The following is a 115,343-nucleotide window of genomic DNA, read 5'->3' as shown; positions in this document are numbered from 1 at the left end:
ATTTAAAATAGCTGCACGTTCTGCTGCAGAAGTTTTACCCCATGCATCTTTTGCTGCATGTGCTGCATCTAGTGCTAGCTCAATATCTTCAGCAGATGAACGAGCTGCTTTTGTGAATACTTGTCCAGTTACAGGTGTTTTGTTGTCAAAATATTGGCCTTTTACTGGAGCTACCCATTCGCCACCGATAAAGTTATCATAATGCTCTTTGAAGTTTACTACCGCACCCGGCGTATTAGGATTTGCATAAATCATTATTAAAATCTCCCCGCATTTTTAATTTGTGAAAACGCATACAAAATTAAGCGACACATTTTGTCAAATTTATCTTCACTAGGTTTATATTGATACACTACTATAATTTTTACAAGCAAATTGACTTTTCAAAAAATAGACTCATAAGTTCTCCATTATTATTACAAATCAAATTTAATAACCGTTTTCACATTGACACTACTTATTAGTTTGACAGAATAAGGGCATTCAATTTCCCTTCATCACCTTTTTTGACTATACTTATAAGGGAAATGATCGTGAGAGGAGTGTTAAGATGCAGGAAGTACAAGTTTCAGCGTTACAGAATTTACTTAATTCTTTCGCCAACAAAGACGTTTATATCCATCTTGAGACGACAAACGGTTCTTATGCAGCACACTATGATGAAAAATTTTTTAATGCAGGTGCCTTTATTCGCAATGCGAAAATCAATTATGAGCTAGCGAAAGTTGTTAGTGATTCACCACATCGTGTTGGTTTAAAAATGGAGCACGGTTGGGTGTATGCACAAGGCATTACACACTATGAGTTAGATGACAAAGGCCGTTTACTGATGGCTGGATTAGACTATTCTGGAAAGTTGGCAATTGCGCTAGAAATTAGCGAAACGCCATTTACCTATTAAGGGGGGACTACGACATGGATTTACAACCACAACGTCAAATTTTAATCGTTTACCCGCATCCAGATGATGAAGCTTTTTCAATTGCCGGAACGATTGCTTACTATACAAAGAAAATGAATACACCTGTTACATATGCCTGCTTAACATTAGGTGAAATGGGTCGTAATTTAGGAAATCCACCATTTGCAACGCGCGAATCATTGCCAGAAATTCGTCGCAAGGAATTAGTAGCCGCTGCAGAGGCAATGGGCATTCAAGATCTACGTATGCTCGGTCTACGCGACAAAACAATTGAATTTGAAGATGATGAAAAAATGGTGAAGCTTGTAGAGGACTTAATCGAAGAGTTAATGCCATCACTTATTTTCACCTTCCTACCAGGCTTTGCCGTGCACCCCGACCATGAAGCTACAGCACGTGCGGTCGTCGAAGCTGTACGTCGTATGCCAAAAGCAGCGCGTCCACAAATTTTAGGTTGCGCCTTTGCCAATGACACAGTCGAAAAAAATGGTGAACCTCATATCCTTATCGATGTAAGCGAAATGAAAATGGATAAAGTAAACGCATTAAAGGCACACGCCTCACAAACGGCTTGGATGATGCAAGAAACAGAAAAACGAATCGACGATGGCGAGCTAATGAGCGATAGTTGGCTCAATGTTGAAAAGTTTTATATCGTTGACCCTGACCAATATAAGAAATAATCCCTAGCACTTCTGCTTCTTTTTTAGCGGAGTGCTTTTTTTTATATATTTTTCATCTATTTGCGAATAATAAGTTTACTGAAAAGTATCACTACTTCTCAATTTATGGACAACGCATAGATAACCATGTATTATGTATAATTATTCAACAATAACAACTAGAGAATGAGGTTTATACACAATATGAAGAAATATCCTGTTTCTACATACTTTTTCTTCATCATCCCTTCGCTCATTGGTGTACTTTTATTCATGACACCTCTCTTAACGGATGATGGGTGGAAAGTACCTATTGCGATTATGGCAAATTTACTTGCAAATTTTGTTGCCCCTGTCATTAGCTACTTTACTTTATTTATTTTTGCAATTGCAAGTTTCGGTTCGTTCATTGTCAAATTTATTCCACAACAAGATGAGAAGCATCCGAGCTTTATAGATACCCTATTCCGAGTTAATTGGTTTTGGACGATTACACGCCTTGTTGGCTTTATATTTGCGTCCATGGTTGTTTTAGACTTTGGCCCATCTGCTATTATAAATGAAAGCACCGGTGGACTATTAATGGATCCAAACGGTGGATTAGTTACATTTTTATTCACTATTTTCTTATTTGCTGGCTTATTATTACCGTTTTTAACAAACTTCGGCTTGTTAGAGTTTTTTGGCTCAATGATGGTGTATATTATGCGTCCACTCTTTAAAACGCCTGGTCGCTCATCGATAGATGCACTTACTTCTTGGATTGGTGATGGCACAATTGGTGTCCTTATGACAAGCAAACAATACGAAATGGGCAACTATACGAAAAAAGAAGCAGCCATTATTGCGACAAGTTTTTCAATTGTGTCTATTACATTTTGTATTGTGGTTTTAGAAACTGTGGACCTATCACGCTATTTTATCCCGTATTATTTAACAGTGGTTCTGTGTGGGTTGGTGCTAGCCGTTATTATGCCTCGTATTTACCCGCTTGCTGGTAAAGAAGATACGTATATTGATGGTTCCCCGCAAGATTTAAATCGTGAAAAGTTGCCAAAAGGTTATAATTCTGTGACACATGGATTGGCAAATGCTTTAGCTGTTGCAGATGCAAATCGTAACCCTCGTCAATTCTTTAAAGATGGCTTTAAAAACATCTTTGATTTATGGATTGGCGTAGCACCAATCGTTATGGCATTCGGTACCGTTGCCTTAATGCTAGCTGAATTCACAAGTATTTTCACTATTTTAGGAAAACCATTTGAACCAATTTTAACAGTACTTGGTTTGCCAGAGGCCGCAGAAGCAGCACAAACGATGGTTGTGGGCTTTGCTGATATGTTCCTCCCTTCTATTTTAGGTGCGGGCATTGAATCTGAAATGACACGCTTTGTGATTGCGGTCGTTTCTGTAACGCAACTTATTTATATGTCTGAGGTCGGCGGATTGATTTTAGGTACGAAAATACCCCTGAAATTTTTAGACTTAGTTGTGATTTTCTTACTTCGTACCCTTATTTCACTTCCAATTGCCGCACTTATAGCACACCTAATTTTCTAGCTTATGTAGCAATTGTTCTCGCTTTTAACAGGCGTGAACAATTGCTTTTTTTGAAAGCGTTTTAATTTTTAGAATTAACAAAATATTTAGTATCCTTACAGCTTTTTTATGTTAAAATGATGTATGTTTTAGTTAAATTCGGAGGGAAAAATTCAATGGAGACTGTTACAAAAACCGTGCAGGTCGAAAACATTCTTATTGCACATCATTTTTTAAAAGATGTAGTGGTCCACACACCATTACAAAAAAACGACTATTTATCAGAGAAATACGAAGCTACTATTTATTTTAAACGCGAAGATTTGCAGCATGTACGATCTTTCAAACTTCGTGGTGCCTACTATAAAATTAAAAAAATCGAAGCAGAAGCACGTGAATTCGGCGTTGTGTGTGCAAGTGCTGGTAATCACGCACAAGGTGTTGCCTATGCCTGTGCTCAACTAAAGATCCATGCAAGTATTTTCATGCCACAAACAACACCAAAACAAAAAATCGACCAAGTGCGTATGTTTGGTCGTGAATTCGTGGAAATAATTTTGGCTGGTGATACATTCGATGATGCAGCTGAGGGCGCTATGGCTTATTGCGAGGAACATGGAAAAATATTCATCCACCCATTTGATGATTTCGATGTCATTGCTGGGCAAGGAACTGTCGCTGTTGAAATAATGAATGATATGGAAGAGCCTATCGACTACGTATTCGGCAGTATCGGCGGAGGTGGCTTAATGTCAGGTGTTTCTGCTTACGTGAAAAACCTATCGCCAAATAGTAAAATTATCGGAGTTGAGCCTGCTGGTGCAGCTAGTATGAAAGCAGCCTTTGCAGAAGGTGGCACGATTGCACTTGACTGGATCGATAAATTTGTTGATGGCGCCGCTGTAAAATGTGTTGGCAATCACACATACGAAGTGTGTCGCCGCTATTTAGACGACATCGTGCTCGTACCTGAGGGTAAAGTATGTACTACAATACTAGATTTATATAATAAGCATGCAATCATTGCTGAGCCTGCTGGTGCACTTTCTGTCGCAGCACTCGACCTCTATCAAGATGAAATTAAAGGTAAATCTGTCGTAGTCATCATCAGTGGTGGGAACAATGATATTGGACGTATGCAAGAAATTAAAGAGAAATCATTAATTCATGAAGGATTACTTTACTACTTCATCGTTAGCTTCCCACAACGCGCTGGGGCATTACGCCAGTTCTTAACAAGCGTTTTAGGACCAAACGATGATATTACAACCTTCGAATACACAAAGAAAAACAACAAGGAAAGTGGCCCTGCTCTCGTTGGTATCGAAATCGGTAATCGCGACGACTATGAAGGACTGCTTGCCCGTATGAAACAATTCGGCTTCAACTATAAAGAAGTAAATAATGATCTTCAATTATTTGGATTATTAGTATAGTTTTTTGCATCAGCTACGAATTGTGGCTGGTGTTTTTTTTATAAAGATTTATGATTTATAGGACAGCGTTTTGCTTTTATCGAACAGGTTGTTAAATTTGTCGCCCTACTTTTCTAAAATATCGACATCCCCCTTACAAACGCACAAAAAACGCCCACACTAATGTGTGAGCGCAAAGTAGTTATCCTAATAATGCACGGTCGGAGTTCATTTTCTCGCCGCGGATGCTTTCGAATTCTGCCATTAAGTCTGGGATTGTTAGTTCGTGCTTGCGATCCTCACCCACTTCTAAAATAATTTGACCTTTATCCATCATAATCAAACGATTGCCTAGATCTAAAGCTTGTTGCATATTGTGTGTAACCATTAACGTCGTTAAATTGTCTTTTTCGACTAGATGCTTTGTGATACTAGTGATGAGCTCTGCACGTGAAGGATCAAGTGCAGCGGTGTGCTCATCTAGCAATAAAATAGAGGGCTTTGTAAAGGTTGCCATCAGTAGTGACAACGCTTGGCGCTCCCCACCTGATAGTAAACCAACCTTCGCAGACAAGCGGTTTTCTAGATTTAAGCCAAGCATCTCTAGTGATTCTTTAAAAAACTCACGGCGTTTTTTATCAACACCGATGCGTAAACCACGCCTCTTATTGCGAGAGTAGGCTAAAGCTACATTTTCCTCAATCGTCATTGTTGGTGCTGTACCAGCCATAGGATCTTGGAATACACGACCGATAAATTGTGAGCGTTTGTATTCAGGCAAGGCCGTTACATTGTTTCCATCAATCGATACAGTACCGAAGTCAGGTGTGAGTGCGCCTGATACCATGTTCATCATCGTCGATTTTCCAGCACCGTTACTACCGATAATCGTTACGAAATCACCAGGTTTCAAGTGCAGATTTATGTCCGCTAATGCGATTTTTTCGTCAGGTGTACCTTCGTTGAAAATCTTGTTAATACCATCTAATTTAAGCAAGGTCACTCCCTCCTTGCTTTGCTATTATTACACTTTGTGCGCGTTTCGCCTTACGTTTACGTTCTTTGTTTTTATTCGCAAATTGCGGAATAATTAATGCCATGATCACGATAACTGCTGTGATTAATTTCATATCTCCAGTATCTAGGAAATCTACGCGTAACGCCAATGCTAGTACGATACGGTAAATGATTGCTCCTGCGATAACTGCAAGAGTTGTGCGCATAATTGTTTTAGTTCCGAAGATAGCTTCACCGATAATAACGGAAGCAAGACCGATTACGATCATCCCAATTCCCATTCCGTTATCTGCAAACTTCGAATACTGTGCGATTAAAGCTCCAGAAAATGCGACAAGTGCATTTGAAAGACCAAGTCCTAGAATAATAAGTGTATCTGTATTCGCAGAGAAACTACGAATCATACGTTTATTATCTCCAGTTGCTCGAATAGCAAGTCCGACCTCTGTTTTTAAGAACCAGTCAGCAATAAATTTAATTAAAATCGTGATGAGTAATACTACCATCAGCGTACCCCATGTACCTGGTACTCTCTGAATGCCGATGCTATTTAATACGTTATTTAATGCAGCATCGATACCTAAATTACTCCAAAATCCTTGAAACTGTGAAAAAATAGTTTCAGAGTTCAGTAGTGGAATATTCGGACGGCCTATCGTATTTTCTGCAGTTAACCCCATAATACGTAGATTAATAGAATACAACGCAATCATCATTAAAATTCCTGATAAAAGCGGGTTTATCTTCCCTTTTGTGTGAAGAATTCCTGTCATACATCCAGCAATAAATCCAGCAACAATTGCCACTAAAGTCGCTAAGATTGGGTGATAGCCTAGCAGAATCATTGTTGCTGCTGTTGCTGCCCCTGTTACAAAGCTTCCATCAACCGTTAAATCCGGAAAATCTAACACGCGGAATGTTAAATACACACCAAGTGCCATAATTGCATAGATGATTCCTTGCTCAACTGAGCCAAATATTGCAGTAAACATAGTTGAATCATCTCCTAAAAATTTTTCTTAAAATGAAGATAAAGCGGGGTTTAGAACATCCCCGCTTCACTCTTAAATTATTGCTCTAAAAGTTCTGCACCCCAAGAATCTTTAATCTCGATTCCTAAGCTATCTGCTACTTTTTTATTCACTACTAATTTTAAGTTTTGTGGATATTGAACTGGTGTGTCTGCAGGGGCTGCCTCACCTTTTAGAATTTTAACAGCCATTTGTCCCGCTTCATAACCGATATCATAGTATTGGAAGCCGTATGCAGCTAAGCCACCACGTGCAACCGAATCAAGTTCACCAACAATTAATGGTAATTTATTTGTTTCAGCTACATCAATAACTGATTCTAATGCAGATACAACAATGTTATCAGTAATAATGTAAAACGCTTCTGCTTTACCTACTAATGATTCCGTAGCTTGCTTTACTTCTGCTGAAGTTGCTGCATTTGCTTCTACTATAGTTAGACCATGTTCAGCCGCTATTTTTTTCACTTCTGTTACTTGAGCAACTGAGTTTTGCTCACCAGCGCTGTATACCATACCGACTTTTTTAACGCCTAATTCTTTTAGGAATGCTACTGTTTTTGCAATCGTATCTGGGTGTAAATCTATCGTACCTGTTGCATTTTTACCAGGTGCCTCCATTGAAGCGACTAATTCTGCACCAACTGCATCTGTTACCGATGTGAAAACAATAGGAATATCACCTGTTGCTGCTAAAGCTGCTTGAGCTGAGGGTGTTGCATTAGCAAAAATCAAATCTACACCTTCGCTTACAAAATTATTAGCAATTGTTGTATTCACACTGCTATCCCCCGCAGCAGTTTGTGGATCGAATTCTACCTTTAATCCAGAATCTTCAATCGCTTTTTTGAAACCATCCGTTGCAGCGTTTAAAGAAGGATGATCAACGTATTGAGTAATCCCAATTTTATATGTTTTTTCCCCTTTAGAACCACTCTCACTTGCATTATTCTTTTCATCACCTTTAGATTCAGTACCGCCGCCACATGCAGCAAGTAGTAACACTAAACCGAATAAAAGGAATGAAAGTTTTTTCATATTATTCTTCACAAATTATCCCCCTCGACATTTTGTCTCATTATCATGCTATACCGTACCAATAATATGGTACTTCATCCTAGCAAAGTATGAATGTATCGCTATATTATCGTTATTAATGAGGTTCGTCAATAACATTATGAATGTTCTGACTTTTAAATATGACTAAATATTTTATCTTTTCTATTAATTCGTCGCTTTAAACCGCTAAACTACGCGATTTTAGTAGCTTTAATCATTTTTGTAGAATATAAAAAATTTTTATGTCAATTTAGCAAATTTTGCTCTTTACAAGTAGCGCATTTTTTTGGCAACACTAGTTTTCTGACATTTGACTTCTCTTCAGCGTTATACTAAAATACCTACTTGTGCAAAACACCGTGGTTCGTAACCATCCCACGAAAAAAAACTAAGGAGAAATGAATATGAAAGTAAAATTTTTAGCAACAAGTGGTATTATTGCTGCTTTGTATATTGCTGTGACGATGCTTGTAGCACCGTTTGGCTTTACAGAGGTGCAATTCCGGGTATCGGAAATGTTCAACCATTTAGTTGCCTTTAATCCACGCTTTGCTGTGGGTATTATTATTGGTGTCTTTATCTCCAACTTATTTTCACCACTCGGCGTGTATGATCTTGTTTTTGGGGTAGGGCATTCTGTGATTACACTTAGCCTATTTATCCTCATCTGTAAGTTCGTGAAAAACATCTGGGCACGTCTTATCATTAATACCTTATTATTTACATGTACGATGTTCATCATCGCATTCGAATTAAACTTAGCACTTGAATTGCCATTCTTATGGACATGGCTGACAGTCGCAGTTGGTGAATTCGTTGTATTAGCTGTTGGTGCACCGATTATGTATGCCCTAAACAAACGTTTAAATTTCAAAAACTTAATCTGACGTTTTCAGACGAGTCTCTACTGAGATTCGTCTTTTTTATTGCTTTCGCGGAGAAAAGAGTTGTTGCTGTCGCTTCGCTTTCGCACAGAAAAAAGATTTGTTGACACTATTCTGAAAATAACTTAAAATTCATTTCAATAACATGCGTAGATGAAGAGTAGTAACAAGCTTTTGTACTTATAGAGAGCTGATGGTTGGTGTAAATCAGCAGTACACACTTGCGAATGGACTTCGGAGCATCCTCATCAAAATGTGAGGACGGTGATACTCCCCGTTACAGGAGGTTTGAGTGCGCAACTATTGCGAACAAAGGTGGCACCACGGTTACTCGTCCTTTTTATAAAGGGATTGAAGTGGCTTTTTTTATGGTCAAAATCAGAATAGAGGAGTCGAGATTAGATGAGTATAATAGCAGAGAAAAAAGGATATTTTGGTGAATTTGGAGGTAGCTTTGTTCCTGAAGAACTTCAAAACGTATTAACTATCTTAGATGAAAACTTCCAAAAATATAAAGAAGATGAAAATTTCCAAAATGAATTAGAATACTATTTCCGTGAATATGTCGGCCGCAAATCACCACTATATTTAGCTGAAAACTTAACAAAACAATTAGGTGGCGCGAAGATTTACTTAAAACGTGAAGATTTAAATCATACAGGTTCACATAAAATTAATAACGTATTAGGACAAATTTTACTTGCAAAGCGTATGGGTGCAAATCGTGTGATCGCTGAAACAGGCGCTGGTCAGCACGGCGTTGCAACAGCGACAGCTTGTGCGATGTTCGGAATGGACTGTACGATTTATATGGGCCTTGAGGACACAAAACGCCAAGCATTAAATGTGTTCCGCATGGAGTTATTAGGGGCTAAAGTGGTTGCTGTTGATAAAGGGCAAGGGCGTCTTAAAGATGCTGTAGACGAAGCTTTTGCTGATTTAGTAGAGAATTATGAAACAACATTTTATTTACTAGGTTCAGCAGTGGGACCGCACCCATTCCCATCTATGGTAAAGCACTTCCAATCAGTCATTAGTCGAGAAAGCCGTGAACAAATTCTTGAAAAAGAAGGTAAGCTACCTACAGCAGTACTTGCTTGTGTTGGTGGAGGAAGTAATGCAATTGGTGCTTTCGCAGAATTCATTGCAGACGATGAAGTCCGTTTAATCGGTATAGAACCGGATAAAGCAGCTACGTTAAATGAAGGTACACCAGGTAATTTACACGGCTTCAAGTGTTTACTACTACAAGATGCAGAAGGTAATCCTATGCCAACGTATTCAATCGCAGCAGGTCTTGACTACCCTGGAGTAGGCCCCGAGCATAGCCATTTAAAAACGATCGGTCGCGCCGAATATGTAACTATATCAAATGAAGAAGTGCTAGAAGCGTTCCAAACTCTATCTAAAGTTGAAGGGATTATCCCAGCACTCGAAAGTTCTCATGCGGTTGCACATGCATTAAAACTTGCACCTACTCTATCAAAAGAAGAAAGCATCATCATCAACATCTCTGGGCGTGGTGATAAGGACGTTGAACAAGTTTTCCATATGCTAAACAAATAATACTGAAAAGAGCGATTTCCACCAAGGGAAATCGCTCTTTCTCTTACACTAACGAATTTAATTTTGGATAAATTTCCGCAACATTGTCACGTAACTTCGCCTTTAAAAACTTACCAACTGATGTTTTCGGGATTTCATCTAAAAATACGATATCGTCTGGTACCCACCACTTTGCAAATTGACTTTCTAAAAATGCTAGTAGCTCCTCATCAGTTACTGATTTCCCTTCTTTCAACACAACACAAGCAAGTGGACGTTCTTGCCACTTCGCATGTGGAATCGCTATAACAGCCGCTTCAAACACAGCCTCATGTGTCATTAACGCATTTTCTAAATCTACTGAAGAAATCCATTCACCGCCAGATTTAATCAGATCCTTTGTACGGTCCATAATTTTAAAGAAGCCATCCGCCGAACGCACAGCAATATCACCTGTATACAGCCAACCATCACGATATGCGTCTTGCGTGCGCTCATCTCGATAGTATTCGTGAGAAATCCAAGGGCCACGTAAACGTAGTTCACCCATCGTCTCACCGTCCCACGGTACTTCACCCTCTTCATTAATGATACTTGACTCAATACCAGGCATCGTCATACCTTGCATACCACGCGCTTCCACGCGCTTCTCAATCGGCCATTCTTCCATCCATGACATATAATTTGATAGTGCCACAATTGGAGTCGTTTCTGTCATACCATATACCACGATATATGGTATACCATACTTCTCCTCAAACGTTCGAATTAATCCTGCTGGTGAAGCAGAACCTCCCGCGCAAATTGCACGTAATGAACTAATATTACGTTCACGTTTTTCTTGCTCTTGTAAAGCACTCAACCAAATTGTCGGTACACCCGCTGTTAACGTAATCTTTTCCTGTTCGATTAAATCTAAAATTAAATCCGATGTAAAATGAGGTCCTGGTAGTACTTGCGTTGCCCCAACATTTACACTCGCAAATGGTAAGCCCCATGCATTTGCGTGGAACATCGGCACGATCGGCATCACGACATCACGCTCACTAATGCCCATTGAATCTGCCATGTTAAGCATCGTACTATGAAGTACTAATCCACGATGCGTATAGACAACACCCTTTGGATTACCCGTTGTAGCACTTGTATAGCACATACCAGCCGGTGCTTCTTCTTCTAAATTCTCAGGGAACTCGAAGTTCTCATCTGCCGCAGCAAGTAAATCTTCATATGATAATGCATTTGGCAATGTTGTTTCTGGTAACGTCTCTTCATCCGTCATAATAATATAATGTTTTACAGTTTTAAGCTCTGATGCAATATTTTCAATAATCGGCACAAGATCTGCATCAATCATCAAAATTTGATCTTCTGCATGATTAATAATATAAATTAAATGTTCTTCAGATAAGCGAATATTCACCATGTGTAATACTGCGCCAGAACATGGTACTGCAAAATATGCCTCTAAATGACGGTGCTGATTCCATGCGAAGGATCCAACTTTCATTCCCTTCTCCATACCAAGTTTTGTCAATGCATCTGCTAATCGGCGAGTTCTTTTTGCCCACTCCCCATACGTTAAACGGTGAATTTTAGTAGGGCTTGTACGTGAAACAATCGTCTTTCTCGCAAAATAACTTTCAGCCCTCTTGAAAAAATTCGTTAACACTAACGGTGCTTGCATCATAAAACATTCATCCCTTCTCTTATGAAATTCCCCTCAATACCCTGTTAAATACTTACTAGAATAATCTTATTCGAATACTATTAATATTCTGAATATAATTATATTGGAAAGTTAATAAATACGCCATATATTCCAAAAATTTCTTTTTAATTCCTTTATTTTGTATTTCTACATGATCATATTTGAAATTTAAATACATATGAAATGCAAAAACTCCGAAGCCTGTAAACGCTTCGGAGTTTTTCAACCTATGAAATGGCTTTCTGTTGGAGCTTCACTTTTAATTTCGTTAGCATATCCTCTGTCATTTTTGCTAAATCATACTCCGCTTTAAAGCCCCATTCAGCTTGTGCCGCTTCAATATTTAAAGAATTCGGCCAGCTATCTGCAATTGCTTGACGCACAGGATCGACTTTATAATCTAAGCGGAAATGCGGAATGTGTTTTTTAATTTCAGCTGCGATTTGAGATGGCTCAAAGCTCATCGCCGTAATGTTAAACGCATTTCGGTGAATCAAGTTGCTACTATCTGCTTCCATTAAACTAACAATCGCTTGCAGTGCATCCGGCATATACATCATATCCATGTATGTGCCTTCTTTAATATAAGAAGTGTATTTACCTTGCTCAATAGCTTTATAGTAAATTTCAACCGCATAATCTGTCGTTCCGCCACCTGGAGGAGTTGCATATGATATCAAACCTGGGAAGCGTACACCTCTTGTATCTACGCCAAAACGATTGAAATAATAGTCACATAACAATTCACCCGCTACCTTATTCACACCATACATCGTTGTTGGGCGCTGCAGTGTATCTTGCGGTGTATTGTCCTTGGGCGTTGATGGACCAAATGCCCCGATTGAACTTGGTGTAAAAAATTGCATGTCTAGTTCACGAGATACTTCTAAAGCATTCATTAACCCGCCCATATTTAGATTCCAAGCAAATAAAGGATTTTTTTCAGCCGTTGCAGATAATAATGCTGCAAGGTGCATCATCGTATCTGCACCAAAATCCTTTGCTAAATCATGCATTTTTTGTCCATCTGAGACGTCCAAAATCTCAAATGGCCCATTTGTATGTTCATGCTTCCGAATGTCTGTAGCTAATACATTGTCCTCTCCATAAACACTACGAAGCTTTTCAACTAATTCTGAACCAATTTGACCAAGTGCTCCGGTCACCATAATCTTTTTCATATCCAATAACCTCCGACAGCAAACATTTGTATTTTCAGAAAGTACATTATATTTGTCTTAAACATTGATTAATTAACACTTTCGATGTTCCCCATTATAATGTGTTCGTTTTAAAAACACAATACAAAATTCTAAAGTTTTTGAAAATTCAACAAAAAAACCTCTACTATCAGTATATGATTCCTCGTAAATATTGTTCCGAAATTAGCAAAAAAACACATATGTATTTCTAGAAAACACAAATATAGATTCCCCCATAAAAAAAAAAGAACCCTCTCTATGACATTCCATAAAGTAAAGTTCTCATTTTTCTCGAAATTCCAGTATTTCCGTACACTACACATTATTTATTATATCGAAAAACGTTTCACAGCAATTTGCAGCAATTTCGATACCTTCCGCACTTCCTTTATATAATTATGGAAATGTTGCTGCGCTTTAAGCTGTTCAGTTGTCAGTGTCGCTACATGTTTAGTAGAAGTTGCATTCACATCTGAAAACGATGTGAGCATAAGTGCATCCTGGCTAACCTTTTCTGTATGGCTGGCAATTTGTTGTACCGTTGTCGATACTTCCATCATATACGGCTTAATCGTATGCACTTTTTCTAAAATGTGCTCGAAGCTTGTGGCTGTTTGTCCTGTGACTGCTACTCCTTTATCAGTCGCCGACAATACACCTTCCATCATTTGCACCGCATACTGAGAATCACCATGAATATTTTGCACAATAGACGTGATCATTTGTGTTGAACGTACGGTTTGCTCAGCTAATTTCCGCACTTCGTTGGCAACAACCGCAAAGCCCTTTCCGTGTTCACCCGCCCTTGCCGCTTCAATTGATGCATTCAGTGCCAATAAATTTGTCTGTGCCGTTATTTTTTCAATGACCTCCACCATTTGATCAATGGTCTCTGCCCGCTCGAGAAGATTTGAAATAGCTATATTTGATTTTTCAACGGCCTGCTTGATCAACTGCATTTGCGATAAATTTGCCTGGACAATGTCAGTCCCACTTTCAGCATCACTTGCCGCCTCATAGGCAAACCGCTCAACAGACTTCACTTTTTCTACAATGATCTGCACGCCTTTTAGCACTTCATCTAAAGAAGCCGTGTTCGAGGCTAATTTCGTTGTCGAAACGGTTGTTGAATCTGAAATCTTTTTAATATCCTTCGCCATCTTCATCGTTGTCGTGGTTGCTTGTTCAGACGACTCTTGCAATTTTTCCGTCATCCCTTCAACTTCATGTGCACTACTTGTTACAGTCAGCAAAAGCCTCTTCACCTCTGTCACCATTTGGTTATAGGAAAGGACAACTTCTCCCAACTCATCCTGTGCCACATAGCTAGCACTCCCTGTAAAATCACCTTGCTCCGCACGCTTTAACAAAGATTTTAGCTGACGCGTTGGCACATTGACCGCCCTAGCCGCTACATAACCAATGGCGATAACAAGTAGCACTACAAATAAACAAACACCACCTAGTAACCAATAGGCAAATTGCACATCCTTTTGATAAGCCGCTTGCTGTTCCTCCGCGCGTTGTACCAAATAGCTTTGTGTTTCTTCTAATAGAGTGTGATTTTGCTGACTCACAGGTAAATACGATCGTTCATAAAATTTCTTTAGAGAATCCCCACTCAATTGTCCATAGTTGTCTACTAATTCTGTTTGTTGCGCTAGTAGCGTTTTATATTTTTTCACCTGATGATTTATCTTTTTATCGATATCCAAGCTTTCTAACTGATGTAAAGGTTGCTCGACATTTTGTAAAAGCGTAGCTAACTCCTGAAGATTACCACTCGTTGTCACTAAAAAATCCATTTGTCGTTGGGCTTCCTCTAACTCATTTAACCATCCAATCGGGACAAGCCCCTGCGTATAACTTTTACTCGCATGCCATGACGTTTTTCGCAAATAATCTACACTAAACACTCCTAGCAGTACGTTGGACAGTACACAGACAATCATTAGTACAAGTAACTTATCCTTTACTTTTATGTAACTAAAAAAACGCATCCTCTTAGGCTCCTTCACTCACTCTTACTAGTAAGCATAATGTTGAGATATAAAGCCTGTGTGATTTTTTTGTAAAATTTTCACAAAGATTTGCCTTGAAAACTAAATATATTATTGATTACATAATGAATCGGTTAATAACATCAGTACCATTACTATTCATTCAAATTGAATTGGCTATTGCAGCATTAAACGCTTATTGTTCAAGTGAGTATTTTCCAATCTCTAATTTGAAACTTTTTAAGTGCACCGCCACTTAATTTAAATAAATATAGTAGGTTGTTGGAATAGTGATAAAAAGAAGGGTTGATAGAAGTAAGGGCACTGAAAAAGTGATTTCCCAATAAATTCTTTAACAAAAATATGACCTTAAGGATTTAGCGCTCTAGCGTTCGCAGACACAGCGTAAGTCGCACTAAATCCTTGCATAATAAAATTATACTAGTGTGAAAAAATACCAATTTAGAGTTTTCAGTGGCCTCATAAAAGTGTAGTAATTAGTTTAATTATACTCGGCGTAATCAGTTGTCTTTTTGTACATTCTAATAGTGTAGTTTTTGAACAGACTACGAGTTTATTATTTCAAAGCAGCTTTTTTTTACATACTAGGGTTTTTAGTTTTGTTTGGGGTGGCCATACTAGATATTGAACAACTAAAAAATTCGAATGGCCGTTTTATGGATTAATTGTTGCGCTATTGGTGGAGATAATTTTTGAGCTTGAAAGTATAGCACGCACTGTAAACGAGGCAAAATCTTGGTACCATATTACCTTTTAGGATCCTTACAACCTTCAAGGTTTTCTAATTGTTGTAAGTAAGGTCATCGTGGCGCATCAAGAGCGATATGTTCGTCCCACAGATTGTCCTTATTACAGTACATGCCAGCAATTCTTTCATGGCATTGATGGTTGCTAGTATTTCCAGTTTATTAGCGTTCCAAATTACACATAATATCTGTATAACACTTGGTCTTTTATCCGTAACAGGGGTCATATTACCTTTTTAATCTATGGCGGTAGTTCTCTCCTTTCTAACTTAATGTTTATGCAGCAGGAGGATATGAATGGATGATACATTAAAAAAAAGAATGCAACTATTACTGCTGTTAGCTGGTTGCGCTTTCTTCGTGCTTATAATACGACTTGCCTACCTCATGCTTTAAAAACCCAGCAGAAAAAGTGGTGCATCTGCTGGGTTTATTTTATCGTTATTTTTTTACTACTCCCCCGTAAAGCTCTGGTCGTCTATCCTCATAGACGGGGATTCTTCCGCGTACTTCATCGACAATTGAGAAATCGACGTCAATGACAGCAACCTCTTCATCTTCAGCTCCAACCCAAAGTACCTCACCCCATGGCTGAATAACCATGGATTGTCCATTAAAGTTTTCTACTTTGTTGGCAATACGGTTAACAGCAATCACAAAGCACTGGTTTTCGATGGCACGTGCTTGTAATAATGTTTTCCAATGATCAATACGTGGTGTTGGCCATTGTGCTGGCACGAATATTACTTTTGCACCGTCTAGTGCATGGGCACGCAGCCATTCTGGGAAGCGAATATCGTAACAAATCACACCTGCAGCTTCGATATCTCCCAGTTGGAAACGATTCATGCTATCCCCTGCTTCTAGATATAAATGCTCGTCCATTAAACGGAATAAATGAGCCTTACTATATTCGCCTACCTGCTCACCATCTTTATTGAACGTGTACGTCGTATTGTAAAATTTATCGTCCTTCTTCGTTGAAACAGATCCACCGATAATATGCACACTCAGTTCCTTAGCCAAGCCTTGTAAAAATGCTTTCGTACGTTCACCATCAACGTCTGCAAGCTCTGGTAATTTTTCGAGTGCATAGCCCGTATTCCACATTTCCGGTAAGACAATAATTTCTGCTCCAAGACTTGCAGCTTCTCGAATTTTATCTTCTGCTCGTGCAAAATTTTCTTCCACCTTGCCAAAACCTACATTTAATTGGATACAACCTATTTTCACGATTTCATCCTCCTCTAGACATTTAGTAAAAAAAGTAATAGTATTTGCAACATAATCTATTAGTAATTATTATATTCTGAAAAAGGTGAATGTACATGGAATTTTCGAAAAAACTACAACAACTCCCGACTCAATTTTTTGCCGCACTTGTGCAAAAAGTAAATGCTGCACTAGCAGAAGGTCGCGATGTCATTAATCTTGGTCAAGGAAATCCTGACCAACCAACACCTCCACATATTATCAAGGCATTACAAGAAGCGGCTGAAAACCCACAAAATCATAAGTACCCTCCGTTTAGAGGTGTACAAGAATTACGTCAGGCCGCAGCAGACTTTTACAAACGCGAATACAATGTTGATATCGATCCAGATACCGAAGTAGCGATTCTCGGCGGAACAAAAATCGGGCTCGTCGAACTACCAATGGCCATTTTAAATCCTGGTGATTACATGCTACTCCCTGATCCAGGCTACCCGGATTATTTATCCGGTGTTGTGTTAGGTGACGTCAATTATCATGTGATGCCGCTTTTAGCTGAAAATGACTTTCTACCGGATTACAACAACGTATCAGATGAAGTAAAAGAACGTGCTAAGTTACTCTATTTAAACTATCCAAATAACCCAACTGGTGGCACAGCAAATCTGGCATTCTTTGAGGAAACTGTTCGCTTCGCAAAAGAACACGACCTTGTCATTTCTCACGATTTTGCCTATGGTGCAATTGGTTTTGATGGCGTTAAACCTGTCAGCTTCATGCAAGCAGAAGGTGCCAAAGATGTAGGCATTGAAATGTACACATTATCGAAAACGTACAATATGGCAGGCTGGCGTATCGGCTTTGCTGTAGGGAATGCTAAAATTATTGAAGCTATTAATCTCATTCAAGATCATCTATTTTGTAGCCAGTTCCCGGCTGTCCAACAAGCAGCAGCAGTCGCACTCACTGCTTCTCAAGAGTGCGCTAATGAACTACGAGCAACTTATGAGCGTCGTCGCGACGTACTTGTGGAAGAAGCAGAGCGTATCGGTTGGCAAGTGACAGCACCAAAAGGTTCATTCTTTGCATGGCTTCCTGTCCCTAGTGGTTTCAGTAGCGAAGACTTCGCCAATCTTCTTCTCGAAAAAGCAGATATCGCTGTAGCTGCTGGGAATGGTTTTGGTGAATATGGTGAAGGTTATGTCCGTGTTGGTTTACTTGTAAGCGAAGATCGGCTACGTGAAACGATGGTAAGAATCGATAAATTAGGCTTATTCTCTGCGAAAATGTAGAATATTTATCATTTTCTGAAAAGTTCTTGATTTATAAAGTTTTTTAATATATTGTTATTTCAATAGTTTTTAATTTAATAAGTATCTCTTATCAAGAGTAGCTGAGGGACTGGCCCTGTGAAGCTCGGCAACCATCTGAACATCAGAAAGGTGCTAAATCCTGCAAAACAGTTTTTGTTTTGAAAGATAAGAGAGGTTATTTCCGTGCCTCTCCTGCCGAAACATCTTGAGAGGCTTTTTAAATTTCAAAATACCAACTATACATATATACATTGGAGGAATAACACACATGAAGAAAAACAAATTCGGTTTATTTTTATCAGCAATTATTTTAACTGGGGCACTTGCTGCTTGTGGTAGTGATGATGTGGAAAAAGGACAAGCATTAAGTGAAGATAAATTATTAATCGGCGTGACAGCAGGCCCACATGAACAAATCATGGAGGTTGTAGAAGAAGTAGCAGCGGAAAAAGGCTTAGATATCGAGCTAAAAGTATTTTCCGACTATATATTACCAAATACATCACTTGATGAAGGCTCGATTGATGCAAACAGCTACCAACATAGCCCTTTCTTAGTGCAATTTAATGAAGATAAAGGAACAAATCTAGTATCTGTTGGCGCTACTTATATTAGTCCAATGGGCTTCTACTCTGATAAATTTGATAGCTTTGATGATGTTCCAGACGGTGCAACAATCGGTATTCCAAATGATCCAACGAATAGCACTCGCGCACTTTATATTTTAGAAGATGCTGGTTACATCAAAATTAATGAAGAAAACCATGCAAAAGCTACAATTCATGATTTAGATGAAAATCCTAAAAACCTTAAATTTATCGAATTAGAGGCTGCACAAATTCCTAAGCAATTACCTGAAGTAGATGCAGCAGCAATTAACACTAACTACGCACTTGATGCAGGTATTAATCCATCTGAAGAAGCATTGTTAATTGAAGCAATCGATTCTCCTTATGCTAACCATCTAGTTGTACGCGCTGAAAATAAAGATGATGCTGTTGTGAAAACACTTATTGAATCTTACCACTCGGAAAAGGTACGTAAGTTTATTGAAGAAGAATTTGGTGGTTCTATCATCCCAACTTGGTAATGCATTATTTCTAAAAAGTTACCGTTACTCACGGTAGCTTTTTATCTTTCAAAAAAAGGAGTGACAACATGATTCAATTACAAAACATTACGAAACAATTTCAAACGAAAAGTGGCATAGTTCGAGCTGTTGATGATATTAATTTGCACGTTGAAAAAGGTGAAATCCACGGTGTAATTGGCTACAGTGGTGCCGGGAAAAGTACGCTAATTCGCTGCGTGAATTTATTGGAGCGACCTACTTCAGGTAACGTCCAAATTGACGGTGTTGATTTAACCAAGCTATCTGAAAGCGAGCTACGTAAAACACGCCAAAAAATTGGTATGATTTTTCAGGGCTTCAACCTACTAAAAACTGCGACTGTATATGAAAATGTAGCGATTCCTCTACGCTTGCTTGGTTATAGCAAAAAAGAAGTCGCAACACGCGTTGACAAATACTTAACTATTGTTGGCTTAACAGATCGTCAGCAAAGCTATCCAAGCCAGCTATCCGGTGGGCAAAAACAACGTGTCGCGATTGCCCGCGCACTATCGCAGGAACCTGAAATTTTACTAAGTGATGAAGCAACAAGTGCACTCGATCCCGAAACAACCGATTCAATTTTAGACCTACTACTAAAAATCAACGCAGAATTAGGCATTACGATTTTACTCATTACGCATGAAATGAACGTCATCCAAAAAATTTGCGACCAAGTCACAGTTCTTGAAAACGGAAAAGTCGTTGAGCAAGGTTCAGCTATTAATTTATTTACAAAACCTGCACATAAAACAACACAAAAGTTTCTCAATACAATTTCACAACGTACATTAGCACCTTCATTAATCGAGCATTTAAATTTATCTGGTGCTGTCACACGACTTACCTTTGTTGGTGAAAGCACAGGAAATCCACTTATTACTGAAGCGGCTCTCCAATTTAATGTGAAACCAAATATTTTGACTGCCAATATTATTGAGCTTAAAAACGGTGTTGTCGGCAATATTGTGACACATATTAACGGCGAACAAGCTGACGTACAAAAAGCATTGCAGTTTTTCCAAGCGAGCGGTGTGATCACGGAAGTGTTAGGAGGAACTAGTGTATGAATTTGATAACTGATTTTATCGACCAGTGGTGGGAAATTATATTTGAAGCAGCCCTACAAACATTCCAAATGGTAAGTATTTCACTGTTATTTTCTATACTTATCGGTGTTCCCCTTGGCGCGCTTCTTGTACTGACACGCCCTGGGCAAATGTATGCCAATAAATTTTTCTATCAACTATTAAACTTAATCATCAACATTATTCGCTCGGTACCGTTCATTATTTTATTATTCTTTATTTTGCCATTAACGAAAGAGATTGTCGGCACAACAATTGGAGTAAAAGGAGCTATCGTGCCACTTGTCATTTATACAGCACCTTATTTAGCGCGTTTAATCGAAACTGCCTTACTCGAAGTTGAATCAGGCGTATTAGAAGCTTACAAAGCAATGGGCATTAAGCGTACACAAATTGTATGGCATGTATTATTACGTGAAGCTCGCCCTTCGATGATGCTTGGCTTAACAATTGCAACGATCGGCTTAATCGGTGCAACTGCAATGGCAGGTCTTGTCGGTGCTGGTGGTCTTGGTGACCTTGCCTACCGCTACGGTCATTTACGTTATGAAGTCGACATTATGTATGTCACGGTATTCTTATTAATCATTCTTGTACAAAGCATTCAATCATTTGGTAACCGTGTAGCCAATAAACTTAAAAAGGATTAGGTGATTATCATGACAAATAGTGATTTACTTTTACAAAACATCAAAGCTGAAAAGCCCTTTCCTATCGCCTTTTCAGACTTAGAAAAAGCTGCAAAAGAAAAACTAGAAGTAGGTCCATTTGGTTATATTCAATCTGGTGCTGGTAACGAACAAACACTTCGTAACAACCGTACAGCCTTCGAAAAATATAGTATTACACCTCGTTTTTTACGAGATGTATCGCAGTTAGACACGTCGATTTCATTGTTCGGCAAAACCTTCCCAACACCGCTTCTTTTTGCGCCAGTTGGTATGAACGGCATGGAGCATCCAGATGGTGAACCTGCTGTTGCAAAAGCTGCAGAAAAATTATCGATACCATACATCCAAAGTACAGTGTCGACTTATTCAATGGAAGACGTTGCGAAAGCCGCACCAAATAGCACGCGTCTCTTCCAATTGTATTGGTCAAAAAACGAGGATATTTCCTATAGCATGGTGGAACGCGCTGAAAAAGCAGGCTTCTCAGCCATCGTTCTTACGATTGATACAGTGATGCTTGGCTGGCGAACAGAAGATGTGCGCAATCAATTCTCTCCATTAAAATTAGGTTTTGCCAAAGGAAATTACATGCAAGACCCTGTTTTCACAGAAGCTTTACCTGATGACAGCTTTGACAGCTATGTTGCTTCAGTCATCGATAATATATACCACCCTCATATGACGTGGGAACATGTCGCAGAGCTGAAAATGCGCACAACGCTGCCAATCTACTTAAAAGGCATTTTACATCCTGACGACGCTCAGCTTGCTCTCGAAAACGGAATCGATGGGATCATCGTTTCCAATCATGGTGGCCGTCAATTAGATGGTGTCATCGGCAGCTTAGATGCACTTCCCTCAATTGTGGAGGTTGTAGCAGGACGCGTACCTGTCATTTTAGACAGCGGCGTGTATAGCGGGATTGATGTGTTAAAGGCATTAGCACTTGGCGCAGATGCGGTTGCGATTGGTCGTCCATTTGTTTACGGTCTTGCATTAGCCGGGCAAGCAGGTGTTGAACAAGTGATGCAAAATATTTACGAAGAATTTAAAGTATCGTTAGCGCTTGCTGGTGCTTCAAGTATTGCAGAGGCACGTAAGTTACAGTTGGTGAAAGCCTAAAATAGAGACAAATATTTAGGGCAAGCCGAAGTTAACCGTCACTTTGGAGTTTTTATCCATCGATTTCACAACTTTATCCGTCTTAACCTTAAATCTCTTCAAAAAAGAGGGATGCCTCATTTATTGTGGCATCCCTGTTTCCAATATTATTGTATAATTCCTAATTCGCGCCCTACTTTTTCATAAATCGCTAGTGCATTATCAAGCATTTCCTTCGTATGCGCTGCAGTTGGCATATTACGAACACGCCCTGTACCTGCTGGGACCGTTGGGAAGACAATTGATTTTGCATAGACACCTTCTTCAAATAGTCTGCGCGAGAATTCCTGTGTTAATTTCTCACCACCAATAATACATGGCGTAATCGGCGTTTCTGAATTACCGATATTGAAGCCTAATTTCGCAAGTCCAGCTTTCAAGTAATCCCCGTTATCCCAAAGCTTATCATGAAGCTCCGTAGAATCGATGAGCATTTGTACTGCAGCGGTAATAGCCGCTACATCACCTGGTGGTAAAGCTGTTGAGAATAGGAACGGACGAGAGCGTACTTTCAACCAGTCGATTAGGTTCTTCTTACCTGCTACATAACCGCCCACTACGCCAATTGCTTTTGATAACGTACCGATTTGGAAGTCGATTTCTTTTTCTAAACCGAAATGCTTCACTGTACCCTTGCCTTTACCGGTTACACCAGAGCCATGTGCATCATCCACATACGTGATTAAGTCGAACTCTTTTGCGATTTCCACGATTTCTGGAAGCTTGGCAATATCGCCGTCCATTGAGAACACACCATCTGTAATAACCATCACTTTGTTGTACAAACCTGATTCCGTTGCATCTTTTGCTTTCGCACGTAAATCATCCATATCAGAGTGATTGTATGCGATGATTTTCGCACGTGATAATCGACAGCCATCAATGATTGAAGCATGATTTAACTGGTCGGATAGAATGGCATCATTTTTATCCATAACAGCAGAAATTGCTGCCATATTACAATTAAAGCCCGATTGATAAGAAATCGCCGCTTCTGTTCCTTTAAATTCTGCTAGCTTTTCTTCTAGTTTTACGTGAAGGTCAAGTGTACCGTTAATTGTACGTACTGCCCCTGCCCCTACACCATATTTATCTGTCGCTTCTTTGGCAATGCGCTTTAATTCGTCATTTGTTGCTAAACCTAAATAGTTATTGGAAGATAGGTTAATGAGTTGTTTGCCACGCACCTGAATAACTGGTCCGTTTGCACTTTCTACTGGGTCAATTTCATTGTATAAACCTTGCTCACGTAAGGCTTGTAAGTTTTCATCTAAAAATGCATTTAATATTTTAGACACTAGTATCGTCCTTTCTAAAAAACCGTACTTGTTCCTAGTTTAGCACATTCATACTCTATTAAAATAATTCATTTTCGTAATCTTTGAAATAATGGCGCAGTTTTTTCTCGCCACGCTGATGTCGACAAGCAACGGTCCATTAGTTGACGAATCGTATGCTCTACTTCTGCATATCGTACCGCATAACCCATTGCATTTTGCATGGACTCTTTATAGGCTGCACGAATATCTTCAATTTCCGCCTCTGCCTCTTCTGTTAGCTTGCAATGCTGACCCATATCGAAAATGGCATCCCCACTGCGTCCTTCTTCCGGATCGAAAATATGCGGATCTGTACTATCGAAAATACAAAAGTTCAACTCAGGAATAATGATCATATCTACTGACCCTGCATCAAGGCCACACCAAACAATTTGAGCATCTAGTCCCCTTGTATTTGCTTCATCTGCCAAGCTCTTCATTAATGAAGACTTACCTGTACCTGGCTTTCCTTTAATCATCAACCGTCGTTTTAAATTTTTCGTCATGCTTTCCACTGTGTTTTGCGCACCAGTTGGCGTTAAAGTTCCAAGTAAACGATGTGTACGTATGCCTGTTTTGTTGAGTGTCATCGATTGGAAAAGATCTGTCTTCAAACTAGTAATCTGGTCATCTAATGCTTGCCAGTCCATACAACTTTGCGTAACCACTTCCCAGTCATCATGCAATTTCTTTGCAATCTCTAACATACAAATACATTTTTCACGCCATAGTTCCCGGTCCCTCATGGCTGTAGCCAACTGCCCGCCTACACCTTCTAACTGTTTTTCTTCCAAACAGTCATAGAAAGAAATAACGCGATGTTTTGTGCCCAGTAATGATGGCTCAAGATTCCACTCTGAAGACCATACAAAAAGATAATTACATTCTCGTATGAAGACCGCTTCCACAATCTCTTCGAGCAATGCATGTTTGAACCATTCTACCGCAAAACCTTGTTTCACATAGAAATAGCCAAGCTCTTTTAATAGCTCTGACCCTCTATAGGTCGGTGCCCCTTGCAGTATATAAACAAGCGCTGCTTCGTCCATCATTTCTTTATATAAATGCTTTCTCCCCTGTCCCGTCAGTGCATGTCCATAATAATAAGTAACATTTCCGTTCATTGTCCTTCCCCCTTTACCTTCTGCCCTGCATTATATGACGCATCTCCTAAAAACATGAAAAGCTACTTTTATCATATTTGATAAAAGTAGCCCGATAATTTTAATAAAATGGCTTTACGCCTTCCATATTCCCAATGCATTTCAGTAACACTTTTCGACAATACGGTAATGAATATTGCACAATGTAACCTGATGTTAGCGCAATTAAAACTGTTCCGATACCAACTGGCCCACCAAGTAGCCCGCCCAAAATCGTTACTAATACTTCAATGCCCATTCGTGCACTTTTAATGGTCCCACCAAATTTTTCTACAAGTATCATCATTAGTGTATCTCGTGGACCCGCTCCCATATTTGGTGCGATATACATTCCACAGCCAAAGCTTAATATAAACACACCAACTACAAAATATGCGATTTGTAACACATAAACATCAGTCGCGGGCAATAGCCAATTAAACACATCAATAAACAGTCCGATCAAGAACATATTTAACCAAGTGCCCAGTTTCGGCCATTCTTTTAGCACCAATGATGTCGATGTGATAATAAGTAGTCCCGTTAAAATTGACCATGTGCCAATAGTTAAACCGAAGTTTTGGAATAACCCTACATGTAACACATCCCATGGACTTGTTCCAATAACTTTCCCTTTAATCGACATCGTAATACCGAGCGACATAATCAACATCCCGGCAATAAAAAACGTCCAACGCCATCCAATAACCCTTCGCATTTTACAAACTTCCCCTTATGTATAAGATTGCTTTACTGTATCATATTTTTTCCATCCTCCGGAGATTTTTTCTTCATTTATCTCACTAGCTGCTGAGATAAATGAAAATAAAAAAACCATCCATAAAATTAATCATGGATGGTCGTAATTGGGGCAAGTTGCCCTTTCGTCACCGCCAGTAAATCATCAATCTGGACGTGTATTTGCATGCCTATTTTACCTGCACTCACAATGATACTCCCTTGCTCACGCGCAGATTCATCAATAACCGTGGGATACAATTTCTTCATACCAATTGGTGAACAACCACCGCGTACATAGCCAGTATACCCAAGTAATTCCTTCACAGGTAGCATCTCAATTTTCTTTTCCCCAACGACTTTTGCCGCTGCTTTTAAATCGAGTTCTTCCGCAACGGGAATAACAAAGACAAATAGTTTTTGTGCACTTGCCTTAGCCACTAATGTTTTGAACACACGAGAAACGGGATGTCCAATTTTTTCAGCTACAGAAATCCCGTCCACTTGACCATCACCAGTCTCATATTCCATCACATCAAACTGAATTTTTTGTTGCTCTAATAGTCGCACTGCATTTGTTTTAACATGTTTCGCTTTAGCCATGTGAAAATCCCCCATTTATGCAATTAGGCTGTCCACGAAAACGTAGGTTCATACCTCGGTAGATAGCCGTTCTTCGCCATTTCAGAATGTGCTGTATATTTAGCGGCTACATGTTTAAAAATGTTCGCCATATACGATTCCTCATAGCTCCTACCGAAAATTGTATCTGCAAATGGGTCTAATTTCAATTCTTTTGAGAATCGCTCCGGTACCTTTATTTCAATCGGTTCTCGAACAAACGCTGGCTCTTCATCCAAATCATTAGTTTCTTCTATTTCAGTACCATTTAGTTTTGCCTGCACTTGCTGAATTTGCTCACCAGCACTCGCTGCTACACGTAAATCTTGCGGTGAAGGATCTACAGGTGCTAACGCTGCGCTTCTAACTTTTTCTAAGATTTGAAGCGTTTCTTCTTCAGTTGATCCAGCTCCAGCTGTAATAGAAACTTCGCCACCTGTAATGTATCGCTCGCCTTCAGGGCCTGTTGTATGTGTATACGAAATTGGGCCCGTTACATCCCCACCAACTGCTTTATGTGCCTGCTCATGTGCACGCACACTTTTTTCAGTTTGTTGCATTTCTCGAATGGTTGCCTGTTCTTGATGTGTGACTTCTTTCGATTCTTCTTTATGTTTTTCATACAAATCATGATCTTTATGACCAAACAATAGATTCTCTAACTCTATTAAAGCGGGGTTTTTCTTTGGTTGAAAATACTGGAGATTTTTGCGATATACATCTCCAACCCCTTTACGTTGTAGGATTTTTCTACGATCCTCTAAGGCTGCAATTCTCTCTTGTTGGATTAAACCAGAAATTTTCATAGTATTCACCTCTACTCCCTATAATATGTAAGTTATTTAATATATATGAACTTTTTATTAACTACACTTTTACCCACTAAACAGAATCTGTACACTTATTATCGGAATTTTCACAAATAAACTAAAGTGGTCTTCCCTACTTTTTTACAGATAGTTAAAAATGAACCTTCTTGCATAGGTCTTAAGGCTTTTTATTTCCACAAAAAAAGCTACGTGGATTTTACGTAGCCTTAAGAAGTTATTTATTTACTTTTTGAAAACTGCAACATACATTTATAAGCTACGTAACCAATAAAAGCACCAGCCGTATTTAAAATTAAATCATCAATATCCGTCGAACCCACTCTGAAAATAAATTGTACCGTTTCCACAGCTAGGCTTGAGAGAAATCCAATAAGAATTACCGGCCATACTCTTCGAAAACGCTTCGATAATAACGGTAGCAAAAAGCCCATCGGTGTAAAAATCAATAAGTTCCCAAGTAAATTAACAACAATTAAATCTATATTAAAATACTGTGAGTAATTTATGTATCGCATGATCGTATCAAACGGTACAAAATTAGTTGTTCCACGCCACGTACTATAATCGAATAGACCAAGTTCACCTAATGTATATTCTCCACGGAACAAAACGAGTACAACGTTTACTAGACGATCAATCACTAGTTTATAAAACGCTATACAAGAGTAAACACTAAACAGTAGCCAACCTGTGAATTTTATTTCCATGTAATATTTATCAATCCACACGCGGTACGGCAATGGAAGCTTGGTATCATCCTGCACATTCGCTATATTATTTTTCGCCACTCCATCACCACCTACTCCCTTTTATCCATCTCATATTTTAATACGATATGCCTACCTATGCAATGGGGTAAATATAGCAAAAAACCGTTTTAAAAACCTTTTACTCGGCTTTTAAAACGGTTTTCATATTTATACTGGGTTGACGCCGTGCTTTCGTTGTGAGAATAGAACATACTTCGACATATATAGTTCCAAACGAGTCTCAAGTGCTTTACGCAAATCATTTGGCTCTATGACATCGTCAATAATCAGCTCTGATGCTAGACGATAAACGTCAATTTCCTCTTGGTACTCTTTTCGCTTCTCTGCGATAAAGTCTGCCTGTTCCTCTTTTGGAAGCGCAGCAATCTTATTTGCATATACTGCATTTACCGCCGCTTCAGGTCCCATTACGGCAATTTGTGCGTTGGATAGGGCAATACAGCAATCTGGCTCAAATGCGGGGCCTGCCATTGCATAAAGTCCTGCCCCGTAAGCTTTACGCACAATAACCGTCAGCTTCGGTACAGTCGCTTCGCTCATTGCAAAAATCATCTTCGCGCCATGACGGATAATACCAGCTTTCTCGACTTGCGTCCCAATCATAAAGCCGGGTACGTCTGCTAAGAAAATAAGCGGAATATTAAACGCATCACACAATGAAATGAATTTCGCTGCTTTATCCGCGGAATCGTGGAATAATACCCCACCTTTTGCACGAGGTTGATTGGCAATAATCCCAACCGATTGCCCATTAATGCGCCCTAGCCCTGTGATTAATTCTGGTGCGAATAACTTCTTCACTTCGCAAAACGAATCTTCGTCGATTAATCGATCAATTAATTGGTACATATCAAAAGGCACATTTTGATTTTTTGGAATTAATTCTTCTATTGACTTTTCAAAGGATGCTGGTGGCTTCGGCGCCTCTACTTTACTGCGCTCAGCGTAATTATTCGGGAAGTAGCCCAAATATTTGCGTGCATATGCAATAGCTTCTTGCTCTGTTTTTGTAAGCACATCACCACAACCAGATACCGAGCAATGCATTTTAGCACCGCCCATTGTTTCTAAATCTACTTTTTCACCAATAACCATTTCCGCCATACGTGGTGAGCCCAAGTACATCGATGCATTGCCTTCCACCATTACAACGATATCGCAAAATGCTGGAATGTAAGCGCCACCTGCTGCAGAAGGACCAAACAATAAGCAAACTTGCGGTACTTTTCCTGAAAGTTTTACTTGATTGTAGAAAATACGTCCTGCACCGCGGCGTCCTGGGAACATTTCTAACTGATCCGTAATACGTGCGCCCGCTGAATCGACTAAATACAATAACGGACAATTTAACTTTTCAGCCGTTTCTTGAATACGAATAATTTTTTCTACTGTGCGTTTTCCCCAAGAACCAGCTTTAATCGTTGAATCATTCGCCATAATACATACTGTACGACCATGGATTTTGCCAATCCCTGTGACAACACCGTCTGCTGGCAAATCACCCGCTAAACAGTTTGCAAATAAGCCATCCTCTGATTGTAATCCATCATCTAATAATAATTCGAGGCGCTCACGTACAAATAATTTTCCTTGTTGGGTATTTTTCTCGTGATATTTTGGCTGACCCCCAGTTAAAATTTGTTCCTTCATCGAATTCGCCGTATTATCTGTCGTTACATTGCTCATGTTCCATTCCTCCTTATTCCAATCAATACGCCTCGGCGCAATTGTACCTGCCGCTATGCTTTCGGTACAAAAAACATCTGCCGCTGACGCTTCGTTACACTTCGCTTTCGCGCAGATAAACAATGCGTCCGGATTTTGAATTGTGCTCGCACAATTAACTCCTTTCAAAATCCATGACATCCGCCGGAGGCTTTAATTTAATTCAGTAGGTGTTTGAATGCCTACTGAATCAACACTGAACCTGATATTTCATTTCACTATCTAAATAGATAATGAACTACCACTGAATTAAATTAATTTACTGTCCTGAATATTGCGGCGTTCGCTTTTCTTGGAAAGCGAGCAATCCTTCCAAACGATCTTCTGTTGGAATAAGTGCACTATATGCCAGTGATTCAATTTTCAAACCCGTTGCTAAATCGACTTCCACCCCTTGATTAATGGCGATTTTCGCTTGCACTAAAGATAAAGGTGCATTTTTTGCTATTTCCAGTGCAAGTTGTTGGGCTTTTTCTTGAAGTTCATGACCTTCATATACGTACTCTACAATTCCATAACTTTTCGCTTCTACCGCATTTAAACGTCGTGCTGTATAGATTAATTCCTTTGCTTTTCCGATACCAATAAGTCGTGGTAAACGCTGAGTTCCACCTGCTCCTGGAATAATACCAAGCGATGTTTCCGTAAGACCTACTTTTACATGTGATGCGGCAATACGTAAATCACAAGCAAGTGCTAGCTCTAGCCCACCGCCAAATGCGACGCCGTTTAGTACCGCAATCACTGGTTGTGCGAGCGCTTCTACTTTAGCCACTGTCCCACCGATTAATTGCACAATCTGCTTCACTTGTCGGTCAGACATGCCTTGACGCTCTTTTAAATCTGCGCCTGCACAAAAGGCCTTTTCTCCAGCTCCTGTTAGTAACACGACACGTACCGCTGGATTTTTATTTACTTGATCGAGCATATCACCTAGATCTGTTAAGAGCTGTACAGACATGGCGTTTGCCGCTTCAGGTCTCATCAATGTTATGATCCCTACACCATCACCTAGTAATTCAAACTGAACAAGTTGTGTCATAGTGCCTGCCCACTCCTTTCGTTGCGGACAATTGCCATTTGTTTTGATGCAACTGGTTTACCAAGTTTTTTCTCAACAAATGTCGCCGCTTCTAGCACTGCATTCATTTCAATACCCGTATGAATACCCATTTCATCAAATAGATACAATAAATCCTCTGTGGCCACATTGCCAGATGCTCCTTTTGCATAAGGACACCCACCGAGTCCACCAAGCGCACTATCGAATTTTGTAATCCCCATTTCTAGGGACTTTACTATATTCGTAAGCGCTGTACCACGCGTATCGTGAAAATGCATCGCAAATTTTTCTGCCGGATATCGTTTTAACAATTCTTCTAATAGACGCTCTACTTGTGTCGGAACGCCAACGCCAATCGTGTCGCCTAACGAAATTTCAGCAACATCCATTTCAAGTAATTTGTCTGCTACACGTAAAACTTGCTCCGGCTGTATGTAGCCTTCATATGGGCAACCAATCACTGTTGAAATATAGCCACGTACTCGCTTTCCAGCTGCCTTTGCCCCTAAAACGACTTCCTCTAACACAGGAAATGTCTCAGTTACCGTTTTATTAATATTATTTTGATTATGGCTTTCACTTGCTGACATGAAGACACTGGCTTCATCTATATTTGCCTGTAACGCACGTTCTAAGCCACGCAAATTTGGTATGAGTGCTGCATACGTAATATCTTTTTCACGCTTAATGGCTTGCAACACCTCCACTGCATCTGCCAGTTGTGGAATCCATTTTGGATGTACAAAAGACGTTACTTCAATATAATTTAGTCCCGTCTGACTGAGTAAATCCACAAGCTGTACTTTATCGGCAGTAGCCATGTGTACCTTTTCATTTTGTAGACCATCCCGAGGGCCAACTTCCTTTAACGTCACATGTTTTGGTAGGTGCATAACTGTGCCCCCTTATCCGATTTCTAAAATTGGATCATCTAAGTTAATGAAATCACCTTCATTGGCAATAATTTTTGTGACAACGCCACCTTCTTCCGCTGCAATCGGAATTTCCATCTTCATTGATTCTAAAATGGCAACATCTTGCCCTGCCGTTACTTGATCGCCCTCTGCTACGACAATTTTCCAAACAGTTCCTGCCATGCTCGCTTTTACAACTTCCATCATAAATCCCTCCAAATAGTTGATAGTAAGGAAGTATTGCAACAAGACATCGCAATACTTCCATTCCGTTGATAAAGTATTTTATCCATAGAAATAGCGCGAAAAAAATTGTTCTTAAAAATGGTCTCTATACCAAAACATGGGATTGATTTCCGTTGCGCCAGCGTGCTTTCCTGGGGGCGTCCGATAAGCCGCTTCACTCGCTATGCTCGCTCCAGGGTCTTATCTGTGACGCTAGTCCCCAAGGAGTCACGCTGGCTTCACTCCAATCAACAAACACTTTATTCAAAATGTCATCTCCGGCTTTTGGTGATGATCCAAGAAAATTCTAGTTGATTGGAGTGAAAGGCGGCGACTCCTAGGGGATCAGCGAGCAACTTGAGACCCTGCAGGAGCGTAAGCGACGAAGCGGCTCAAGGCTCGCCCCCTGGAACGCGTCCGCCTGGAACGGAAATCAACGGGTCCCTTGAACAAACTCTCATAAACGTTCATAAAGCATTTATTGTCGTTATTGTTTTTCAAAAATGTGGAGGTATTGCAACAAATCTTTGCAATACTCCTCCATGTTTACTTCATTTCTTCTAGTTGGGGTAAATAGTACTCCTCAACGAACTTAGTCGTTGTAGAGCCTTTTAAAAACTGCTCATGGGTTACAGTTTTCAAAAGCATAGGGATGTTTGTTTGAATACCTTCTATTTTGTAATCTGTTAAAGCTTGTGTAAGACGCTCGCATGCAATCGCACGTGTTTCGCCCCACACCACCAATTTACTAATCATTGGATCATAAAATGGTGTTACAATTGAGCCTGCTTCTACACCACATTCATGGCGAATACCAACACCCGTCGGTAGCTCTAGCTCTGTGATCTTGCCAGGGGACGGGAAAAACGTCGTCGGGTTTTCTGCGTAAATTCGCACTTCAATCGCATGTCCTTGTATTTCAATCGTGTCACGTGTAAACGCTAGTGGCTGTCTTGCCGCTACCTTCAATTGTTCTTCTACAAGATCTAGCTTCGTAATCTCTTCCGTCACCGGATGTTCGACTTGTAAGCGCGTATTCATCTCTAAGAAATAAAAATTTTGGTCTGCATCTACTAAATACTCAATTGTGCCTGCATTCACATAACCGATATGTTCGGCTGCTTGCACAGAAGCATCTAGCATCTGCTTTCTTGTTTCCTCTGAGATAAACGGGGATGGCGCCTCCTCGACTACTTTTTGATTACGCCTTTGTATCGAGCACTCGCGTTCAAATAATGGAACAACATTTCCGTGATGATCAGCAATGATTTGCACTTCTACATGGTGCGGATTGGCGATAAATCGCTCCATGTACATCGTGCCATCACCGAAGAAAGACTCCGCACGTCTTTGATTGCCTTCAAAGGCTTTCGTCAACTCCTCGGCATTTTCTACAAGTTGCATACCAATACCACCGCCACCAGCTGATGCTTTCAACATAATTGGATAGCCAATGCGTGCTGCAATTTCTACAGCTTCGGCTGCATCCTTCACCGGCGTTTCCACACCTTCCACAATTGGTACTCCCGCTGCTTTCATCGTCTTACGCGCTTCTAATTTACTGCCCATCGACGCAATCACATCAGCATTTGGTCCAATAAAGACAAGACCTACCTCCGCACAACGTTTAGCAAAATTCGCATTTTCCGATAACAAGCCATAGCCTGGATGGATTGCATCTGCATTGCTTTCCTTCGCAACTTCAAGAATACGCTCGATATTTAAATAGCTGTGCGCTACAGGTGGCTTACCAATACAGTAGGCTTCGTCTGCGTCTCTTACATGTAGCGCCTCAGCATCTGCCTCCGAGTACACTGCGATCGTTTGGATATTTAATCGTTTACATGTTCTGATAATACGCCTCGCTATTTCACCACGGTTTGCAATTAAAACCTTCTTGAACATTTCCCTGCCCCCTCCCTACCTCACTGCTATAACAAATTCATCACGTAATTTAAACTTTTGCACTTTACCCGAAGCTGTCATTGGATAGCTATCGATAAAGAAAATATGTTTTGGTATTTTTTGTTTTGAAATTTTATTTCGGCAAAAGTCTCGAATATCTTCAGCTGTTGCCTGCTCGCCTTCACGTAAAATAATCCAAGCCGCCACTTCTTCTCCGTAAACTGGATCAGGTACACCCGCAACTTGCACATCGAAAATTTTCGGATGTGTATAAAGAAACTCTTCAATTTCACGAGGATAGAGATTTTCTCCACCGCGAATAATCATGTCTTTTAAACGACCCGTCACGCGTATATAACCTGCTTCATCCTTTGTCGCTAAATCCCCCGTATGAAGCCAGTTATCACGATCAATAGCCAGACCGGTTTCCTCTGGATTATTGTAATACCCTTTCATCACGTGGTAGCCTCTTGTACATAGCTCCCCTTGCTCATTTGGTGCCACTTCCTCATTTGTATCAGGATCCACAATTTTCACTTCTAAGTTTGGTAATGCACGGCCGACTGTCTCGACCTTTAAATTGAATGGATCATCTGCTTTCGTTTGCGTAATAACTGGCGAAGACTCTGTTTGTCCATAAGATATTGTTATATCTCTCATGCCCATTTTTTCGATAACAGCTTTCATCACTTCGACCGGGCAGTTTGAGCCTGCCATTATTCCAGTACGTAGCGTTGATAAATTAAATGACGAAAAATTCGGTAAATTCAATTCGCTAATAAACATAGTCGGCACACCATGTAATGCTGTACACTTTTCCTTTTCTACCGTTCGCAATACTTCTTCCGGCGAAAACTCTTGTACAGGTACCATCGTGCCTCCACTTGTTGTAATGGCCAACGTACCAAGGACACAGCCAAAACAGTGGAAAAATGGAACGGGAATACACAAACGATCCTCATGCGTTAATTTCATGCATTCTGCAATGTTGACCGCATTATTAACTAGGTTAAAATGCGTTAACATAACACCCTTTGGAAAACCAGTCGTTCCAGATGTATATTGTATATTAATGACATCATCATAATGCAAAGTTCCTTGTCTGATATCTAACTGCTCTTCCTTCACTTGCTCAGCGGCAGCTAATACGTCCGACCAATTTAACACCCCTGGATATTTCGCATCGCCTATTAAAATAACATTCTTCAATAAAGGTAAACGCTTAGACTGTAAATTTCCAGGTTCGCAATGCTCAAGTTCAGGACACAATTCTTGTAGTGTATTTATGAAAGAATGATCTCGATAGTTTTCGATTAAAATAATGGTTTTTGAATCAGACTGTTTAAGTAAATATTCCAATTCACTCGCTCGGTAATTTGTGTTTACCGTTACAAGGGGAGCGCCCATTTTCCCTGTACTGAACTGTAATTGCACCCACTCAGGAACATTCGTCGTCCACACAGCAATATGATCGCCTTTTTCAATCCCAAGGGCCATCAAACCTCTAGCAACTAAGCGGCTCTGTCTATTAAACTCCTCATAAGTCATTCGTAAGTCTCTATCTGCATACACAAGCGCTTCACGTTTCGGATACTTTTCACTTTGTTCATCTAGCAACTGACCAATTGTTTGATATACAAGCTCTGCCATGAAAATCCTCCTTGTATTTGCTATTGAATTTTTTAACAGCCAATTAAACGAGAAATAACGAGACGTTGAATTTCAGAAGTACCTTCACCAATTTCCATTAACTTAATGTCACGCAAATGACGCTCTACATCATATTCCTTCATATAACCTGAACCACCATGAATCTGAATTGCTTGATTGCAAGTACGGAAGCCCATTTCGGAGGCAAATAATTTTGCCATCGCCGCTTCTTTACCAAACGGTTTCTTCTGGTCTTTAAGCCATGCCGCTTTATGTACTAACGTACGAGCAAGCTCTATTTCCATTGCCATATCGGCTAATTTAAATTGTATTGCTTGGAATTTTGAAATGGATACGCCGAATTGTTTACGCTCTTTTGCAAATTGTAGCGCCTTCTCGTAAGCTGCTTGTGCAATCCCTACTGATAATGCCGCAATGGAAATTCGTCCACCATCTAAAGTATTTAAAAATTGACTGAAGCCCCGCTTTTCATCACCTAGCAAATTAGCTCTTGGTACACGTACATTTTGCAATACAATCTCACACGTATTAGATCCACGCACACCCATCTTGTCATAATTACAGTTAATTGTGACACCAGGTGTATTGGTTGGCACGATAATCGATGAAATAATTTTTTTACCATCTTCACGTTTACCCGTTACAGCTGTGACGATGATTTGACGCGCATGACCCGCATTCGTTATCCAGCATTTTTCGCCGTTAATCACGTAATCATCGCCATCCACAACTGCTGTTGTAAGCGTTCCACCTGCATCTGACCCTGCATTGGGTTCGGTTAAACCGAATGAACCGAGCGTCTCACCCTTTGCTAAAGGAACCAGCCATTCACGTTTTTGCTCTTCTGTCCCAAAATTATAAATGGGTGCAGCACCTAAACTAATCGCAGCTGCATAGCTTAAACCTGTACCCCCGCAGGCGCGGCCAATTTCTTCAACAGCAATCGCATAAGAAACTGTGTCTCCACCCGAACCACCGTACTCTTCTGGAAATGGGATACCCATCAAACCGAGTTCAGCCATTTTTTCAAAGCTTTCTATTCGCATTGTTGAAGTTTCATCCACTTCACGTGCATATGGCTTAATTTCCTTCTCTGCAAAATCACGAACCATATCCCGAATCATCTCTTGCTCTTTCGTTAGTTCAAAGTTCATCCCTAGCTCCCCCTTTGCATCTGCTAAAAAAGTTAAACCGACTAGTCGGTTTGTATTACTAATTAATAAAACCAGTCTCTGTAGCTGGCTTCATTGCGATCATAAATTGAGTTGCTTCTTCCCTAGCTTGTTCGGTCACAATTGAATGTAAAATCATGTCCATAAATACTACTGTAATTTCTTCCATTGTCAGTGGCCCTGTTTGCTTATACCATTTATATGTCCAGTTAATCATGCCCACGATTGCCATCGTCACAATCGTACCCGGTAATTCTGAACGAAAATCATTTGTCTGCTGCCCTTCAACAATGACCTTCTGTAAAATTCCACGATACTGATTGCGTTTTTTGTGTATAAGTTCACTGTACACTTCTGGCAACGAACCGCTTTCTTCGTAAAAAACCGTGATATGTGCCTGATACACGTCAAACACTTCGGTAAGTGTTTGGATCATCGCGCATAATCTGGTGATTGGTGTATTGTATTGATCATAGGCATCTTGTGATTTTTTGATAACATAAGAAATGAAGACATCATGAATTTCATATAACAACTCATCTTTTGATTTGAAATTATGATAAAATCCACCTTTTGATGCACCAATATATTCGACAATACGATCGACTGTCACGCCATGATAACCATCTTGCTGAAACAGTATTAGGGAAGCCTCTACAATCCGTTGTTTTAACGTTTTCTTCACCATAAGCATCTATCCCTCATTTGTTACTCTGAACTTCACTACTCATTTTACCTATCTAGCAAAATATTAAGACAAATTCAATATAGCATTCTAAAAAATGGATGTCCAGTGATAATTAAGTCGATTCATGTCGTTTCGAGCATATAAACTTCATTAAGCAGAATTTTTATCAATACACTTTCAAACCATCACTTACAGTAAACGATGCTTCCGTTCGAGCACGAATTTCTTCCACAGATAAATCAGCTATTTTTTCTACTAACACCATTCCACTCGGTGTAAAATCAAATACCGCTAAGTCCGTAATCAAACGATGAATTACACCCTGTCCTGTTAACGGCAGTGTGCATTCTTTTTTTACCTTGGACTCCCCATGTTTAGACATATGATCCATAATGACAATGACACGCTTTGCTCCTTGTACAAGATCCATTGCACCACCCATGCCTTTAATCATCTTTCCTGGGATCATCCAGTTAGCTAAATCACCAGTCTCTGAAACTTCCATGCCACCTAAAATCGCTAAATCGATATGGCCCCCACGAATCATTGCAAACGATTCCGCACTATCAAAATAAGAAGCACCTGCCACGGCTGTTACTGTTTCTTTACCCGCATTGATTAAATCAGCATCTACTTCCGCTTCTGTCGGATACGGGCCAATGCCTAAAAGACCATTTTCAGATTGTAATAACACTTGATAATCCGCAGGAATTTCGTTTGCTACTAATGTCGGCATCCCGATACCCAAATTAACGTTCATGCCATTTTCGATTTCTTGCACAGCACGACGTACTATACGATCTCTTGTTTCAGACATAGTCATCCAACCTCCTTAGCAGTCAATAGTCGTTCAATCCGCTTTTCGTAGTTTTCGCCCACTAAAACATGTTGCACATATACACCAGGTGTATGAATTTCATCAGGATTTAATGCGCCGACTTCCACAATTTCCTCTACTTCAGCAATCGTAATTTTCCCAGCTGTTGCTGCAAGTGGATTAAAATTGCGTGCTGTTTTACGGTACACTAAATTGCCAAGTGTATCCGCCTTCCATGCCTTTACAAATGCATAGTCGCCAACAATTGCTCGTTCTTCTAAATACACTTTGCCGTCAAACTCCTTCGTAGGCTTCCCCTCTGCAATTGGTGTTCCTACGCCAGTTGCTGTATAAAAGGCTGGAATCCCTGCACCACCCGCACGAATACGCTCTGCCAATGTACCTTGAGGCGTTAACTCCACTTCAAGCTCCCCACTCAAAAATTGCTGCTCAAATATTTTATTTTCACCTACATAAGATGCCACCATTTTCTTAATTTGCTTGTTCGCTAATAAAAGTCCAAGGCCAAAATCATCAACCCCACAGTTATTACTGACCACAGTTAAATCCTTCGTACCTTTTTGACGGATTGCCTCAATCGCTTTTTCAGGAATCCCACATAGTCCAAAACCACCCACAATCACGGTTTGTCCATCTTTTAAATCTACAAGCGCTTCTTCAAATGATCGTTTTACTTTTGTCATCCCTATCACCCCTTATACTTATATGTACTATAATGTTAGTCCATTTATTTCCATAATAAAAATACATATATAGCATGTTATTCATTCTTTAATGGAATAAATGACTGCCAAGACCACGATTCTGTTCGAATCATTTTCACTAATTCCTGTAGGGCAAAGGATTTGTAACGATCTTTTAAACTGACTAAGCCTAACTTCCAAATAAGTGAATTGGTCAGCGGAATAATTTTCACATTGGGATTTGACTGCTTCTCGTAAATTGCTCTAGGCAAAATCGTGAGCCCTAAATTGAGCCCAATCAATTCCACAATTAAATCCCACTGCGAACTTTTATAAACAATGTCAGGTGAAAAACCCCCATTTTCACATGCACGAATAACAAAATCATGTAAGGCATACTCATTGGAAAATAAAATAAATTTTTCGTTTTTTAATTCTTCTACAGACACTTCTGCACACTGCGCTAAAGGATGCTCTTTATGTACATATAAAACAAAATCATCTTCAATAAACTGCTCGATCGTAAACGCAGGCTCCTCAATCGGCAATACCACAAAGGCAACATCCACTTGCCCAGAATGTACTAATTCACTAATTAACTTAGCCCCGCGCTCCACGAGTTCTAATGTTACTTTTGGATATTGTTGATGAAAGGTACGCGCAATTTCAGGGAAAAACAATGTGCCAATCAATGGTGGAATGCCTAACTTAATCGTCCCTAATTGCACATCTCGTATATCTTGGATTGACTGACCTAATTCCTGCAGATTATATAAAATTTTTTGTCCATGTTCGTATACAACTGAGCCAATATCTGTAACTTGTAACTGCCTTGTCGTTCGCTGCAGTAATTGCGCCTGCAACTCATTTTCAAGACGCTTCACACTTTTACTTAATGTAGGTTGCGAAATAAATAACACTTCCGACGCCTTCGTATAACTTCCATGCTTCACAATTGCCATAAATATGTTTAAATCTCTTAATTCCATTCTCACCAACTCCATTCCACTCTATCTGTTACTTATTAGTGTTGGGTCCCCTTTTTCCCTTCAATACCCAATAAAAACTTATATAAAAAAGATTGGCATTACACTAAAATATGTACTTCACTCTTTTTTTCCAATCAAGAGGCACCCTATGTCATTCTACTAAAATAGTTTCATTCATAGGTATGCGCCAAATAATATTGCACTTATACTTACAAAAACACCAAAAAAAGTACAATAACAACTAAAAACAGAGCCATTTTCTCTCCGCTGACCACTCTACAAATTAACACAGATAGGGCAATAGACTTATGTTCTTTCTGATAAAACAGACTATAAAAATGCTGATTTCAATCAGAAAAATGCATTTTATAGAATTAGAGCAGCAAAAATAATAATATTTCCGAATTTAGATCATTAATTATTTGGATCATTAACAAAACCTGGACTTTACTTTAAAAGAAAGTTTGCTTTTTTATAAGCACATGGAACGGAGGGTAACAAGTGTAGCTGATAGCATTCGCCTTTCGCTACATCCAGCAAGAAAAGCGTGTGAGCCTTCAGACCCCGCACAAAACGCAGCGAAACTTTTTTTTGCGACGAAAGAGGAAGCGGTAGTTGCTAGGAGGACGCTCAAGCCACATTTTCTCTCAAAATTTTATCGAGTTCATTTCGTTTTGACACAGTTGAATTCTAACACTGACTTAAACAATCTCGAATTAATTCAAACGCTCGATTTTGATATACAACTTATTTTTTAATAAGTGTCATTTTAGGTCTTTAGCATCTATTTATCACATATTTTTTAATATGTCGTATATCAATTTCGACAAATAGGCTTTTTAGCGTTTGAAAAATATTCTAAAAGAATTTGTTGTTCAGTTTTCGCTCGTAAGAAAAATGAATGTGACCTCACGATTTGGACATGCTCAGAATTCATGCAAATATTTTGCATGAACAGCTTTTGGTGTAAAGACAAAAAATCCCCTTAATATCATTCATTACATTAAAGGGGAAATCTCTAAGTTTACTTTCTCGTCTTTATAACGCACGCAAAATGGCTCGTGTAATAATACTTACACCCGTCATAAGTCGTTCTCTATTAAATGTCATTTTTGGATGATGTAATCCTGGTGTTACACCACATCCAAATCCAAGCATCGTCGCTTTCAGGTTAGGCCGTTCATACGTATAAAAATGAAAATCTTCAGCGCCTGGCGTAACAACTGGCGGTGCACATGCTTCCTCACCAACAACCTCAATAATAGCCGTTCGCATAATTTCCACTGCATCCTCATTTACTAAAGCAGCAACAACGTGTACATCTGCTCGTAAATCTATCATTGCACCATAAAGTATTTCCACTGAAGTTTTCACACGCTCAATACCTTTAGTTAATGAAAGCATCGCTTCATTCGTTTGAGCACGTGCATCAATACTAAATGTCGCTTTTCCAGGGATAATATTCGCTGAGGAACCTCCTGCTTGGAATTGCGTCATTTTGGCTGATGCCGATACATTCGAATCCGTCCAAATTTTTTGTAAACCTTCAACTATTGCTGCGCCTACCTCAATAGCATTAATGCCATGTTCAGGACGTGATCCATGTGCATCTTCACCAATAATCGTTCCTGTAAAAATCTTGGCTGCTCCATGATAAATTGCTGGTGCATGTGTGCCATCCGGCAATTCTTTTAGTGGACGAACGTGTACGCCGAATAAATAATCTAGATCATCTATAAGACCTTTTTGGACTAAGGCATGGGCACCCTCCGCTTTTTCCTCAGCGGGCTGAAAAATAATCCGTACTGCACCAGAAAGAACGGACTCCATCTCTTTTAAAAGTAATGCCGTCCCAATAGCCATCGTCATATGACCATCATGTCCACAAGAATGATTCGCCTTAAAAACCCCATCTACATCTTGCCAGAGCGCATCCATATCTGTTCGAAACCCAACTTTTGGTGTTCCTTTTCCGATATCGACATAAAGTCCAGGGATATCTTCGAACACATGTGGTTCCATATCTGCATCTTTCAATATATTTGCAATGTATTTCGTCGTTTGCTGTTCTTGCCAACTAATTTCGGGATGTTCATGTAAATGTTTAAAAATCTCAACTAACTTCGGTTGTAATCTTTGTAAATCCTCGTTCATTCTAGTCAACCCCATCATTATTCAATCAATTACGACTCAGCGTAATTGTACCTGTTGCTGACGCTTCGCTTTCGCACAGGAAAACAATGCGACTGTTGCTGACGCTTCGCTTTCGCATAGAAAAACAATGCGTCTAGATTTTGAATTGTGCTTAGGCCTACACGATGTAGGTCTGTTAGCCGTTGTCGCATGGATGCTACGACCTTAGGCTAACTTCCTAAATTGACTCCCTAAAAATCTGCTGCTGACGCTTCGCTTTCGCGCAAAAAACATCTGTGACATCGGCTGGAGGCTTTATCTTCTTTCAGTCAGCGTTTAGATACCCACTGAAAAAACTAAACTCCCATTCCACTCACAATCTATAGTGGAGGGAATCTTCTGAATGAAGATAAAGCTTTTTTTGAATTCATTCTAGTTTACGCACTAACTTTCATAATAGGCACGCTTTTGTACCGGCATCGTCTCAATAAAATGTTTAATGCCACATTGAAAATGCATGGTGCATCTTTAGTATCATATTTTTTCAATGTGCTTTCATAAATAAACTTCACTTCCCCCTGTCTATGTTACTCTTTTTCACTTATTTTTAGATAAGTCGTATCGTAAATAGCCTAATCGAAGTATCTTTCAATACTTATTTTTTTAACGTTTTTTCATATGCTGTTGCGAATTGGATAAAATAAAAAACCTGTCCATTTTACTAATCAATGAACAGGAAATAAATATTTTACACGTTGTTTGGAGCTACGAAATTATTGAAGTTAAATTTAAAGTACCTTTAGCTTTATCTACTTATAAAATCAAAATCCATTGATACGTAATCACGACCCAGTAGAAGCCAAATAAAAGTAATAGAGCTACTACGTAAGCGAGTAGTGTTTTTGTAAGTTTCTTCGCAATCCACCCGAAAAGCAAGCCACAAATAAAATCTAGAATAATAGCTATTGGTAGAAGCATAAACGGAGTAGCCATATATCCTATTTTTTCTACAATAGGATCCATCAAAAAAATTATTGGGATAACATGTATCACATCATAAACATGAGCCATGTTGAAAAAAATAATATACAAACAATTTAGCACAAGAGAGGCTAGTCCAAATGCTAAACCGCCAAATAGAATCGGTCTATTTTCCATAAAAACCTTCACCATTCTTCACTCCTTTAATACTTATCTACAACGGCTCCTAAAACAGCCGCTTTTACGTATTCTTTATGTTGTACACTTAAAATATCTTTTGGACTGCCTGTAATAACAGCGCCAACAATCATGATATTATCGGTGTTGATTGCTTCATTTTCTTGTTTTAGAAAATCGTCTATTGTTTTTAAATCGTTATAGTAATCGCTTTTATTCCTTAAAGCTAGTTCTAAGTTTTCAACAAATTTTTCTTTCGGGTTTTTGATTGCCTCTCCTACTTGATCATATAAATGAAATCCCGCGGCATACTCTTCGGATACAACTACTGAAGGCGTTCCATCTGATGATTTCAATCCTTGTAAGTACGTTTCATCATAAATATCTACCCATGCCCATTGAAATTTCACGTTTTTTGGTAGCATATTTTGAACTTCTTGTAATGTGTATGGCTTGTCAAAAGAGATTCCCATCTCTATTTTTTTAAAATCAGGAATTTCTGCTATTAAACTTAAATCGTTTTTATATTCCTCGTAAGTTACAGATGGATGATAGAATTGTAGCTTTCTAACTCCATCGTACGTAAATACATCTTTCGTGTCTGTTGTTGGCCAGTTAGAATTTAGCGAGAATTCATTAAAGTTTACTTTCCATGGTACTTTTACCTCTCCTAAGCTTACTGGTTTTCCATCAATAATTTTATATTTTGGAGCTGTTGCACTACTACCAATGAAACGATACTCTTCATCCCATATTCCTAGGTGAGTATTCGCTCCATACACACTGTAATAAGAATCTATTTCTGAAATTTTATTATCAAGTAGAAAAGGTGTGATTTGTATCTTTTCTAAATAAATTAATCCAAAAATATAAATTGCCATACTTAAACTAATTAAGATTATTCGAGCGTAGCTTTTCCCTTTTGCTTCTTTTAGCATTTTTTCTGTATCGACATTTTCGAAATCAAATAAATCATCTATCTTTGATTTTTTCATTATTCGTCTCCTCCCATTTCTTTTTGAAAGCTAAACGAGCCCTATACAAATAGGTTTTAATCGTTTTTTCATCCATATCCGTAAGTTCTGCGATTTCTTTATATGAGAGTTCCATTTCATATTTTAGTAGCAAAAGATTTCGTTGATTAGGGTTTAGCATATTAACGACTTGTGTTATTTCTTCAGCTTTTTCTTTGGATAAAAGCAACTTTTCTCCATCAAGTTCATCTGCTAATCCAGTGAAAAATTGATTTTGATCTTCTAAAGAGCAGCTTGGAAATCGATTGTTTTTTCTACATAAATCATAGTAAGCATGCAGCGCTACCTTAAACAGCCAGGCTGAAAGATTTTTTTCATGAAGCTCTACCATATATTGAATTGCCTTTACAAATGTTCCTTGTACGATATCTTCAGCATCTAACAAACTACATCCATTCTTTATTAAATATTTTTTGATAATAACTGCTTTTTCTTTATATAGTGATGTAATTAAATCATCTGTCACCGCTACCCTTCTCACTTTCATGTTTTCATTGCCTTCACCTTTTTAACGAATGAGTAGGCAGAATGTATACAGCTTCACAAAAAAAATTCACAAAATTATTGAGTGTTGTGAATCACTTATACCCGGTCGGTAAATTTAGTATGTAGAAAAAGTCTATATTCGATCTAACAATTTGAAGCGGCATGCTAACTTATTACTCTCTATACAAGTAATACTTAAATTGCCAACTAAAAAACCACTTGACCTCATTTTTATCTTGTTTAAATGTAGTTTTCCACAGTACCTCTTTTTTGATACGTTCAGATATAAGAGAGTTGATTATTCTTCCCCTTTTCACAAGAAAGTTACTCTTTAATGATTAATCAAACTTTTACAATCACTGTACCTACTCCTTAAAACTCCAAACCTTCCATTTTCATTGGCTATTTGACAAAAGTAACAACTTACCTTTAATATTAGGTTGTTACTTACTAATTTATGGTTATAAATCACTTAATAAAATTAAAGACTACAGTTAGAAAGGGAGATTTCATGAGATTTGGTAGATTATCTAAGTTAGGATTGGCTTTAGGATTAAGTTTATTATTAGTTGCTTGTGGCTCAGGTGATGAAGACACAAAAAATAAAGAAGTCAACCTAACCTATGTGGAATGGGATACTGAAATTGCTTCTACACATGTAATTGGACAAGTACTTGAGGATTTAGGATATGATGTCACACTAACACCACTTGACAATGGTATTATGTGGGAAGCAATTTCTAAGGGCGAAGTTGATGGTATGGTTTCTGCTTGGCTACCACAAACACACGCCCCACAAGTGGAGAAATACAAGGATGATTTAGACGATTTGGGTGAAAATCTAACAGGTGCAAAGCTCGGGATGGTAGTGCCTAGTTATATGGATGTGAACTCTATCGAAGATTTAACAAATGAAGCCGATAAGACGATCACAGGCATTGATCCAGGAGCAAATATGACACTAGCTACAGAAAATGCTCATAAGGTTTATCCAAACCTTGACGGCTGGACGGTACTTACCTCTTCTGGCAGTGCAATGACAGCAGCACTTGGTCAAGCAATTGAGAAAAAAGAAGAAATTATCGTTACAGGTTGGTCTCCTCACTGGAAATTTAATGCTTATGATTTGAAATATTTAGATGATCCTAAAGGTGTATATGGAGATGAAGAGTATATTGGTACATTTGCACGTAAAGGGTTTAAAGAAGATAGTCCGGAAGCATACAAAGTTCTCGATAACTTCCACTGGACTGCAGAAGATATAGAAAGTGTTATGTTTGATATTATGGAAGGCACTGATCCTAAGGATGCAGCAAAAAAATGGATTAAAGAAAATGAAGATAAAGTTGCAGAATGGACAAAAGATGTAAAATGATGCAACTCATTAAATAAAAAAAGTATGTTATCAATAGCAATCGCGTGAATAAATCGTTCACAAAGATGGAGGAAAAGCAAAAATCTACGTTCTTTCCCCCGGGAGCACCATTAATATAGCTAATAAACATGATGCTTTTAATATTTTTAGATAAGACATGTCGCTTACTACTAGTAAAATTAGACCAGTTTATCTCGTAAAATAAAACTACTTTATTCTACTATTACACTAGTTGCTTGGAGTGGAAGGCTGGGCAAGTGTAGTTGACTACATTCGCCTCTCGCTACATATAAACATCTGTTGGCCCAAGACGATTTTTCTATGGGATTATGGCATTGCCCACGATTTACTGAAAGTAGCAGGTATTCACTTCGCTACTTTCCACGAAATAAGCAAAAACCAAAAAGTAGGTGGAGAAAAACTGGTCGTTTTTCTCCACCTACTTTATTTTAAGGGCATTTCAGAAAGTTCTATTTTTAATAACAACTTCCTAAATTAATCAAATTTCATCCCTTTTAATAAATCCGCAAAAGCATTATTAATTGGTTCTTCCTCTTTTTGTTGTTGCTTCATATACTGTTGCACAGATTTTTTATCTACTTTACCGCCGCCTTCTTTTTTACGACGAGCTTCAAAGGCAGATAACTTCTCACGGTGACCACATTTACATACAAAGATTTGGCCTTCACCTTCACCACGTAATTCTAGTTTTTTCTTACATTGTGGGCAGCGTGCATTAGTGACACGGGCAACGTTTTTACGGTGGCCACATTCACGATCTTGGCACACAAGCATTTTGCCTTTTTTACCGTTGACTTCAAGCATTGGTTTCCCGCAATCAGGACAAGATTTCGTTGAGATGTTATCATGCTTGTATTTTTTTTCGCTGCCTTTAATCTCAGAGACAATTTCCTTCGTGTAGTTCTTCATTTCTGAAATAAAGACGTCCTTCTTCAATTTACCACTAGCAATTTGCTCTAGTTTCTTTTCCCATTCAGCTGTTAAAGTTGGAGACTTTAATTCCTCTGGTACTAATTCCAAAAGTTGAAGACCTTTTGATGTGATATAGATGTCTTTTCCGCCGCGCTTTTCAATTAAGAAGGAATTAAATAGCTTTTCAATAATATCTGCACGTGTAGCAACCGTACCGAGTCCACCTGTCGATTTCAATGTATCTGCCAGCTGTTTATCGTTTGTTTCCATATACTTCGTTGGGTTTTCCATCGCCGTTAGCAAAGTTGCCTCGTTAAAACGTGCAGGTGGTTTTGTTTGCCCTGATGTTTGAACGATTAGTTTTGTCTTTAGTATGTGCCCTTTTTCAATACGAGGCAGGATTTGCTCTTTTAAATCATCCGTAGATTCTTCGTCATCGAATCGATTTTGATAGACTTCTTTCCAACCTGCGCTAAGTATTGTTTTACCACGTGCGACAAACTTCTCATCACCAATTGTTGCATTTAACGTTAACTGCTCATATTCATATGCAGGATATAATACTGCTAAGAATCGCTTCACCACTAAATCATAAATTTTACGTTCTTTATCAGTGAAAGCTGAGAAATTCACATAGCCCTCAGTCGGGATAATCGCATGGTGATCTGATACTTTGCTGTCATCGACAAAAGATTTTGAAGCTTTTATGGGCTTCGTTAATACTTTATTTGCTAATGTACGATATTCCCCGATGGCACAAGCTTTTAAACGATCTGACAGTGTACCCACAATGTCTGATGATAAGTAACGTGAATCTGTACGAGGGTATGTTAATACTTTGTGTTGCTCGTATAGTTTTTGCATAATGTTCAGTGTTTCTTTTGCTGAGTAGCCAAAGATTTTATTGGCATCACGTTGCAGTTCAGTTAAATCATATAGACCTGGCGCAAAGGATTTCTTCGGCTTGCGATCAATATCCGTTACAACGGCATCTTTAGTGCCTAACTTTTTCACGATAGTATCCGTTTTTTCTTTGTCAAAGCTACGGCTATTGCCGTTTTTATCTTGCCAAGTTAATTTTAAGTTCTCACTTGTTTGCGCTTCGATACCGTAATACGTCTGTGGCTTGAAGTGTTTAATTTCGTCCTCACGTTTCGCAATAATTGCTACAACCGGCGTTTGTACACGGCCACAATTTAGCTGTGCATTAAATTTTGTGGAAAGCGCACGACTCGCATTTAGTCCAATGTACCAATCTGCCTCCGAACGTGCTACAGCAGCAAAATACAAGTTTTCATAAGCTTTGCCCGGTTTTAAATTGGCAAAGCCTTCTTTAATTGCTTTATCTGTTACTGATGAAATCCAAAGTCGTTTGATTGGTTTATTCACTTTTGCTTTAGCAATAATCCAGCGGGCTACTAACTCCCCTTCACGTCCTGCATCTGTGGCGATAATGATTTCATTGACATCACCACGCGTTAATAGTGATTTCACAGCATTATATTGTTTACCCGATTGCTTGATGACCGTTAACTTTAGTTGTTCCGGCAACATCGGTAAATCTTCTAAATTCCACGTTTTATATTTCACGTCATAGCTTTCAGGATCTGCTAATGTCACTAAATGCCCGAGTGCCCAAGTGACAATATATTTATCTCCTTCAAGATAGCCGTTTCCTTTTTTATTACAATTTAGTACACGCGCAATATCGCGTGCCACAGATGGTTTTTCAGCTAAAACTAAGCTCTTTGCCATGTATGTCATCCTCTCTAGTTCCTTCCTTTTACTATAGCATAGCTTGCAAATATTCGTAGTGCGTTAGGTATTCTTCAATCATCAAAAAACTTCAGTCGAATTCGCATACTCTAAAACCCCTAACATATATTGAAGTGCCGGATTCTTCAGCTAAAAAGAAAGGGGAGAAAAAATGCAAGCTCGACATTTTAAGCCTAAGTATACGATTACTGCTGCTATTATCGTCGGTCTATCACTTTTAATTGGCTACGCAATCTATGTAAACTTCATTGAAGTTCCGTCGAATGAAACGGATACTACCAAGAAATCCGGCATAATTACTAGTGGAATGAACAAAGTTATGGATCCAAGCAATCCTAATGAAACAGTAGAATATACTTTAAAGAATTGGACAATTTAGTGCGGCGATTTCTATAATCGCCGCTATACCACACTCAATCAAATAAACGTTGCTACTAATGATGGGATGATCTTTTTTAAAAGATTTCATCCTTTTTTAAATGAAGAGAACTCTTTGATAGTATTTGCAAATTAGAGAGTCTCTATCATTCTTCAGGCAACCTTAGAGATTTTAAATAATCCTTGAACTTTACGGGAAAATACTAAAATGTGAACATAATACCAATATAATTTCTGCGAATTTCAACCAACCTATATTTTTCCAATAATTTTATATTATACTTATTTATGTAAATTTAAATATAATATAGAAGGAACGTGGTCACCATGAACTCAGTGCGAAACAAACTTGCTGGCTTGGCCTTTATTGTTATTTTAATACCCACATTATTAGTCGGCGTTGTCAGTTATTTTATTGCAAAAAGCGAGCTTGATGGCGTTGGCCGTTTAGGACTCGAAAATGGGACAAATGCAGTTATTAGTATGATTGCAGAGCTTGATAAACAAGTTGAAAAAGGACAATTAACACTAGAAGAAGCCCAAGAACAAGCAAGAGTGCAAATGATTGGCCAAAAAACAGGAGAAAAAGCGAGGTCAATCGATAATCCAGTAAAATACGGGGACAACTTCTATTTTTACACGTTCACAGATAAAGGGATTATAGACGCACATCCAAGCATCGAAGGGGACAATGCTTATGATTTCCAAACGGATGATGGGCGCTACTTTATCCGTGAGTTAATTGAGGAAGCAAAAAAAGGAGGCGGGTTTGTCCGTTATGACTGGCCAACGCCTACTAACCCTGAGGTTAAAGCACCTAAGATTACTTATGCGGCAATGGATAATCATTGGGGTTGGATTATAGCCGCTGGAACATATGAGATGGATTTCAATATAGGTGCCAAAAAAGTACTCTTTTATACGTTGGGTATGACACTTATTGCAACATGTATTGGCGTAATCCTCTACTGGTTCTTCTCAGGAAGAATGACTTCTTATATACGGAGAATCATGGTGATGACTTCAGATATCGCTAAAGGAAAATTGACTGGTGAAGACATTCCTATCATTACGAATGACGAACTAGGTGCGCTTGCTGGAAACGTAAATAACATGAAATCAAGTTTACATGAAATAGTTGGCAACACAAGGAATTCTTCTGAACAAATGAGGGTATCTTCAGAACTGCTTAGTGCCATTACAGAAGAAACAACCGCTTCTGCCGATGAGGTCCACCATGCAATCACCGAAGTTGCTACTGGCGCTGTTGTTCAAGCAGAAGAAGCAGAAATTGCAATTGGCAAAGTCGAAAACCTGTCCCTCCTTATCTCAGATACAACCGATAAATATAACGAAATTATTAATGAGATGGGCGATGTTGAGAAATTACAGGAAAATGGTAGTTTAAAAGTAGATGAGTTAGAGCAAAATTCGGATGAATTCATGCAAGTCATTGAAGAATTACGTGCAAATTTCTCTAATTTAACAAAACAAATGCATGAAATTCATAGTGTCGTACAGACAATCACATCCATTTCCGAACAGACAAATCTTTTAGCATTGAATGCAAGCATTGAAGCTGCACGTGCTGGAGAACATGGAAAAGGGTTTGCAGTAGTTGCAGCTGAAGTGCGTAAGCTGTCAGAGGATACAAATGAAGCGACGGGCCGTGTACGTAATTTGCTAAATCGAATTGAATCAGATACAGCCAATTCGGATGCGAAGATGATGCATACACTCCAACTTTCAGAAGCTCAAGTAAACGCAATTGCTGAAGTGAAAAATGCGTTTGTTTCGCTGTCCAATTCAATTGAAGGTATTACGGATCATCTCTCTTCTCTCGATAGCGGAATGAAAGAAATGAGCGATAATCGACTTGTCGTTGTCAATGCCATCAACGAGATTTCCAGTGTCGCTACACAATCGGCTGCCGCTTCAGAGCAAGTCACTGCTTCTATTGATGAGCAAAAAGCTGCAATCACTTCGATTATGCATTCCTCTGTGGAGCTACATACAGAAGCCGAACGGATGCATGAATTAGTCGCACACTTCACATGATCAAATAAGTGATTCCAGGCGTGTTTATTAACCAACTTTAACCATTACTATTAAAGCGGGTGGTTGATTTCCGCTACGGGAGCTCGCTTTCCGCGGGCAAGCACCGAGCCGCTTCCTTCGCGATGCTCAGTCCAGGGTCTCGGTTCGCTTGCATTTCCCGCAGGAGTCGAGCACCCTCCGCTACAATCAACAAAAAATGCAGGACAAATGCTAGTATTGAATAAAAAACAAGTAATTCTTACACAAATAACAACCTAATATTCCCCTAATCAATACACCTGAAGTGATTCATATAAAAAGGCTGTTATAAAAATCGGTCCATCGATTTTCATAACAGCCTCTTATTTTTTAGTTATTATTCTCTCGCCATTTCAGTCGCTCTTTTTCAGTCAATTGTTGCTCTAACACTTCATCCCAGTGCGCTAACAATGTATTCCACACGCGTGCAAAATAAATATCCTGTGCTTTATCATAGACAATAAATTCAAAGCAAGGAATGTCATTAATTTGCGTGGCAGCTGAAGAAGCAATTTTTGAAATGATTGTTTGAGAGACAGAAGATGTATCTTCCTCTACATCATCCTCTTTCGTGAGTGCCTCGATAAGCATATGTTCTTCAAATGAATCTTTTTGCTCCGCCTCTTCATCGATATAACGATAAAGCGGTGGCAATTCATCAAATTCCTCTATGCTCTCTAGATCTCCGCTTAAAAAAGCTTCATGACATGGACTATACAATAAACTCGCCGTCTTTAAATCTAACTCTTCTTCAAAAATCCCTCGCTCTAATTGCACCGTACCCTTTGTAGTTAGACGATAATAATCATCGACCTTTTCAATTAAGCGTACACGCAACATAATCGATACTAAATCGTGGATAAAAAGTGGATCTACTAGTAGTAATTCACTTAGCTCCTTGGCATCACGAAAATCCGCTTCCTGCATACTTATAAGGAGCATTTTCATTAGTACGTCCATTGTAGAGCGACGAATGGGTTCGTATGTTACCTCAACTGTACGAACCGGTATACACCATTGGTTACGTTCAACAATCTTCACTTGGTGATTTTGCTGAATTTCCTTTTCTAAACGTTGCTGTAATTTCGCCATTCTACTTCACCAATCCTTCATGGTCGCGCAAGCCATTGTAAGATTTTACTGTTGTCAGCAGTCTACTATACATTTCACGCGTATCTGGATGTTTGGCTCGCTTCGCAAACATATCTGCACTACCAACGAGCATTAGTAGCTCACGCGCACGAGAAAGTGCTACATTGACACGTCGATAATCTCGCGCAAAGCCAATATCACCACCTTTTAGCGAGTTACGTACCATACTCACCAAAATAACGTCCATTTCCATACCCTGAAACTTATCAACAGTCCCTGTTCTAAACTGCAAATGCGGTAAATTTAATTCCTGCTGTATGAGGCGATTGATTTTCTTCACTTGCTCCCCGTAAAAACTAATAACCCCAACACTTTTTTGTACATCCTTTGGAATTCTTCCCGCTTCTTTAGCGTTTAGAACCGCTTTATTTAAATCCGTTAAAATACGGCGAATTGTTTGCAGTTCACCTTCATTATAACGGCTTGTGCCGCCCTTCATTTGCTCCTCAAAGTATGGCTTCTCATCCGGAATATCAATCCACATTAAATGATCATCACGACTTACAAATTGACCTTCTAAGCAATGATCACGTGCTACATCGGAATCCGGGAGACCACATCGTAAACCGCTTTCCTCTTGTTCATAAAATGGCGTAATACTATTCATAATTTTTTCATGCATACGATACTGGATAGCCAGCATTTGTTTATGTGTTGCCGGTAAATTATTGAATAATCGCTCAAACAACGATTCACGTAAAAGACTTTTCAGTTCCTGCGCCCCATCAAAATTCGGATTTTCATCCAGCATTGACTTCAACGTTTCTTCAAGCGTATCGTCACCTAATAGTGGTGGTAATTGGTGATGATCGCCCACTAAAATAATTTTCTTCCCTTTTAACATCGGTAAAAGTAATTCTGGTGGAGTTGCCTTCGATACCTCATCAATAATCACGACATCGAATGTTGGATAGTTTTCCATAAACTCTTTACTTGCAGAAGCTACACAAGTTGTCCCAATAACATTTGCGTGACGCACGTACAATTTACGAATTTCATCTAAATCGTATTCCGTTGCATTTTGTAGCTTTTCACGCCACTGTTCTTGTAATTTTTGACGCAGAGGTAATTGCTTTTCTTTACGGCTTAGCTCTTCTAAACCTTTCTTTGCCACTACAATTGCTTCTGATACTTCTTCATGCGTACGTTCTGGTGTCGATTGTAATAGCTCTGTTATTGCCTTCAGTTGCTTCTCTTTTTTCAAACCTGACACGTTGATGTCCTTTATGGTTTCCTCTATCTGTGCCAGTTGTTGTTCGACATCTTGCAAGCTAGTCTGTGCCGTTTGTAGTAATGCACGCTTTGGCACGAGTTGCGCATTGGCTTGTTCAACAACTTGTATTTTTTGCTTTGTCGCTTGAATCTCACGTTGTGACTCTGACACAAAGCCTTTTAATTGGGCGACTGTCTCTTCAGGTATTACGCCACATTGAGTTTGCAGTGTTTCTGCTAATTGTTGAAGGCGCGTCGTGTGCTCAGCATATGGTTGTAATTGACGATGCATACTTTGCACATTGAAGTTTGAAATCGCACATTCCTGGTGCAATAAGCTGGCTACATTTTGACGTATTGCTGCGAATTCTTGGTCTTTGTGGTCTTGCTGTTTTTTTAAAGCAACACCCTTTTGCCATACAAAATCGCGTCGCATATAAAGCCCTAATAAAAAACGTTCCATTTGCGCTGTTGTTGGCTGCTGGTTCTCCTGGAAGGCTGCATTTAAATCGGTAAAAACACCATTTAAATTTTGTAGCGAAAATGACTGCACAGGTTGCTGACGGCTTTTTGTCAGTGCTCGTTCCTTTGCTTCTGGTGTTAACAATGCTTCAAGCTTAGCAATCGCTTTTTGCAAACGTGTGTTGATAGTTGCCCACGCCTCTAAATCCTTGGCATCTTCTAAATGCTGTAATCGTCCAATTTGTTGCGCTAATACATGCGATGGTCGAATCATATAATGCTGTAAAAAACGTTGAATTCTATCATAGGTAGTTAATGTATCGACGTATTTTTCTGCTTCTTTCATGAGTAGAAGGCGATTATTCTCTTCTTCATAATTTTGCTGAAGATCCTGGAACTGTTCGGCCATCTGCTGTTTCTGTTCTTGTAATTCTTTATATTGAATTGCAGATTGCCACTGTTCGATTTTTTGCGTTAGTTCTTGTAATGTAAGCTGTAATTGTTCCAGTGATGGGTTTTCAGAAAGTGTTTTCTCGAATGCTTGCACAACAGGTTCGATTTGAGCGAGCTGTTTCTCGTAATGCTCTTTTTGCACTTCACATTCTTGTTGCTCTGTTTTAGACGCTTTAAGCTGTTTTTTAAGCTCTTGAATTTCTTGTTGTAAAAGAGGTTCATCAATGGCAGCCTGTTCCTTAGCTTGGATTTCCTGCGCTATTTCTTCTAGCCATACCTCTAGTTTTGCTAATTCATCTTTTGCTTTTGCAATACTCGCTTGCAGTTCCTGTTCACGGTCTGTGAAAGATGCAATTTCCTCTTCAACGGCAATAAGTGTTTGCTCACGCCAATGCAGAGCAACGTTTTCTTCGATGAATTTTTTGCCTTCTTCTTCGATACTTTCCGTACGACCATAACGTAATATTCGGATTTCCTGATTGGATAGAAGGCGACCTAATGCATTATCTACTGCTAAATTTGACTGTGAGGCAACAAGTGTTTTTAAACCCGCTTTTACATTCTGCTGACAAATTTCCGAAATAACCGTTGTTTTCCCAGTACCTGGTGGACCTTGAATAACATATAAATCTTCAACAGATAATGCACCAATGACTGCTTTTTGTTGATATTCATTTAAGTTATTATGAAACTCTATATCATCACGTAAAGCTGCCGTTCGAACAGTTGGACGCTTTTCAAATAATATCGTCTCTAAGTTCGAATTTACTGCCTCACCCTTTTCAAGTTTTGTGAAGCCATTGCGTAAGCGCCGAATTTGACTCAGTGTCGCAAAGTTACTAAAACTCGCCTGCTTTGAGCGAAGATTCAGCTGATCTTTACGTGCTTGGTCCTGTGCAAAAGGCTTTAAATCAATTTCCACTGATTGCTTTTGTGCACTCGCCTTTAACACCTGGCCTATTTCCCCGCGTACACCTTGAATGCTGACACTTAAACCTTCAAGTTGCTTCCATTCTTTCGCTTTTATATATGGGCAAATAAGTGTGAGACGCGTGAAATCTTCATTGTAATAGAATTGTTTAAATTCACTTTGAATGTCATCAATCGTTGCGTCGCGTTCTTGGATTTTTAAATATCCTTCCCAACTTGCAATCCTCTTCTTTACGTATTCTGTACGTTCTTCGGCAATAGGAAGCTCACGTATTTTCGTATGCAGATCAAGTGGAATACCAGCCCCGTTATTTGGCTTGGTTACAAATTGCAAAGCTGCCGCTAAACGACGATTGGTACTGACAGGCCCTCGCATATGCACGAAGCGAATATTCGTTGCGAGTAAACCCTCTACTTTAAGAACACAGTCCATAATGGCTGTTTTTCCAGCGAGTACGTCTGTTAATTTTTCATTCTGCTCATCATCAAAAAAAATCGACAAAAACGTTTCGCCAGGTGTTTTTGCCTTTCTTTTTTCAATATAGACAGTGATTGTTTTTTGTAACGTAAAAAAGGCATGCTCATTTGCAGAGCATTCCTCTATCGCTTCTTTCGCCTTATTCGTCAAAATGAGGCTACACCGTTGTTTTTCTAGTAAAGCAATGTCCTGCACAAGCAGCCCTCCTTTTCGATTCACTAAAGCTCTATTTTATCATAATTTATGACGTTAACTAGCATGAAAAATCCCCTGCACAGTGATTTACTTCCACTGCACAAGGGACGGTTATTTTCATTAGTGTTGGTCAATCGTCTCTTTAGATAGTGTTTTGCTCATTTCGCAATATTGTACGAAAACACGAGCCATTTCGCGTAAACGATTGTGAACATCTTGGTCTACAATCTTATTATCTGCATCAAAATGAGATGTGTGTGTATACACATAGTTTGGTGTTACTAGAGCACGGAAGTAGTCTAAAATAGGTTTTAACTGATTTTCTACTACTAAATGGTGCTGATATGTACCCCCATTGGCAACAATTGATACTGGTTTATAACGCATTGTTTTGGGATGTAAGAAATCAAATGCATTCTTCAATACACCTGGAATAGACGCTTGGAAAATCGGCGTTGCAATAATATACGCATCTGCTTCTTCAAATTTTTGAATCATTGTTTGCATATCATCATTTAATGGCGAACCATCTACAATTTGATGCTTATATTCACTGAAATACATAATTTCTAATTCCAAACTAGCATCAAATTCCTTAATGTATTGCTCAACTTGCTCTAAAATAGCACCTGTTTTACGACCAAACATTGTGCCATCTACGAGTAAAATTTTCATATGTAATTTGCCTCCACCTTTGTTTTCTACCATAACATTGTAACAAATGATGGAAGGCGCGAAAAGAAGCTTAGAAGCCAAAAACATAAATTCAGCCTTTAGACGGAATGATCTTCGTTTTCAAAAATTCTGGTTCATCACTATAATTTAGGGTTAATTTTCGTTACGGCGGAGGGCACTGAAAAGTAGTTCTCTCAATAAAACTCTAATAAAAATCAATCATTAGGATTTAGCGCTCTGGCGTTCGCTTTCCGCGGGCGAGCGACGAGCCTCCTCCTGCGCTTCGCTTCGTGCGGGGTCTCGTCTGCCTCGCTTTCCCGCAGGAGTCTCACGCCGCCGCGCTAAATCCTTAATAAAAATGTAATGCTCCTACAAATAATTACGATGAAAAATTTCAACTTTAGAGTTTTTCAGTGCCCTCGTTGGGCGCTTTCCTGAGGCGTCTCATGAGCCGCAAATCTCTCAGGAAGCTTTACTCTGTAGCGAAAGATGAATGCCGTCAGCTATACTCGCCCAACCTTGACTCCAAGCAACAAGCTCTTGAACCAAATTTCATCCCCTGTTTATAGTAAAGAAGCAAAATTATTTGATATTTTATTTTGATACCTACTATTCATCATCTTTCTTTCGTTGTTTAAAATGTACATCCTTATCTACAACCGTTTCTTCTATTTTATACTTGTCGCGGTTAATAACAACGTCACGGTTTAACTTTTCCTTATCTTCGATAGCTTCACCTGATTTTCGTTTATCCCAATTAAACAAATGATCCTGCGAATTCTCTTCTTTAATTTCCGGAAAATCCATTAACGCTAGCTCCTGCGAAGGATAAATCGTCACCGGCTGCTTCTTTCCATGTAATGCGATGACAATCATAGCCTTGGCCACCTGCGATGCTTCAATGGCACGTGAACGTTTTAATGGCCCCACTAAAAATGGCTTCGCTATCTTTAAAACAGCTTCTCCCACTTTTTCACCAAAACGAAAATCATCTCGATTTCCTACCAATAAAGAAGGACGAATAATCGATAAACGCTGTAAGTTAAGCTCTATTAAATCACGCTCGAGCTTCCCCTTCACACGATTATAATAAAACGGCGAATTTTCGTTAGCCCCCATAGCTGAGATAACAAGCATGTGTGGAATACCACGCTTCTTCGCTAACGATGCGATATTGAGTGGATATTCGAAATCCACTTTTTCAAATGCTTCCTTTGAGCCTGCTTTTTTAATTGTTGTACCTAAACAGCAATACAGCTCATGCACAAATTCAATATCACTTTCCTCCAGTCTATTAAAGGCACGAATCTTCACTTCTAATTTCGGATGCTCAAAATCTGGCTTTCGACGTGCGATAACGGTAACTGAAATATATTCCTCATTTTCACATAACTGTTTCACTAGCGACGCACCCGTTAAACCCGTGGCTCCAACTACAATTGCTGAACGCATTCCCATTGCCATTCCCCCTAATACTTTTGTTAGATGATCATGCAATATTTTAGATAATATTAATTTTTACACATACTTATCCTTTTTTCACCATAATTTAAGTAGACAGATGAAAGGATGGGATACTTTTGCATAACGAACTTCAAACAATCAAACCCCAAAAGACGATTGTTTTCATTATTGAAAGCTGTATAGAAAAAGGACTTTATCCTTTTGAACGGGTTGCGACGCTTGCGAAACTACTGGCAAACGAAAAAGTTTTCATATTTGCTAAAACGCCTTCGAAAGATACGATTCGAATTTTAACGAATGAAAATTTAACACCCATATTATTCGACCATTTTGACCAGCTACAGAAACATATGAAAGCATTACAACCTAATTTAATTGTACGTGATGGTCGTAATTCGGAATCCTGGCAAGTACTTAAGTTACGCCCATTTTGTAATACTATTATTCATTTCGATGATTTTGGTGAAGGTGGTCAAGCCTGTGATTGTGTTTTGCTATCACTCTATCACGAAGTAAAAGATTATTTGCCATCGCATTACATCGGTGGAAGTCTCGCTTTTGCATTACCAACAGCATACAAACATTCAACTCCTTTACCAGACATCAAAAGCCCAGAGAATCCGCCTCATATAGTCGTTGCATTTGAGGATGGGGACGAGCATAATTTGACCTACCGTACACTTCGACATCTAACACAATTACACATTCCACTTCAAATTACTGTAATAATCGATGAGAGCTACCAACACGCAACAGATGATCTACAAATGATGGTACTCAGTCGTCGCAATACCTCTATCCTCCGCGATAAAGACGCACTCCTACAACTACTACCAAAGGCCGATGTGATTATTTGCAACGCTAACTATACCCCATATAAAATTGCTTCTTATGGTGTACCTTGTATTACACTCGCACAAAATGAAGTAGAGCTATTACATGCCTTCCCACGTGAGCATAATGGCTTCATTCACCTTGGGCTTGGCCGTAAAATGAAACAATCACAAATCCAAAATGCGGTGATGGAGTTTCTTTTACATGAAGCTAGAAGTGAACGAGCTGTTAGAAAGCAACGTCAGCTAAATCTAGCAAGCAATAATGAAACGCTTGAGGCTCTGCTACTCGATTTTGCGTATGACCGTCATAATATCGCTTCAACATAGTGATTCTTTTCGTGTGGATATGATACAATATATTAGAATTTTTCCACGATCACTCAAACAGCGTTAAATCGCTTTAGTCATACTAATTTACACATAAGGGAGTATGTATCATGCCATCAAAAAGTGAAATTCAATATCAAATTAAGGAATTAAAATTGGATTATATAAATTTACAAGGCGATATCGAGAAGCTAGAATCTACAGGTCATAATGACCAAGTGGCACAAGCTGAACAACGTCTTGCAAATATGGAAACAAAATTAGCAGAACTTAACAAACAATTAGCAGCTTTATAGATAATTGCGCAGCAAGTATTAAAATGTACGGAAAACATAATGACAGTAGATACACTATAAGTGGTAATCATTTGGAGGAAAATATATATATGGCAATATTAACAGTTGAAAATTTAGGTCATTCTTTTGGTGACCGCACGCTTTTTAAGGATGTTTCATTCCGCTTAGTAGAAGGCGATCACATTGGTCTTGTTGGTGCTAACGGTGTTGGTAAATCGACAATGATGAGCATTATTACGGGCCAAACAATCCATGATACAGGACGTGTCGAGTGGTTACCTGGCACACATTATGGCTATTTAGATCAACATACAGTGTTGTCGGCTGGTCGCACAATGCGTGATGTATTACGTGATGCCTTCCTTACTCTTTATAAAAAAGAAGAAGAGCTTAATGAAATTACGGGTAAAATGGCTGATGCGACACCTGAAGAACTAGAAGAATTATTAGAGCAAATGGCAGAAGTACAAGATGCGTTAGATGCAGGTGACTTCTATACATTAGATATGAAAATCGAAGAGGTTGCACGCGGGTTAGGTCTTGATGCGATTGGTTTAGATCGTGACGTAGCTGCGCTTTCAGGTGGTCAACGTACTAAGGTTTTACTAGCGAAGCTATTACTTGAAAAACCGAAAGTATTATTACTAGATGAGCCTACAAACTATCTTGATGAAGAACATATTACATGGCTTTCAAATTATTTAAAAAACTACCCACACGCGTTCCTACTAATTTCGCATGATACAGAATTTATGAATGGCGTAGTAGATGTTATTTTCCAATTAGAGTTCTCGAAACTAACTCGCTATACAGCAACGTATGAAAAGTTTTTAGAACTTGCAGAAATTAATAAACGTCAACATATCGATGCTTACGAAAAGCAACAAGATTTCATAAAAAAACAAGAGGATTTCATCGCTAAAAATAAGGCGCGTTATTCTACAACAGGGCGTGCAAAATCACGTTCTAAGCAACTTGATCGTTTGGAACGTATTGACCGCCCTGAAACGGCAGTAAAACCTGAGTTTAGCTTTAAAGAAGCGCGTACGCCAAGCCGTTATGTTATTGAAGCAGAAAATCTTGTCATCGGTTATGACAAAGAAAAACCACTACTCCCACCACTTACTTTCATGATTGAACGCGGTGAAAAAATCGCTTTAGTCGGCATGAATGGTGTTGGTAAATCCACATTACTGAAAACAATGCTCGGCAAAATCAATCCACTTGGTGGAAAAGTCATTCGCGGGGATTATTTAGAACCTTCTTACTTCGAACAAGAAGTAAAGGCTGATAAAATCACACCGATTGATGATGTATGGAATGCCTTCCCTTCAATGGAGCAAGCGCAGGTTCGTGCTGCTCTAGCACGTGCAGGCTTAAAAACGGATCATATTACACGTCCACTCAATTCCCTATCAGGGGGCGAGCAAGCAAAAGTTCGTCTATGCAAACTGATGATGGACGAAACGAACTGGTTACTATTTGACGAACCTACAAATCACTTAGACGTTGACGCCAAAGAGGAATTAAAACGTGCTATGAAGGAATTCAAAGGTACAATTATCCTTGTTAGCCATGAACCTGAATTTTATGATGGACTAGCTACAAAAGTATGGGACGTTCAAGATTGGTTTACTACAGGTCAACAAAACTAAATTAAATGATTCACCATAAGCTTCTATGATAAATGAAGCTTATGGTGTTTTTTTATATTCCGATAACTATGCTATCTCCCTCACTATATTGAAAACTATCATGTCCATTTATAAAAATTTCTAATAAAACTCTTAACTTACATCATTGTAAGCTGAATTAATGAAACTTTTCGGTCTTTCAAGCGTATATTTTATATATATTCAAAAAATAGTAGCTTCGAAAATTTTTCAGGAGAATTTTTAAGAAAATTTTTAAAAACTATTGATTTACATATATCTTACCTATAAGATATATGTATAAACTAACTAACAATAAGCTATTCATATAATCTAAAAAAGAAAGCGAGGAATGAAGAATGACAGTAACGATTTACTCACAAGCAAGCTGTTCTTCATCCAGAAAAGCATTAAAATGGTTAAAAGAAAATAACATTGACTACAAAGAAAAACGTATTACATCACATCCATTAACATTAGCTGAATTTAAAGAAATTTTAAGTATGACGGAAGATGGTACAGATGAAATCATTGCTACAAATTCTAATGACTTTAAAAATCTAAACATTGATATTGACCAGCTTTCTATTCAAGAATTATATGCCATTATTCAAGCTCATCCAAGGATGTTACGTAGCCCCATTTTAGTAGATGAAAAACGTATTCAAGTTGGATACAATGAAATGGACATTCGCCGTTTTATTCCACGTAAAGTGCGTGCGTACGAATTAAACGCAATGACTAGATTGGCGCAAGAAAGCTAAAACAGTTTTGGAGATGACATATATGGATCAAGAAAAACAAAAAGCCATTACCTCGTTGTTTGAAGTTGTATCTTCAATTGAGCGAAAATGGGCAAACGAGTGGAATAATCATAATGTACTCGGCTTTTCAAAATCCCATATTTTAATTTTAGACTATTTATCGCAGGAGGGACCAAAGCGCCCTTCTGCTATTGCAGATCGCTTAAAAGTAACAACTGGTGGTGTCACTGTCTTAACAACGAAGCTCATTAATGCTGGCTTTATCGAAAAAACGCAGCATGTAACTGATCGCCGGGCATTCCAACTCAAGATCACACCAGACGGAGAAGAAATTTTAGAAGAAGCTCGTCAGCAAGTTAGTGAGATCATTAACAATATGTTTGGCATGCTCTCAGCTGAAGAAGTACAAACGTTACGTGATATTTTCGCAAAATGTTTACTCGACCCTAATCCTAACCGCTAACATAAGTAAAGCGCATTCGCACAAAAATCAACTAGCGCGAATGCGTAGATATTCTAAAAACTCACAATGAGCAAATGCACAAACATTTATTCCTATCCAATAAAGTAGTTGCTTTCCGCTCCATGCAACTACTAGCCATTAAGGAAGTCATGCTCCTGTTTTAAAATATAAGTAATACTTTTTAAGAGATATTAATTTTAAAGTGCTATTTGATTGAAGTGGAGGCTGGGCGACTCCTGGGGGATCAGCGTCCTAGATGAGACCCTGAAGCGAGCCTGCGAGTGAAGCGGCTCATCGGACGCCCCCCGGAAAGCGCCCAGCCGGAACGGAAATCAACTCCTAGTTATGGTGATGAACACCTATAAAATAGATTGGGTATTTTCAGGATGTACTTTTGCTCATATAGAGTAAAAACTTATACTTTTTTATCTTTTAAAAAAGGCACGTCACAAATCTTAATTTGCGGCGTACCTTTTTTGATTAGTCGTATGAATACTTCTGGCTAAGTAATTATATATGTACGACCAATACGATCATACTTACGCTGGTAGCACTGCTTCCACTACTGACACGTCAGCCATTAGCATTTCTTTCAAACGCGCTTTCGCACGGAATAATCGAGATTTTACTGTGCCGATAGATACCTTCATGAGGGAAGAAATTTCAGCAAGTGAATATTGGTCGATGTAAAAATACCATAAAGTCTTTTGATAAATCGCATCTAATTGCCCCATTTTCTCCTGCACTAATTTCGTGACAACCTCTTTTTCAATTTTTTCTTCTGTAGAAATATCATTATTGGGAACCAAATCTAAGATCGGCACGTCTAAAGTTTCAGGTTGGTTAATCATGTACTTACTACGACGAACTTTTTTGCGATAACGATCTCTAAACGTATTCATTGTAATTGTTGTTAACCAAGCTTTAATATGTTCTACTTCAGCAACGCTATCTTCATAACGTACAACTTTCACCCAAACTTCTTGCATTAGATCTTCCGCTTCTGTATTATTGCGAGTTAGTTTTAGACATAAATGATAGATGTAACGGTTATATTCTTCATAAACGCTTTCTAATTTTTTATTCATAGTGTATTCCTCCGCTTCTTGTTATTGCTTCTATACCCATTCTCGCAAAATAAAGTCTTACACTCTATCGCATTGGCTTTCAATTTCATTACATTGATGTAAGCTTAGTTGTCTTTACTTGTAATATTCGATAGGTCTTCAGTGCTGTCCCTGCCCTACTTTATGCTATAATTTCTATTATCTAATTATTGAAACATTTGAGGAGAGATATTATTATGACGCATTTACAAGCATTAGACGCTTACTTCACAAGTCATCGAGAGGCACATTTAAACGAATTAAATGAATTTTTACGTATTCCGAGCATAAGCTCCTTGTCTGAACACAAGGAGGACATGCAAGAGGCAGCAAAATGGCTAGCGAGTGCATTCGAAAAATTAAACTTAGAAAACATTTCTATTACGCAAACGAATGGACATCCTGTAGTCTACGCAGATTGGTTGCATGCTGAAGGCCAACCAACAATTCTTTTCTACGGTCACTATGATGTACAACCAGTAGACCCTCTCCACTTATGGGAAACTGAACCGTTTAACCCAACCATCCGTGACAACAAATTATTTGCGCGTGGTGCAAGTGACGATAAAGGGCAAGTATTCATGCATTTAAAAATGATTGAGGCTTTATTTGCTACTACAGGGACACTACCAGTGAATGTTAAATTCATTTATGAAGGCGAAGAGGAAATTGGCAGTCCAAACCTACCTGCTTTTGTGGAAGAACATAAAGAAAAGTTAGCAGCTGATTTAATTTTAATTTCTGATACAGGTTTGTATGCTCCTGGTAAACCAGCTGTGTGCTACGGCTTACGCGGCTTAACTGGCCTTCAAATTGATGTACGCGGAGCTAAAGGTGATCTACACTCTGGACTCTATGGTGGTGGCGTACAAAATGCTATCCATGCACTAGCTGAAATTTTAGCTTCATTCCGTGATGAGCATGGCACAATTCAAGTAGAAGGCTTCTACGACAAAGTACTGCCTTTAACAGCTGAGGAACGTGAAGCTTACAAAGCATTAGGCTTTAATGAGAATGATGTGAAAGAAGAAGTCGGCGTGAAGGAATTATTCGGCGAGGCTGGCTACTCATATTTAGAACAAACTTGGGCTCGCCCTACATTAGAAGTAAACGGAGTCTTTGGTGGATTCTCAGGCGAAGGGATTAAAACGGTACTTCCTGCTGAAGCTGGTGCAAAAATCACTTGCCGTTTAGTCCCAAACCAAGAACCCGAAGAAATCGTAGCATTACTGAAAGCACACATTGAAAAACACAAACCTATCGGCGTAGAAGTGACCATTTCTGAATTCGATAAAGGGCGTCCGTACTTAACACCATTTGACCACCCTTTCATTCAAGCAGCTGGCCGTTCTTACGAAAAAGTGTACAATGTGCCAACAGCTTATACTCGTGGTGGCGGTTCGATTCCAATCGTTGCTGCATTCGATGAAATTTTAGATTTACCAGTTGTGTTAATGGGCTTCGGCTTATCAAGCGAAAACTTCCATGCGCCAAACGAGCACTTCCATCTAGAGAACTTCGACAAAGGTTTACGCGTATTAGGTGACTACCTTTATGAAGTAGCTGAAATACAAAAATAAACAAATCCCCTCGTCAGCACAAGCTAGCGAGGGGATTTGTTTATTTTTATTCGCCGAAAATCGTCACGATATCAGCTGTTGTTTTACGTTCTTTTGCTTTTGGTAGCTCATCAAAATAACCTACTTGTAGCATTGAAATGACACGCTCACCTGGTTGCACCTTTAATGCTTCACGGAACTTAGGATTATCTAGGAACCCAGGTGTTTTCCAGCATGAACCAATACCTTTATCCCAAGCTAGCAGTTGCATATTTTGAAGCATTGAGCTTGCTGCAGCGTAATCTTCTAAACGTTCTTTTTGACGAGCATCTTCTGGCACAATGACAAAAACATAACCGCCTGGTGATGTGAATTTTGACATTTGCTTAGCTAAATCTTCACTTGAAAGATCCTGCCATTTCGGAATAGTTAAATCGCGTAGTAAATCATGTAGGGCAAATAATTCTCCCCCACATGCTACAACTAAACGCCAAGGCTCACGGTTACCATGATTCGGTGCCCATATTGCATCGTCTATTATTTCTAGTAAATCTTCTCGATCTACAGGCTGCCCGTTAAATTTTTTTATCGAACGGCGCTGGGTAATTGCATCTTTTACAGTTAAAAATTGTTCATCCATTACTGTTATTCCTCCTATTATCACTTTATAAATTTGAGTATGTCTACTATATCTTTCTTCAACATTATCACATAACAGCGTACTTTAATACCTGTAATCTCGCTAAGCAAAACTATCGTCGATATGATAATAATAATACGTCATGCTTGGTGTATACGCGGTAGAGTCTTCATAAAAATATGGGCGATTGATACTGTCCGAAGTATGCGCATTCACATACGGAATTCCATCTTGTATGCTTGTGACAATTACGGAGTGATCAATTTTACCATCCCCTTGAAAATCGTAAAAAATGACATCGCCAAGCTCTAATTCCTCAGCAGATTGGACCCGTCTCCCTTTCAATCCTCTTGTTGAGCCCTCTAAATACCATCTAAGCGAATGTGCAACCGACCAGCTAAAACTCCAATTCCCTCTTTGTATCCACCATCCCTTTTCTCTGCTCGGAGCTCCTCGCATCGGCGCTCCTCCCGCAAATAAACATTGTGATATATAATTCGTACAATCCACATCAAAGTTTGGAAATGCCGGATTACGTCTATTCCACCACAAGTTTGCATACTGCACCGCTGCCTGCCTATTATACGTATTTGCAACAATCCCTCCTTAATGCCATCATATGTTTGTTAATTACATTCTATTATTTAGTGCTCTGCACCTAAAAAATCATTTATACACTAGGATTTGGCTCTATATTTTCCATTTTTAAGTTTGTTTTTGTTACAATAGAAGAAATGAACTGAAGATATAGCCTCCGGAGGATGTCACAAATGATTTTTAGCGCAAGTGTAGTGAAAGGTCTAGGCATAAATAAAGAAGAAGGGAATGTAAAATGTGAAGCAGCATGCTGAGAAAGAAATACTACTGCCCACTCTTTTATGCGATAAAAAAGGTAATTTAAATCCTGCAGCCATTGGATTTGCACGTAAACCTTTCATAAATAGTAATCTAACTGGACATATGATGCGCAAAAAGAAATGGAATTACTGGTGTGTGTATGGCGATGAAATATTATTCTCTGCAACGATTAGTCACCTTGATTATGCAGCAGTATGCTTCGTATATTTCCTTGAGTACGAAACTCAACGCTATTTTGAAAAAACAATAACGATTCCGCTTGGCGGTAAGCTTAAAATGCCTACTCAAGTACTTGAAACTGTCACTTTCAATAATAGCGAAATGGCCATTGATATAACGTATATTCAAAACGAAACACATTTAGTTGTCTCTATACCAAACTTTGATGGTGATGTATTGCGTGCTGACCTTGTCATTCAACATCCACTAGCTGACGAGTCGCTAAATGTGGTCATCCCTTGGAACCGAAAAACATTCCAATTTACCGGAAAGCATCATATCCTTCCAACTTCCGGCCTAGTGACAATTGGCGATCGTCGCTTCACCTTCACACCTGAAGAAAGCTTCGCTGTACTCGATTATGGTCGTGGGGTATGGCCAAGACAAGCAACATGGAATTGGGGCATGGCATCACAACGAGTACGCGGACGTCGTATCGGACTAAATCTAGGCGGTAAATGGACAGATGGTACAGGAATGACGGAAAATGCTGTATTCGTAGATGGCAAAATGACGAAAATTCATGAGGATGTACTGATTGAGTATGACAGAGAGGATTTCATGCAACCTTGGTATGTGAAATCGAAATTTTCTAATCAAGTGGAGTTGAAGTTCTCACCATTTTTCGAGCGTGTAGCTACTTCTAATGCTAAGCTTATCAAATCCGAAGTCCATCAAATGTTCGGCTATTATGATGGCAAAGTGTTACTTGATAATGGAGAAACACTTGTCATTCAGCAAATGCTCGGCAGTATTGAAGAACATATCGCAAAATGGTAAAAAGTACATCCGCTTATGGATGTACTTTTTTATTAGTCTTGTAATGCGGCTACAATTTTTTCAGGCTCATCCGTGAAAATCGCATGCACGCCGATCTGCTGTAAATTTTTTGCATATTCAATGTCATTGACCGTGTAGACACGTACGACAGCTCCCTCTTCAAGTGCCCTACGTACAGATTTACGAAAAGCTGCTGGCAAACTAACATGAATAGCCTTTGCCGGTATAAGGGATGTGTATGTCGTAAAATCCGTTAGTATTTCTGCAAATAACGCTGCTTTTTCAATATACGGGGCAAGCTGTGTCACAATTTGAAGCGACTCATGATTAAAAGAAGAAATAATAACACGTTCGGTCATTTGATGTGTTGCTATTTCTTTAATTACGAGTGATTCAATACCCTCGTAAGGAAATACATCTGTTTTCAATTCTATATTAATGACGTGATGCGTCCCTACAAAGAGCTCTAATACCTCCCCTAGCGTTGGAATATTCTCGCCTGCAAACTCCTCCGAAAACCATGAGCCATAATCAAATGCACGAAGCTGTTGCAATGTATAATCTTTGACATATCCAGTACCATTGGACGTACGATCTATCGTTTCATCGTGAATGACGACTAACTCACCATCCGCAGTTAAATGCACGTCTAGCTCAATACCTGCAATGGGCAACTTTGACGCTGCGTAAAAAGCGGCACCTGTATTTTCAGGGTAGTGTCCAGATATACCTCGATGTGCAAATATGTCCATATGAATAGCCTCCGTTTCTAATATCTCCCTATAGTATAACGATATTTAACATAAATCTTCCTTCTCTTTCACTTGAAGCCAAATATTTTGTATAGTAGTATGAGAACCTATTTAACCTGTTTCTGACTAAATTCTCGGTGGAGGCTGTACATACAACTTCCTCACAACATAATTGATAAATGTACATATATAGGAGGTGCAACAAATGACTGCACGGCATCCGGATTTTAACGTAGAGCAAGAGCGTCTTACTTACACGAAAGATTATATGCAACAAATTTTAAATGAATCACAAAGAGATCTAAAATCTGCCCAAGATAACATACGTAAATCGATGGCTGACCTTGATTATTTGGATTCTAGTTTAAGCTATTTAAATATTTTAGCGAATGCCAGATTTTTTGAAATGGCACGTAACCAAAAGGAAGGTTTAGAAGCGGTTCAGAAAAAACCTTACTTTGCCCGTATCCACTTTCAAAAAACAGGAGACCCTGAGGAGCTTTTATATATAGGGAAAACATCTTTATTCCACCGTGAAACCCATGAGCCAATTATTGTCGATTGGCGTTCACCTGTCGCAAACGTCTATTATGATGGGAGACTCGGCGACATCGAATATGATGTTCGTGGTGAAACACATAAAGGGCATTTATTCGCTAAGCGTCAGTATAAAATCGAAGACGGTGAATTGCTCGATATTCGAGACATCGATTTGACGACAAATGATGAGTTACTGCAAGAAGCACTTGAAGGTAAGGCAGACGTTCGTTTAACTGAAATTGTCTCCACCATTCAAAAAGAGCAAAATGAAATTATTCGTGCACATTTACGTCAGCCGATTATCGTTCAAGGCGCTGCCGGTAGTGGTAAAACGACGATTGCCCTCCACCGTATTTCGTATTTTTTATATACAATGGGTGAAAACTTCAATCCCGAGCAGCTCATGATTTTAGCACCGAATAAATTGTTTATTGATTATATTGGTGACGTTTTACCAGAGCTCGGTGTCGATAAGATTTGCCAAACAACCTTTGCCGACTATGTAATGGCCGCGACGAAGCTAAAGCTCAAATTACGGAACCCAAATGAGCAACTTGAGGCCATAGTGGCGGGTGGCACAGATCTCCCTACAGCTTGGATTTCTGAAGCAAAAGGCTCGCTTTATTACCGGGATGTGATGGAACGTTATCTTCAAAAAATAGAGCAAGAAATTGCTGAACAATTCGAGGATGTATTTATTGAAAAGTATTTGATTATGCGTGCCTCACATTTAAAGAAACTGTTTTTATATGAGTTCTCTTACATGCCAATTGAAAAACGACTCGCACATATTAAAAAGGTACTAGCTAGTCATGTCCGTCAGAAGAAACAGGCCGTGTTAAATGTGCTCAACGCCAAATATGATGAGGCACTAGGCAAGGCATTAAATGGTATTCGTGATGATGACAAGAGACGCCGTATCGTGACAAAATTTATCGATGAGCGAGATGAACGTATTCCAGCTATTGAGAAGGAAGCAAAATCTACCGCTACGGTCTACATGCGCCGCTTCACAAAATATAATATTAAGACCCTATACCGTGCATTTTTAACGCGCAGAGAACTATTAGAAGAACTTACACCTGAATGGCATTATATCGAACAGCAACAATTTTTAGAGGTACATGCAAAGGAACATTGGGCATTAGAAGATTTGGCTGCACTCTACTATTTACATGCGCGTATTAAAGGCATTTCAGACGAGTGGAAAATGCGGGTTGTATTTATAGATGAGGTGCAGGACTATAGTTTATTCCAGCTTGCCGCATTAAAAACTGGTCTGGAAACAGATATGTTTACAATGGTAGGCGATTTGGCGCAAGGCATACACAGCTATCGATCACTCACTGCTTGGGAGCCTGTGCAGGATTTATTCCCACGTGCGAGTTTCCGTACGCTACAAAAAAGCTATCGAACAACAATTGAAATTATGGAGGTTGCCAATACTATTTTGGCGCAAATGGACGAACAACTTCCGCTAGTTGAGCCAGTAGTACGTCATGGGAATGCCCCTACCTTTGTGCAGGCTGATACCTTAGACGCCAAACAAATCGGATCTATCTTTGATGCGATTCGCACAAATGGTCATCAGTCGGTGGCACTCATTTGTAAAACCACAGCAGATGCAAAAAACATGCAACGGATGCTACTCGAAAATAACATTCCCGTACAGCTCTTAACCGAGGATGAGTCGATTAATCAGCAAGTACTGCTTGTCTTACCTAGTCATTTGGCAAAAGGGCTTGAATTCGATGCTGTCATCGTGGCAGCTTTTGATACACCATTTTTCGATACAAAAATTGACCGAAAGCTACTATATGTTGCTTTAACACGTGCGATGCATGAGCTCTATTTAGTCGGTCCCTCAAAAAAGACTTTTTTACTTGAAGAATAATTATATATTTCGAATGAACGTCCAGATTTATCTAAGGCTAAACTCATAAAACACCTTCGACTAGGGTATGTAGCGTATCCATACAAATAATCAAAGGTGTTCTATGTGCGTGTCTCAAAATACTAATTCAATTCAAAAGCAGGTTATTTTCATTTCATGTTTACTAAAGCATTAATAATAGCAATTCGTTTATTGAGCAATTAAAATATTTTCAGGTTTGTCCGAAAGAATTAATTGGAAAGAACCCTTTGAAGTATTTACTGATACTAGGAAAACATCTCCTGAAACCGTTGCATTTTTCACCACTTCTTGAGGGTTCATAGTAAGTTCTGTTCCCCAATTGGACATATTCACTAAATATATGCCGTTATGCAAGTTTAAAAATTCACTGACAGCGTCTTCAGCAAGGTCATCTACTTCAGTAAGTTCCTCCTCCGCATAAATTGAGGCTATATGAAGGAATGCTTCTTCATTAGCACCGATGGCTGTAAAAAGTGGCGCTTCTCCTACAATTACCTGACGGACTACCCAGTTTTCTGATTGAGGATTTTCAAGCGTATCAATTTCAAAATATACTTGATCATCGATAAAGCGAATCATATTTTTTGCAAAAAGAGAAAGATACTGTCCGTACTTTGAGTTCTTCTCCTCGTCTTCTATACCAAGAATATTTTCAACTAATAGTTCAATACTTCCGTTTCGTATTGCATCAAATTGTTCATCTGAGAGGCTATTTTCTATTTTATAATCTCTTAAAGCTGCCCCAAATTGTTCAATCGTCATATATTCACGATCGACAAGTGCTTGAGCTAAAAATAAATGACCTTGTTTTTGATTGGAAATAAGAGCTTCTACTTGCTCATTTGTTAAATAACCTAGGTCTACAGCGATTTCACCAAAGCGTTTATCCATTTGTTTTTGTTTTTCATGTACTTCTTCTACTTGTAATGGCGTCATATACTCTTCATCGACAGCGATAACGCCAAACTTCACATGAACAGATTTCTGAAACTCTAATGCATCCATTAATTGTTCTCTCGTTAGTAATTCGCGATTTAATAGATAATGGCCGAAATATTTACTAAACATCCACTTTGTCCTCCTTTATTACTTTTTCGATTATATTAGCAATCGCTTCAAAAGAAAGAGGTTTTTGGATAAAATCATATGCCCCATAGCCAAGAGCCTCTTTAAGACGATCATTTGTCCCCACTGATGAAGCCATTACAACTTTAGCGTCCGGATTAAATTCCATAATCTCTTTCAATGCTTCGATTCCATCTTTTTCAGGCATCACAATATCCATAAATATTAAATCTGGGTTTTGGACTTTCACTAGCTCTACAGCAACATCCCCATTTACCGCTTCTAAAATTTCTTTACATTTACATTTTTCCAATGTACTTCTTAACTTTTTTCGAATTAAAATCGAATCATCACAAATTAAAACACTTAAATTATTTCCCAATTTTCCCAACTCCTTATTCTTTTAATTATGTAAAAATACCCTAACACTTTAATAGTTCTACAGACCTAATAATATCTCCTTTATATTTTCAGAAAAAACCAAAAAATATAGTGAATTATAGCTCTTTTCAAACCTGTAATTAACCGCGCATTCCACTATGGACAGTTGCTTTCCATTCCATGAGCTTTATCTCAATATCTAATTTACTTAAAGTAAAGCACTCTTTTTTTCTAGCAAAGGTAACCGAAAGCGTAGCATTTGGGAGTAGTGCCACCTAGCTCGCCGCAAATTAAAAAACATTCAAAAAGAGTCCCTCTCACAGTTTTGCACTGTAAAAGGAACCCTCTTGGGAAATTAAAAATGAATAATGACAGTAAGCTTACTTATTTTCGTGGAGGTAAACGATAAAATTTCTCTTTCGCAAAAAACACTTTTACAACCTTCCACCACGAACTTTGCTCATTCTTCTTAGGAGACTCCTTTTTATTCAATGCAGGGATACGCATCCAATCGACTCCTTTCATCAAGCATACTAACAATGTATGGTTGGCTACACTATTTATGACTAAGGTGGAGGCACTTAAATTACACGTTTTCAAAAGAAAGAGCTGTGCCAAAGTATATTCTTTTACTTTTGACACAGCTCTTAACATTATTTTTTTACATAGTAATCGATTTGTTGGGCTTTCATAAAGCCGGCTTTTTCATATACAGAAAGTGCCTTACTATTCTCAATCTCAACATCGAGCATGACGTATTTTGCTCCGGATCGGCTAGCAAAGTCTTTTGAATACGACAGTAAAGCGGTGCCAATTCCTTGCCCTTCATGCGTCGGATGAACCGCTAACGCAGTTACCCAATGCACATCGCCTTCCTCGGCTGTTGTCACTGTTCCTACAATCTCTCCGTCTTTACGTGCCACCCACAACTTACGTCCTTCATGTGACGTATTGAAAACAATCAGCTCCTCCGATTCCTCCGGCAAATCACCAAATGCTCCGCTGTATATCGCAATAAGCTGCTCCTTCTCACCTGCGTATCTCTCTATTTGAATATCGTCACGCAACTCTACCGGCTCTGCCTTTGTTTCTAACGTCGCCTCTGAAAAACTATACGTATAGCCACTACGTTCAATAAACGTTTGACCAAAAGGTGCACCTTCAACAACTAAAGCCAGTTGCCCTTCCGCACCACGCTCCACTAGCCCTGCCTGTAACACCTCGACTAAAGCCGATCCAATACCGATTCGACGATACATCGGCGCGACAACTAGTGACCATTCATACGTCTGCAAACCCATTAAATCTATCGCACTCGCTGCGCCTACGACCTGATCTTGATCATCGTCATAAGCAAGCACCATGAAGCCCTTCGAATCAAAAGAGCCCGCTACCGGCACATTCATAATCGTTTCATATACACGATAATCATGTTTCGTTGCTTCTTCGCACAGCTCACGTACTTCTTTTAGTGTTTCCTCGTCTAACGGGAAAGACACCGTAATCACTGAAATATTCATCATCTACCTCGTTCTTCTTCAATATTATTACACTATTATAGCACATTTAGCATAATTATTTTGAATTTTTTGTAATTTACTTATTCCATAAAACGTGAGGATGAACTAAGCATTTTAGCATAAATACCGCCAGCTTCGATTAAATCCTGCTGCAAACCTACTTCGACTAGCTCACCCTTTTGCATAACAAGCACTATATCCGCATTCCGGACCGTATTCAAGCGATGTGCAATGACAAAGCTGGTACGTCCTTGCATTAACGTATCCAGTGCCTCTTGAATTTCTAGTTCTGTGACCGTATCAATGCTACTCGTTGCCTCATCTAACAATAAGATTTTAGGATCTGCAATAAATGCACGTGCAATAGACAACAATTGCTTCTGTCCCTGCGAAATTTCCCTTCCATCTGCTGCTAGCACTGTGTCATAACCATCTTTTAGCTTCATAATAAAGTCATGCGCATTTGCCCGCTTAGCGGCTTCTTCAATTTCTATATCACTCGCATTTAAACGACCATAACGAATATTTTCACGAACCGTTGCTTCAAATAAAAATGGATCTTGTAACACGAATGCCATTTGCGATCGTAATGCCTCACGGTCAATTTGTTGTACATTCACACCATCAAACAGCACTTCACCTTTTTCTACATCATAAAATCTAGCAATAAGCTGTAAAATCGTCGTTTTCCCTGCACCAGTCGGGCCTACTAATGCCACTGTTTGTCCAGGTTCAACCGAAAAATGAACATCTTTTAATGTATAGGCTTCTTCACCTTGCTCGTATTTAAAATACACATGATTGAAGTCTACTTTCCCCCGAAGTTTGTGATGATTCGCAGCAACCATCTCTACTTCCGGCTGTTCATCTAGTAAAACAAAAACTCGTTCGGCACCAGCAATTGCTGATAGCACCGTGTTAAACTGATTCGCTAAATCATTCAATGGACGTGTAAACTGCCTTGCATATTCTGTAAAAATCACAATTACCCCAATTGATACATGGCCGTAAAGTGCTAACAGACCACCTATACCAGCCACGATTGTAAAGCTCATATTATTTAAAAAGTTCATCACTTTAGGGATAAAGCCAGAATACGTTTGCGCCCAAAAACCAGTCCTTTTTAAACGCAAACTTTTTTCACGGAATTCAGCTATTACGCGTTCTTCCTGCGAGAAAGCCTTAACGATACGCTGCCCTGAAATCGTTTCCTCAATCATGCCATTAAGTGCCCCCATTGCTGCCTGTTGCTCTTTAAAAAGTGGGCCCGTACGTCGTGTAATCCAACGCATTGCTAAAAACATCGTAGGAATAATCGTCATTGTAAGCAATGTTAGCAGCGGACTCAATGACAGCATGATAATGAGTGTGCCGCCTAATGTTAAGACACTCGAGAACACCTGAATAAATGAACTATTTAATGTTGAACTTACTGCTTCAATATCATTTGTCACCCTGCTCATCAATTCGCCATGCTGACGGCGATCAAAAAATGACACGGGAAGCTTTTGTAAATGTGAAAAAACGCTCGTCCTTAATCGATAAATCGTTTGCTGTGCAATACCAATCATCCAGTAATTTTGTAAAAATAGCGTTACTGCTAGAACCGCATAAATACCAACGAGCATTGTAATCATTTTCCCTAAGCCTTCAAGATTTCCGTTCATGACAAATGTATCAATCATTTTGCCAATTAAATATGGACCAATCAACGCTAAGGCAGAGCTCGCCATCACCATCAATAACACAATTACTAATAGTCCTCTTTGTTCATCAACAATTCTCCAGATACGGCCAAGTGTACTTTTCCAGTTGGATGCACGCGGTCCCTTCTTTTTCTGCACCGCTTGCTTCAAATCGTCTTTGGATAAAATCGGCTCATAGCCAAAAGGTTTTTGGAAAAACGCCATTATTGCTCCACCTCCTGCTGTGAGATAGCGATTCTTTTATACAGAGCGGAAGACTTCACCAACTCGTCGTGTGTGCCGTATGCAACGACTTTTCCTGCATCAATTAATAAAATTTGATCGGCCTCTTTTGCCGTTCGAATTTTTTGTGTCACGACAAGCATCGTTGCCTTTTCACTCTCTAAATCCTTCCATAATGCTTGCTCTGTATCTACATCTAATGCACTTGTACTGTCATCCATCATTAAAATATGAGCTTTTCGAAGAAGCGCACGTGCAATCGACAAGCGCTGTTTTTGCCCACCTGATAAATTGACGCCCTTTTGCCCGACTCTCGTGTCATAACCACGTGGGAAATCCTCAACAGATGCATGAATTTGCGCCTGTATTGTTGCTTGCAGCACTGCATCCATTTCTGCCTCTACATCACCCCAGCGAACATTATCAGCAATACTTCCAGTAAACAATAGCGATTGCTGTGGCACATAGCCAATCACTTCACGTAATCGCTGTGTATCCCACTCTTTAACATCTTGTCCCTCAATCAAAATCCGTCCGGCTGTTATATCATAAAAACGGGGAATCAGCTGTAATAATGTCGATTTCCCAGCACCTGTTGCGCCCATAATGGCTAGCTTTTCTCCTGCCTTCACATGGAAACTTATATTCTGTAAGACAGGGGTATCTGTCCCTGGATACTTGAAACTCACATTTTCAAACAATACTTCTCCATATTTTACTTTATCAGTAGCACCTACTGATGAAGAAATCATCTCGACTTCATTGTCTACAGCAAGCACCTCTGCCATGCGCTCTGCTGATGCATTCGCCCGGGCATAAAAAATAATAATGAAGGCAAACATTGAAAACGAACCCGTTATTCGCATCGCATAGTTCACAATAGCAACGACATCTCCCAGTGGTGTCGTACCCTCAGCAATTTGCTTCGTACCAAACCAAAGCACAGCCAATAAGCTCATATTCATGATGAATAAAAGAACCGGCATAATATATTCCATCGTGCGTAGCGCTTTCACAGTATCAATTTTCAACTGCCCAGCAACCTTCTCAAATCTCGATGCCTCATACGTACCTCGTAAATAGGCTTTCACCAGTCGGATTGCCTGTAAATTTTCCTGTAACACTCGATTTAATCGATCTACACGATGCTGTACCTTGCTAAAGTATGCGACACCTTTGACTACCATAGATACGAGAAAAATGACGACAATAGGTGCACCAATAACTAAAAACAGTGCGAGCTTTGCATTTACGAAAAAAGCCATAATAATACTGCCCATCACAGCAAGCGGTGCACGTAGCATAATACGTAAACTCATAAAAAGTACTGTCTGCACTTGTGAAACATCATTCGTTAAGCGTGTAATTAGTGACGCGGCAGGAAACTTTTGAAAGGTAGCGAGTGTAAAAGATTGAATCTTTTCAAACAACGCATTCCGCAAATCAAAAGCAAAACTTTGAGCCGTATGCGAAGAAAAATATGAATTTGCGACGCCCGACAAAAAAGCAACAAAAGATAATAGAAGCAACACTGTCCCCCACTGCACAATCAACTGATGATCTTGTGCTTGTATGCCCTCATCAATAATTTTGGCCATTATAAGCGGCTGAATTAATTCAACGAACAATTCAACTAGCATTAAAAACAATGCAAAAAACACAGGCCATTTATATGACTTTACATACGAAAAAACAACTTTCACTTATTCTCCCACCTTACTTTATGAAAACTATTTCTTATTTTCGCTCGCACACAAAACAGGCGAAAAAATCCACTATGTAAAATTTTTATGCTTTTTCTCCTGCTACAGAAAGCCAGGTTACACAAATAAGCATAACGAACACACCTATCAATTGCCATACGCCTAGTGAAGTACTAAAAACGATGACTGAAATAACCATTGCTGTTAGCGGCTCAACACTCGATAAAATGCTCGCTTCAACTGCACTAATATATTTCATACTACTTAAAAATAATATAAAGGCAATCGTCCCAAAAAAGATAAGCGCCATCATTAAACCTGTTATTTTGAGATTAGTAAAGACAACCCACTCATTTGACTGCCAAATACGACTGACAATACCTAATGTAAGACCACCTATTAGCATACCCCAACCAACTACGAGCAAAACACTCCACTCTTTCATGAGGCGTGCTGGGTATAAGGTGTAAAAGGCAAATGTTAAACCTACAGCTACACCCCATAATAATCCTTTACGACTAACTAACAAATCATCAAAAGAAGCGTTCGTTAGTAATAAAAATAACCCCACTAACGTACCAATAATACCTAATACTTGATATCTAGGTGGCCATTTCCTTAAACTAAGTGAGACATAAGCAACAACAAAAATTGGCGCCAAAAATTGCAAGAGAGTAGCTAGTACTGCATTACTCTCATTTATTGCCGCAACAAAGGCATATTGTACGCCTAACATCCCAGCAATACCGAAAATAAGAAGCTGTCTACTCCATGTTTTTTGTCGCCAAATGCTGAAAATATCTTGCCCTGTTAATAGTAAATACATGAGCAACAATACGCCTGCAACAGTCAGACGAACCGTTAACATAAAAGAAACTGTCAACACGGTGTGGTCAAGTAACCATTCCATTAATGGCCCTGTTGCTCCCCATAGCATCGAACCGAAAATAATAAAAATTAATCCTTTTAAACGTTCCATCTAAATCCCACTTCCTAATTTATGTATCAAAATTTATCATTTTTATTCCACACATTTCTAAAAACAAAATAGAAAAGACCTACTTCGTTTTCCTATTAGATAATTATAATCATATTCATAATGACTAATTCCCGATAATTCACTATAATAATAGTATATATTTATTACTCAAGGAGACCAAAAAATAATGAGTCATATACAAAACTCGATCAACATTGATGAACATTATTTAAATTCACTACCATTCCCCGCATTGGTAATGAACAATAATGGACATGTAACACTATGGGGGAAATTCGCTGAACAACAATTTGGCTTTACAGCATCTGAAATTATTGGGCAAGCTTCCCCACTCATTACTGAAAATCTACTACATATGCTTCCGCAAGAGACGCTTGAGCAGATTGTTCAAAATGAAAGCTATACTTATATAGAAAACATCCAAGTGTATACTCAAACAAATGACGAAATCACTACTTCACTTCTTGCAAAACCATTTACAGAGCAAGGTGAATGCTTTATTTTAGTCATGTTTGTTTTACCACAATTATTGATGAAGCCTACTTCTACGGATAATGCACTAGAAGGCTTACAACAAGGTTTAGAATCCACTTTCATGACAGTACTATTAGATCAAGATGGATTTATTGTAGAATGCAACCAAAACTTCTTGAAAATCAGCCAATGGACGCCAAAACGTGTCATTGGGAAAACATTTTGGCAACTATTCCCGGATAATAGCGCTAGTGAAAAAATTACGAATACCATTTGGCGTAATCTTAGCCACGGCCTTACATGGCAAGGTGAAGTCGAAAAAATCTCCAAATCTGGACAGCCTTATTGGGTACTGTTAACGGCCATTCCAACATTCAATTCAAAGACTAATGAACAACAGTATATGTTACTCGAAAAGGATATTACGAAAGCAAAAACGATACAACATCAACTCGAAAAAATTGCTTATATTGATACAGAAACAGGCTTAATGAATGCTCACCGTTTGGAGAATATTATTTCAACAATGATTGATGAGCAAAAACATTTCTCATTCGTCTACTTAAGCATCGATAAATTTTATACATTAAAAGAATTGCAAGACCATCCAAGTGATCATAATCTCATTACTGAATTTACAAATCGTATGAAAATGTATTTCCAAGATAGTACGATGGCACGTATTAATGAAAATGACTTTGTTGTTATTACACCATTAAGTGAATGGTTTATCCAAGGCTTCCTAGCTTATTTACAGCAACATCCGATTTATAACAGTAATGTTGCTGTGCCTATTTCTATCAGTGGTGGTATCACGCGCTTCCCTGAAGACCAGTCGACTTTCTCACAGTTGATGAAGGCGTCGATTGCGACTATTAGTTCCGTTCGTGAGTCAGGTGGCGATAAAATTGTTTCATTATCAAAAGCTACGCATAAAGCATTAAATCGTAAAGCTTTAATTGAAAAACGTTTACTACAAGCACTTGACCAAAAAAACTTAAAAGTACTCTATCAGCCCCAAGTTAATATTGAATCTGGAAAAATCACTGCAGTTGAGGCACTTGTCCGTTGGGAAGACGAAGTAATTGGCGTTGTTACACCAGATGAGTTGATTCCAATTGCAGAAGAAACAGGGCTCATTAACAACATCGGCTCCTTCATGCTTGAAAAAGCTTGTGAGCAAGCTTTAATTTGGAAAAAAGCAGGTTTTGATTTAAAGGTCGGCATTAACTCATCAGTACGTGAGTTCCGGGATAAAAACATGGCTAAAGCTGTGCTCGATACATTAGCGAAAACAGGCTGCCCTGCAAGCCTGCTACAAATCGAGATTACAGAGAAATTTGCGCTCGAAGCAGAGGCAGCAACATTTATTACACAGCAAATGCGTAAACTCGAAAATGAAGGCATTGTATTCGTATTAGATGATTTCGGAACAGGCTACGGCTCATTCCGTTATATGCAAATATTGCCGATTGATACATTGAAAATTGATCAAACCTTTACTAGATCATTAATGAAATCTGAGAAAACACAAAAATTAATGCTCGGCATGGTGCAATTAGGCAAATCAATGGACCTAAATGTGGTTGCAGAAGGTGTTGAAACTGCTGAACAGGCTAACTTACTAAAAAGCTTCGGCTGTGACACCATTCAAGGTTATCACATTAGTAAACCTGTCACACCAGAAGAAATCGAAATACTACTAGTAAAATAAGAAAAGCGTTTTCGCGCCCGAGGGATCGAAGCAACTTCGAGCGTGCGGCGCGAATGCCTATACATCACTAAAAACTTATACTTTCTTATCTTGTAAACAAAAAAGCCAGCCACCTTAATGTCTTCGAAGGAAGCATTGAAGTGACTAGCTTTTACTTTTTTTAACCATTTGTATTTTCTCTTTACTTGCGTGCTTCGCTCTGAATACCAATTGCACAAATACTTCCGCAAACACAAGCCCCATAACAATGGCCCCTGTAATTAAGAATGCTTTTAAGCCATACTGTAAGCCTTGCAAATAATCATCCTCAACAACATTTCGCATCGCATTATACGCCATCCCACCCGGAACAAGTGGAATAATACCTGCTACACTAAAAATTAACATCGGCATTTTAAAGCGACGTGCATACGTATGAGCCACAATTGCAATCACAAACGCCCCCAAAAAAGACGCCTCCACAACATCCAGCCCATGTTCGGTTAACACATAATAAACAGTCCAACCTATCGCCCCAACTAATCCGCAATGGAAAAATGTTTTCGGCGGTACGTTGAAAATAATACCAAAACAGGCTGTAGCAATAAAACTAATAACAAATTGTATAATGTAGTCCATATAATCCCCCCTTTAAAATGATAGAATGACAGCAATGCCTGCACCAATTGCAAAAGCGGTCAAGAAACCCTCTGCCCCTTTTGACAACCCCGACATTAAATGACCTGCCATTAAATCACGCACCGCATTTGTGATTAAAATACCCGGTACAAGTGGCATTACAGAACTAATTATAATCTTATCAATTTGGGTACCATAGCCAAAGCCAATCGCTAAATATGCTACTAGGCCAATCGTTAAAGAAGCGGTGAATTCAGAGAAAAATTTTACTCGTGTTAAATGGTTCATCAACAACAACATAGCAAAGCCAAGTCCACCAGCAACGAGCGTTATTGGTAAATCCGACCAAATCCCTTTAAATAAAATAAGAAAACAACCACTTGCAAGTGCAGCAGCTAGAATTTGTACGTGATTCGGTAAAAAATAATTTGTTTTTTGTATCGACTTTAACTCGTCATAAGCCTCTTCTAATGTTATTATGTGAGATGTGAGTCTACGAGATACTGAATTTACCAATGAAATTTTTTGTAAATCTGTAATTCTTTTTGAGATTGAAGTGATTCTCGTCGGTTGTGTTTTTCCTAATGAAAAAATAATACCGGTTGGCGTAGCATAACATTGTGCATCGGGCATATTTTGTGACCTGGCCATCCGAAGCATCGTATCCTCAACGCGATACGTTTCTGCACCGCTTTCAATCATAATACGTCCTGCCAGCAACAAGCAGTCAAGCGTAAATTCATTATCTTGTTCTTTTAATATCATTGCTTGTTCCTACCTCCTTTGGGCTCCTTGCCAATAGTATCGAACAGAAAGTAAAAACTCAACAATAAAATTCACACACAAAAAAAACAAATGCTCTAAAGTACTCGTTCACATCCGACAAGTGCTGGAGAAATATCGTCCGAAGTAAATGCTTCATCACTTTCGCACAAGATTACTTACTGAGACCTCAAGGATGTAACACTTTAGCCTAGATGACAATTTTGCATTAGGTTAACCACAGTAACAAAATTTATCATTCCTTAACAATAAGAAAAGCGTATTAGGGCCTGCATGCCTAATGAACATAAGTACCTTTATGGTAGTTTAAAGGCTCATCACCAAAAGTCGGGAATGACATTTGACTAAAGAGTATATTGATTTTTAGTATGCTAGTTTTGGCGTTGATCCAGTTTCAAGATATAAATAAAAAATTTTACAGTTATTATGTATAACTTTTTTAATGTCTCTTACGTCTAATTTTATAGAATACTTTTTTTCATAGGAGGGAACGCATTCACCATGACGCAACAACGAAATAAACGACGCGGCCCAATAATTGACTTACTATTAATAGGCCTCATCATCTCTTTAACATCCATTATCTTATTCATCATCCTATCAAAAGATGATTTTAAATTCCAAAAAACCAGTGCCGATGATAGCAATCTTTCTACTGAAAGTTCTGCATTCCCCGGTATTCGTATCGTAACAGATGTGTCAAATGATAAACGTACACCTTTTGCGATTAATTATCCACAAACTGAAAATGAAACTTTCAATGATGAAATGTCCCAGTACATAACGTCTTCAAAAGAAAATTATTTAAACTCAATGAAAAAAATCAAAGATAAAGAAGTTACTGGTGAACTTAATATAAGCTTTGAAACCTATCCTTACAATGAAGATTACTATTCGTTTATATTAACGAAAATGTTGTATTTAGGTGGTGCCAATCATGAAATTACGTCGAAAACCTATTTCTTCAATAACAAAACTGGCGCGATTATCGATATACAAACATTATTACAAAACGATGAAAATAATCTAGCAACATTGGCTGCACATGTTCGCTCTGAATTGCAACAAAATCCACAATTGAAGGGCCAACTTTTAGAGAAAGAACTTATTGCGGCAACAGAGCCAAAATGGGAAAACTTTGAACGATTTGCTATTTTAGAAGATTCTCTCGCTTTATACTTTGATGAATATGAAATTGCGAGTGGTACAGTAGGTGCACCCATTGTAAAGCTCCCACTTTCTTTAATCAATCCATTACTTGCATCAGAGTTCCAGATTGCCATGGAACCAATGCAACCCCCTGGTACGACGGGGCAACAAAACGCTGATGATCCAAATGCAAAACGTATAGCATTAACATTCGATGATGGCCCTCATCCAAAGGTTACAGGACAAATTTTAGATATTCTCGATAAATATCAGGCAAAGGCAACATTCTTTATGCTAGGCAGTCGTGTTCAATACTATCCTGATATCGCAAAAGATGTGCTCGCTAGGGGCCATGAGGTCGGGAACCATACATGGAATCATCCTGTATTAACAAAACTCTCTCTTGAACAAGTTTCAAAGGAATATACTTCGACTGCTGGTGCCATTACGCAAGCGATTGGTCAAGGTCCTACTGTTTTCAGACCTCCTTATGGCGCAACAAATGATGGTGTTAACGGCCAAATCCCTGTGCCTGTCGTCTTATGGTCAATTGATACAATGGACTGGAAGCATCGTAACGCTCAACAACTACTAGTATATGTACAAAATAATCTTCATAATAATGCGATTGTGTTAATGCACGACATTCACCAATCAACAGCAGATGGTCTTGATGCCGTTCTTGCTTATTTACAATCAGAAGGCTATGAATTCGTCACAGTCTCTGAAATTATGAAATATCGCCAGTGACTAACAGATCATTACCCGTTTAATGATCAACCATAAAAAAAGCGCATGTCTCCAAATCGGAGGCATGCGCTTTTTCTTACTTAATTGTCAGTGTATCAAGCGGCTTGAAGTCGCTTAGTTGATAGCTCTTCACTTCATTTCTCGCAACTGTATATAATGCATCATTTACATAAACCACGCGCTGTACAAGATGCTCCCAGTCCTCGTATTGCTCATTCTCTCCCTTATCAACTAAATTGCCTTTTAAGACGATACCATTTTCTACAGTGATTTCGTAAATTTGTGCTCCCTGTCCCTGGTACACAATATCATCACCCTTGCCTGCACTGTATAACACAATTGGGAAGCCAAAATAACTGTAAGTACTATTACGGAATAGAGCCTTCGGATTGTATTGAACTTCAGAATGAGAGCCTTTGCCCCCAATTTTCACTGCTGATTGCTCTTTTGGATTTTGGAAATCCGAAACATCAAATAAGGACATTTTCATATTCGTCGTCACTGTAAAATTACGCTTCGAGTATTCATCATAACGCTGCTCTGTATCATACCCAATTCCAATTAAATGTGTCTCATCAAGCGGATGCAAATAGTTACTAAAGCCAGGAATTTTCAACTCCCCTAAGACAGTTGGTTTTGTCGGATCCGCTACATCAATGACAAAAAGCGGGTCAACTTCCTTAAATGTTACCACGTATGCCTTGTCACCCATAAACCGTGCCGAGTATACTTTTTCGCCTGGAGCTAAATCTTTCACCGCACCAACCTGTTGCAAGTTCTTATCTAAAATAAAGAGGTGGTTGCGAGATAAAGTTTTTTCATCCCACACATTCCCCTCAGTAGTGACGATGCGGAAATTACCATTGTGTTCATCCATCGAATATTGGTTTAATACAGTACCTTTTAATTCTGTTGTGCCCATAAAATTCATCGTTGTACCATCTACTTGCCACTTAAATACTTGTGTATCGACAGTTCTTGGTAGCCATACAGCATCCATCAAACGATTATTTGAGCCTGTTGATGCATTTGCTTCATAAACAGGTGACGTTAAATACAGTGCCTCTTCAGACATATAAAGCCCACTACTGCCTCCTAAATACCCTTTTGTATTAGCAGACGTTTTTGCCCCGTTCGTCAAATCAACAGCCGTAATTAAACTATACGTACCTTCTAACGTATTTGGTAAAATTGATATCTTATCCAGCGGTAAGCTTACATATGCATTGCTCACCTTACTATCATATGTTCTAGGTTGTAAATCGACGACCTCATTCTCTCGAAGCATCCAATAATTTGGCTGCATATTACCTATTAAATAGAGTGTATCATTCGTCACACGAACATCCTGTAAGTTACCTTCCTGTGCCACTTTCCTTATATACTTTGGATCACTCGGATTTGTAATATCGTAAAAATATGCAATCGTCATACTTGTTTCTTCTTTTGGTAAATACTCATCTCCAATGGCAATCAACAGATGATCATACAGGGCTAATTTTGAAATATACCGATTTTCAGTTAGCTTCAATGTTGTCGCTAATTTTAAGTTTTTTGGATCATTAGCATCAATTACATCAATGCCCGTATCCTTCGCGGCGTAAATGATGCCGTTTTTGACAACGACAATATCACCTTCCTCAACACCCTCTACCTGATTATTCGTTGTAGATTCTCCTCCAGCGGTACTTTGCGACATGTCTGCTTTATCTTCTGAAGCAAAATTTTCGAAAAAACTGCGAGATTCAGTTTTCTCTTGTGCCAAGATCGCGTCAAAATATTGCTGGAGTTCATTTTTTGATGTAACTGCCTCAAGCTTTTCAATTACCTTAAAATCTAGGATATGCGCTTTTGTATTCAGTCCACTTTGTACAAAAGCCTGCTTTTTTACATGTAATTTATAGCTACCTGGCTTTAAATCACTAACAATCAGTGATTTTTTATCTGAATCCAATGATATCGTTGATGCGACTTTTCTTCCTTCGCTGTTTGTCACATAGACATCATCACTCTTTACACTATTTGTTCTTAATTCTTTTGAGAAAAGAGCTTGCCAATTTTGTGTTACAAGCACTGAATGCGTTGCTTTTGCTTCTGATTTAGGCGCTATGAAAAATAATAAAACGGGTAACAATGCAAGTGCAGCAATTATTCCAATACTTAACCACTTTTTTTTCATTAATTCTCCCCCCTATACATTCTCATTTATCCATTAGACTGAATAAAAGGGTAAAAGTTACATTTTTCTGAAAATTAATTTACATAAAAAAACGAGGGCTTTGTTTCCCCTCGCAATCATTCTTCAAATGGCCATTTCGGTAACATTTTCGCTAATGGCTTATCTTGACGTTTACCAAGCACATAATCAGCCTGCATAATCGTATGAATTTCTCGTGTACCTTCATAGATGACAGGTGCTTTTGAATTTCGCAAATAGCGTGCTAAAGGATAATCATCTGAATAGCCATATGCACCGTGAATTTGTAATGCATCATCCGCCGCCTTATTGGCAAAATCACATGCTTGCCATTTCGCTAAAGACGTTTCCCTCGTATTACGCACACCTTTATTTTTCATCTCACCCACACGGTAGACAAGCAAACGGCTCATTTGATAGCCCGCTTCCATTTTCGCAATCATTTGCCCAACCAATTGATGCTCCCCAATCGGTTTACCAAACGTTTCGCGCTCGTGACAATATTTCACACTCGCTTCCATGCAAGCCTGAATCAGACCCACTGCACCAGCTGCTACTGTAAAACGACCGTTATCGAGCGCTGACATGGCAATTTTAAAGCCTTCTCCCTCTTCACCTAATCGATTTTCTACTGGGACACGCACATCTTCGAAAAACAATTCGCCGGTATTCCCCGCACGAATCCCGTACTTCCCTTTAATCGCCTTGGATGTAAAACCTGGCATAGAACGCTCTACGATAAAAGCGCTAATCCCTTGATGCTTTTTGGATTTATCGGTATAGGCAAATACAATGAAATTATCAGCTATATCACATAAGGAGATCCACGTCTTTTGCCCATTTAATACATAACAATCACCATCACGTACAGCTGTGGTCGACATAGCAGCAACATCAGAACCGGCACCAGGCTCGGTTAAACCAAATGCTCCAATTTGCGCTCCTTTTGCCTGAGGTACTAAATATTGCTCTTTTTGTGCCTCTGTTCCCCACTGCATTAATGTCATACTATTTAGACCCGTATGCACAGATACAGCCGTTCGAAAAGCTGTATCCCCTCGCTCTAACTCTTCACATACAATAGCTAACGCATTGTAATCCATCCCGCTACCACCATATTTTTCTGGTACACAAACACCCATTAATCCTAGTTCAGCAAGTTGTGACCATAGTGCTGCATCAAAGCCTCCTTCTGCATCCCACTTTGCAATATAAGGCAATATTTCATCATCCACAAACTGACGTACTATTTTTCGTAGCATCACTTGCTCAGTTGTAAATTCAAAATTCATCACGACACCTCACCATTTCACTATCATTGCTGATTTATGTGAAGTTTCCTTAATCACGACACCACGTTTTGCCATTTCCCGAATATATGCATCTCCAGGCACAATCGTTTCAGGGGCAAATACACCACGTTTGGTAATGTCACTATTACCAATCATTTGTGCAACGACAGAAATCGTATTAGCTGTTGCACGAGCCATTGCTGTTTCATTAATCGTCATATCTTTTCGTACAACCATTTCATACTCATATGTGACTTGCTGTTGTGATTTTTCACCCGCCACAATAACGCGTAGTAGTACTGCATCCGGTTTTGTACCAAGCTCTAGTTTCTTTTTCAATGCTTCTCGAACAACTGCGCGTACGGCTACTTCCCGATTATCGACTTCTACTGTATTGCTAGGATCTAAGAATCCAAGGTCTGCTAACAATTTAAATTTCTCAGCATGCCCTTTATAACGAATCGTTTTATATTCAAGCGCTCGCACATTCGGGAACGTTTTATATAAAGTTGAAATCCCACCTGATGTATAAAATGCCTCTAATACACCAAAATCATCAAAATAGATTGGCTCAATGCCTGATAATGACTCGACTTCCTCCAACTTTCCTTTTTGAATGGTTTTTGAAGGCTCCGTATAATGGTCAAACACGCCCTCCAATGAAAATACACGTGTATAGTGTAGCGGGGGTTTGGGTTCTGTAGGAATGCCACCTACATATAGTTTAATAGATTCAACTACATCTAATTTTGTGGCACCGTAGCCTGCCAAAATATTGACCATTCCCGGCGCTACCCCTAAGTCTGGAATAATCGTGACACCATTTGCTTTCGCCTCTTCATGTAGCCCTAGAATTGTTTCTGTTATTCCCCCAATATGACCACCTAAATCCACGGAATGCACACCGACCTCAATCGCAGTTCTTGCTACGCGTTCATTGAACGAATAAAATAATGCATTGACCACGACATCACCTTTACTAATGACAGCTTTCAGTGAATCATCAACTTCAGCGTGTAATTCTATCACTTCTACCTTATCGGTATTTAACGTATCAACAAAGGATTGCGCCGTTTTCACGTCTAAATCTGCTAAAAGTACTTTCTCCACATTGTTACTTTTCACTAAATCACGTGCAACTTCTTTCCCCATTAAACCCGCACCTAATACAACAACTTTCATCATGAACATCCCCTTTCATTGATCCGTTACTCTGTATCTATTTGTGCTCTTTGTAATTTCCCGCTGAAATCTACATAAATACTTTTCCACTCCGTATAGACATCAAGTGCGGCAATCCCGGAATCGCGGTGACCATTCCCCGTCCCCTTTGTTCCACCAAATGGCAAGTGAATCTCTGCACCTGTTGTGCCGGCATTCACATAAACAATCCCTGTATCTAAATCACGTTGAGCGCGGAAAATCGTATTCACATTTTGTGAAAAAATCGAACTGGATAAGCCAAACTTCACTCCATTATTTACTTCAATAGCTTCATCAAGGCTCGCGACTTCGATAAGCGACACGACTGGGCCGAAAATTTCTTCCTGTGCAATTATCATATTCGGCAACACATTCGTAAATAATGTCGGCTCATAGAAAAATCCTTTATCATAAGGGGCCTCACTTAAAATTCTTCCCCCTGAAAGTATTTTTGCTCCTTCTTGTTTACCAATTTGTACGTAATGATTAATCTTTTCCAAAGCAGCTTTACTAATGACTGGTCCGATTTTGACGCTTTCATCTAAGCCATCGCCAATCGTTAAATCTTTCATTGCTTCAAGTAGACGATTTTCTAACTCTTCTCTCACATCTTTATGCACAATGACGCGACTACATGCCGTACAACGTTGACCGGCTGTACCGAACGCACTCCATAAAATACCTTCCGTTGCAAGCTGTAAATCGGCATCATCCATCACAATCACAGCATTTTTCCCGCCCATTTCTAGTGAAATTTTCTTTAAATGCTTGCCACCTAGTTCCGCAACCTTACTACCTGTCGTCGTCGAGCCAGTAAACGAAATAACTTTCACATCAGGGTGCTCGATTAACGCCGTCCCAACTGTTGGACCTGTGCCATAGACGATGTTAGCAACACCTGCTGGCAAATTCACCTCTTCAAAAATTTTCCCCATTTCAAAAGCCATCATTGGTGTTTCGTTAGAGGGCTTCCAAATAAATGTGTTCCCTGCCACCATTGCAGGGAATGACTTCCACGTTGCAATAGCTACCGGAAAATTCCACGGTGTCAGTAGCGCTACCACGCCCACAGGTGTCCGTACACTCATGGCAAATTTATTGGCTAGTTCAGACGGTGTTGTTTCCCCAAACAACCTACGCCCTTCTCCTGCCATATAATAGGCCATATCTATCCCTTCTTGTACTTCCCCTCTTGCTTCTTCAAGTACTTTACCCATCTCTTTTGTTAAAACCGTCGCCAAATACTCTTTCTTTTCTTTCATTTTTTGACCGATTGCATATAAATAATCTGCACGTTTTGGAGCCGGAACAAGTGCCCAACTTTTTTGTGCTTTTTTTGCTGCAGCAACAGCTTTTCCCACATCATCAGCTGTTGATAACGGAATCGTTGCTAATTGCTCTCCATTTGCAGGGTTTGTCACTACTATATTTTGTAAATTTGAATGCTCTACCCATTCACCGTTAATATAATTTTTAATATCCAACACAACCACCCCCGAAAATAAAATAATACACATTCTAGTTTTTAATATTCGACATTCTCTATCTTATTCCCTTTTTTTCTAAAATATCGGAATATATAGTGAAACTAATATGCTGTATAATCGTATACAGGTACTATAAAAATATTATTGGAGGAATAACAATATGAATAACCACGAAATTGACTACAAACTATTTGGCGATGACATGCAATACGTACAAGTTGAGCTTGATCCACAGGAAACTGTTGTGGCAGAGGCCGGAGCATTAATGATGATGGATGATAACATTCAGATGGAAACAATCTTCGGTGATGGCTCTAAAGGTAGTTCACAAAGTGGCCTTATGGGGAAATTAATTGGTGCTGGGAAACGTGTAATTACAGGCGAGAGCTTATTTATGACGACCTTTACAAACGTAGGTACAGGCAAACGCCATGTATATTTTGCATCACCATATCCGGGTAAAATTATTCCAATGGATCTAAGTCAATATAAGGGTAAAATCATTTGTCAAAAGGATGCTTTTTTAGCAGCAGCAAAAGGGGTTTCTGTCGGCATAGAGTTTCAACGTAAAATCGGCGTAGGTTTCTTCGGTGGTGAAGGCTTCATCATGCAGAAACTTGAAGGTGATGGGCTTGCTTTTGTCCATGCTGGCGGAACGATTCATAGAAAAACGTTACAACACGGCGAAGTGCTACGCGTCGATACTGGTTGCTTAGTGGCGATGACATCAGACGTAGACTATAATATCGAAGCTGTAGGTGGCGTAAAAACAGCCTTATTCGGTGGTGAAGGTATTTTCTTAGCAACACTACGCGGACCAGGTACTGTTTGGATTCAATCATTACCATTCAGTCGTTTAGCGAGCCGTGTCTTTGCAGCTGCCCCGGTTTCACAAGGCGGTGGCGGTAAATCTTCAGGAGAAGGCGGTATCGGCGGCTTATTTGATATATTCAATAAATAAAAACATGGCATTGTGTCAAAAGAGTTAAAACATACTTTTGTAGCAGATGCTTTACTTTCGTCACCAAAAGGAGCTACCTCAAATGCTTTTTGAGATAGCTCCTTCTTTTAGTCTATGCGATTAGATATAGCTTTCCCCTGCCCATATGCAGCAAGTGCATTGTAATTCAGCATTAACATATCTGTTCTTGCTTTGATTGAAGCACTTCCTATATGCGGAAGAGCTACAACATTCGGCAAGGTCAATAAGGGATGATCCATTGCAATTGGCTCGTATTCAAAAACATCTAGTCCCACTGCCCACAACTTTCCTTTATTCAGCGTTTCGTATAGTGCTACCTCATCAATAATTCCACCGCGAGAAGCATTAATCAACACGGCATCGTCTCGCATCAGCGCAAGCTCTTGCTCTCCAATAAGTCCAACTGTATCTTTGTTATACGGGGTCATAATGACAACAAAATCCGATTGCTGTAGTAATTCCTCTAATGAAGCATACTTAAATCCGTACATTTCCTCAGCTTCATGTCGACGTCTGCGATTATGATAAAGAACTTTCATATCAAAACCTATTGCCCGTCTTGCAACTGCTTGCCCAATACGTCCCATGCCAATAATACCAATGGTTGTGTGGGATACATCTTTACCAACTAATTGCATTGGATACCAGCTTTTCCACTTACCTGCGCGTAAATAGCGTTCACTTTCCGGAATCCTTCTAGCAGTTGCCAGTAGCAAACCAAACACTAAATCAGCCGTTGAATTGGTTAGGACACCCGGTGTATTAGTCGCCATAACGCCGTATTTGCGCAGTGCTGGTATATCTATATTGTTAAAACCTACAGCTAAATTCGTCACAAGCTTTAAGTTTGGTGCATGCGAAAGCAATTCATCATCTACAAGGTCCTCTAATGTCACCCATAATACTTCACAATGTGCCACCGCTTCTAATAATTTTTCACGTGGTATTACCAGTTCTTCTTCTGGCCACTGTTCGATATCATAAAATTCTTCTAATGGTTCTACTATATGCGCTGGAAATTTGCGCGTAATGAATAACTTCTTCTTCATGTACTTACACCCCTTTTACTCATTTCCCCTTTATAACTTAAGCGTATCATTAACAAAAAGGCTATGCACCCATTTTTTCAAGTACATAGCCTTTCATTATCGTATTAAAAACTTTTTATCGTTGTATCTAATCGCGTTGCGGCTTTTTCTAATTCCCCTGAAGACTCACCGATTAATTCTACAACATTCGCAAGTTCAGTTATTTTATCACCAACATTTTGGAAATTTACAATTGAGGTATCTACTGATCCTGAAATTTCATCAAATGCTCGTAAAGATTCGGCATTTTGTGCTATACCATTGTTCACAAGGTCTTGGATTTCTTGAATGGCGTGTACAACCTGTGCGGTAATGCCATTAGACTTCCCAATCAATTCAGCGATTTGCTCTACAGAATCTTTCGTTTGATTGGCCAGTCTGCGGACCTCATCAGCAACAACAGCAAACCCTTTACCATGCTCTCCTGCGCGAGCGGCCTCAATTGCCGAATTAAGCGCTAGCATATTCGTTTGTTCTGCAATACTTTTTACCATAACGACAACAGCATTAATTTGGGATGAGGAAGAATCCAATACCTGCACCATTTCAGCCATTTCAACTGTTTTGCTATTTATTTTTCCAGTTTGTTCATTCATCATAATCATTTTAGTATAGCCATCACTTGAAACCTTTTGCATTATTTTGGCCTCATTAATGCTGTCAGATAGGTAACTTTTCACTTGTTTCGCACTAGTAATAAGCTCCGTCACTGCTTCATTCGTATCATGTGATTGTTCTTCTAGCTGTGTTGAAATACCACCAATAACTTCCTTCACATGAATCTTTACGGTATCTCTTTGCTGTTCCATTAATCGCTCGGAATAATTGTCATACTCTTCTAATACAATTTGCTGTTCAAAATTGCATATTTTACTTATAGCATCACACATCTTCTCCTCTTCATCAGAAGAAAGATGTAAATCATATACAACTCTACGCAAAGATTTTTCGAGATTTTGGAATGCTGCTAAATACCATTTGGGATACAAATTAATTTTCACGTGCATTATGCCTACTCGTCGGCGCTTTTCCATGAATTCCTCATCAATTCGCCCTTCAAACATTTCAATAATATGGTGACGTAAAGTTTGACGTAAACGCTCACTTGAACTATGTTTTTGAATCACTTCTCGTAAAGTTGGTACATTCTCTACGGCTTTATAAAACTCCTGAACAACATCTACAACACTTTGTTCTACATAAGGCTTTAGACTTTTGATCAATTGCAAATCGTGTTCTGTTAGATTAACAAGTTCTAACTGCTGTAATCGCTCACGATCTTGAATAACGATGCCAGTGTTAGTCACTTTACCCGTTATAATCGTATTTTTTTTAGGTTTACCCCCAAATTGAAACATCTCTCCACCTCATATAGTGTATTATTATCAATAAAATACATATTTTTCTATTTTAATCGTTTTTAATGTTTAATAAAGGAAATATTTTCAAGTGATCCTTTGTGAATATAATTATAAAGTCCGAACATTTCCGTGACAATAGCTTGATTAAAATTATCTAATTAAAAATAAAATATATTTAATTAATTACCGAAATATACGAATTAAGACCTATTAAAATCATTTAAATATACACATTTAATATAATAATTGTTAATCACTGAAATTTGAGGATTAGATTTAACAAAATTAGCTTGGGCATTAATTGAAGTGGCTCATCGGACGCCCTAACGAAAATCCACTCCAAGTTATGATGATGAGCCATTACACACCATTTCAATAGATATTTAAAATCTGTTATTTATCAACTTCTGCAACTAAAAAAGTCACACATTCTATACTAGAATGTGTGACTTTTTCAATTACATAAAAATAATAATACTTAATATTGCTGCAAGCACTAAACGATAGATTGCAAACGGCATTAATTTTACTTTTGAAATAAGAGCTAAGAAGAACTTAATTGATAGCAATGCGAAAACGAATGAACTAATGAAGCCTACCACGTAGAAACTTAAGTAATCCATCGATAATGTGTCCCAATTCTTCAGTACAGATACAAGACTAGCACCTGCCATAATTGGTACTGCCATAATGAATGTGAAATCAGCAGCTACACGGTGACTAATACCAAACAGTACCCCACCTGAAATTGTTGCTCCTGAACGTGAGAATCCTGGCCATAATGATAAGCATTGCACTAAGCCCACTTTGAATGCTAAGCCGTATGAAATATCATCTAAAGAGTCCACTTTCGGTTTTCTCGGTGCCAATTTATCCGCAGCAATCATTAATATTGCCCCTGCCACTAATGCATAGATAACATGCTCTACTTTAAATAAGTGGTCGTCGATGAAATCTTTGAAGGCAAAACCTATTACAGTTGCTGGAAGCATCCCAACGATGACATGTGCTAAATTGAAGCGACCTTTCACCGATTTCGGCTGTCCATCAATATTGTATAAGCCGACTAAGCTCAGCATACGCTTCCACATGACAACGACTACGGCTAAGATCGAACCTAATTGCACGACAATTTTAAACGTATTTGCAGGATATTTCCCTAAAAACTCTTCTGTTTTTAACCACATATCATCCACAATAATCATATGCCCTGTTGATGATACTGGTGCAAACTCTGTCATCCCTTCTACAAAGCCCAATATGAGTGCTTTTAATAATTCTATAATTTCCACTTTGTCACCTTACCTTTTTTTGTATAAAAATTCGAATTAGCGTATTTACGTTCTGCGCCAATTAACAAACACATTTCTCATTATAGAATACTCCTTTTTCAGATGCTATGAATTTCATTGAAATGTAATATCCACTACCCATAATTCTGAACGACTACCTAAACGGATTGGTGGTCCCCAAAAGCCAAAGCCTGATGAAACAAGTGTATGCATTTGCTCCTTCAACTTATACCCATGATCCAGCTCAAAAACGCGTGCCGTAATAAAATGATTAGGCCACATTTGCCCTTTGTGTGTATGTCCTGACATGTGGAAATCCACACCTTCTTGTGCAGGCGTTACTAAATCATTTGGCGTATGATTCATCACAAACCATGGCAAATTATTTTCTGATTTTAATGCCTTTAATTGCTGTCTTTCATTATTCGTAATATCCTCTTGCCCCGTTATTACAAACGATTTTTCGATTTGAATGGTTTCATCTCGTAAAATTTTCACACCTGCTCTATCCATTTCCTCGACAAACTCAGGAATTTTCTTACCGTAATATTCATGATTACCAAGTACCCCATACACGCCATATGTTGAAGTAAGTTGCTTCATCACTTCAGCCATGCCGTCCTCCACAAACCATTTTGGATCATCATCAACTAAATCCCCTGCTAGAAAGACAACATCCGGCTTCGCTTCATTTGATAAATTGACAAAACGTTGTAGATGCTTTTTATTCGATAATACGCCTAAATGAAAATCTGACGCAACAACGACACGCATCGATGTTAGCTCACTATCTTTTTTATCCATCGTCACTGCTAAATTACGTACAACAGGTGAATAAGCGAAATAAGATCCAACGATAAACAATACAACTAAAACAGCAACCGCTATACTCCCCACCAACTGGACATCTTTAAACGGTGTCAGCCAAATTGTAAGTTGTGCTATTAAACAAAGTAGCAGACCATATTGAAAAATAAACATCCAATAATTTCCGATGACTGAAAAAATTCTGAGTGACTCATGTATTCGCCCAATTACAATACTAAATGACATAATATACAGGACTATCCAAAAAATAATTGGATTGTGAAACCACCCCATCGCGACAAGCCAATTCTTCGCATTCCAGCCTAAATAAAAAGTTAGTGCGCTATATATACCTACTACGAGTATTCCTATCAGTACTTTTGCCATATAACAAACTCCTATTTTTCATATTAATTGTTAATTATAGCATCTACATAGCAAATCGTATTTTCAAAGCCTCTTTTATTTTTCTGTATTTTCAGTAATATTATATATATCTATTAGAAACCGCATGCATAAAGTAGTGAAAAAGGGGTGTTTTTCGAATGGGCAAATATAAATTTGAAACAACAGAGCACGAGTTATTTCGTAAATCTTTTCGTAAGTTTTTAGAAGTGGAAGCTGAAGTACAGTATGATCAATGGGAAATAGATCATCTCATTCCACTTGAATTTTGGCGTAAACTTGGAGACATGGGCTATTTGTGCTCACAAGTAGAGGAGCAGTATGGCGGGCTTGATTTAGATTTTAGCTTTGGCTTGATTATTCAAGAAGAATTGGAGCGTATTGGTTCAAGTCTAATTGGTATTGGTCTGCATAATGATATTGTCGTACCTTACATTGAGTCTTACGGTACTGTCGCACAAAAATCACGTTGGTTGCCTAAATGTGTAACGGGTGAAACCATTACAGCAATCGCTATGACTGAACCGGGAACAGGCTCCGATTTAGCAAATATCCAAACAACTGCCATTCGTGACGGCGACCATTATATTGTAAATGGGCAAAAAACCTTTATTACCAATGGCATTCATACCAATTTAGTCGTTGTAGCTGTGAAAACAAATCCTCATGCGGAGAAAAAGCATCGCGGTGTAAGCTTACTTGTTATCGAGGGAGGAACACCTGGCTTTACGAAGGGCCGCAAGCTCGAAAAAGTTGGTATGCATGCGCAAGATACAGCTGAATTATACTTTGATGATTGTCGCGTACCGATCGAAAATTTACTCGGCGAAGAAGGAAAAGGCTTCACTTACATGATGGAAAAATTACAGCAGGAACGTTTAATAGTGGCTATAGCCGCACAAACCGCTGCGGAGGATATGCTTTCATTAACAATCGATTATGTTAAATCACGTAAAGCCTTTGGAAAACAAATAAGTGAATTCCAAAATACGCAATTTAAAATTGCTGAAATGGCGACAAAAATTGAACTAGGCAAATCTTTTTTAGAATCGTTAATTGAACAACATATCGCTAGTAACGATGTCGTAACAAAAGTGTCGATGGCAAAATATTGGATTACTGAAAACGCGCGAGACCTATCTGCGCAGTGTATGCAACTTCACGGAGGCTACGGCTATATGGAAGAGTATAAAATTGCTAGACGTTACCGGGATATTCCCGTCATGTCCATATATGCTGGTACTAACGAAGTAATGAAAATGATTATTGCAAAAAACTTAGGCTTATAGCTATAATTGCATCAAAAAACAGCGGCAGATACTTTCTACCGCTGTTTATCATTTATACTGCTGGAATTGTTACGACGACTTTAAATAAATCACCGTCGACATCAATGCTCATTCGTGCTCCATGTAAATCAACAATGGACTGCGCAATGGCTAAGCCTAATCCAGAACCATCCGTGTGGCGCGAAGAGTCTGCTCGCTTAAAACGTTCAAATAATTCATCAGCATTTTCACTAATTTCATATTTTGCTACGTTTTTTACCGTAAATTCTGCATCGCCGTTTGCAGTACGTTTTAATGTTACATAAACACGCGTGCCTTCAAGTGCATATTTCAATACATTAACAGTTAAATTATCAATAAGTCGCCACCACTTTTGGCCATCTACATACGCATAGATCGGTTCTTTTGGCATCGTCATACGCAAATCTAAACGTGATTTTGTTAGATCTTCTTCATGCTCCCCTACTGCTTGCTGTACGAGCTGCGTTAAATCTACACGACTTCTATGAAGCTCGATATTACCACTCGCCATTTTCGATACTTCAAACAAATCTTCAATTAGTACTTTTAATCGCTCTGATTTTTTATCGAGAATTTGAATATACTGCTTACGTTCTTCCTCAGTAATGTCTGGATTTTTCAACAAGTCCGTATACGTAATAATCGATGTTAGCGGTGTACGTAAATCATGGCTCACATTTGTAATGAGCTCCGTTTTCAAGCGTTCACTTTTTGCTTGCTCATGCATTGACGTGCGAACACCCTCACGTAAATGATTTAAGTTTTCCGCATGCTTGGCTAGCGGTGATTTCCCCTTCACCTTCACATCACGGTTCAAACGTCCATCTGCCATGTCTGCTGTATCCTTCATGATTCGGTTTAAGTAGCCCATACGTGATAGGAAAACAACAATTGCTGGTACACCTACAACCCCACAGAGTCCAAATACAAATACAGGGAATCCACCACCAGTTACCATTACGGCTACCAAACTACCGCCACCGAAAAAGGCAGCTGCTACAATGACAATCGACTGTAATGCGATTGAGCGATTTAAAAATAGATCAGCTATTGAATCACCTAAATGCCATAAATAGCTTTCCTTCAAATTGTGTTGGAATTTTTCTGGCGTATTCACACGATTGACTAACCAAATAAGCTGCACAAAGAATGCAATGCCTATAATAAACATAACAACTGCTTTAAATACAAATTGAATTATAAATTGCATATAATTATTGTGATATATATACTCAATCGAACTAATAGATGCATCCATAATTACCCAGTATATACATCCTGTAATGAACATTAAAATGACTTGGACATCAATACGTAACTTCGCAAAAGGCTCATTCTTTTTTAACGCTTGCACTTCATTCAATGCTTCTTTACGACCTCTCCATGCAACAATTGCTGCTGCAATACTTGTTAGCCATATCATATAAAACATATATTGATTACGTTTAAATTGCTGATAGCCGTCCATTACTACTGCAGACTGTGCTGCCTTCTTAGAAATTATAATTGTACCTGTGTAATCAGCATATTGATCGAATACCTCTGAATCAACAGAAATTTCCGAATTATAAAATATATGATTCAAATTTTCGCTAATAGTTCTAGTTTTGAGTGTATTCTGATGTGTATATTTTAATTTATAAGCACTGCTATCAGATACATCACCTGAACGGAATGTTTTTCCCGTCTCAGTATTGGTCAACTCGTAAGACCAGTAATTATAATTTTTTTTGAAATTTTTTGCTTCTTCATTTGCTGCTTTAATATATTGATCTACGAGTTTCTCCTTCTCAGCAAGAATTTTATTACGCACATGTTCGTCATCTGCAAAATTTGTTGTGATGTCTGTAATCTTTTCATCTCGTTCTTTTTCAAGCTTTACTTTTAATTCATCAGCACCATTAACAGCTGCTTCCTGAATACGATCCTCATACTGCATTTTAATGTTAGAAATTTGTTCCCCTAGCGAACCATAGTAATTACGATGTTCTTCAATCTCATTTTGTGAAACTTCAATCTTACTCTTTAATTCATCCGCTGTTGGCAAATTTAACACAAGCGGGCCTAGCTCACTCTGAAAATTATCAACTTCATGTTGAAAATTCTCAGATTCAAAATACGACTTGCCAATATATTGATAACCGACATTCGTAAATGTATATATCCCAAAAACAAACCATACGAAACAAATGAGCGCGAGGAATGGCTTCCATTTCTTCATCATCATTTACTCCCTTTCCCTAAAAAATTCTCTCAAGTAATTGCAGCATTTCCGATGAACGAGCATTTACTTGTTGGTACGCATACACACCAAAATAAATAAGCCCGACTACCCCTGCTACAAAACCAGCTACAGTTATATACTGCTCGATTTTATTTCTCCATTTTATAGCCAACGCCCCACACCACCTTTAAATAGCGTGGATTTTTCGGATCCGCTTCGATTTTCTCGCGTATTTTACGAATATGGACAGCCACAATATTTTCTGCATTGTATGCTTCCTCATTCCACACGCGCTCATAAATTTCGCGAATCGAAAAGACACGCCCTGCATTTTTCATTAATAATTCTGTAATCTTGTATTCGATTGGTGTTAATCGAACAGGTTCGCCCTCTAAAATCACTTCTTTGGCATCTTCATCTAGTACAAGCCCGTCGATTTCCACCTTCGCTCCGCCGTCATTATATGTCCCAAGTTGTACATAACGACGCAACTGTGATTTCACACGTGCTAAAAGCTCTAGTGGATGAAATGGTTTCGTTACATAATCATCCGCGCCAACAGACAGGCCATGAATTTTATCGCCGTCTTCTGCTTTCGCACTAAGCATAATAATTGGAATATTACGCTCCTCACGAATTTTAAATGTTGCCGTAATCCCATCCATATTTGGCATCATAATATCTAAAATAATTAAATGTACTTCATTGTTAGCAAGCTTTTCGAGTGCCTCAACACCATCAGCTGCCTTAATCACATTGTAACCTTCATTTTTTAAGTAAATTTCAATACCATCACGAATATCCTGATCGTCATCTGTTACAAGAACTGTTAACTTCGTCATGATATGCACCTCGCTCTCAAGTACTATTGTAACTCCTAATTCTTAATTTCCAGTTATCATAAAAATGAAGAAATTCTTAAGAAAAAAAGGGTGCTTCAAAAAATCTTGAGCTACCCCTTTTCTAGTATATCATTTTGTATTTTTGCTTCCGAGCGTCAGTACCAAAATACCTCCAAGCAACATCGCTACGCCAATCCAGGAAGTCACACTTAAATATTCCCCTACAAGAAAGACACCAAGCATTGCCGCTGTTAACGGTTCTGCTAACGATAATGTAACCGCAGAAGATGAACTAATTTTTTGTAAACCACTCAAAAACAATAAATAGGCAACACTTGTACACATAACTCCCATGAAGAACATGGACCATAAATTATGTGACTGTGCTATCCAGCTATAACCATCACTAATCGAAAATGGTAATAACAATAATGCACACAACGAAAATGTCATAGCGACTGCCGGTAATGCCTCTTCACGCATCATTAACTTTTTACTAACGTTTGTATAAAAGGCAAATGACATGCCAGCACATAATGCCAGTATAATCCCTCCCATATGTACCGAGGCTTCGCCATTATTAACAAATAGTAATACACAACCAACGATTGCTAACGTAGTTGAGATTCCCCACACCTTCGTTGGACGTACTTTCCATAGCAACCACTCTAAAACTCCTGAGAACACTGGTGCACTACCAATCGTCACTACAGTACCTATTGCAACACCCGTTAAACGTATCGATGAGAAGAATAAACCTTGGAATAACGCAATACTAGCAGCAGCCAATAACGTCAATTGCCACGGCCACGTGCGGATATGTATTTTTCGTAGTGCTATGGCGACAACTAATAACAAGCCACCACCTATAGCAGATCGAATTGTTGCGACTGCAACTGGTGAAATACCATCATCTAATAAAGTTTGTGTTGTACCAGTCATCCCCCACAAAACTGCAGCGACCAACACAAAAAAATAAGGATACATACTCAAAAATCCTGCCACCTCAATCTCTACCATTATTACCACTAACTATACCTACTACACTATCTACAAACAATTCTTGATTTTACATTTTCTTCATTCTATAAGTTAGTAGGCGTTTAGGCACAAAAAAAGTTATAATAATAGCGCACAAAACATCTGTACGCTCACTGAAAAAAAGCTAAACCCGAATTTATCTCACCACCCTATAGAGGTGGGAGTTTTCTACTGAATGAAGATAAAAAGGAGCGAACACTATGTATAAAACATTAGAGGAAACCGCCATTGACCTTGGTATGCCCGAGGAGCAAGTGCTACGCTACATCTACGAAGGACGCATCCGTTCTGTTTTCGACGGTGAACAAATGCTCATAAATAGCAGCCAGTTTAGCACTTACTTTGATCAGCTTGAGCGCATTAAAGAAGAAATTGAAATTTGGCGCAATACACCAGTTCCTGAGGATATTGATGTCAAAGATGAAGACTAAAAAGTATCAGGTACCAAAAAAATTCCCATGCAGCTTAAATACCTGCACGGGAATTTTTCAAATCGTTACGACAAAGCCTGCGCGTTTGCCGATAATTTCTGCGTAATCTTCGACCATAACACTTGCAGTCGGATACATACCTGCACCTGGGCCAACTAGCGTTAATGTGCCAATATAATTTGTGTCTAATGCGACAGCATTATTCACGTCATCGACTGGGTAAAGTGGATGTTCTTTATCAACTAATAGCGGGCCGACTTTTGCTACTACTTTACCATCCTCTAGCTTTTCAACTTCTGCTACATGGCGGTAACGTAAGCCTTTTTCATTTGCTTCCTTCACTTGCTCTGCTGAAATATTGTCGATACCAATTACTTCAACGTCAGCCCAGTCTGGTTGTTCCCCAAATGCTAATGCACTTAAAATCATTAATTTTTTGAAAGCATCTTGACCAGATACGTCATTATACGGATCAGCCTCTGCATAGCCTAGTTTTTGTGCTTCTGTTAATGCATCCTCGAATGACCAACCTTCAGCACGCATTTTCGTTAAAATATAGTTAGATGTACCATTTAAAATGCCTTGAATACGACTTACATCGTTTACAAGAAGAATATTTTTCATTGTTTTTATAACAGGTACACCGCCTGCTGTTGTTGCTTCATAACCTACAAAGACACCATTTTTCTTTGCTAGCGCTTGTAGCTCTATACCTCGTTTTGCAAACATTACCTTATTCGCAGTAACTACATGGCATTTGTGCTCTACAGCACGCTTTAAATAACTAAATGCCGGTTCCTCATTGACGATTGCTTCAAAAACAACCTGCATGCCAGGCTCTGCAAGCACTTCCTCCATGCTTGTTGTCATTAAATGTGCCGTGCCAGGTACACGTTCACGACTAGCATCGGTTACTAAAATTTTCGTTACTTCTAGTTCAATGCCTAATTTATTCTTAAGCTCTTCCCGCTTTTCATTTAAAATATGGTAAATCCCTTGCCCTACTGTTCCAAATCCTAAGATTGCTGCCTTTATTGTTGCCATTACAGTCATTCCCTCCAACATACGCTTCAAAATTTTATCAATTCCGCCTCGATGGAATTGCCGCTGACGCTTCGCTTTCGCGCAGAAAAACAATGCGTCCAGATTTTGAATTGTGCAAGCACAATTCATTCCTTTCAAAATCTGTGACTTCCGCCAGAGACTTACCTTCATTCAGTTGGCGTTTAGAAGCCAACCGAATGAAGGTAAAAAAATATGTGCATCGCACAAATTCAAATAATTCAAAATTTAACTTAAGAAAAATTGTAACGTAAAAAAATACAATGCACAAGAAGAATCTTTCTAGGAAGGACATTTGTTTTCCCTAGATGTGCAAAAGAAATCGGTTACATTCCTTATATTATACGTCCCTTTAGTGTTTATATAAGTTTTGAACAAATATTGACGATTCATTTCCTCTTGTGAATTATACATTTATCTTTACTTTCTTCTATTATAATAGTCAATTTATTTTCGGAGAAAAAACCCGATCTCTTAGTAAAGAGAGCGGGTTTTATATTTTATATAAGGGGATGATTATTAGCTCGCTTTTGTTAGTTGGACATAGCGGTACTGGGCTAAAGCTCCTTGTACAATCTTTTCTTCAACATGTGTGAAGTTCGGCACTGCATATGTACGTTTTACTAACTGAAACGTACCGTATTTTAAATAGTATTCCGTTGCTGGTAATTCAATATGGTTTTCATCATGCTCTGCATAAGCATCAAATACTTCTTTAACTGTGTAACCTTCTTCTATTTCATGCACAATTTCTTTGAAAGCCGTGTGTCCAAAAGTTTGTTGCCATCTTGTTTCTACTGTCGCGAGTAAGTGTTGGATGGACATGCAGTTCACAAACTCATTACTTTCATTTAATTCGTAAATAAAATAAGATGCAATACTTTGTGCACTATAAACATTTCCCATTTCAAACACTCCTTCTGCGTTAGTTCTTTAAGATTGAGAGTAGCTGCTGGCTGAGCATCTACTCTTCTTCTTTTCCTATATATTCAAAAGTGGGGGACACTTATGAAAGCGTAATTTTTTTAGCTGTTCGTGGTTGGTAGCCTTCGAACGTTCAACTTAATCCCTAGTATATAACATGGTTTTAAAAAGGTCAACAATACTTATAAAATTACTTGGTATTATCTTTAAAATAATTTTAGATAATTCATCAAATGAGATGAAAACTTGATGTAGCAACGTTTTACGTATTACCAAATGAGGCATTTCAAATGAGAAAATACGAAAACGCTACAACTATCAATCTAGTTTATCTAATACTTTTGTGTTCTATTTGTAATTAAGCTTCTACTTGCTGAGCAGCTACAACTTGTGCAATTGCTTGTTCTAAATCCGCAATAATATCTTCTATCGCTTCTAAACCGATTGATAAGCGAATGAGTTCCTCAGATACACCAGTTTGTTTTAGTTCTTCAGCCGAAAGCTGTTGGTGCGTTGTAGATGCCGGGTGGATAATTAAAGATTTCGCATCCCCTACGTTTGCTACATGTGAGAATAATTTCACACTATCGATCAGTAATCGACCTGCTTCACGTCCACCTTTAATGCCAAATGTAAGCACGGAACCGAAGCCATTTTTCAAATATTTCTTTGCTAAATCATGAGTTGAGAAATCCTCTAACCCATTATAGTTTACGTATTCCACAGATGAGTGATTACGTAAATATTCAGCGACTGCTTGTGCATTTTCGTTATGTTTAGGAATACGCAAATGAAGCGTTTCTAAACCTTGTAATAAGTTAAATGCTGCATCAGCACTTAATGTTGGACCGAAATCACGAAGTAATTGTACACGCAGTTTTGTGGCAAATGCAGCCGCCGCTGTATCAATTCCGTAACGTAAACCATGGTAAGAAGCATCTGGCTCTGTGAAACCTGGGAATCTACCTTGGGTCCAATCAAACTTCCCTGCGTCTACGACAACGCCACCTAAAGTTGTTCCATGACCGCCAATCCATTTTGTTGCTGAGTGGACAACAATATCTGCACCGAAGTCAATTGGTGTTGAGCCATAAGGAGAAGCAAATGTACTATCGATAATTAGTGGTAAGCCATTTTCATGTGCAATATTTGCTACTGCTTCAACATCTAATACTTTTAAACTTGGATTTCCGTACCCTTCAGCGAATATCGCTTTTGTTTTTTCGTTAATAGCTGAGCGGAAGTTTTCTGGATTTGTTTCATCTACGAATATTGTTTTAATACCGTAGTTTGGTAATGTGTTGGCAAGTAAGTTATATGTGCCTCCGTATAAAGAACTCGCTGCCACGATCTCATCACCAGTGCCTGCAAGGTTTAAGATTGAAAATGCGATTGCCGCTGCACCAGATGAAAGTGCTACTGCTGCTGTACCGCCTTCTAATAAAGCGACGCGTTTCTCAAAAACGTCTACAGTTGGGTTAGTAATACGTGTATAAATATTGCCCGCTTCTTCTAGAGCGAAAAGACGTTGCGCATGAGCAGTGTCTTTAAATACGAAAGCCGTTGAACGGTAAACTGGCACTGTACGAGAGCCTGTCACTGGGTCTGGTTCTTGGCCACCGTGTAGTAGTAATGTTTCTGGTCTAAAATTTGTCATTGAATATTCCTCCTAAATGGTAGTTTTTTCACGATGGTACCGGAGATGAGGAGGATTTTTGTGTAGAAAACAAAAACCCCCTTCAGTTAAGAAGAGGGTTGCGGTTGCAAGTTTTCCTCCCCTTATCTGCCAGATCCAAATATAGAATCTGTAGGAATTAGCACCTTAGCAAATTTTTCACTTGCTGGTTGCCGGGCATCATAGGGCCTATCCCTCCGCCGCTCTTGATAAGAGTTATATGATTCAATTTCCATCGTTGTTACACAGTATAAACATAGACTTTTTTCCTGTCAACACAAAAATTTTATTTTTTCTGAACCTTCTGTCATGCAAAGCGCGTACTATAAATACATACACTACTAAAAATAAAAATTTTTGAAAGGAGCTTTTTTATGATTCAAGCTGTAATTATATGTATCCTCGTTGGTTACCTAATTGGCTGTATTCATGGCTCTAAAGTAGCGCAATTTTTTTCGGGCGTCGACTTGAAAAAAACCGGACATGGCAACGCTGGTGCTTCCAACGCTACGCTTTCTCTTGGGTGGAAATACGGCGCTTTAGTAGCAATCATTGATATTGGAAAAGGTGTTGCAGCAATAATTGGTATACGTCTTTATTTAGCAGATACGGTTGTTTTCACAGAGGGACAAATTTGGTTACTTACATATACGATCGCAGCTGGCGTAGTTTTAGGACATAATTTCCCATTCCATATGAGCTTTAACGGCGGGAAGGGAACCGCCTCAATTATTGGCATTTTACTTGCCGTTGATTGGAAAATTGGCCTTTTTGCACTTATTTTATTTGTCATATTATCGTTCGCTACGAATTACTTAATCGTGGGCGTCCTCGAATTTTATCTTGTCTTTTGTACAGCGACGTATTTATGGATTCCTGGCATTGGTCCTACCATTATCTCTATCTGGCTATTCATCATCGCTATTATTTTGCATATTGAAAATATTAAACGTCTCATCAATGGGACTGAACCAAAAATAGGTACCGCTTTTAAGAAAAATAAATAATTTTTCTGCTCTTTTTCAACATAAGTTCTTGACTCCACATTCCACTAATGGCGATTGCTTTATATCGATATAACATTATTCAAGAACAGATTTTGATGTTGAGTAATTTATTCACCTAATTACTCATGCTTATCTACTAGCCTCTGTATTTCCAAATTTAAAAAAGCCTTGAAGGCAATGTTACATTGCCCTTCAAGGCTTTTACTTATTATTTAATGAATGCTGGATCTTTCATTGTACCATTTTTCGCTAGATTTACATGCCAAGATAGTGCTTTTTCTAAGTCATGAGGTGTATGATGACCACCTGTTAATTCATTTGCATCATTGAAGTAAGCCCATAATTGCTCTCGGTAATCTGGGTGTACACAGTTGTCGATAATAAGACCAACGCGCTCTTTTGGTGCTAAACCTCGTAAATCGGCTACACCTTGCTCTGTTACGATAACATCCACATCATGCTCTGTATGGTCTACATGTGACACCATTGGCACGATACTTGAGATTTTGCCGCCTTTTGCGTAAGATTTTGTCACGAAAATACCAAGACGTGCATTACGTGCGAAATCTCCTGAACCGCCAATACCATTCATCATTCTTGAGCCAGATACATGTGTAGAGTTTACGTTACCATAAATATCTACTTCAAGCGCTGTATTAACAGAAATTAAACCGAGTCGTCGAATAATTTCTGGTTGATTTGAAATTTCCTGTGGGCGTAATACTAGTTTATCAGCGTATTTCTCAAAGTTACCGTATACACGATTTCCTACTTCTTCAGATAGAGTAATAGAGGTCGCAGATGCAAAACTTACTTTTCCTGCATCGATTAAATCAAATACTGCATCTTGTAATACTTCTGAATACACTTCTAAATTTTCAAATTCAGAATCCTTGAAGCCAAGTAATACAGCATTTGCTACTGAACCTACACCTGATTGCAATGGACGTAAGCTCGTAGTTAATCGACCTACTTTAATCTCATCACGCAAGAAGTTAAGTAAGTGATTCGCCATAATATCTGTCTCTTCATCAGCAGGAACAATTGTTGATGGAGCATCTAAAATATCCGAAATAACGATACCTTTTACTTTATCAAGATCTAAAGGAATGCCGATTAACCCCAAACGATCAGATACGTTTAACATCGGAATAGGGTCGCGTTTACCTTGTGGGCCCGGTACAAAAATATCATGCACACCTTCTAATGCATCAAGCTGTGCTATGTTTAGCTCAATGATTATTTGGTCAGCTTCTTGCACGAAGATTGGTGAGTTACCAACTGAAGTTGTTGGAATAAGCAGGCCATCTTCTGTAATAGCAGTCGCTTCAATAATAGCGAAGTCAATTGGACCAATGATCCCCTGACGTACTAGTTCAGCGTTATGCGAAAGATGCGCATCAACAAATGTGATGTCACCACTGTTAACCTTATTGCGAATACCAGCATCAGCTTGGAAAGGTCCACGCTTGCGAATAATGCCCGCTTCCGCCATGTATTGGTCAACTTCTGGTCCAAGTGATGCACCTGTATATACATCTACCTTGAAGCTCTCTGTTTTTGCTTTTTCTACAAGTGCAAGCGGTACCACTTTTACGTCACCAGCACGTGTAAATCCACTCATACCAAGTATCATGCCATCCTTAATCCAAGATGCTGCTTCTTCAGCTGTTACTACTTTACTTCGTAACTGTTCATTACGAATCTTTTTTGCTAACTTCTCTTCCATTCCCTATTCCCCCATCCTAATTTGTGTTTATTTCAACTAAGTTTTGTCTTGTTCTTTGGTACACCCCACCAAATTTAGTAGAACAAAAGCCAAATAACCAGTCGCATATCCAATTTTACACCAATTAGAAATAATATGCTATATCTAACAAAATATTTAACTTTACGAGATTATTTCGTTTTATAATATATTATTTAAAAATAGTTATAGATTACTAATATCTATGGTGATACGTGGAATTTATTCGATTTTAGGAGAAAAGCGTGATATGCTTTTCGTAATTACATACATATCAGAGAAAAGGGGCAATTTCACATGGTTAAAGAATTATTACGCAACCACTCTTCTGTTCGTATTTACGACGGAAATCCAATTTCAAAAGAAATCGTTGAAGATTTAATTGCTACAGCTCAAATGGCTGCTACATCACATTTCGTCCAAGCATATAGTGTTATTTGGGTAACCGATGAAGCGAAAAAAGAACAATTAGGATTATTATCTAGTAATACACGCCAATACGAAACTTCTGGTGGCGCTTTTGTTTTTTGTGTAGACTTCAAACGTCTGCAAATGGCGGGCAAATTAGAAGGCGTTGACATCGTCGCGGATTCAGCAGAAAACGTACTTGTTGGTGTTGCAGACGTATCCCTATTCGCACAAAACTTCGTCATTGCAGCAGAATCTATGGGTTACGGCATTTGCTATATTGGCGGTGTACGTAACAAACCAGAGGAAATTAGCGAGCTGTTTAATCTACCAGACTACGTATTCCCGCTATTTGGCTTAACGATTGGCGTACCATCACGTCGTAATGAAGTAAAGCCTCGTTTACCAGTGGCAGCTGTACTACATGAAAATGAATATAATATAGAAAAATACGAGGAACTTTTACCAGCTTACAACGAAACAATGGAAGCTTACTATAATAGCCGCTCCTCTAATCGTAAAATCGATAATTGGACAAAGCAAATGGCTGATTTCTTAATCGAACAACGTCGTCCGTTTATTAAAGATTTTTTAGCAAACAAAGGGTTTAATTGGAAGTGATTATTTTAAGTGTGGAGTTACTATTGAAAGATAATAGCTCCATATTTTTATGTTATGAAAAAATATCCAATCGAAAATAGTACTTTTGTCCAGATCCATACGCGTATTACAAAAGCAGATTAACCAAATAGACTCTTTTCTTTTCCAACAATTCCATTAATATTAAAAGTAGGACCTCTATTTCGAAAGGAGATGTACTAAAGTGTCCTATTTAGATAAACATCTTGCTCGTACCTTAGAACAGCAACATAAACGAACTGTTAGAGGCTTGTTTTTAAAAATTCAAGACTTAAATAATGAATGCACGATTTTAAGAAAACGGATTGAAGAGCATATTGACTTAACTCAATACCATGATGCCCTTGATTACGTAAATAAATATGTTGTACATACTACTATTTTAAATTTGAAATTCATCACTAATTCTCAAAATTTAGAGGTTGTCGTACTGCATTCAATTCTTATAGAATTCATATTAACAAATGAAACGGCTAAATCATTTGACTATGAAAAACAATTACTTGAAGGATATATCGAGGAGATTCTAGCTTTGAATGACCATGCACCAGTGCTATTTGCCAACCATAAAGAAAAGATGCTGCAATACATCACCTCCCAAACAACATGAAAAAAGACGATCACCGCAACAGTACATTGCTCTGATCGTCTTTTTGTCTATTGTAAACCTTTAATGATGAGTGTACGAACTGGTAGGAATTGCTCTCCTGTATCTCCGTAGGTCACCAATACTTCATCACCTACTTGTAAATAGATTGAAAGTGGCTCCGTTTCCGCACTGACTAAGTAATTTTTACCGTTATCTAATAAGAACGATACCACTGTAAAATCCCCAAGTCGCTCCTTATAAACCCGCTGCACTTTGCCACTTACATTTTTCTCCTCGGCACTAGAACTGCCTTCAACTGTACTACTACCTCGACTTAACGCTGTTTTATATAATTTCAACGCTTCTTTAGGTGTCGTAGCATACGCTGAAATCTCAGGATTTGCTGCTGATACGATGAAATAATTTTGCAAGAAACCATTCGCATCTAGTACGGCCGTTAGCCAGCTCGCTTCACCGTAGAAGTTATATAGTACAGGCATTTCCCCTGTCCATTTTTTCTCGATAAATTTCTTCTCAATAATTTGCAATGCACCTTGCGAATCCATATACGATGCATCTCGGTTACCCGTATAATATGTCGCCTGTCCTGTTCTAGCGTTCGTTAAAGAATACCCAAGCATCGAATCGACACCCTCTTTAGGACTTGTGAAATCTGTGAAGTAATACATTTCTCCGTTTTCATTAAAAATCGGGCTGACATTTGATTCTGTTCCTTCATCTGAAGGTAACTTCACATCTTTTTTCCCAAATAAACTATTCCAATAACCATGTACATATTTTCCATAATAGCTATTTTGCAGACTTACTGTTTCAGGTGATACTGCCCCGTCTATAAATTCTGGTACATCTGCAAGCTTAATTACTTCTGTTTTACCAGATAATGCATCGACTAGTACGATTCCTTGAACATCAAAACCATTACGTGCTGAGATAAATTCACCGTAAGAACGGATATAGTAAGGTTTGCCATCATCATCGACTTCAAGTTGTACATCTCCGTAGTAAATAAGGAATGGATGTTGTAGACGCATATGACGCTCTAAGTTTTTATTTAAATACGCAGAAGGGACATATTTCATTTCCTGCGCCACAAATTTCGGATTATCAGTAGAGTCTGTTGCACTCATTGTGAAGTAACCAGGTGTTGTATCTCCGTTCATCCACTTAAAGAAGCCTGAAAATTCCACTGGTGCGATATAGACATACTTACCATCTACCTTTTGAATTTGTAAACGACCTAGCTCATAGTAACTTGTATTGGGCACTTGACCAAATGCTTTTTTCATTTTATTGCGCACGAATTTTGGTGGAACGCTCGCAGGAGTCTGTGTTTCATCGAATGGTTTAATTTCGACCTCTGCTTTCATTTCTGCTGACTGGTATTTGTCATCAGCATTCCAAAGCGGTGCTGATAATACATAGCCAGCAACGACTAAGCTTGCTAAAAATAGAATGCCTTTGATTTTGCGTTCAATTCCACTCGCAAGAAAAGCACCCGCTAATGTTAGTACAATTATAGCTGGCCAAAAAACGAGCCAATTCACGTCAATTTTCGTGACATATAGTGTAATCCCTGTTGCCAAGAATCCAAGAATAAAAGTTCCAATAAAAAAGTAACCAATTACTTTTTTAGATTTTCCTTCTTCTCTTTTTTTCGTTATAAGCGGCGTTAATAATACGCTCGCAATTAATGCAATGACTGCCGATGCAAGAAGCAACTTGATCATTCTTTTCACCCTTCCTTAACCTACTGTCTAACTTATTTACGATTACATACCGTAAAAGTTTCAATCATAAAAATAATATTAATTATGCTTTAGTGTAATTAGGTCCGTAGTCCTTATCATTATTTTACTACTTATTGAAGTTGGCGTATTTTATTCTCGCTATTACACTTTCGGTATAAAACATTTACTATAATGAAGGTAATTACAATGGTATTCTTAGAAATATGGTGAATTTCATGTGAGAGGAGTTGAACAACGTGACAAAAAAATTATTAATCAGCTGTATTATTTTATTCGGTTTTTACTATATTTTTTTCTTTTCCCGTATTTCTGAGGAGTTGACGCTCATCTTTAAAGTCATTCCTATGATTCTCATTATTATTCTGGCAGCTATACAAAAAGCACCACATGCTAAAAAATATCAGCTACTCATTATTGTCGGGCTTGTTTTTTGTATGATTGGTGACTATACATTGCAATGGTTTTTATTCGGACTTACTAGCTTTTTAATTGGGCATGTTTTTTATATTTTTGCCTTTGCTAGTACAAATGAACGAAAAATACCCACTTGGGCTAAGGTCGTCCTCTTAACGTATGGTGTGATAATGGGTGCATGGATCGCTGGTACAGTATTTACTTCCGGTGATGCGATACTAACAGTTGCAGTACTCGCTTATATTTCTGTTATTTTAATAATGGGCTGGACGTCCATTCGAACTGGATCCACATTAGCATTGATGGGTGCCTTATTGTTTATTTCATCCGATTCCTATTTAGCTATTAATAAATTTGTAATGCCGCTACCCTATTCACACGAAGTTATTATGCTGACCTATTATAGCGCACAACTACTCATTGCACTCAGCATTCAACAATATTCCGAAAACCGAAGCAAAGTGTTACAATAAGTGAAAATCATTCTTCAGGAGGCAATATTTATGAAAGAACAAGTAATTGAACGATTAATTCGCTACGCAAAAATTGATACTCAATCCGACTTTACAAGCGAGACAACGCCTTCCACTCAGAAACAATTCGACTTATTGTACATGTTAAAGGACGAACTTATTGCTATTGGTTTAACTGATATAACGTTAGATGACAATGGCTACTTATTTGCAACGCTTGAATCAAATACAGATAAAGAAGTTCCAACAATCGGATTTTTAGCACATGTGGATACAGCGACTGATTTCACAGGTACAAACGTCAATCCACAACGCATCGACAACTACGATGGTGGAGATATCCACCTAAATCCTAATTTAGTGATGTCACCAACAGACTTCCCTGAGCTTAAAAATTATGTCGGCCAAACACTCATTACAACTGACGGTACAACACTGTTAGGCGCTGATGATAAAGCTGGCATCGCGGAAATTATTTCCGCAATGGATTACCTAGTGAAAAACCCTCACATTAAACACGGTAAAATACGTGTGGCATTTACGCCTGATGAAGAAATCGGTCGTGGTCCACATAAATTTGATATAGAGGCTTTCGGTGCTGACTATGCCTACACAATGGATGGTGGCCCACTTGGTGAACTTCAATTTGAAAGCTTTAATGCAGCAGGAGTGAAAGTCATTACTAAGGGTACGAGTGTACATCCAGGCTCTGCAAAAAATAAAATGGTCAATGCGATTACAATGGCAATCGCTTTCCAAAACGAAATGCCTGCAGATGCTGTACCAGAAAAAACAGAAGGCTATGAAGGGTTTATCCATTTGATGAATTTCAACGGTTCCATCGAACTTGCAGAGCTTTCTTATATCGTACGCGACCATGATCGTCAAAAATTCGAAGCAAAAAAACAACTAATGCTGGATACAGCTGCAAAAATTCAATCACAATTTGGTGAAAATGCATTAAGTATTTCTATCGAAGATCAATATTATAATATGGGCGAAAAAATTGAACCTGTAAAAGAGATTGTCGACATTGCCCGTGTAGCAATGGAAAAATTAGATATTACACCGAACACATTACCAATCCGTGGCGGTACTGATGGCTCACAGCTTTCTTATATGGGCTTACCAACACCGAATATTTTTGCCGGTGGTGAAAATATGCACGGTAAATTCGAATATGTATCTGGAGAAACAATGGAAAAAGCAACACAAGTAATTATAGAAATTGTGCAGCTTTTCGAACAGCAAGGTAAGTAATCTTACTCGGCGGATGTTGCTACGAGGGAAAGATCCCTTTTCTTCGTAGTTTCCGCCTTAATATAACTGAATTTTCCAATTACATAGATTATTTTGGGTTGTTTTAATCAAAATGAGGTGAAATTGTTATGAAAGAAATTGCATTGGGTATTTTAGCTTCTCTATTTTTTGCCGTGACATTTATTTTAAATCACGCAATGGAAATGCAAGGCGGTAGTTGGCTATGGAGTGCTTCATTACGCTACTTTTTTATGCTTCCATTTTTGCTTGTCATTGTCTTTTACCGTAAAGGCTTTACACAACTTTCAGGAGAGATGAAGGCTCAACCTGTTGCTTGGCTATCATGGAGCTTTGTCGGCTTCGTACTATTTTACGCACCACTAACGTTTGCTGCAGCATTTGGTCCAGGTTGGCTCGTTTCGGGTACATGGCAGTTTACAATTGTCGCAGGCGTATTACTCGCTCCCCTTTTTGTTTCTGTAATTGCAAATAAAACCGTCCGCCAAAAAATCCCGCTCGTATCGTTACTTATTTCATGCGTTATTTTAGTCGGTATTTTATTGATTCAAGTTCCACAAGCACAAAATGTTCCTCTAAAAAGCTTGATGCTCGGCATTTTACCAGTCGTTATAGCAGCATTCGCTTATCCACTTGGTAATCGTAAAATGATGGATGTTTGTGATGGACGTATCGATACATTTCAGCGCGTACTTGGCATGACAATTGCGTCAATGCCAGCATGGATCGTAATGGCTATTTATGCAATAGCGACAGTCGGACTCCCTTCAAAGACTCAAGTCCTTCAATGCTTATTGGTCGGTATTAGCTCTGGTGTCATTGCTACTATTCTATTTTTTATTGCGACCGATCGTGTACGAGATCACCAGGGCAAACTAGCCGCTGTAGAAGCGACACAATCAACAGAAATACTTTTCGTTATTATTGGGGAAGTGCTCCTATTAGGTATTGCGTTCCCAGACCCAATTGCGCTTGCTGGACTTGGCGTTATCATTGTCGGTATGCTATTACACAGCTACTATACTATGCTACTCGGTAAAAGGAATTCCACTGAGAAATCGTTATCTTCATAGATTAAAGGACCGTTAATAAGTCCCTAAAATAAAACAGGTAAGGAAAAACAATTTGTTTTCCCTCACCTGTTTTTCTATTACTAAGATTTTCATCCTTCAATCAAATAAGTAAAGGATTTATTATTCATAAGACATTAGTTGGTTGCCATAATGATTATAGATAAAACCATAGCCCGGTGCAAAAAATCCACTAAAGGGAATTTCCACAACATTGTTAAACGTACCTGCTTCTGTTGTGACTGTGTAATGAATGGCACGAACAAGCTCTTCCTGTTCCATTCCACTCACTATACTAGTCACTTTTGAGCCCTCTGTAACTGGCTTTTCAAATATATATTTGATGCCATCCATTTCATAATTAAAGGTTTTTTCTGTTTCATGATAGTCAATGAACTTATAAACGTTTTGCGTTTCAAAGCGATTATTAGTCGTTTTCTTATAAACAGAGGTTGGAGTACGATAGTTCTGATACACTAGCTGTTGAAGTGTATCATTTGGCAAGAAAGAGGTTGTAATAATCGGTGATTCGTTCGGTCTTATGGTAGCTAGAGCTTGTTTC

Annotated in this window: 98 protein-coding genes, 3 riboswitches and 1 other annotated feature (2 of these 102 only partly in view); of the genes, 34 read left to right on the top strand and 64 right to left on the bottom strand. The window is 38.8% G+C overall.

Going from position 1 to position 115,343, the window contains the following annotated elements; genetic code table 11:
• Window positions 1–255, bottom strand: partial view of an acetaldehyde dehydrogenase ExaC gene (gene exaC, locus AEA09_RS17315; protein ID WP_053585204.1) — the start only. It extends 1,266 nt beyond the left edge of the window; the window shows 255 of its 1,521 coding nt (coding positions 1–255); the start codon lies at window positions 253–255; the stop codon falls past the left edge of the window.
• A 295-nt stretch (window positions 256–550) separates the two neighbouring features.
• On the opposite strand from exaC, the gene AEA09_RS17310 reads away from it, so the two are divergent.
• The 4 genes from AEA09_RS17310 (at window position 551) to ilvA (ending at window position 4,559) form a co-directional block, all read left to right on the top strand.
• The gene (locus tag AEA09_RS17310) at window positions 551–901 is read left to right on the top strand and encodes a YojF family protein (protein WP_053585203.1); all 351 of its coding nucleotides are present in this window, start codon (window positions 551–553) and stop codon (window positions 899–901) included.
• Between the two features lie 14 nt (window positions 902–915).
• Entirely contained in the window at window positions 916–1,605 is a 690-nt protein-coding gene (gene bshB2 / locus AEA09_RS17305) for a bacillithiol biosynthesis deacetylase BshB2 (protein WP_053585202.1), read from the top strand.
• A gap of 183 nt (window positions 1,606–1,788) precedes the next feature.
• Window positions 1,789–3,144: a YjiH family protein gene (locus AEA09_RS17300; RefSeq protein ID WP_053585201.1), complete on the top strand. Its 1,356-nt coding sequence runs from the start codon at window positions 1,789–1,791 to the stop codon at window positions 3,142–3,144.
• Window positions 3,145–3,299: 155 nt separating this feature from the next.
• Complete coding sequence (gene ilvA / locus AEA09_RS17295) at window positions 3,300–4,559, top strand: threonine ammonia-lyase IlvA (protein WP_053585200.1); 1,260 nt, start codon at window positions 3,300–3,302, stop codon at window positions 4,557–4,559.
• A gap of 181 nt (window positions 4,560–4,740) precedes the next feature.
• Here the strand turns inward: ilvA and AEA09_RS17290 are convergent, their stop codons facing one another.
• From AEA09_RS17290 to AEA09_RS17280, 3 genes are all read right to left on the bottom strand, one after another.
• A complete protein-coding gene (locus tag AEA09_RS17290; protein ID WP_053585199.1) occupies window positions 4,741–5,535 on the bottom strand; it encodes an ABC transporter ATP-binding protein in 795 nt (264 codons plus the stop codon).
• Window positions 5,528–6,547, bottom strand: coding sequence for an ABC transporter permease (locus tag AEA09_RS17285; RefSeq protein ID WP_053585198.1), 1,020 nt, complete (start codon window positions 6,545–6,547; stop codon window positions 5,528–5,530). The genes AEA09_RS17290 and AEA09_RS17285 overlap by 8 nt, the downstream gene beginning before the upstream one ends.
• A gap of 77 nt (window positions 6,548–6,624) precedes the next feature.
• The gene (locus tag AEA09_RS17280) at window positions 6,625–7,635 is read right to left on the bottom strand and encodes an ABC transporter substrate-binding protein (RefSeq protein ID WP_053585197.1); all 1,011 of its coding nucleotides are present in this window, start codon (window positions 7,633–7,635) and stop codon (window positions 6,625–6,627) included.
• Window positions 7,636–7,997: 362 nt separating this feature from the next.
• A riboswitch (PreQ1 riboswitch) is annotated at window positions 7,998–8,042 on the top strand.
• 6 nt (window positions 8,043–8,048) lie between these two features.
• Between AEA09_RS17280 and AEA09_RS17275 the strand changes: the two genes are divergently transcribed.
• Entirely contained in the window at window positions 8,049–8,531 is a 483-nt protein-coding gene (locus AEA09_RS17275; RefSeq protein WP_053585196.1) for a QueT transporter family protein, read from the top strand.
• A 138-nt stretch (window positions 8,532–8,669) separates the two neighbouring features.
• Window positions 8,670–8,870 (top strand) — a binding site (T-box leader).
• A gap of 60 nt (window positions 8,871–8,930) precedes the next feature.
• On the top strand, window positions 8,931–10,094 hold the full coding sequence (gene trpB / locus AEA09_RS17270) for a tryptophan synthase subunit beta (RefSeq protein ID WP_053585195.1): 1,164 nt from the start codon (window positions 8,931–8,933) through the stop codon (window positions 10,092–10,094).
• A 43-nt stretch (window positions 10,095–10,137) separates the two neighbouring features.
• Here the strand turns inward: trpB and AEA09_RS17265 are convergent, their stop codons facing one another.
• The 3 genes from AEA09_RS17265 to AEA09_RS17250 form a co-directional block, all read right to left on the bottom strand.
• On the bottom strand, window positions 10,138–11,763 hold the full coding sequence (locus AEA09_RS17265; RefSeq protein ID WP_053585194.1) for a long-chain fatty acid--CoA ligase: 1,626 nt from the start codon (window positions 11,761–11,763) through the stop codon (window positions 10,138–10,140).
• 248 nt (window positions 11,764–12,011) lie between these two features.
• Entirely contained in the window at window positions 12,012–12,965 is a 954-nt protein-coding gene (locus AEA09_RS17255; RefSeq protein WP_053585192.1) for an L-threonine 3-dehydrogenase, read from the bottom strand.
• A gap of 350 nt (window positions 12,966–13,315) precedes the next feature.
• Complete coding sequence (locus AEA09_RS17250) at window positions 13,316–14,986, bottom strand: methyl-accepting chemotaxis protein (protein ID WP_053585191.1); 1,671 nt, start codon at window positions 14,984–14,986, stop codon at window positions 13,316–13,318.
• An 845-nt stretch (window positions 14,987–15,831) separates the two neighbouring features.
• On the opposite strand from AEA09_RS17250, the gene AEA09_RS20555 reads away from it, so the two are divergent.
• Window positions 15,832–15,993 (top strand): FtsW/RodA/SpoVE family cell cycle protein, encoded by a 162-nt coding sequence (locus AEA09_RS20555; RefSeq protein ID WP_342667637.1) that lies wholly within the window; start codon window positions 15,832–15,834, stop codon window positions 15,991–15,993.
• A 201-nt stretch (window positions 15,994–16,194) separates the two neighbouring features.
• Here AEA09_RS20555 and AEA09_RS17245 read toward each other — a convergent pair whose 3' ends face one another.
• Entirely contained in the window at window positions 16,195–16,986 is a 792-nt protein-coding gene (locus AEA09_RS17245; RefSeq protein ID WP_053585190.1) for a carbon-nitrogen family hydrolase, read from the bottom strand.
• A gap of 95 nt (window positions 16,987–17,081) precedes the next feature.
• Here AEA09_RS17245 and AEA09_RS17240 point away from each other — a divergent pair, with 95 nt between their 5' ends.
• The 5 genes from AEA09_RS17240 to AEA09_RS17220 all read left to right on the top strand — a co-directional run bounded on the left by AEA09_RS17240 (window position 17,082) and on the right by AEA09_RS17220 (window position 22,270).
• Window positions 17,082–18,257: a pyridoxal phosphate-dependent aminotransferase gene (locus AEA09_RS17240; RefSeq protein ID WP_053585189.1), complete on the top strand. Its 1,176-nt coding sequence runs from the start codon at window positions 17,082–17,084 to the stop codon at window positions 18,255–18,257.
• Window positions 18,258–18,342: 85 nt separating this feature from the next.
• Window positions 18,343–18,450: riboswitch (SAM riboswitch) on the top strand.
• Between the two features lie 96 nt (window positions 18,451–18,546).
• Window positions 18,547–19,368, top strand: a complete 822-nt coding sequence (locus AEA09_RS17235; RefSeq protein WP_082332715.1) for a MetQ/NlpA family ABC transporter substrate-binding protein — start codon at window positions 18,547–18,549, stop codon at window positions 19,366–19,368.
• Window positions 19,369–19,436: 68 nt separating this feature from the next.
• On the top strand, window positions 19,437–20,459 hold the full coding sequence (locus AEA09_RS17230; RefSeq protein WP_053585188.1) for a methionine ABC transporter ATP-binding protein: 1,023 nt from the start codon (window positions 19,437–19,439) through the stop codon (window positions 20,457–20,459).
• Window positions 20,456–21,127: a methionine ABC transporter permease gene (locus AEA09_RS17225; protein WP_053585187.1), complete on the top strand. Its 672-nt coding sequence runs from the start codon at window positions 20,456–20,458 to the stop codon at window positions 21,125–21,127. Before AEA09_RS17230 ends, AEA09_RS17225 begins: the two co-directional genes overlap by 4 nt.
• A 9-nt stretch (window positions 21,128–21,136) precedes the next feature.
• Window positions 21,137–22,270 carry an alpha-hydroxy acid oxidase gene (locus AEA09_RS17220; RefSeq protein WP_053585186.1) on the top strand — a complete coding sequence of 378 codons (1,134 nt, stop codon included), beginning with the start codon at window positions 21,137–21,139 and terminating at the stop codon, window positions 22,268–22,270.
• 146 nt (window positions 22,271–22,416) lie between these two features.
• On the opposite strand, the gene AEA09_RS17215 is transcribed toward AEA09_RS17220, so the two are convergent.
• From AEA09_RS17215 to AEA09_RS17105, 21 genes are all read right to left on the bottom strand, one after another.
• The gene (locus AEA09_RS17215) at window positions 22,417–23,607 is read right to left on the bottom strand and encodes a glycine C-acetyltransferase (protein ID WP_053585185.1); all 1,191 of its coding nucleotides are present in this window, start codon (window positions 23,605–23,607) and stop codon (window positions 22,417–22,419) included.
• 68 nt (window positions 23,608–23,675) lie between these two features.
• Complete coding sequence (locus AEA09_RS17210; RefSeq protein WP_053585184.1) at window positions 23,676–24,752, bottom strand: nucleotide kinase; 1,077 nt, start codon at window positions 24,750–24,752, stop codon at window positions 23,676–23,678.
• Window positions 24,753–24,852: 100 nt separating this feature from the next.
• Complete coding sequence (locus AEA09_RS17205; RefSeq protein ID WP_053585183.1) at window positions 24,853–25,488, bottom strand: YczE/YyaS/YitT family protein; 636 nt, start codon at window positions 25,486–25,488, stop codon at window positions 24,853–24,855.
• Between the two features lie 128 nt (window positions 25,489–25,616).
• Entirely contained in the window at window positions 25,617–26,111 is a 495-nt protein-coding gene (gene ybaK, locus AEA09_RS17200; RefSeq protein ID WP_053585182.1) for a Cys-tRNA(Pro) deacylase, read from the bottom strand.
• Window positions 26,112–26,134: 23 nt separating this feature from the next.
• Window positions 26,135–26,935 carry a putative metalloprotease CJM1_0395 family protein gene (locus AEA09_RS17195; RefSeq protein ID WP_053585181.1) on the bottom strand — a complete coding sequence of 267 codons (801 nt, stop codon included), beginning with the start codon at window positions 26,933–26,935 and terminating at the stop codon, window positions 26,135–26,137.
• Between the two features lie 242 nt (window positions 26,936–27,177).
• Window positions 27,178–27,747: a VanZ family protein gene (locus tag AEA09_RS17190; RefSeq protein WP_053585180.1), complete on the bottom strand. Its 570-nt coding sequence runs from the start codon at window positions 27,745–27,747 to the stop codon at window positions 27,178–27,180.
• Between the two features lie 129 nt (window positions 27,748–27,876).
• Entirely contained in the window at window positions 27,877–29,415 is a 1,539-nt protein-coding gene (locus tag AEA09_RS17185) for an acyl-CoA carboxylase subunit beta (RefSeq protein WP_053585179.1), read from the bottom strand.
• A 298-nt stretch (window positions 29,416–29,713) separates the two neighbouring features.
• A complete protein-coding gene (locus AEA09_RS17180) occupies window positions 29,714–30,496 on the bottom strand; it encodes an enoyl-CoA hydratase (RefSeq protein WP_053585178.1) in 783 nt (260 codons plus the stop codon).
• On the bottom strand, window positions 30,493–31,410 hold the full coding sequence (locus AEA09_RS17175) for a hydroxymethylglutaryl-CoA lyase (RefSeq protein ID WP_053585177.1): 918 nt from the start codon (window positions 31,408–31,410) through the stop codon (window positions 30,493–30,495). Before AEA09_RS17175 ends, AEA09_RS17180 begins: the two co-directional genes overlap by 4 nt.
• 12 nt (window positions 31,411–31,422) lie before the next feature.
• Window positions 31,423–31,635 carry an acetyl-CoA carboxylase biotin carboxyl carrier protein subunit gene (locus tag AEA09_RS17170; RefSeq protein ID WP_053585176.1) on the bottom strand — a complete coding sequence of 71 codons (213 nt, stop codon included), beginning with the start codon at window positions 31,633–31,635 and terminating at the stop codon, window positions 31,423–31,425.
• A 567-nt stretch (window positions 31,636–32,202) separates the two neighbouring features.
• Window positions 32,203–33,561 carry an acetyl-CoA carboxylase biotin carboxylase subunit gene (locus AEA09_RS17160; RefSeq protein ID WP_053585174.1) on the bottom strand — a complete coding sequence of 453 codons (1,359 nt, stop codon included), beginning with the start codon at window positions 33,559–33,561 and terminating at the stop codon, window positions 32,203–32,205.
• 15 nt (window positions 33,562–33,576) lie between these two features.
• Complete coding sequence (locus AEA09_RS17155) at window positions 33,577–35,211, bottom strand: AMP-binding protein (protein ID WP_053585173.1); 1,635 nt, start codon at window positions 35,209–35,211, stop codon at window positions 33,577–33,579.
• 32 nt (window positions 35,212–35,243) lie between these two features.
• Entirely contained in the window at window positions 35,244–36,386 is a 1,143-nt protein-coding gene (locus tag AEA09_RS17150; protein WP_053585172.1) for an acyl-CoA dehydrogenase, read from the bottom strand.
• A 58-nt stretch (window positions 36,387–36,444) separates the two neighbouring features.
• A complete protein-coding gene (locus AEA09_RS17145; protein WP_053585457.1) occupies window positions 36,445–37,092 on the bottom strand; it encodes a TetR/AcrR family transcriptional regulator in 648 nt (215 codons plus the stop codon).
• Window positions 37,093–37,258: 166 nt separating this feature from the next.
• On the bottom strand, window positions 37,259–37,909 hold the full coding sequence (locus AEA09_RS17140) for a 3-oxoacid CoA-transferase subunit B (RefSeq protein ID WP_053585171.1): 651 nt from the start codon (window positions 37,907–37,909) through the stop codon (window positions 37,259–37,261).
• A 2-nt stretch (window positions 37,910–37,911) separates the two neighbouring features.
• Complete coding sequence (locus AEA09_RS17135; RefSeq protein ID WP_425412023.1) at window positions 37,912–38,613, bottom strand: CoA transferase subunit A; 702 nt, start codon at window positions 38,611–38,613, stop codon at window positions 37,912–37,914.
• A 77-nt stretch (window positions 38,614–38,690) separates the two neighbouring features.
• Window positions 38,691–39,602, bottom strand: coding sequence for a LysR substrate-binding domain-containing protein (locus AEA09_RS17130; protein WP_053585170.1), 912 nt, complete (start codon window positions 39,600–39,602; stop codon window positions 38,691–38,693).
• A 1,038-nt stretch (window positions 39,603–40,640) separates the two neighbouring features.
• Window positions 40,641–41,756, bottom strand: a complete 1,116-nt coding sequence (locus tag AEA09_RS17120) for a M20 peptidase aminoacylase family protein (RefSeq protein ID WP_053585168.1) — start codon at window positions 41,754–41,756, stop codon at window positions 40,641–40,643.
• Window positions 41,757–42,548: 792 nt separating this feature from the next.
• On the bottom strand, window positions 42,549–42,908 hold the full coding sequence (locus tag AEA09_RS17115; protein ID WP_053585167.1) for a hypothetical protein: 360 nt from the start codon (window positions 42,906–42,908) through the stop codon (window positions 42,549–42,551).
• 11 nt (window positions 42,909–42,919) lie between these two features.
• Window positions 42,920–43,888 (bottom strand): anti sigma factor C-terminal domain-containing protein, encoded by a 969-nt coding sequence (locus tag AEA09_RS17110; protein WP_053585166.1) that lies wholly within the window; start codon window positions 43,886–43,888, stop codon window positions 42,920–42,922.
• Window positions 43,866–44,393 carry an RNA polymerase sigma factor gene (locus AEA09_RS17105; protein WP_053585165.1) on the bottom strand — a complete coding sequence of 176 codons (528 nt, stop codon included), beginning with the start codon at window positions 44,391–44,393 and terminating at the stop codon, window positions 43,866–43,868. Before AEA09_RS17105 ends, AEA09_RS17110 begins: the two co-directional genes overlap by 23 nt.
• Before the next feature lie 531 nt (window positions 44,394–44,924).
• Here AEA09_RS17105 and AEA09_RS17100 point away from each other — a divergent pair.
• Window positions 44,925–45,788: a glycine betaine ABC transporter substrate-binding protein gene (locus AEA09_RS17100; protein WP_053585164.1), complete on the top strand. Its 864-nt coding sequence runs from the start codon at window positions 44,925–44,927 to the stop codon at window positions 45,786–45,788.
• Between the two features lie 495 nt (window positions 45,789–46,283).
• On the opposite strand, the gene AEA09_RS17090 is transcribed toward AEA09_RS17100, so the two are convergent.
• Window positions 46,284–48,476 carry a DNA topoisomerase III gene (locus AEA09_RS17090; protein ID WP_053585162.1) on the bottom strand — a complete coding sequence of 731 codons (2,193 nt, stop codon included), beginning with the start codon at window positions 48,474–48,476 and terminating at the stop codon, window positions 46,284–46,286.
• Window positions 48,477–48,648: 172 nt separating this feature from the next.
• Here AEA09_RS17090 and AEA09_RS17085 point away from each other — a divergent pair, with 172 nt between their 5' ends.
• Together AEA09_RS17085 and AEA09_RS17080 are read left to right on the top strand one after the other, a co-directional pair.
• Window positions 48,649–48,876 carry a hypothetical protein gene (locus AEA09_RS17085; RefSeq protein ID WP_053585161.1) on the top strand — a complete coding sequence of 76 codons (228 nt, stop codon included), beginning with the start codon at window positions 48,649–48,651 and terminating at the stop codon, window positions 48,874–48,876.
• 326 nt (window positions 48,877–49,202) lie between these two features.
• Window positions 49,203–50,933: a methyl-accepting chemotaxis protein gene (locus AEA09_RS17080; RefSeq protein ID WP_053585160.1), complete on the top strand. Its 1,731-nt coding sequence runs from the start codon at window positions 49,203–49,205 to the stop codon at window positions 50,931–50,933.
• A gap of 348 nt (window positions 50,934–51,281) precedes the next feature.
• Here AEA09_RS17080 and AEA09_RS17075 read toward each other — a convergent pair whose 3' ends face one another.
• From AEA09_RS17075 to AEA09_RS17060, 4 genes are all read right to left on the bottom strand, one after another.
• Window positions 51,282–52,043, bottom strand: a complete 762-nt coding sequence (locus AEA09_RS17075) for a hypothetical protein (RefSeq protein WP_053585159.1) — start codon at window positions 52,041–52,043, stop codon at window positions 51,282–51,284.
• Window position 52,044: 1 nt separating this feature from the next.
• Window positions 52,045–55,833, bottom strand: a complete 3,789-nt coding sequence (locus AEA09_RS17070) for a DEAD/DEAH box helicase (protein WP_053585158.1) — start codon at window positions 55,831–55,833, stop codon at window positions 52,045–52,047.
• Between the two features lie 120 nt (window positions 55,834–55,953).
• Window positions 55,954–56,508, bottom strand: a complete 555-nt coding sequence (locus AEA09_RS17065; protein WP_053585157.1) for an NADPH-dependent FMN reductase — start codon at window positions 56,506–56,508, stop codon at window positions 55,954–55,956.
• Window positions 56,509–57,117: 609 nt separating this feature from the next.
• Window positions 57,118–57,966 carry an oxidoreductase gene (locus AEA09_RS17060; protein ID WP_053585156.1) on the bottom strand — a complete coding sequence of 283 codons (849 nt, stop codon included), beginning with the start codon at window positions 57,964–57,966 and terminating at the stop codon, window positions 57,118–57,120.
• Window positions 57,967–58,088: 122 nt separating this feature from the next.
• Between AEA09_RS17060 and AEA09_RS17055 the strand changes: the two genes are divergently transcribed.
• The 5 genes from AEA09_RS17055 (at window position 58,089) to AEA09_RS17035 (ending at window position 62,310) form a co-directional block, all read left to right on the top strand.
• The gene (locus tag AEA09_RS17055) at window positions 58,089–59,135 is read left to right on the top strand and encodes a PseG/SpsG family protein (RefSeq protein ID WP_053585155.1); all 1,047 of its coding nucleotides are present in this window, start codon (window positions 58,089–58,091) and stop codon (window positions 59,133–59,135) included.
• Between the two features lie 110 nt (window positions 59,136–59,245).
• A complete protein-coding gene (locus AEA09_RS17050; RefSeq protein ID WP_053585154.1) occupies window positions 59,246–59,431 on the top strand; it encodes an SE1832 family protein in 186 nt (61 codons plus the stop codon).
• A gap of 89 nt (window positions 59,432–59,520) precedes the next feature.
• Window positions 59,521–61,086 (top strand): ABC-F family ATP-binding cassette domain-containing protein, encoded by a 1,566-nt coding sequence (locus AEA09_RS17045; protein ID WP_053585153.1) that lies wholly within the window; start codon window positions 59,521–59,523, stop codon window positions 61,084–61,086.
• 356 nt (window positions 61,087–61,442) lie between these two features.
• Entirely contained in the window at window positions 61,443–61,847 is a 405-nt protein-coding gene (gene spx / locus AEA09_RS17040; protein ID WP_053585152.1) for a transcriptional regulator Spx, read from the top strand.
• Window positions 61,848–61,869: 22 nt separating this feature from the next.
• On the top strand, window positions 61,870–62,310 hold the full coding sequence (locus tag AEA09_RS17035) for a MarR family winged helix-turn-helix transcriptional regulator (protein WP_053585151.1): 441 nt from the start codon (window positions 61,870–61,872) through the stop codon (window positions 62,308–62,310).
• A 539-nt stretch (window positions 62,311–62,849) separates the two neighbouring features.
• On the opposite strand, the gene AEA09_RS17030 is transcribed toward AEA09_RS17035, so the two are convergent.
• Complete coding sequence (locus AEA09_RS17030) at window positions 62,850–63,398, bottom strand: RNA polymerase sigma factor (RefSeq protein WP_053585150.1); 549 nt, start codon at window positions 63,396–63,398, stop codon at window positions 62,850–62,852.
• Between the two features lie 215 nt (window positions 63,399–63,613).
• Between AEA09_RS17030 and AEA09_RS17025 the strand changes: the two genes are divergently transcribed.
• Window positions 63,614–64,996: a dipeptidase gene (locus tag AEA09_RS17025; RefSeq protein ID WP_053585149.1), complete on the top strand. Its 1,383-nt coding sequence runs from the start codon at window positions 63,614–63,616 to the stop codon at window positions 64,994–64,996.
• A gap of 46 nt (window positions 64,997–65,042) precedes the next feature.
• On the opposite strand, the gene AEA09_RS17020 is transcribed toward AEA09_RS17025, so the two are convergent.
• Both AEA09_RS17020 and AEA09_RS17015 read right to left on the bottom strand, forming a co-directional pair.
• Window positions 65,043–65,615 (bottom strand): nitroreductase family protein, encoded by a 573-nt coding sequence (locus AEA09_RS17020; protein WP_053585148.1) that lies wholly within the window; start codon window positions 65,613–65,615, stop codon window positions 65,043–65,045.
• A gap of 102 nt (window positions 65,616–65,717) precedes the next feature.
• On the bottom strand, window positions 65,718–66,215 hold the full coding sequence (locus AEA09_RS17015) for an amidase domain-containing protein (RefSeq protein ID WP_053585147.1): 498 nt from the start codon (window positions 66,213–66,215) through the stop codon (window positions 65,718–65,720).
• A gap of 234 nt (window positions 66,216–66,449) precedes the next feature.
• Here AEA09_RS17015 and AEA09_RS17010 point away from each other — a divergent pair, with 234 nt between their 5' ends.
• The gene (locus tag AEA09_RS17010; protein WP_053585146.1) at window positions 66,450–67,472 is read left to right on the top strand and encodes a DUF2804 domain-containing protein; all 1,023 of its coding nucleotides are present in this window, start codon (window positions 66,450–66,452) and stop codon (window positions 67,470–67,472) included.
• Window positions 67,473–67,504: 32 nt separating this feature from the next.
• Here AEA09_RS17010 and AEA09_RS17005 read toward each other — a convergent pair whose 3' ends face one another.
• The gene (locus AEA09_RS17005; RefSeq protein ID WP_053585145.1) at window positions 67,505–68,224 is read right to left on the bottom strand and encodes a glycerophosphodiester phosphodiesterase; all 720 of its coding nucleotides are present in this window, start codon (window positions 68,222–68,224) and stop codon (window positions 67,505–67,507) included.
• A 205-nt stretch (window positions 68,225–68,429) separates the two neighbouring features.
• Here AEA09_RS17005 and helD point away from each other — a divergent pair, with 205 nt between their 5' ends.
• Entirely contained in the window at window positions 68,430–70,658 is a 2,229-nt protein-coding gene (gene helD / locus AEA09_RS17000) for an RNA polymerase recycling motor HelD (protein WP_053585144.1), read from the top strand.
• Window positions 70,659–70,847: 189 nt separating this feature from the next.
• Here helD and AEA09_RS16995 read toward each other — a convergent pair whose 3' ends face one another.
• The 6 genes from AEA09_RS16995 to AEA09_RS16970 all read right to left on the bottom strand — a co-directional run bounded on the left by AEA09_RS16995 (window position 70,848) and on the right by AEA09_RS16970 (window position 78,255).
• Window positions 70,848–71,747: a cyclic di-GMP-binding domain-containing protein, MshE-related gene (locus AEA09_RS16995; RefSeq protein WP_053585143.1), complete on the bottom strand. Its 900-nt coding sequence runs from the start codon at window positions 71,745–71,747 to the stop codon at window positions 70,848–70,850.
• Complete coding sequence (locus tag AEA09_RS16990) at window positions 71,740–72,126, bottom strand: response regulator (RefSeq protein ID WP_053585142.1); 387 nt, start codon at window positions 72,124–72,126, stop codon at window positions 71,740–71,742. Before AEA09_RS16990 ends, AEA09_RS16995 begins: the two co-directional genes overlap by 8 nt.
• Window positions 72,127–72,778: 652 nt before the next feature.
• Window positions 72,779–73,648 carry a GNAT family N-acetyltransferase gene (locus AEA09_RS16985; RefSeq protein WP_245622897.1) on the bottom strand — a complete coding sequence of 290 codons (870 nt, stop codon included), beginning with the start codon at window positions 73,646–73,648 and terminating at the stop codon, window positions 72,779–72,781.
• A gap of 77 nt (window positions 73,649–73,725) precedes the next feature.
• Window positions 73,726–75,555, bottom strand: coding sequence for an ABC transporter ATP-binding protein (locus tag AEA09_RS16980; protein WP_053585140.1), 1,830 nt, complete (start codon window positions 75,553–75,555; stop codon window positions 73,726–73,728).
• A complete protein-coding gene (locus tag AEA09_RS16975) occupies window positions 75,555–77,276 on the bottom strand; it encodes an ABC transporter ATP-binding protein (protein WP_053585139.1) in 1,722 nt (573 codons plus the stop codon). The genes AEA09_RS16980 and AEA09_RS16975 overlap by 1 nt, the downstream gene beginning before the upstream one ends.
• An 85-nt stretch (window positions 77,277–77,361) precedes the next feature.
• Window positions 77,362–78,255, bottom strand: coding sequence for a DMT family transporter (locus tag AEA09_RS16970; RefSeq protein ID WP_053585138.1), 894 nt, complete (start codon window positions 78,253–78,255; stop codon window positions 77,362–77,364).
• Window positions 78,256–78,442: 187 nt separating this feature from the next.
• Between AEA09_RS16970 and AEA09_RS16965 the strand changes: the two genes are divergently transcribed.
• Window positions 78,443–80,464: a bifunctional diguanylate cyclase/phosphodiesterase gene (locus AEA09_RS16965; protein WP_053585137.1), complete on the top strand. Its 2,022-nt coding sequence runs from the start codon at window positions 78,443–78,445 to the stop codon at window positions 80,462–80,464.
• A gap of 144 nt (window positions 80,465–80,608) precedes the next feature.
• Here AEA09_RS16965 and AEA09_RS16960 read toward each other — a convergent pair whose 3' ends face one another.
• Window positions 80,609–81,082 carry a threonine/serine exporter family protein gene (locus AEA09_RS16960; RefSeq protein ID WP_053585136.1) on the bottom strand — a complete coding sequence of 158 codons (474 nt, stop codon included), beginning with the start codon at window positions 81,080–81,082 and terminating at the stop codon, window positions 80,609–80,611.
• Window positions 81,083–81,094: 12 nt separating this feature from the next.
• Window positions 81,095–81,847, bottom strand: coding sequence for a threonine/serine exporter family protein (locus AEA09_RS16955; RefSeq protein WP_053585135.1), 753 nt, complete (start codon window positions 81,845–81,847; stop codon window positions 81,095–81,097).
• 519 nt (window positions 81,848–82,366) lie between these two features.
• On the opposite strand from AEA09_RS16955, the gene AEA09_RS16950 reads away from it, so the two are divergent.
• Window positions 82,367–83,764 (top strand): polysaccharide deacetylase family protein, encoded by a 1,398-nt coding sequence (locus AEA09_RS16950; RefSeq protein WP_053585134.1) that lies wholly within the window; start codon window positions 82,367–82,369, stop codon window positions 83,762–83,764.
• A gap of 76 nt (window positions 83,765–83,840) precedes the next feature.
• On the opposite strand, the gene AEA09_RS16945 is transcribed toward AEA09_RS16950, so the two are convergent.
• The 4 genes from AEA09_RS16945 to AEA09_RS16930 form a co-directional block, all read right to left on the bottom strand.
• Window positions 83,841–85,943: a beta-propeller domain-containing protein gene (locus AEA09_RS16945; protein ID WP_053585133.1), complete on the bottom strand. Its 2,103-nt coding sequence runs from the start codon at window positions 85,941–85,943 to the stop codon at window positions 83,841–83,843.
• A 116-nt stretch (window positions 85,944–86,059) separates the two neighbouring features.
• On the bottom strand, window positions 86,060–87,253 hold the full coding sequence (locus AEA09_RS16940) for an acyl-CoA dehydrogenase family protein (RefSeq protein WP_053585132.1): 1,194 nt from the start codon (window positions 87,251–87,253) through the stop codon (window positions 86,060–86,062).
• A 9-nt stretch (window positions 87,254–87,262) separates the two neighbouring features.
• A complete protein-coding gene (locus AEA09_RS16935) occupies window positions 87,263–88,435 on the bottom strand; it encodes a saccharopine dehydrogenase family protein (protein WP_053585131.1) in 1,173 nt (390 codons plus the stop codon).
• Window positions 88,436–88,461: 26 nt separating this feature from the next.
• Window positions 88,462–89,940 carry an aldehyde dehydrogenase family protein gene (locus AEA09_RS16930; protein WP_053585130.1) on the bottom strand — a complete coding sequence of 493 codons (1,479 nt, stop codon included), beginning with the start codon at window positions 89,938–89,940 and terminating at the stop codon, window positions 88,462–88,464.
• Window positions 89,941–90,103: 163 nt separating this feature from the next.
• On the opposite strand from AEA09_RS16930, the gene AEA09_RS16925 reads away from it, so the two are divergent.
• Window positions 90,104–90,904 (top strand): TIGR00266 family protein, encoded by an 801-nt coding sequence (locus AEA09_RS16925; RefSeq protein WP_053585129.1) that lies wholly within the window; start codon window positions 90,104–90,106, stop codon window positions 90,902–90,904.
• A 107-nt stretch (window positions 90,905–91,011) separates the two neighbouring features.
• Here the strand turns inward: AEA09_RS16925 and AEA09_RS16920 are convergent, their stop codons facing one another.
• The 4 genes from AEA09_RS16920 to AEA09_RS16905 all read right to left on the bottom strand — a co-directional run bounded on the left by AEA09_RS16920 (window position 91,012) and on the right by AEA09_RS16905 (window position 95,860).
• Window positions 91,012–91,974, bottom strand: a complete 963-nt coding sequence (locus tag AEA09_RS16920; RefSeq protein ID WP_053585128.1) for a 2-hydroxyacid dehydrogenase — start codon at window positions 91,972–91,974, stop codon at window positions 91,012–91,014.
• A gap of 104 nt (window positions 91,975–92,078) precedes the next feature.
• On the bottom strand, window positions 92,079–93,371 hold the full coding sequence (locus tag AEA09_RS16915; protein ID WP_053585127.1) for a globin-coupled sensor protein: 1,293 nt from the start codon (window positions 93,369–93,371) through the stop codon (window positions 92,079–92,081).
• A gap of 461 nt (window positions 93,372–93,832) precedes the next feature.
• Window positions 93,833–94,666 carry an undecaprenyl-diphosphate phosphatase gene (locus AEA09_RS16910; RefSeq protein WP_053585126.1) on the bottom strand — a complete coding sequence of 278 codons (834 nt, stop codon included), beginning with the start codon at window positions 94,664–94,666 and terminating at the stop codon, window positions 93,833–93,835.
• 114 nt (window positions 94,667–94,780) lie between these two features.
• Window positions 94,781–95,860 (bottom strand): metallophosphoesterase, encoded by a 1,080-nt coding sequence (locus AEA09_RS16905; protein ID WP_053585125.1) that lies wholly within the window; start codon window positions 95,858–95,860, stop codon window positions 94,781–94,783.
• A 158-nt stretch (window positions 95,861–96,018) separates the two neighbouring features.
• Here AEA09_RS16905 and AEA09_RS16900 point away from each other — a divergent pair, with 158 nt between their 5' ends.
• The gene (locus AEA09_RS16900; protein WP_053585124.1) at window positions 96,019–97,167 is read left to right on the top strand and encodes an acyl-CoA dehydrogenase family protein; all 1,149 of its coding nucleotides are present in this window, start codon (window positions 96,019–96,021) and stop codon (window positions 97,165–97,167) included.
• Window positions 97,168–97,219: 52 nt separating this feature from the next.
• On the opposite strand, the gene AEA09_RS16895 is transcribed toward AEA09_RS16900, so the two are convergent.
• From AEA09_RS16895 to AEA09_RS16885, 4 genes are all read right to left on the bottom strand, one after another.
• Entirely contained in the window at window positions 97,220–99,412 is a 2,193-nt protein-coding gene (locus AEA09_RS16895) for a histidine kinase dimerization/phospho-acceptor domain-containing protein (RefSeq protein WP_053585123.1), read from the bottom strand.
• Between the two features lie 16 nt (window positions 99,413–99,428).
• Window positions 99,429–99,584: a hypothetical protein gene (locus tag AEA09_RS20015; protein ID WP_156312227.1), complete on the bottom strand. Its 156-nt coding sequence runs from the start codon at window positions 99,582–99,584 to the stop codon at window positions 99,429–99,431.
• Window positions 99,562–100,254, bottom strand: coding sequence for a response regulator transcription factor (locus AEA09_RS16890; RefSeq protein WP_053585122.1), 693 nt, complete (start codon window positions 100,252–100,254; stop codon window positions 99,562–99,564). Before AEA09_RS16890 ends, AEA09_RS20015 begins: the two co-directional genes overlap by 23 nt.
• A 129-nt stretch (window positions 100,255–100,383) precedes the next feature.
• The gene (locus tag AEA09_RS16885) at window positions 100,384–101,241 is read right to left on the bottom strand and encodes a DMT family transporter (protein ID WP_053585455.1); all 858 of its coding nucleotides are present in this window, start codon (window positions 101,239–101,241) and stop codon (window positions 100,384–100,386) included.
• A gap of 254 nt (window positions 101,242–101,495) precedes the next feature.
• On the opposite strand from AEA09_RS16885, the gene AEA09_RS16880 reads away from it, so the two are divergent.
• Entirely contained in the window at window positions 101,496–101,726 is a 231-nt protein-coding gene (locus tag AEA09_RS16880) for an excisionase (RefSeq protein ID WP_053585121.1), read from the top strand.
• A 57-nt stretch (window positions 101,727–101,783) separates the two neighbouring features.
• On the opposite strand, the gene AEA09_RS16875 is transcribed toward AEA09_RS16880, so the two are convergent.
• The 3 genes from AEA09_RS16875 to AEA09_RS16865 form a co-directional block, all read right to left on the bottom strand.
• Window positions 101,784–102,770, bottom strand: a complete 987-nt coding sequence (locus tag AEA09_RS16875) for a homoserine dehydrogenase (protein ID WP_053585454.1) — start codon at window positions 102,768–102,770, stop codon at window positions 101,784–101,786.
• 537 nt (window positions 102,771–103,307) lie between these two features.
• Entirely contained in the window at window positions 103,308–103,694 is a 387-nt protein-coding gene (locus AEA09_RS16870; RefSeq protein WP_053585120.1) for a hypothetical protein, read from the bottom strand.
• A 376-nt stretch (window positions 103,695–104,070) separates the two neighbouring features.
• The gene (locus AEA09_RS16865) at window positions 104,071–105,369 is read right to left on the bottom strand and encodes an O-acetylhomoserine aminocarboxypropyltransferase/cysteine synthase family protein (RefSeq protein WP_053585119.1); all 1,299 of its coding nucleotides are present in this window, start codon (window positions 105,367–105,369) and stop codon (window positions 104,071–104,073) included.
• A 119-nt stretch (window positions 105,370–105,488) separates the two neighbouring features.
• Window positions 105,489–105,603, bottom strand: a riboswitch (SAM riboswitch).
• Window positions 105,604–105,761: 158 nt separating this feature from the next.
• On the opposite strand from AEA09_RS16865, the gene AEA09_RS16860 reads away from it, so the two are divergent.
• Window positions 105,762–106,394 (top strand): glycerol-3-phosphate acyltransferase, encoded by a 633-nt coding sequence (locus AEA09_RS16860; RefSeq protein ID WP_053585118.1) that lies wholly within the window; start codon window positions 105,762–105,764, stop codon window positions 106,392–106,394.
• A gap of 208 nt (window positions 106,395–106,602) precedes the next feature.
• Here the strand turns inward: AEA09_RS16860 and scpC are convergent, their stop codons facing one another.
• Entirely contained in the window at window positions 106,603–108,123 is a 1,521-nt protein-coding gene (scpC, locus tag AEA09_RS16855; RefSeq protein WP_053585117.1) for a succinyl-CoA:acetate CoA-transferase ScpC, read from the bottom strand.
• A 315-nt stretch (window positions 108,124–108,438) separates the two neighbouring features.
• Here scpC and chrR point away from each other — a divergent pair, with 315 nt between their 5' ends.
• Both chrR and AEA09_RS16845 read left to right on the top strand, forming a co-directional pair.
• The gene (gene chrR / locus AEA09_RS16850) at window positions 108,439–109,170 is read left to right on the top strand and encodes a class II chromate reductase ChrR (protein ID WP_053585116.1); all 732 of its coding nucleotides are present in this window, start codon (window positions 108,439–108,441) and stop codon (window positions 109,168–109,170) included.
• Between the two features lie 202 nt (window positions 109,171–109,372).
• Window positions 109,373–109,798: a hypothetical protein gene (locus AEA09_RS16845; RefSeq protein WP_053585115.1), complete on the top strand. Its 426-nt coding sequence runs from the start codon at window positions 109,373–109,375 to the stop codon at window positions 109,796–109,798.
• Window positions 109,799–109,845: 47 nt separating this feature from the next.
• On the opposite strand, the gene AEA09_RS16840 is transcribed toward AEA09_RS16845, so the two are convergent.
• Window positions 109,846–111,525, bottom strand: coding sequence for a tripartite tricarboxylate transporter TctB family protein (locus tag AEA09_RS16840; protein WP_053585114.1), 1,680 nt, complete (start codon window positions 111,523–111,525; stop codon window positions 109,846–109,848).
• Window positions 111,526–111,782: 257 nt separating this feature from the next.
• On the opposite strand from AEA09_RS16840, the gene AEA09_RS16835 reads away from it, so the two are divergent.
• From AEA09_RS16835 to AEA09_RS16825, 3 genes are all read left to right on the top strand, one after another.
• The gene (locus AEA09_RS16835; protein WP_053585113.1) at window positions 111,783–112,433 is read left to right on the top strand and encodes a lysoplasmalogenase; all 651 of its coding nucleotides are present in this window, start codon (window positions 111,783–111,785) and stop codon (window positions 112,431–112,433) included.
• 30 nt (window positions 112,434–112,463) lie between these two features.
• Complete coding sequence (pepT, locus tag AEA09_RS16830) at window positions 112,464–113,693, top strand: peptidase T (RefSeq protein WP_053585112.1); 1,230 nt, start codon at window positions 112,464–112,466, stop codon at window positions 113,691–113,693.
• A 128-nt stretch (window positions 113,694–113,821) separates the two neighbouring features.
• A complete protein-coding gene (locus tag AEA09_RS16825) occupies window positions 113,822–114,784 on the top strand; it encodes a DMT family transporter (protein ID WP_053585111.1) in 963 nt (320 codons plus the stop codon).
• Between the two features lie 120 nt (window positions 114,785–114,904).
• On the opposite strand, the gene AEA09_RS16820 is transcribed toward AEA09_RS16825, so the two are convergent.
• Window positions 114,905–115,343: the 3' portion of a hypothetical protein gene (locus tag AEA09_RS16820; protein ID WP_053585110.1), read on the bottom strand. 59 nt of this gene lie beyond the right edge of the window; only the last 439 of its 498 coding nucleotides appear in the window; its start codon lies off the right edge, out of view; its stop codon occupies window positions 114,905–114,907.

The sequence above is a fragment of the Lysinibacillus contaminans genome (assembly GCF_001278945.1).
GTDB classification, from domain to species: Bacteria; Bacillota; Bacilli; order Bacillales_A; family Planococcaceae; genus Lysinibacillus; species Lysinibacillus contaminans.
This window is presented reverse-complemented; position numbering and strand designations above follow the sequence as displayed.

Coding starts and splice junctions, on each gene's coding strand:
- AEA09_RS17085 (WP_053585161.1), top strand. CDS start 48,649: ATGCAAGCTCGACATTTTAAGCCTAAGTATACGATTACTGCTGCTATT.
- AEA09_RS16920 (WP_053585128.1), bottom strand. CDS start 91,974: ATGAAGAAGAAGTTATTCATTACGCGCAAATTTCCAGCGCATATAGTA.
- AEA09_RS17150 (WP_053585172.1), bottom strand. CDS start 36,386: ATGAACTTTGAACTAACGAAAGAGCAAGAGATGATTCGGGATATGGTT.
- AEA09_RS16885 (WP_053585455.1), bottom strand. CDS start 101,241: ATGTATCCTTATTTTTTTGTGTTGGTCGCTGCAGTTTTGTGGGGGATG.
- trpB (WP_053585195.1), top strand. CDS start 8,931: ATGAGTATAATAGCAGAGAAAAAAGGATATTTTGGTGAATTTGGAGGT.
- AEA09_RS16890 (WP_053585122.1), bottom strand. CDS start 100,254: ATGACGAAGTTAACAGTTCTTGTAACAGATGACGATCAGGATATTCGT.
- AEA09_RS17060 (WP_053585156.1), bottom strand. CDS start 57,966: ATGGGAATGCGTTCAGCAATTGTAGTTGGAGCCACGGGTTTAACGGGT.
- pepT (WP_053585112.1), top strand. CDS start 112,464: ATGAAAGAACAAGTAATTGAACGATTAATTCGCTACGCAAAAATTGAT.
- AEA09_RS16875 (WP_053585454.1), bottom strand. CDS start 102,770: ATGGCAACAATAAAGGCAGCAATCTTAGGATTTGGAACAGTAGGGCAA.
- AEA09_RS17250 (WP_053585191.1), bottom strand. CDS start 14,986: ATGCGTTTTTTTAGTTACATAAAAGTAAAGGATAAGTTACTTGTACTA.
- AEA09_RS17210 (WP_053585184.1), bottom strand. CDS start 24,752: ATGAACGGAAATGTTACTTATTATTATGGACATGCACTGACGGGACAG.
- AEA09_RS17075 (WP_053585159.1), bottom strand. CDS start 52,043: ATGGCGAAATTACAGCAACGTTTAGAAAAGGAAATTCAGCAAAATCAC.
- AEA09_RS17285 (WP_053585198.1), bottom strand. CDS start 6,547: ATGTTTACTGCAATATTTGGCTCAGTTGAGCAAGGAATCATCTATGCA.
- AEA09_RS17170 (WP_053585176.1), bottom strand. CDS start 31,635: ATGGAAGTTGTAAAAGCGAGCATGGCAGGAACTGTTTGGAAAATTGTC.
- AEA09_RS16950 (WP_053585134.1), top strand. CDS start 82,367: ATGACGCAACAACGAAATAAACGACGCGGCCCAATAATTGACTTACTA.
- AEA09_RS17265 (WP_053585194.1), bottom strand. CDS start 11,763: ATGATGCAAGCACCGTTAGTGTTAACGAATTTTTTCAAGAGGGCTGAA.
- AEA09_RS16940 (WP_053585132.1), bottom strand. CDS start 87,253: ATGAATTTTGAATTTACAACTGAGCAAGTGATGCTACGAAAAATAGTA.
- AEA09_RS17045 (WP_053585153.1), top strand. CDS start 59,521: ATGGCAATATTAACAGTTGAAAATTTAGGTCATTCTTTTGGTGACCGC.
- AEA09_RS17235 (WP_082332715.1), top strand. CDS start 18,547: ATGAAGAAAAACAAATTCGGTTTATTTTTATCAGCAATTATTTTAACT.
- AEA09_RS17100 (WP_053585164.1), top strand. CDS start 44,925: ATGAGATTTGGTAGATTATCTAAGTTAGGATTGGCTTTAGGATTAAGT.
- AEA09_RS17205 (WP_053585183.1), bottom strand. CDS start 25,488: ATGCGAAGGGTTATTGGATGGCGTTGGACGTTTTTTATTGCCGGGATG.
- AEA09_RS17225 (WP_053585187.1), top strand. CDS start 20,456: ATGAATTTGATAACTGATTTTATCGACCAGTGGTGGGAAATTATATTT.
- AEA09_RS17145 (WP_053585457.1), bottom strand. CDS start 37,092: ATGGTGAAGAAAACGTTAAAACAACGGATTGTAGAGGCTTCCCTAATA.
- AEA09_RS16865 (WP_053585119.1), bottom strand. CDS start 105,369: ATGACAAATTTTAGACCAGAAACATTACTACTACACGGTGGCCAAGAA.
- AEA09_RS17195 (WP_053585181.1), bottom strand. CDS start 26,935: ATGAAAATTTCTGGTTTAATCCAACAAGAGAGAATTGCAGCCTTAGAG.
- AEA09_RS16825 (WP_053585111.1), top strand. CDS start 113,822: ATGAAAGAAATTGCATTGGGTATTTTAGCTTCTCTATTTTTTGCCGTG.
- chrR (WP_053585116.1), top strand. CDS start 108,439: ATGGTTAAAGAATTATTACGCAACCACTCTTCTGTTCGTATTTACGAC.
- AEA09_RS17050 (WP_053585154.1), top strand. CDS start 59,246: ATGCCATCAAAAAGTGAAATTCAATATCAAATTAAGGAATTAAAATTG.
- AEA09_RS16960 (WP_053585136.1), bottom strand. CDS start 81,082: ATGGACTACATTATACAATTTGTTATTAGTTTTATTGCTACAGCCTGT.
- AEA09_RS17120 (WP_053585168.1), bottom strand. CDS start 41,756: ATGAACGAGGATTTACAAAGATTACAACCGAAGTTAGTTGAGATTTTT.
- AEA09_RS16840 (WP_053585114.1), bottom strand. CDS start 111,525: ATGATCAAGTTGCTTCTTGCATCGGCAGTCATTGCATTAATTGCGAGC.
- AEA09_RS16985 (WP_245622897.1), bottom strand. CDS start 73,648: ATGATGAATATTTCAGTGATTACGGTGTCTTTCCCGTTAGACGAGGAA.
- AEA09_RS17180 (WP_053585178.1), bottom strand. CDS start 30,496: ATGACACAACTTGTTCAGTTTGAATTACTAGGTGATGGTGTAGGGATC.
- AEA09_RS17300 (WP_053585201.1), top strand. CDS start 1,789: ATGAAGAAATATCCTGTTTCTACATACTTTTTCTTCATCATCCCTTCG.
- bshB2 (WP_053585202.1), top strand. CDS start 916: ATGGATTTACAACCACAACGTCAAATTTTAATCGTTTACCCGCATCCA.
- AEA09_RS16915 (WP_053585127.1), bottom strand. CDS start 93,371: ATGTTTCAATTTGGGGGTAAACCTAAAAAAAATACGATTATAACGGGT.
- AEA09_RS17155 (WP_053585173.1), bottom strand. CDS start 35,211: ATGGCAGAGCTTGTATATCAAACAATTGGTCAGTTGCTAGATGAACAA.
- AEA09_RS17310 (WP_053585203.1), top strand. CDS start 551: ATGCAGGAAGTACAAGTTTCAGCGTTACAGAATTTACTTAATTCTTTC.
- scpC (WP_053585117.1), bottom strand. CDS start 108,123: ATGGAAGAGAAGTTAGCAAAAAAGATTCGTAATGAACAGTTACGAAGT.
- ilvA (WP_053585200.1), top strand. CDS start 3,300: ATGGAGACTGTTACAAAAACCGTGCAGGTCGAAAACATTCTTATTGCA.
- AEA09_RS16860 (WP_053585118.1), top strand. CDS start 105,762: ATGATTCAAGCTGTAATTATATGTATCCTCGTTGGTTACCTAATTGGC.
- AEA09_RS17220 (WP_053585186.1), top strand. CDS start 21,137: ATGACAAATAGTGATTTACTTTTACAAAACATCAAAGCTGAAAAGCCC.
- AEA09_RS17030 (WP_053585150.1), bottom strand. CDS start 63,398: ATGAATAAAAAATTAGAAAGCGTTTATGAAGAATATAACCGTTACATC.
- AEA09_RS17130 (WP_053585170.1), bottom strand. CDS start 39,602: ATGGAATTAAGAGATTTAAACATATTTATGGCAATTGTGAAGCATGGA.
- AEA09_RS17025 (WP_053585149.1), top strand. CDS start 63,614: ATGACGCATTTACAAGCATTAGACGCTTACTTCACAAGTCATCGAGAG.
- AEA09_RS16945 (WP_053585133.1), bottom strand. CDS start 85,943: ATGAAAAAAAAGTGGTTAAGTATTGGAATAATTGCTGCACTTGCATTG.
- AEA09_RS17230 (WP_053585188.1), top strand. CDS start 19,437: ATGATTCAATTACAAAACATTACGAAACAATTTCAAACGAAAAGTGGC.
- AEA09_RS16900 (WP_053585124.1), top strand. CDS start 96,019: ATGGGCAAATATAAATTTGAAACAACAGAGCACGAGTTATTTCGTAAA.
- AEA09_RS16870 (WP_053585120.1), bottom strand. CDS start 103,694: ATGGGAAATGTTTATAGTGCACAAAGTATTGCATCTTATTTTATTTAC.
- AEA09_RS17110 (WP_053585166.1), bottom strand. CDS start 43,888: ATGAAAAAATCAAAGATAGATGATTTATTTGATTTCGAAAATGTCGAT.
- AEA09_RS16970 (WP_053585138.1), bottom strand. CDS start 78,255: ATGGAACGTTTAAAAGGATTAATTTTTATTATTTTCGGTTCGATGCTA.
- AEA09_RS16955 (WP_053585135.1), bottom strand. CDS start 81,847: ATGATATTAAAAGAACAAGATAATGAATTTACGCTTGACTGCTTGTTG.
- AEA09_RS16895 (WP_053585123.1), bottom strand. CDS start 99,412: ATGATGAAGAAATGGAAGCCATTCCTCGCGCTCATTTGTTTCGTATGG.
- AEA09_RS17255 (WP_053585192.1), bottom strand. CDS start 12,965: ATGAAAAAGATTATGGTGACCGGAGCACTTGGTCAAATTGGTTCAGAA.
- spx (WP_053585152.1), top strand. CDS start 61,443: ATGACAGTAACGATTTACTCACAAGCAAGCTGTTCTTCATCCAGAAAA.
- AEA09_RS17240 (WP_053585189.1), top strand. CDS start 17,082: ATGGAATTTTCGAAAAAACTACAACAACTCCCGACTCAATTTTTTGCC.
- AEA09_RS17175 (WP_053585177.1), bottom strand. CDS start 31,410: ATGCACCTACCAAAACATGTGACGTTAAAGGAAGTTGGCCCTCGGGAT.
- AEA09_RS16905 (WP_053585125.1), bottom strand. CDS start 95,860: ATGGCAAAAGTACTGATAGGAATACTCGTAGTAGGTATATATAGCGCA.
- AEA09_RS16995 (WP_053585143.1), bottom strand. CDS start 71,747: ATGTTTAGTAAATATTTCGGCCATTATCTATTAAATCGCGAATTACTA.
- AEA09_RS20555 (WP_342667637.1), top strand. CDS start 15,832: ATGTTCGTCCCACAGATTGTCCTTATTACAGTACATGCCAGCAATTCT.
- AEA09_RS17090 (WP_053585162.1), bottom strand. CDS start 48,476: ATGGCAAAGAGCTTAGTTTTAGCTGAAAAACCATCTGTGGCACGCGAT.
- AEA09_RS16935 (WP_053585131.1), bottom strand. CDS start 88,435: ATGAAAGTTGTTGTATTAGGTGCGGGTTTAATGGGGAAAGAAGTTGCA.
- AEA09_RS17140 (WP_053585171.1), bottom strand. CDS start 37,909: ATGTCTGAAACAAGAGATCGTATAGTACGTCGTGCTGTGCAAGAAATC.
- ybaK (WP_053585182.1), bottom strand. CDS start 26,111: ATGGCTAAAGCGAAACATGTTAAAACAAATGCAGTGCGACTATTAGAG.
- AEA09_RS16880 (WP_053585121.1), top strand. CDS start 101,496: ATGTATAAAACATTAGAGGAAACCGCCATTGACCTTGGTATGCCCGAG.
- AEA09_RS17115 (WP_053585167.1), bottom strand. CDS start 42,908: ATGGTGAAGGTTTTTATGGAAAATAGACCGATTCTATTTGGCGGTTTA.
- AEA09_RS17065 (WP_053585157.1), bottom strand. CDS start 56,508: ATGAAAATTTTACTCGTAGATGGCACAATGTTTGGTCGTAAAACAGGT.
- AEA09_RS17035 (WP_053585151.1), top strand. CDS start 61,870: ATGGATCAAGAAAAACAAAAAGCCATTACCTCGTTGTTTGAAGTTGTA.
- AEA09_RS17080 (WP_053585160.1), top strand. CDS start 49,203: ATGAACTCAGTGCGAAACAAACTTGCTGGCTTGGCCTTTATTGTTATT.
- AEA09_RS17005 (WP_053585145.1), bottom strand. CDS start 68,224: ATGGACATATTTGCACATCGAGGTATATCTGGACACTACCCTGAAAAT.
- helD (WP_053585144.1), top strand. CDS start 68,430: ATGACTGCACGGCATCCGGATTTTAACGTAGAGCAAGAGCGTCTTACT.
- AEA09_RS17135 (WP_425412023.1), bottom strand. CDS start 38,613: ATGACAAAAGTAAAACGATCATTTGAAGAAGCGCTTGTAGATTTAAAA.
- AEA09_RS17185 (WP_053585179.1), bottom strand. CDS start 29,415: ATGAGCAATGTAACGACAGATAATACGGCGAATTCGATGAAGGAACAA.
- AEA09_RS16980 (WP_053585140.1), bottom strand. CDS start 75,555: ATGGCGTTTTTCCAAAAACCTTTTGGCTATGAGCCGATTTTATCCAAA.
- AEA09_RS17020 (WP_053585148.1), bottom strand. CDS start 65,615: ATGGATGAACAATTTTTAACTGTAAAAGATGCAATTACCCAGCGCCGT.
- AEA09_RS17275 (WP_053585196.1), top strand. CDS start 8,049: ATGAAAGTAAAATTTTTAGCAACAAGTGGTATTATTGCTGCTTTGTAT.
- AEA09_RS17160 (WP_053585174.1), bottom strand. CDS start 33,561: ATGTTCAAGAAGGTTTTAATTGCAAACCGTGGTGAAATAGCGAGGCGT.
- AEA09_RS16965 (WP_053585137.1), top strand. CDS start 78,443: ATGAGTCATATACAAAACTCGATCAACATTGATGAACATTATTTAAAT.
- AEA09_RS16925 (WP_053585129.1), top strand. CDS start 90,104: ATGAATAACCACGAAATTGACTACAAACTATTTGGCGATGACATGCAA.